Below are 87847 nucleotides of genomic sequence, written 5' to 3'. Positions count from 1 at the left end.
TGCATTATTCTTTTAATGCACTGAAATATATCAATAAAAATTCACGCAAACAGCTGCGGCGGCGTGCGATCCATGCCCCGTGTCACGAATCGAGGCCACGCTGATTCCCCACATCGCCCCCGAAACGCAAAACGGCGGCCCCATAGGGCCGCCGAAAAGCACAGGAATCACAGTGGTTTTGCCGTTTACCGCTTGGCGCGCCCGAAATCGGGGGCGGCTGTGTCCTGGCCGGCCTCGATGATTCCGCGACGAATCGCGCGGGTGCGGGTGAAATACGCATGCAGCTGCGCCCCGTCCCCTGTCCGGATCGCGCGCTGAAGGGCGAACAGTTCTTCGGTGAAGCGCCCCAGCACTTCAAGCGTTGCTTCCTTGTTGGTCAGGAACACATCGCGCCACATTGTGGGGTCGGACGCGGCGATGCGCGTGAAGTCCCGAAACCCCGCAGCGGAATATTTGATAACTTCGCTATCGGTGACGCGGCGCAGATCATCGGCGACGCCAACCATTGTATAGGCGATAAGATGCGGGGTGTGGCTGGTCACGGCCAGCACAAGGTCATGATGGGGCGCATCCATCATGTCGACATGCGCGCCGATCCCCTGCCAGAAGACCACCAGACGGTCCAGCGCAGCGCTGTCGCCGCCATCCAGCGGGGTCAGGATGCACCATCGATTGTCGAACAATTCGGCAAAACCGGCGCGCGGGCCGCTATGTTCGGTGCCAGCAAGCGGATGGCCTGGAATGAAATGCACATGGTCCGGCAGATGGGGGGCAACGGCTGCAATCACCGCCTGCTTGACGGACCCCACATCGGTGACTGTCGCGCCCGCCTCAAGGAAGGGGGCGATTTCCTGCGCGATTTCGGCCATGGCCCCCACCGGAACACATAGCACCACCAGATCAGCGCCCACCACCGCTTCCGCTGCCGTTTCATGAATGCTGTCGACCAGACCGATTTCACGCGCAACTTGACGGGTTTGCGCTGATCGGGCTGTGCCGGCGATATGCCCGGCCAGGCCGGCACGCCGGATCGCATGGGCCATGGACGATGCAATCAACCCCAATCCCACAAAGGCCACGCGCGTATAGATTGCGCTCATCCCTGCTGCTCCATGAATTGGGTGATGGCATGCAGCACGCGACGGCAGGCGGATTCGTCACCTATGGTAATGCGCAGACATTCCGGCAGGCCGTAGCTGTCCACCTTGCGCACGATCAGGCCATCGGCCAGCAATGCCGCGTTACAGGCTTCTGCCTGCGCGGAGTCACGAAAACGGGCCAGAACAAAATTCGCAAATGGCGGGTCTGTGGCCACCCCTATGGCGTTCAAACGCTCTGCCAGCCAGACGCGCAGGCGCGCATTCTCGGCCAGAGAGCGGGCAATATGCGCGTCATCGGCCAGCGCGGCCTCGGCCACATCCTGCTGGGTGGTCGACAGGTTGAACGGACCGCGCACCCGCCCCAACACGTCAATCACATGCTGCGGACCATAGCCCCAGCCCACGCGCAACCCGCCAAGGCCGAACAATTTGGAAAACGTGCGTGTCATGACCACGTTTTGCCGCGCGTCCACCATGGCCGCGCCGCCGTCATACCCTTCGGCATATTCGGCATAGGCCCCATCCAGCACCAAAAGCGCCTGCGCGGGCAGATGATCGGCCAGCCGTTCCAATTCCGAAAGCGGAACCATGGTGCCCGTCGGGTTGTTGGGGTTGGCGATGAACACAAGCCGTGTCCTGTCTGTGCAGGCAGCCAGAATTGCATCCACATCTGTGGTGCGGTCCTGCTCGGGGGCGGCAACAGGTGTCGCGCCTGCGGCCAGCGCCGAAATGCGATACATCAGGAACCCGTGCTGGCTGTAGACCACCTCATCCCCCGGGCCGGCATAAGCCTGACACAGAAAGGTAATCACCTCATCCGAGCCTGCCCCGCAAATGATGCGCGCCGCATCCAGTCCGAAACGCGCGGCAATTGCACCGCGCAAGGACGCATGATCTGTCGAAGGGTAGCGATGCAGGTCATGTCCTGCACGCAAATACGCCTGCCGCGCCAGATCACCCGCGCCAAAGGGGTTTTCATTCGATGACAGCTTTACGGCATCTTCACGACCGGCAATCTTGGCGGTTCCGCCCTGATACAGGGCGATATCCAGAATACCGGGTTGCGGTTGAATGGCAGTGCTCATGCGGGGACGTCCTTCGGCAATATTCAGCGCATGTCATAGCGCCCCGCCCCCCCCGAGACCAGTGCAGAAGCACACCAGATCAGCAAGGGATCGCGGGCGTTGCACTTGTGCCGCGACAGCATTACCGCGGGTTGTCCGCATCCGCGTCGTCATCAGCTTCATCAAACCGGCCCAACTGGCTGGCGCGCGGGAAGGTGCCGGTTTCCGTGCGGGTGCGGGTTTCCAGCACCGGACGGTTTTCCGACACTTGCGCGGAATCTTCACGCAGCACGATAAACACACCGCTTGCAATAATGACCGCTGCGCCCAGAACAGTGAACATATCCAGCGTTTCCCCAAAGAAAATCGCGCCAAACAACGCCGCCCAGATGATTTGTGAATATTGCATGGGCGCAATCTGGATGGCCGAGGACAGCTTGTAGGCCGCTATCACACACAGGCTGGCAACAAAGGCCATCGCCGCCATCGCCGCCCATGCCCCCAGATCGGCCAGCGGCATGGGTTGATACACAAACGGCAAGGCCAGCCCCATAACCCCCAGATTGGCCATCAAGGGATAAACCAGCAAAACCACGTTGCGTTCCTCTTGCCCGATCTTGCGCACGATAATGGCCGACACGGCCCCGCCAAGCGCGCCGAACAGGGCCGCAAAATGCCCAAGGGTTATTGTGTCCCCCTGCCCCGGACGCAGCACGATCAAGACCCCCAGCAGCCCCACAACAACTGCCCCGCCGCGCCGCCAGCCCACCTTCTCGCCCAGCATTGGAACGGCCAGCAGCGTAATCAGCAGCGGTGTTGCAAACAATATGGCGTAAACCAACGTCATGGGCAGGACGGTGAACGCATAAAACACGCTTACCCCCGTCCAGACAGCGGCAGCCGTGCGCAGGGCAACCCAGCCCGGACGGCGCGGCAACAGGTTTCCATCCGTCTTGTCGCGCATCAGCATCAAAAACGCCAATGGCAGGCTTAACAAAACGCTGAAAAAAACGATCTGCACAGGGCTGTAGCTGCCCCCAAGCGATTTCACGACGACATCATGCGCCGAAAACAGGGCATAGGCCACAAGGGCCAGTACCGGCCCCGCGAATGGTGTTCTGAAGAAACGATGCATCGCTGATATCTTCTGCAGCCCCGACATTGATACCGCTATCATGCCTTCGGACTTGCAATCAAGTCAGCTGCGATGTTCCGGCCAATCAATCACAGCGCCGTCGGCCTGCATAGCCGGTTGTGCACGGTCAAACCGCAAATAGGCAATCGCGCGCCCCCCGCTTTGGGTAAACAGCTGGCCCGCAACCTTCGCGCCTGCCATGATGGGGGTGCCTGTGGGGGCTGTGCCATCAATCGACACAGTGACAAAGCCTTTGCGCAACTCTGTCTTATGATGCATGCGCGCGGTCACTTCCTGCCCGACATAGCACCCTTTGCGAAAATCGACAGCGTTGAGGTGGTGCAAGCCCGCTTCCAGCAAGAAGGTTTCGTTCGGGACAAGTTCAATCAGGCTTTCAGGCACGCAATGGGCCACGCGCAAGGCGTCCCAGTCGGTGCCGTCATCGGGCAGGGCCGCACCATAAAACCGCCACCCCAGCGCAGGATGGCGCGGATCGGCAACCGCCCCGTCCGGTAGCGTGCCGGTGCCGCGACTGACGGCAATATCTACGCGTTCCAACGTGACCGGCGCGCGCAGCTTGTACATGCTCAACCGCTTGAACAGATCATCGGCCAGCGGCGCGGCCACGTCGATCAGGATGTCATCCCCATGCAAAACAAGGAAAAAATCCGCAAGATACTTCCCTTGGGGGGACAGCAGCGCAGCATAAAGCGGCGATTGCGGCGCAAGTCGCCGCAAGTCATTTGTGACAAGACCCTGCAGGAAGGCTGCAGGGTCAGCACCGGACACTTTGATGATTGCGCGTTTCAACACATCCTCCTGATTGGTGTCACCAGAATTATAATACCAAGGGCACGCGCGGAACAGGGCTGTTAATGCGCTGGCCTTATGAAGGTGCCATTTCGCAAATCACGCATGGCCTGTTGAATTTCCTCTTTTGTATTCATGACGATCGGGCCATGCCACGCAACAGGTTCCTGCAACGGCGCGCCTGAAATCAACAAAAAGCGCACCCCTTCCTCGCCCGCCTGCACAGTCACCTCATCGCCGGTGCCAAAGCGGATCAGCGTGCGATTGCCCGACATGTCCCGAATATTGACTTCTTCGCCCATCACTTCCTTTTCCAGCAAGACGCCAGTTGGTTGCGACGCATCCGCAAACGCCCCCGACCCCGCAAAGACATATGCGAACGCCCTGCGATATGTATCAACCTTGAAGGTTTTGCGCACGCCCGGCGGCACCGAGATGTCCAGATATTGCGGGTCCGCCGCGATTCCGTCCACCGGACCGCGCTTGCCCCAGAATTCACCGACCACGACACGCACGCGCGTTCCGTCATCATCTATGACTTCGGGAATCTCCTTGGTGTTCACATCCTGATAGCGCGGCGCGGTCATTTTCAGACTGCCGGGCAGGTTTGCCCATAGCTGGAAGCCGTGCATTTGCCCGCTGGAATTGCCCCGCGGCATTTCCTGATGCATAATGCCCGAACCTGCAGTCATCCATTGCACATCGCCCGCGCCAAGGGTGCCACGGTTGCCCAGGCTGTCGCCATGTTCCACCTCACCTGCCAGAACATAGGTTATCGTTTCAATTCCGCGATGGGGGTGCCATGGGAACCCGCGCAAGAAATGTTCAGGCACATCATTTCGAAAATCATCGAACAACAGGAACGGGTCCAGTTCGCTGGGATCGTGGAACCCGAAGGCGCGATGCAAGTGCACACCCGCGCCTTCCAGCGTTGGAACGGCCTTGCGGGTTTCAAGGGTGGGTCGAATGGACATTGCATACTCCGATCACTGCGTGGCTTCGCTTGGCCCTAAGATTGCCTTGCCCCCATAGGGTTGCAACTGCGGTTTTGTGAACTGTTCGTGTTCAATTTCGCACACCGGCCCTGACTGGACAGCACCCCAGCCCGCTATTGCAGCAGAATATACCCCATGACGGCCATGGTGGCGATGGTCCCAACAGCAAGAAGCGCCGGCCCCTTGCCCCGCAAGGGCCATACACGCGCGAACAGGCCCGCGCGGTCCTGCCCGTCACACACCCCCGCGCGCAGATCCCGCGCATAGCTGCCCAGCAAGACACCGTCCAGCACGGGATCGCCAAACCCTTGCGCGGGGTCTTTTGCGCGCGCACCGTGGTGGCGCCGCCGCGACCGCAGGTCTGGCCAGCGCGTCCAGACATCGCGCGGCAGGTGCACTGGCATGGCCACTTTGGCAGGATTGGCAATAATGCCCACACGCGCTTGCCGCATGGACAAAGGTTCTGTTCGTCGCATAAATCGCATCCCTTGCTTGCGCCCAGGGGACCGCGCGAAACGCCCCCCGTGACCTGCTTCACCTGACACCATGACAGATGTCATTTAACACTGTCTTACCGCCGCGCCCGACGTCGCGCGCCGGGCACTTTTGATATGAATTCCGGCGGGCGCGCGGCCACCCATGCGGCGAATTTCGCAAGCCGTGGATGGGCGCGCAACGCTTCGATGGTGTTGTAATGGCGCGCAAGGTCACTTTCGGACAGGGTTGCGTGAATTTCGCGGTGGCAAATATGGTGCAGCAACACGACCGGTCCCCCCTTGCCACCGCGCAATTTCGGGACAAGGTGGTGCAGGCTTTGGGGCACATGTGGCGGGATAGCGCGCCCGCATAACGGGCAAACCGGACCCTCAGCGCGCGTTGCGTCACCTGTCGCCATGCCAATACCCCCGCTTGCCCGATACACAAACCTTATTTAAGATTGCACCAGCACGCCTGCCACCAGAAGATTATTTCGCGCACAGGCCAGCCAAAAAGGGACGTTTCCGGCATGACACTCGCACAGCAGAAGCACGACCTCAGGGAAATTGCCGCATTGCTGGATAGCTGGAATGCCGCGCTGGACACGCGTGATGCGCGAACTGTCGCCGCGCTATATGCCCCGGATGCCATTTTGATGCCCACCGTATCAAATCAGGTGCGCAAGACGCCCGCAGCCATCCGCGACTATTTCACGGTGTTTTTGAAACGCCAACCGCATGCACAGGTGCTTGAACATAATATCCGGCTATTCGAAGGGATATCGATTGATTCCGGAATCTATGTTATACATGTGGACGACAATAATGTGCGGTCTAGTATCATGTGCCGATATACGTTCGTTTATCGATGGGGTGAAACAGGGTGGAAAATTATTGAACACCATTCATCAGCCATGCCGGAAGCGCACAATCCGGCATCAATCGGCCTTTGACTAACCTGCGTTTGGGCCGCTTGCCTTATTGTTGCTACATTCTTTCAGTATTCCATTTTCCTTATGTTTTTGACTCAACACCATCGAAAACGGGCGGGTTTGCGTTTGTTTTCATGGCAGCGGACACGGCAAAGGGGCAGGAATGGGGGAAATTGTTCACCTAAGGCAGCATGACACCATCGCCGTCGATTCACATCGTATAGCGGCATTGTTTCGCCATCTGGGCGCTGCTCAGGCGGAAATGGCCATCATAACGACACTGGAAAACCTGACAGGTTGCTTGCGCGTCACCGAAGCCGCGTTTCGCGCTGACACCCTAGCCCAAGTGCCCGAGCATGCGCGAACGGCGCGCGCCTTTGCGGACTCCATCGGGCTGGTGTCCCTTGCGACCATTCTGGGGCAGTTGGAAAACGCCAGCCAGCAACAGGATAAAACCGCCGCAACCGCGCTGTGGCACAGGGCGGCGCGCGTGGGGGACCGGTCCTTTGTGGACCTGTGGCAGCTGCCGCTTCTGCAAATGTAGCATTATTGCGCCACCGCGACGTCAGCGCCGCGCCTGCCACGGGCCGCGCGAATCCGCTTTCCCCTTGGACAAAATCTGATCTAAGGTCGCGCGCAGGGCATGTTGCAAAAAACTGCGGGGTGATGTCCTGCTTTTGCAACACGCGAAACAACATGTCAGGGTGGCACGGGTCAACGCGGTTGGCCACAGCGCCCTTTGATCTGCAGCTGACCGGAAAGCGACCATGACCGAATTCACCGCCCCCCCCACACTGCGTTTCGCCACATCCAGCGGCAGCACTGTTCCCTTGCATCTTGTCACCAAGGACGAGTTGGCAGGCTGGACAGAAATGCAGCCCCGCCGCATGCGCGCATGGCTGGACGCCACCGGGTTTACCGCAGCCTTCGGCACAATTGCCCTTGTGCCTGATCCTGATGGCGGGCTTGCGGCGGCAGCGGTGGGGCTGGGCACAGCGATGGACCGCCAGCGCGCGCGCTTCTGCCTGGGCGGGGCGCGTCCCAAACTGCCCGCAGCGACATTCCATCTGGAACATGGCCCCGAACAGGCGACACTTGACGAAGAACTGCTTGGCTGGTTGCTGGCAGGATACAGGTTTGACAAGTTCCGCACCCCGCCCACCCGCGCGCTGGCGCAACTGGTCGCGCCCAAATCCGTTGACGCCACGAAACTGGAAGCCATCGCAGCAGGCGAGGCGCTGACCCGCGACCTGATCAACACCCCCGCATCCCATATGGGCCCCGAGGACCTGGAAGCCGCCTTTGTCGGGCTGGGGCAGGCGTTCGGGGCCGAAATATCGGTCATTTATGGCGATGAACTGCTGTATCACAACTTCCCGCTGGTGCATGCCGTGGGCCGCGCGTCTGATCGTAGCCCGCGTTTGCTGGACATGCGCTGGGGCACGCAAGGCCCGCAACTGACGCTTGTGGGCAAGGGGGTCTGCTTTGACACAGGCGGGCTGAACCTGAAGCCCGGCGCGTCCATGGGCCTGATGAAGAAGGATATGGGCGGCGCTGCCACAGTCATGGGCCTTGCGCATATGATCATGTCCCAAGGCTGGCCCGTCCGCTTGCGCGTGATTGTGCCCGCCGTCGAGAACGCTGTTTCGGGAAATGCCATGCGCCCCGGCGATGTGTTGTTGTCGCGCAAGGGCGTGAGCATTGAGGTCAACAACACAGACGCCGAAGGGCGGCTGGTGCTGGCCGATGCCCTGACCCTTGCGGATGAGGAAACGCCCGACATGATCATCTGCATGGCCACGCTGACAGGTGCAGCGCGTGTGGCAGTCGGCCCCGATATTGCGCCGTTTTTCACACGCGACACCGCCCTGAGTGCGGCTTTGCTGCAATCAGGCGATGCGGTGCGCGACCCGGTCTGGCCGTTGCCGCTGCATCCGGGATATGAAGCCAATATCCAGCCCGGAATTGCAGATCTGGACAATGCACCATCGGGCGGCATGGCGGGGGCTATTACGGCGGCATTATTCCTGCATAGGTTTGTCGAGAACACACCCCGTTTTGTGCATTTCGACATCTACGGCCATCAACCTGTCGCCGCCCCCGCCCGCCCCAAAGGCGGGGTTGGACAAGCCGCCCGCGCCCTGTTCGACGCCCTGCCCGCCGCGCTGAAGCTGTGACTGACCCGCGCCTGACACCGTTTAGCGGGCGCGTTGCCCTTCAGGGGTGGCACCCGCCAGCAGATGGCGCGCAGGTCACCACCGGAACCCCCATGCGCGCCGCTGCGGCCATATCGGACCTGTTGCGCGCCCCCGGCGGCCCGCGCGACCGGCAGGTTTTGCGCGGCGCGGCCCTGACCATGATTGACCAGCGCGACGGATACAGTTTCGTGCAGCTTCAGGCCGATGGGTATTGCGGCTGGCTGCGTGACACAGCGCTGGCCCCTGATCACCCCGTCACCCACCGGGTGCGCAGCCGCGCCACGCATCTGTATTCCCGCCCCGACCTGAAAAGCCCCGACACTGGCGCGCTGTCCATGAATGCCCAGGTCTTGATCACGGATCAGGTCGGGGCGTTCCTGCGCGCATCCTGCGGGGGCTGGGTGCCAGTGCAACATTTGGCCCCGCTGGATCACGCTGAAGCTGACCCCGTGGCAGTGGCGCATATGCTGCTGGGCACACCATACCTGTGGGGGGGGAATTCGTCAGGCGGAATTGATTGTTCGGGACTGGTGCAGGTGGCATTTCATGCCTGTGGGCAGCCCTGTCCCGCCGACAGCGACCTGCAGGCCAAGGCTTTTGGCCCCGCCCTGCCCGACGGCACCCGCGCGCAACGCGGGGATTTACTGTTCTGGCGTGGTCATGTGGCGCTTGTGTGCGACGCAGACACCATTTTGCACGCCAATGCACACACAATGTCAGTTGCCTATGAAGGGCTGCGCGCCGCGCTGGACAGGATTGCACCAGATGCACCTTTTCTGGCGCATCTCCGCCCACCCAAAGGCGCGTGAACAGGCGCGCGTCAACGCCCGCCTATAGCCATTTCTTATGAAGCGGCACGCGCTTCAAAATTGCGCCGCGCTGGCGCGCATGGGATCAAGTCATCCTGTTCCATCAGGGAGGTTTCCATGACCGCGCCAAAAACCGCGCTTGTTATTTCTGCCCATGCCGCTGATTTTGTCTGGCGCTGCGGGGGCGCTATCGCGCTGCATGCAGAAATGGGCTATCAGGTCACTGTGGCGTGCCTGTCATTCGGGGAACGGGGCGAAAGCGCGCGCCTGTGGAAAGAAGGCAAAACCCTGGACGAGGTGAAGGCCAACCGCCGCGCCGAAGCAGAAGCCGCCGCTGACGTGCTGGGCGTGCATCATCTGGAATGCTTCGATCTGGGCGATTACCCGCTGCATCTGGAACAAGACGACAAGATGCGTCTGGTTGACCTGATCCGCAAGGTGCAGCCAGCCTTTATGCTAAGCCACAGCCAGTATGACCCTTATAATACCGACCATATGTACACGACCCAGATCGCGCTTGAATGCCGCATGATCGCGCAGGCCTGGGGCCATAACCCCGGCGAAAAGGTTCTGGGCGCGCCGCAGCTTTACCTGTTTGAACCCCACCAGACCGAACAGATGGGCTGGAAGCCGGACACCTTTCTGGACATCACGCCCGTCTGGGACAAGAAGCGCGCCGCCATGGAACATATGAACGGGCAGGTGCATTTGTGGGACTATTACACCCGCGTTGCCCAACAGCGTGCCAATCACTTCAAGCGCAATTCGGGCGGCATGTCGGGCGGGCGGGACTGCAAATATGCCGAAGGGTTCCAATCCATCTTTCCGCGCACTGTGGATGAACTGTAAGGAAGGGACGGCATGACCCCCCCCACCAATCCAGGCTTCGATATCGCCCATCTGGGCCATGTCGAAATGCTGACCGACAAGTTCGACGAAAGCCTTGATTTCTTCACCCGCATCTATGGGCTGAAACTGTCCGGGCAGGATGAAAACAGCGCCTATCTGCGCGCGTGGGATGATTATGAATTCTGCACCCTGAAACTGACGCGCGCCACCACCACCGGCGTGGGCCATATCGGGTATCGCGCGGCCAGCCCCGACGCATTGGCGCGGCGCGTGGCCGCCATCGAGGCGTCTGGCTACAAGGTGCATGGCTGGGGCGATGGCGACGACAGCCACGGGCGCGCCTTCCGGTTTGAAGACCCGTTCGGCCATGTTTTCGAGATTTATTACGACACCCGCCGCGCCGAACCCGATGACGCGGACACACCCGCGCTGAAAAACACCGCCAGCGCATTTACAGGGGCTGCCCCGCGCCGCATAGACCACCTGAACCTTCTGGCCGCCGATGTCACCGAATTCCGGCGGTTCATGGAAACCTGTCTGGGCAGCCGGGTGACCGAATACATCCAGCTGGACAATGGCCGCATCGGGGGGTGCTGGTTCACCATCAATAACAAAACCTATGATCTGGCCTGCACCGAAGAACACGGGGGGGGGCACGCGCGGTTGCATCATGTCACCTATGCCACCGACCAGCGCGAAGATATCTTGCGCGCGGCCGATATTTTCCTGCAAAACGGGGTGCATATCGAAACCGGCCCGCATAAGCACGCCATTCAGGGCACGTTTTTCCTGTATGTCTGGGAACCCGCCGGAAACCGCGTGGAACTGGCCAATGCAGGCGCGCGCCTGATCCTTGCGCCGGACTGGGAACCTGTCTGCTGGACCGAGGCCGACCGCAAGAAGGGGCAGGCCTGGGGACTGAAAACCATTGAGACATTCCATACCCACGGCACCCCGCCAGTGCCACAGAAAGGCTGATACATGTCTGTTGTCGTTCAGAATATTCCGCGCGCGGATCGCGCAATTATTGATGCGCTGGGTCGTGCGGGCGCGGCCACTGTGCATGAAGCGCAGGGGCGCAGCGGCTGTCTGGCGTCCTATATGCGCCCCATCTGGCGCGGCGCACGGATTGCGGGGTCAGCGGTGACCATCAGCGCCCCCCCGGGCGACAACTGGATGCTGCATGTCGCCATTGAGCAATTGCACGATGGTGACATTCTGGTTCTTGCCCCCACCAGCCCTTGTGATACCGGCTATTTCGGGGATCTTCTGGCCACCAGCGCGATGGCGCGCGGCTGTCGCGGGCTGATCATCGACGCTGGTGTGCGCGATGTGGCGGATTTGCAGGAGATGGGCTTTCCGGTCTGGTCCAAGGCCATTTCCGCCCAAGGAACAGTCAAGGAAACGCTGGGATCAGTGAATGTGCCGATCGTCTGCGCAGGGCAGGCCATCGCCGCCGGTGACGTGATCATTGCAGATGATGATGGCGTGGTCGTCGTGCCACAGGCGCAGGCGCAAGACGTGGCCGCCAAGGCACAGGCCCGGCTGGACGCGGAAGAGGCCAAGCGCACGCGGCTGGCGGCAGGCGAACTGGGGCTGGATATCTATAATATGCGTGCAAAACTGGCCGAGAAGGGCCTGAAATATATTTAGGGTGACCAGGGGGCGTTCCGCCCCCTCTTTGGCGCTGCCAAATTCACCCCCTGAGAGTATTTTTGGCAAGATGAAGGGCCAGTCATGCGTGATTTTTGGCAACAGGGAATTCCGTGTCTTTGGATGCGGGGGGGGACGTCCAAGGGGGCCTATCTGCTGGCCACGGATCTGCCGCAGGAAATTGGCGCGCGCGATGCCGTGTTGCTGGGGCTGATGGGAAGCCCTGATCCGCGCCAGATTGACGGCATGGGCGGTGGCGATCCGCTGACGTCAAAAGTTGCCATCCTGTCACCGTCGACGCGCGAGGATGCGGATGTGGACTACCTGTTTTTGCAGGTGTTTGTTGACCGCGCGCTGGTGTCCGATGCGCAGGGCTGCGGCAATATTCTGGCTGGTGTCGGACCGGCGGCGATTGAGCGCGGGTTGGTGCGCGCGCAAGACGGGGAAACGCCCGTGCGCATTCACATGCGCAACACTGGCGAAGTGGCGCTGGCGCGCGTGCGAACGCCTGATGGCAAGGTTTCCTATGCGGGGGAGACGGCTATTGACGGGGTTCCGGGGCACCATGCGGCGCTGCCCTTGATGTTTGAAAATATTGCCGGGTCCATGTGCGGGGCGCTTTTGCCCACGGGAAATGTGCTGGATGTGGTGAAAGGTGTTGAGGTGACCTGCATTGACAATGGTATGCCCATTGTGGTGCTGCGCGCCGCTGATTTTGGCATTACCGGGCAGGAAAGCCGCGAGGATCTGGACGCCCATGATGCGTTGAAAGCGCGGCTGGAGGAGATTCGTCTGGCGGTTGGCCCAATGATGAATTTGGGCGATGTGCGCGAAAAATCCGTGCCGAAAATGACGCTGGTTTCTGACCCCATGGCGGGCGGGGCCATTTCCACACGCAGCTTCATTCCGCATCGCTGCCACGCAACGATTGGCGTTTTTGCGGCGGTTTCGGTGGCCACGGCCTGCGCCTTGCCGGGCAGTGTAGCCTTTCCTTTGGCGCGCAGGCCCAAGGATGGCCGATACAGTATTGAACACCCGACAGGTGCCGCAGAGGTGCTGATTGAAACCGGAACTGACGGCACAGTGGCACGCGCCGGCGTCATGCGGACCACGCGCAAGATTTTTGACGGGCTGGTGTTCCCCGTCCCTGCACCGGCCTGACGCCAGCGCAGATTGGCAAATGGGACCAGAAGGCCCCATTTTTCAGTCCATGAGTTTCAGCAAGCGTGCGGCATTTTCCTTCAGGATCAGCGGGCGCACTTCTTCGCGGATGTTGAGTTCTGCAAAATCACTTAGCCAGCGGTCCGGTGTGATGGCGGGCCAGTCGGAGCCGAACAGCATTTTGCGTTTCAGCAGCGTGTTGGCATAATGGATGAAGATTGGCGGGAAGTATTTTGGCGACCAGCCCGACATGTCGATATAGACATTGGGCTTATGCTGCGCCACCGACAACCCTTCTTCTGTCCAGGGAAAGGACGGGTGCGCCAGAACAATGGATGTATCGGGGAAGTCCACCGCCACATCATCAATATGCATGGGGTTTGAATATTTCAGCCGCATGCCCATTCCGCCGCGCATGCCCGACCCGACCCCGGTTTGCCCGGTATGGAACAGCATGATCGCGCCTTCTTCGGCGATAGCTTCATACAAGGGATAGGCCATGCGGTCATTTGGGAAGAAACCCTGCATGGTGGGATGGAATTTGAACCCCTTGACGCCGAATTCGCGCACCAGACGGCGGGCTTCGCGGGCGCCCAGCTTGCCCTTGGCGGGATCAATCGATGCAAAGGGAATCAGAATGTCGGAATTCGCGGCGCAAAGCTCCGCGATTTCTTCATTTGTATGGCGGTAGAAGCCGGTTTCGCGTTCGGCATCGACGCCAAAAATCACGGCGGCAATCTTGCGCGCGCGGTAATACTCGGCGGTTTGCGGCACCGTGGGCAGCATGCCGTCCACGCCTGCCGGGTTCTTGAAATAGGCCGCCATGCCTTGTTGGAATTCGTTATAGCCATCGTCGCGGTGGCAGTTGCAGGGTTCTTCGGCATGGGTATGAAAGTCGATTGCGACAATCTCGTCCAGGTTCATGAGAGGATCCTTTGTCTGGCAGGTTTCTTGCAGGCGCGTTTATCCATCACGATGCGTCAGGGGCTTTCAGGCGCGCTGTGCGTTTTTCCAGAAAATCGCGCAGGCGCTGTTTTGCTTCGGGTGTTTCCGAGGTCAGCGCCGACACCACTGATTCGGTGAACAGCCCATCTTCCACTGACATTTCGGCAATGCGCGGCAAGGCGTTGAGCACTGCATAATTCGACAATGGCGCGTTCGATGCGGCCTTGCGCGCAAGGTCCATGGCCGTGTCCAGCGCGCGCCCTTTGGGCACGACATAGGACACACCGCCCCATTGTTCCATCTGGGCGGGCGACACAGTGCGCCCTGTCAGCATCATGTCGGTCATGCGCGCAGCCCCGATCAGGCGTCCTACGCGGACAGACCCGCCCCCACCCACGAAAATGCCGCGCTGCCCTTCGGGAAGGCCGAAAAACGTGCTGTCATCCGCCACGCGAATATGGGTCGCCGCGGCCAGTTCGAACCCGCCGCCCACCACTGCGCCATGCAATGCGCTGATGAACGGAATTTCCCCGCGTTCGAATTCCGTGAACACCGCATGCCAGCGCCGCGACCCTTGAATCGCCTCAAACAGCGGTTTTTCCCGATGCTCGGCCAGGTCCAGACCAGCGCAAAAATGATCGCCCGCGCCGTGAATAACGGCGGCACGCGCTTCGGCACGCGCGCGGGTGGCGGCCACATGCAGGGCCTCTACCAGCCGGTCGGAAATGGCGTTGCGCTTCTCAGGCCGGTTCAGGCCGATGACGGCAATTTCGTCCTTAAGCTCATAGGTTACAAGCGCTTGCGTGGTGCCGTCCATCTTTCCCTCCTGTGTGGTCGGGGTTCATATTGCAGAAATACGTTACCTAGTAAACAGTATTGTAAGGTAACGATCAACCTGCTAATCGTATTGCAGGCGTCACCGCCGCGCCGCCCCCCTGACAACGTGCCGGATGATGACATGCGAAATACATTTGAACAGGACAAATTCAGCGAAGCTGATGCAGATCGCAGCATTGAAACGCTTTTCGGATACAACCTGAAACGCGCCTACATGATTTTCCGTGATGATTTTCGCCATGGCGTCGAAGGGGCGGGTATTTCGCCGCGCACCATGACCGTTCTTGGCCTTATTGTTGACTGTCCCCAAATCACGCAAAGCGATGTGGCGCGCCAACTTGGGATCGAACGCTCTGGTCTGGTTGCGATCATCGATGATCTGGAACAGGGCGGGCTTGTCCGCCGCGAGGCCGTGCCCGGTGACAGGCGGTCGCAAGCGCTGCTGCCCACACCGCAAGGGCGTCAGAAACTGGAAAACACCATGGCGCAGGCGCGGGCGCGCGAAGAACAATTGCTTGCGGTGTTCAGCCCGCAGGAACAGGCGCAGTTTCTTGACCTGTTGCATCGGTTGCGGCGCAGTTGCGAGAATGACACCCAAGCCTGACCCCGCGCGACAAATCAGCCCCCGCACCCCCCGCCAGCGGCCCAAACACACCCGGAGAACGCACCAAAATGACTGTCCACCCCCCTGCAACGTCCCGCTTCTGGTCGCCTGTATTCGCGTATGAGCACCGCCCCGATGGCACCATCTTGATGAGTCAGGCCGAGCCGTTGCCCGACCATTTGCCAGTGGTCGCGGATTATCTGGACCACTGGGCCGATACGACCCCCGATGCCACATGGATGGCGCGGCGTGCAGATGGCGGGGACTGGCGGCGCATCAGCTACGCGCAAGCCCGCGACATGGCGCGCAGCATTGGCGCGGCCCTGCTGGGGTTGGGGCTGGGACCGGACCGGCCGCTTCTGGTGTTGTCTGAAAACAGTCTGGAACATGCGCTGCTGGGGCTGGCCTGCACCTATACGGGCATTCCCTATGCGCCCGTATCGCCTGCCTATTCGCTGGTATCCAAGGATCATGGCAAACTGCGCGACATCGCGACCTTGCTGCAACCGGGTGCGGTATTCGCTGATGACGGCGCGGCGTTCGCGCCCGCGCTTGCCGCTATTGCCACCACGGGGCGGAATGTCATTACCCTGCATGGGGGCGGGACAGATGCCATTACCTTTGACAGCTTGCTGACCGCCGACCCCGGCGATGCGACTGCCGCACGCGCCGCCCTGACACCCGACACAGTTGTGAAATACCTGTTCACATCCGGGTCCACCGGCAGCCCAAAGGCCGTGATCAACACCAACCGCATGATTTGCGCCATGGCTGCAATGATGCGCGATTGCTACCGCTTCCTGACATGGGAACCGCCCGTTGTGCTGGACTGGGCGCCATGGAACCACACTGCTGCGGGCAACAAGGTCAATTATCTGGTACTGACCAATGGCGGCAGTTACTATATTGATGATGGCCGCCCCGTTCCCGGAAAATTTTCCGAAACCCTGCGCAACCTGCAAGACATCTCCTGCACATGGTATTTCAACGTGCCCGTGGGCTATGACATGCTGATTGACGCGCTGGAACAAGATGACGCTTTGGCGCAGAAATTCTACGCCAAGCTGGGCATGTTGTTTTACGCGGGCGCGGGCATGGCACAGCACACATGGGACCGCCTGTCCGCGCTGGGGCGCAAGGTAACTGGGCGCGATGTGCTGCTGGCAACCGGCCTTGGGGCCACGGAAACAGCGCCCTTCGCGCTGGCCTGCACGCATCTTCAGGACAAGGCGGGCAATCTGGGGGTGCCATCGCGCGGGTTGACATTGAAACTGGTGCCATCGGGGGACAAGCTGGAAGCGCGCCTGAAAGGGCCGACCATCACGCCGGGGTATTATGGCGACCCCGCCCGCACCGCCGAGGCATTCGACGACGAAGGGTTTTACTGTCTGGGCGACGCCCTGCGCCCCGCCGACCCGCAGGATCTGGCCAAAGGGTTCTATTTTGACGGGCGCGTGGCCGAGAATTTCAAACTGTCGACCGGAACATGGGTGTCGGTGGGCAGTGTGCGCGCCGCCCTTGTCGATGCCATGGGCGGGTTGATTCGTGATGCCGTGATCGTGGGGGAAAACCAGCCCGAACTGGGGGCGCTTTTGTTGTTGTCGGAGAAGGCCAAAACCTTGCCCGAGGATGAACTGACAGCCCGTTTGCAAGCCTGCCTGAGCAATGCCGCAAAACGTGCCACAGGGTCCGCCAGCCGCGTGAGGCGCGCCATGGTTCTGGACACAACCCCAAGTTTCGACAAGGGAGAGGTCACAGAAAAAGGCAGCCTGAACCAGCGTGCCATGCGCGACAGCCATTCCGCCCGTATTTCGGAACTCTATACCCCCCCGGATGCGGGTCAGACCACGATCATAAGCGCGTGACCCTATGCACCTCCAACAAAACAGTCCAAAAGAAACTGTTTGATTTGGAACTGTTTATCGCATAACATTTATCCCGGAGGGGGAATTGTCATGCTGGGACAAACAGAAGAATCGGCATTGCCCGCAAATACCCGGCGCAGCATGGAAAACCTCGAAGATGGCCTGAATTTCGGGGGGTTGCGCCATAACACCGGGTTTTTGTTGCGCATTGCATGGCTTCAGGTGCGCGAAGCCCTGGACCAAAGCGAACATGCCGTTTGTCTTAGTGCGGCGGAATACACCATCCTTCAGGTCATTGCCCGAACACCCGGCGTTCAACAGGGCCTGCTTGCCCGCGCGCTATATATCAAACCTGCGGCCATGACGCGCCTGATACGCGGTTTTGAAGATCGCGGTCTGGTCATGCGCACCATCCCGCCCAAAAACCGGCGCATCGTGAAACTGTCAATCCTGCCTGCAGGGTTGGTGGCACTGGACAGCACACGCGCCCAATATGGCGCGAACGCCCCGCATGAACGTGGCGGGCTGACACCAAAAGAACAGCAGGACCTGAATCACCTGCTTCGGAAATACTGCGGAATTGCCCCGATACAGGACACTTGCACTGATACCCAGCGCCAGACCTGACGGACAATAAAAACGATCAACACCTGGGAGGAGAAAACCATGAAACTGACCAAAACATTGATGATGGGCGCGGCATTTGCCGTTGCCGCCGCCAGCGGCGCGCAAGCCCAAAACCTGCGCGGTGCCGCAGGCGCATCGCAGGCGCACCCGTCAACCTATATGTATGAGAAATTCGCCACTTATCTTGAGGAAGAAAGCGGCGGCAGCATGAGCATGACGCTGATTGGCCCGGAAGTCGTATCCCTGACACAGGTGCCTGATGCGCTGCAATCTGAACTTATCAATATCGGCAACCTGTTGCCGCTGTTCTTTCCTGCAGATTTCGCGCGCACCAATGTCGCGGGCGACATGGCCCTGATCGGGCGTATTTCCCATGCCATGGCAATGGCCATGACCGAATTCGTGGTAAACTGCGAACCCTGCCAGCAGGAATTCAGCAACAAGGGAATGGTGTTTCTGGGCGCCGGTGCGTCGGACCCCTATGTTCTGATCACCACAACCCCCGTGCGCACAATCGAGGATCTGCAGGGCCTGCGCCTGCGCTCCGGCGGGGCGCCCTTCTCGCGCTGGGCCGAGAATTTCGGCGCAACCCCGGTCAATATGCCCGTTGGCGAACAGTTTGAGGGCATGAACCAAGGCACCATTGACGGCTCCATGGCATCCATTGTCGACATGCTGTCCTTCCGTCTGGTCGATGTGGCCCGCTATACCACCAGCGTTCCGCTGGGCACCTATCATGTGACCTCGAACTTCACTGTGAACCAGTCCACCTGGTCCGCCATGAGTGCAGACGACCGCGCCACATTTGTGCGCGCCGCCAATCGCGCCAACCCCACCCTGACCGACCGCTGGGGCTTCCAACTGCCCGAAGCTGCCCGCAATGCTGTGGAAGCGGCAGGAATCGAAATCATCACGCCTGATGATGCCCTTCTGGAAGCCTCGAACGCATTTGCCGCCGCAGATGCCGAAGCGCGCATCAGCGCCGACCCGCTGGCAGGCGATTTTGCGGCACTGGTTGAAAAATGGACCACCATCGTGGAGGAACTGGGCGACGATCCCGAAGCGCTGGCCGCCCGCGCCATGGATGAAATCTGGGCCGATGTCGATCTGTCCAGCTACGGGCTGTAATGGTCCTGTATAAATCCTTTCCCTTCGGCCACCTATGGCCGAAGGGGTCTACGCGGGGGCTGATATGATTTTACTGGTCAAACTGGCCGTGGGCCTGTGTCGGGGCCTGTCCCTGATCGCGGCAGCTGCCGTGGTGCTGATGATGCTGCATGTCAGTCTGGATGTGGTTTTGTTGAATGTGTTCAGTATGTCCATGAACACCACGCCCGAAATCGTCGCGCGCTATTACATGGTCGCGGTAGCGTTTCTGCCGCTGGGCTTTCTGACGCTGCGCAACCAGATGATTGCCGTGGAATTGCTGGATTTCGCCATATCCCGCCCAGTGCGGATGGTATCGGATTTCGTGATCTATATCAGCGCCGCAGGCATCTATGCTGTGATGACCTATGCCAACTGGCTAAAAGCCATGAGAGAGGCCAGTTCAGGGTCCTTCGTCGAACTGGTGCGGTTTCAAATGCCGGTCTGGCATTCCTACTTCATTGTTCCTGCGGGGTTTGCCCTTGCCACACTGGCCTGTGTGCTGATGGCGCTGGCCATCGCGTCTGCCACCATCCGTCACACGCTGGACGCGACCACAAAAGGCGATGAAACATGAGCGTTGAAATCGGTCTTTGGGGTGTTGCCATCCTGATGGGTCTTCTGGTGCTGCGCCTGCCTGTGGCGCTTGCGCTGATCGTGGTGTCCTTTGGCGGGATCTGGGCCATGATCGGCTGGAACCCGGCCATGGGCATCTTGTCAAACACCCCCTATGCGTTCGCTGCAAAATGGACCATGAGCGCGGTGCCAATGTTCCTGCTGATGGGGTTCATCGCCTATCACACGGGGCTGACCGGCGGCCTGTTCGAAGCCGCAAAAGCGCTGCTGGCCAGACTTCCCGGCGGGCTGGCCATCTCGTCGGTTTTCGCCTGTTCGGGCTTTGCTGCCGTGTCGGGGTCATCGCTGGCCTGTGCAGCGGCCATGGGGCGTATCGCCATCCCCGAAATGGTCAAGGCAGGCTATCGCCCCTCCATCGCGTCCGGGTGCATTGCCGCAGGCGGCACCATCGGCGCACTCATCCCCCCCTCCATCCTGATGATCATCTATGGCGTCATCGCGGAAACCTCGATCATCGAAGTGTTCCTTGGCGGTATCGCAATCGGGCTGCTTACAGCGCTGTCCTATTGCATTGTTGTTCTGATCATCGCGTGGCTGCGCCCCGACATCATCCCGCGTCAGGCGGCCGTCGAATCCACAGATATGTGGCGCGCCCTTGCACAGGTGGCCCCCATTCTGGCCCTGATCGCCCTGATATTTGGCGGGCTGTTCTCCGGCCTGTTCACCGCCACACAGGCAGGCGCCGTGGGCGCGCTGGGAACCATCATTCTTGCAGCCTCCATGGGGCGCCTGACACGCAAGGCCTTCACCGATTCGGTCACCGAAACAGTCATCACCACTGGCTCGCTGCTGATCATCGGCATCGGCGCCACCATGTTCACGCGCTTTCTGGGCCTGTCGGGCGTCTCGAACCTGATATCGTCCTTCGTGTCCGGGTCCGGAATGTCGCTTATCACTGTGCTTTTGGTGATCATCATCATCTACCTGATCCTTGGCACGTTCATGGAACCGTTTGGCGCTATGCTGGTGACCCTGCCCATCTTCCTGCCCCTGATCGATGCGCAGGGCCTCAGCCTCGTGTGGTTCGGGGTTCTGGTCGTCAAACTGCTGGAGGTCGGCATGATAACCCCGCCAGTGGGGATGAACGTGTTCGTTATCAAGAACGTGGCCAGCAAATACGTCACCGTCACCGAAGTGTTCCGCGGTGTGCTGCCCTTCATTCTTGCGGATTTCGTGGTCGTCGCGCTGATCGTGGCCTTCCCGGCACTGGTCCTGTTCCTGCCTGACCTGCTGTCAACCAACGCCGCGCGCTGATCCATCGCAATACGTCTTGCCCCCCTGATACTGCAATGCCCTCAGATACAGGGCTTACCGGGTGCAGCTTTCATTCTGGCGTAAATATCCCCGAAACGGGGTTTCTCAAGGGGGCGGGATGCCCCCTTGAGGCAGGGGGTTTGGGGGGCGGCAGCCCCCCAAGCAACCTTCGCGCACCAGCGCACCCCTTACCGCCCGACAAACTCGAAGCTGAATTGCCGCTGTGCCCCTGCAGGGGGGGCGGGGAACGGGGCCGCGCGGCGGATATGGTCCAGCGCTACCTGATCAAGCCCGGCATGGCCCGAACTGCGCGCGACACTGACCGATGCCAACGCGCCGTTTTCCGCCACACCGAACGCCACCAAAACACGCCCGCGCGCGGGGCTGCGGGCCTGGCGCACCTGCTGGATGCGGCGCATGACTTCGCCGGGGTAACTGGACGCTGCCGCATTCCCTGCCTGTGCGGTCTGTGCGCGCGCTGCCGCCCTGTAGGCCGCCTGCCCGTCCGTGCCTTGTTGCGATCCGCGCTGTGCATTTTGCGCGGCGTTCCCGCGCGGGGCGGCAGGGGAAGTTGCGGTTTGCCGTGGCGCGGGCGGGGCCGGGGTGGTCTGGTCGCGCGGGCGCGCGGGTGGGCGGGGGCTAACCTTGGGGCTGGGCGGGATATGCGCCTGTTCCACAGGAACAGCCGGTTCGGCGGGATCGGGTTGCAGGGTCTCGGGGCGGTCGCTGCGCTTCAGGTCGGGGGGCAACATTTCTGGGGGTGTCAGCACAGCAAGCTCGGGCGCAGCGGCCACAGGGTCCACCACATCGGGCAGAACCGCGACTTCGGCCATGGGCGCGCGCATCACGGGCTGTGCGGTCTGTTGCTGCAGGGGCAGCGTTGCCTGCGCAACGGCCACAGCCGCCGGGACCGGTTGCGCTGTCTGCTCTGGCGGCAGCGGGGACGGGTCCAGCGCGGTGACAGTTTGTGGCGGGACATCGGGCGGCATCGGGGTCAGGGGCGCAGGCTGGCTGCTGCCCATGGCAAAATCCTCAAAACTGGTGCCAAGCGCCGCTGGTGCCGCTTCGCCGCCGCCCTCGATCAGCACAGGCTCCCCGCGCGGCCCAAGTCCCGCCATCGCCCCCAGATGCACCGCAACTGACGCGCACAGCGCCAGCGCGATGGTGCGCGCCTTCGGGCGCAGGTCCAGGTTGCGCAAATGGCGGGTGGTCACGAAGGGGCATCCGTTCACCCTTGGGCAGGCCCGAAATACTGCGGCAGCGGTCATTTCAACCCCTCCTGTGTGACAAGAACCAGTTTTGGCGCACCCCCCCTGCGCAATGCCTGCGCCGTTTCGATCAATATCGCTGCAGGGGCCGCACGGTCCGGCAACAGGCGCACCCGTGCCTGTCCCGCCAGTTGGCCCACCGCGTCGGGCAAGGTCACGGCCTGCCCGTTCAGGCGCAATGTGCCATCGGCCAGCAGCACCAGCGCATCGCTGGGGGGATGGGTGGCGATATCCGACAGGCTGACAAGCGTCACATCGGGGTCGGGGCGCGGGGCCAGACTGCCCGCAATCAGGAAAAACACCAGCATCAGAAACACGATGTTGATCAGCGCGATGTTGGGTTCGGGCCGCGCACGGGGGACAAGGGATACTGCACGCCGCGTCATGTGCCGCCCCCCCCGATAACGCCAATGCGCCAGCCGTTTCGGCGCTGGATCAGATACAGGATATCGGCCAGACGTTGCGCATCAACCCCGTCCGCCAGTGCCACCAGCACCAGCCCGCCTTCGGGGGTGTCAAGGGCGGCTTGCAGGTCGTCATCCGTGCCCTGAACGCTGTTCAGGCGCAATCCATCAGGGGCCAGTTGCAAAAACAACGGCGGGGTTTCAGGCATTTCCGTCGCCCCCCCCATGGCCAGATCAAGCGGCACTTCCCCCTGCCGTGCAAAAGTGGAACTGAGCATGAAGAACAGCAGCAACAGAAAGATCACATCAATCAGCGAGGTCATGGATAACCGCTTGCGCCGGATCGCTATGTCCAGCCGTTCAGGCATGCTGCGCCACCGTCGCGGGCGGGGCCGCCACCATCCCGCGCGCGCAGTCTTGCGCCAACCCTGAACACAGCGCCACGTCAATGATCTGCATGGCCAGCTGTGCTTCGCGCATGACGCGCGATTCAAACCATGTCAGCACCAGCGCTGTGGGCATGGCAACGCCAAGGCCCACAGCTGTGGTCAATAGCGCAACCCATATCCCCCCCGCCAGCGCGGACGGGTCCACCGCCGCGCCTGCATCCTGCAGGGACTGGAACGCGCTGATCATGCCCAGAACCGTGCCAAACAACCCCAGCAAGGGCGCAACCTGTGCAATGCTGTCTAGTGCCCGGAACCCGGATTGCAGGCGCGTTGTTGCTGCTTCGGCCAGGCCCGTCAACCGCGCGCGCACTGCATCGCCTTGTGTGTCGCGCGCATTGACCACGGTCAGCGCCAGCACGGTCAGCGGGGCAAGATGGTTGCGCCCCTGCGCGGCGCGCGTGATGGCGGCATGTGCGGCACCGCGGTCCATCAGGTCCAGCGCCGCGACAATATCAGCGTGGTCCCCGACACCCGCGCGCCGGAATTGCCACAGCTTGAGCAGAACCAGCGCCAGCGCCACCAGTGACATGGCCAACAAGACCGCCACAACCGGCCCCCCCAGTGCCAGAAAACCGGCCAGATCGTCCAGAATACTGGCAAAAGTGATGGTCATTTCATCACCTCGATGGCGGTTTGGCTGTCGACATGCAGCGCGGCGGTGCAGGCCGCAGCGCCCAAGGGCGCGCATTCGCCCACAGCGTTGAACAAAACCCGCCCGATCTGGTCACAACCAAGGGACGGGAACTGAAAACTGCGCACCCGCAGCCCGCTTTCGGGCAAGGACTGAAAATCCAGCAAACTTAGGCGCAAGACACGGTTTTCGGGGCCAAGCAGCACTGTTTCGGCCTGCAAGCTGTCAATGCCCGCGCCCAACTGGTTTTCCAGCACGAAGAAAAGCTGGCAATCATCTTGCAACTGCGTGGCCTGATCCAGCCTTATACGCAATGCGGGATCATCCGCATGGGCAGGCCATGCCAGGCCCAAAGAAACGGCAAGCGCCGGAATAATATGCACAACGCGCATGTCGCGGCCTTTCATCACAGGTGTTTTTACGGGGAAGGGCTGGCACCATGGCTGGTTGGGGCTGGCTGCGCAGAATTTGCGCTTGAACTGCGCCTAACATTATCCTAGTGAAACTGTCAAGAATGAAGCGGCCCTGCCGTTTCGCGCCATCCAGCACGCTGCCAGACACGCGCCTGACCCAAAATCACTCGCGACTGACAGGAGCATTCGATGACACTTGACCTTGCAACCCGCCCCACACCCGCCGACCTGCGGCAGGCCCGCCAGGACCACCCCAAAACCCGCGCCCGCGATCTGGCTGACAAGTTCGATGTGACGGAAGCCACCCTTGTGGCAGCCCATGTCGATGGCAGCCGTGTGGTGCGCATTGATCCCGCACTGGACAGGCTGATGCCTGCAATCCAGCGTCTGGGCGATGTCATGGCGCTGACGCGCAACGCCTCTTGCGTGCATGAACGCACCGGAACCTATGAGGATTATCACGCTGGCGCACATGCTTCCATGGTGCTGGGCGCGGAAATTGACCTGCGCATGTTCCCGCGCCATTGGGTCCATGGCTTTGCCCTGCTGGACGGACCGCGCCCATCTGTTCAGGTGTTTGACGCCGCAGGCGATGCGGTGCACAAGGTCTTTCTGAACGACCATTCGGACCGCGCCGCGTTTGACACGCTGGTGTCAGATTTGCGCCTGCCCAACCAGTCCGACCGCGTGGAACTGACCCCCCGCCCCCCGGTCGAGGCCCCGAAATCCCGCCCCGAGAAGCTGGAGGAATTGCGCCGCGACTGGGCCGCAATGACCGACACCCATCAGTTCCTGCGCCTTGCTGCACGGCTGAAGATGAACCGCCTTGGGGCATACCGCATCGTCGGTGAACAATGGGCCAAGCCCCTTGCCGCTGATGCCATCGTGGACTTGCTGCACGGGGCGGCGGCGCAATCGGTGCCACTGATGATCTTTGTGGGCAATCAGGGCTGTATCCAGATTCATGGTGGCCCCATTGCCCAAGTCACCCCGATGGGACCATGGATCAATGTCATGGACCCGCGCTTCAACCTGCATTTGCGCACCGACCATATTGCCGAAGTCTGGCTGGTGTCCAAACCCACCCGCCACGGCATGGCCCATTCCGTTGAAGCGTTTGACGCAGATGGCGGCCTGATCACACAGATCTTCGGCAAGCGCGACCCGGACACCACCGCGTTTCAGGCGCTGCTGGAAACCCTGCCCCGTGCGCAAGGGGGTGCAGCATGATCCGCGCGGCGCTGGCAACCCTGATGCTGGTCACCCCCGCTGCGGCGCAGGACCGCGTTGTGGTCATTGGCGGGGGGCTTGCGGAAATTGTGTATGCGCTGGGGCAGGACCACCGCCTTGTGGGGCGCGACACCACCGCCAGCTTTCCACCCCCCGTCAATGACCTGCCGGATGTGGGCTATATGCGGGCCTTGTCGCCCGAAGGGCTGTTGCAGCTTGACCCCGACCTGATCCTTGCGTCTGAAGGGGCGGGACCGCTGGAAACTATTCAGATCATGCAGGCCGCAGACGTGCCCTTTGTCCAGATCACGGAAGCCCCAAGCGCGGGCGCGGTGCTGGAACGTGTCGAAATGGTCGCGCAGCATTTGCACGCCCAGGATGCGGGCGCGGCCCTTGTGGCAGAACTGCGCGCCGATTTCGCGGCACTGGCAGACCAGACCGCACTGGTCAGAACGCCCCGGCGCGCCATGTTCGTGCTGTCCGCGCAAGGGGGGCGTATCAATGCCGCCGGGCGTGACACTGGCGCAGGCGCCATGATCGAACTGGCGGGGGCGGTCAACGCCTTCGACGATTTCGCGGGCTACCGCCTGCTGACAGACGAAGCCATTGCCGCCGCCGCGCCAGATGTCATCGTGATGATGGACCGCGACGGGGACCACGCCCTGAGTAATGCCGAAATTGCCGCCCATCCCGCACTTGGCCTGACGCCTGCGGCACAAAAAGGGCAGATCATCCGCATGAACGGGATTTACCTGTTGGGGTTTGGCCCGCGCACTGCACAGGCCGCCCATGACCTGCACAAGGCCATCTATCCATCGCTGACGCATCAGGGGGGCTAAGGGCATGGTTGCGCTTTCCGTCCCGTCGCGCGGCCCTGAGGCGGTGGTGGCGGGCGACCGCGCGCAGCGCGCCCGCGCCGCACTGGCCGCATTGACGGTGTTCGTGGCAGGGGTGTCCGTGCTGTCGCTGGGGGTTGGCGCTGCGGGTGTGTCGCTGGCAGATGTGGCGTGGAAACTGGCCAGCGGCGAGGCGCTGAGCCTGCGCGAACGGGTGGTCCTGTTCGACATCCGCCTGCCACGGTTGTTGACGGGCTTGTTGGTGGGCGCATCGCTGGCCGTGTCGGGGGCCGTCATGCAGGGGCTGTTTCGCAACCCGCTGGCCGATCCGGGCATTGTAGGTGTGGGCGCAGGGGCCGGGCTTGGCGCTGTGCTGGCCATTGTTCTGGGCGGAATGCTGCCTGCCGCGCTGCTGGGGGTGGCAGGCATGCATCTGGTGCCGCTGGCGGCCTTTCTGGGCGGCTGGGCATCAACGCTGATCCTTTATCGGGTGTCCACACGGCGCGGGCGCACATCGGTGGCAACCATGTTGCTGGCGGGTATCGCGCTTGGGGCGCTGGCCGGTGCGCTGACGGGCATTCTGGTCTATATCGCGGATGACCAGCAATTGCGCGACCTGACATTTTGGGGGCTGGGGTCGCTGGCAGGGGCAAGCTGGGCCAAACTGGCCGCGGCAGCGCCCATCATGGTACTGGCGCTGATTGCCACGCCTGTGCTGGCGCGCGCGCTGAACGGGCTGGCGCTGGGCGAAGGGGCTGCGGCGCATATCGGCATTCCCGTTCAGCGCATGAAGAATATGGCCATCCTGACCGTTGCAGGCGCAACCGGCGCAGCCGTGGCAGTGTCGGGCGGGATCGGGTTTATCGGAATCGTTGTGCCGCATCTGCTGCGGCTGGCCATAGGGCCGGACCATCGCTTCCTGCTGCCCGCAGCGGCCCTGCTGGGCGCGGGGTTGTTGCTGCTGGCCGATATGATTGCACGCCTTGTCATCGCACCGGCGGAACTGCCCATCGGCATTGTCACTGCCGTTCTGGGCGGGCCGGTTTTTCTGTGGATATTGCTGCGCCGTCGCGGCATTGTGGATATGTGAACCGCCATGCTGGAAGCCCTGAATATTGATGCAGCCCTTGGGGGCAAACCCGTTTTGCACAATGCCAGCCTGCGCGCGCAAGCAGGACAGCTCAGCGTTATTGTCGGGCCAAACGGGTCGGGCAAAACCACCCTATTGCGGGCCATCACCGGCGATCTGGCGCATACGGGCACTGTGCGGCTGAACGGACAGGACACAGGCAAAATGCCCGCTTGGGCGCTGGCTGAATTGCGCGCGGTGTTGCCACAGGCCAGCCAGCTTGCCTTTCCCTTCACAGTGCATGAAGTCGTGCGGCTGGGGTTGGTGGGGGCAACGGCCCTGCGCCCTGATGCAGCGCTGCTGCCAACCCGCGCGCTGGAACAGGTGGGGCTTTCGGGCTATGGCGGGCGGTATTTTCAGGAATTGTCGGGCGGGGAACAGGCGCGCGCGCAGCTGGCCCGCGTGTTGCTGCAGGTCTGGCAGCCGGTCGTTGACGCGGTGCCGCGCTGGCTGTTTCTGGACGAACCCGTGGCCGCGCTGGATATCGGGCACCAGTTGCAGGTCATGACACTGGCGCGCAACTTCGCGCGCGCGGGCGGCGGTGTGGTTGCGGTCATGCATGACCTGAACCTGACGGCCATGTTCGCAGACCGGATTACCCTGATGCTGGACGGGCAGGTTCTGGCACAGGGCGGCGTGCGCGATGTGCTGACAGATGCCACCCTGTCGCGCGCCTATGGGTGCAATCTGCACGTTTCTGCACTGCCCCGCGCGAATGAGGCATTTATTCTGCCGCAGGCGGCGGAAATCGCCTGAGTAAACTTGACTCTTTTACTAAGCATTAGTAACGAACCTGTCAGAACGCCAGCGGTATCGCCAGCCAGTCAACCACCAAGGGGATACCGATGACCAAGACAGCAGGGCGCACAGGGCGCCTTTTGACCGTTATTGCCGTTCCGGCACTCATGGGCGTTTCACTGCCCGCACAGGCACAGACCAGCCCGGAACCTGCAGCTGCGCCAGGGTCATTTCTGGGCCGCATCGTGCTGGGCTTCGGGCGCGCACGCACCGCCGTTGACACCCCGCAGGCCGTCAGCACACTGGAGCAGGAAGATATCGACCGCGAACAGGCCGCAACACCGGGCGATTTGCTGCGCATGGTGCCCGGTGCCACGGTGCAAGGCGGGGACCGCATGACCGGCCAGCGCTACAATATTCGTGGCGTGGGCGGGGACGCATCGGACCAGAACCGCATTATCATCAGCGTGGACGGTGTGGAAAAATACGGTGAGCTGTATCAGGTGGGCCAGTTTTTTGGCGAACCGGAACTGTATAAACGCGTTGAAATCCTGCGCGGGCCGGCATCTTCGGCGCTGTATGGGTCCGGCGCATTGGGCGGTGTTGTCGCATTTGAAACCAAGGACGCCACCGATTTCCTGCAAATGGGCGAAACGACAACCCTGCGCGTGAAAGCAGGGGCCAACAGCAACGGCGGTGGCGCGCTTGGGTCGGTCATCCTGGCCCAGCGCTTTGGCGAAAGCTTCGAGATGCTGGCCGCCCTGACCCATCGCCGCGAAGGGGATTACACATCAGGCGACGGCACGCCGGTAACCGGGTCGGGCATGGCAGGCACATCGGGCCTGTTGAAGGGCACCTACCGCTTCGGCGCCAATAACGAACAAACGCTAAGCCTGTCGCTGTCGCGCTGGCGCAGCAACGAGGATGGCGCGAATTATTCATCAGTGGCCGATATCCCGGCTTTCGGCACAGTGGACCGCAAGGCACAGGATGACACGGCAACACTGGTCTGGACCAACCCGGCCAATGGCACCCCGTGGCTGGACAGCCGTGTGCAGCTGTCCTATTCGCGCACGCTGATCGATCAGGAAAATGCCGTTCCCGGCAACCCGTTTCTGGCAGCCAATCCGCTGTTCGAGGATGCGTTTTATCAATACCGCACGCTGGCCTTGCGCGCTGAAAACCGCCTCACCTTCTCGGGCCAGGGGTGGGAGAATTACCTGACATTGGGCGTCACCGCATCCCACCAGAAGCGCGCCGCGCAACGCGAATCCGGCGCAATTTCCTTTCACCCGGAAGGCACGGATCGGCGCTATGGTGTATTCGTGCAAAACGAATTCATCTGGAATGACCGGCTAAGCGCGGTTCTGGGCCTGCGGGCGGATCGCATTGCGCTGACCCCCTCCGACGCGGTGGTAAACGGACAGCGGCGCAGCCATACCGCGCGCGTTGCATCCCTCGCGCTGCATTACAAACTGAACGAGGACTGGGCCGTGTTCGGGTCGCTGTCCCAGACCGAACGCGCGCCGTCACTTGACGAGATGTTCGACGTTGCCAGCGCGGCGGGCAAAACCACGTCACTGGACCTGCGGCCAGAGCGTGCGCGCACGCTTGAGGCGGGCTTTTCCTATGGCGGGCGCGATGTTTTTGCAAAGGGCGACAGTCTGGATGTCAAGCTGACCGCCTTCAGCAACCGGGTTACCGACAAGATTGAACGGCCGGGAAATTCCGTTCCGGGGCCAACCTATGCCAATATTGCCCGCGCCCATATTCGCGGGATCGAACTGGAAGGCGGCTATGACACCGAAACCCTGTTCACCAAATTCGCCTATTCCCGCCTTCTGGGCACCGACCAGACCACCGGCGCAAGACTTGAGTCCACACCGCAAGATGAACTTGTGCTGGACCTGGGCGCGCGCGCCTTTGGCCAGACGCTGGAATATGGCTGGCGCGGGACATTCGCGCGCGGGGCCAGCCGCGCGAACGGCGACGCATTCCCCGGCTACGGCGTAAGCGACCTGTATGCGACATGGCGCCCCGATCAAGGGGCCATGGCAGGGCTGGAAGTGCAGGTGGCCGTCAACAATGTGCTGAACAAGCAGTATCGCAACATCCTTGACGGGGGGCTGGCAAATAACGAACCCCGCCGCGGGCGCGATCTGCGCGTATCCGTGGGGCGCAATTTCAGCTGGTAAGCGCTGCACCCTGTTCCCATAGAACCCACGCCAGCGCAGAACCCTGCGCTGGCGTTTTCCAGTTTTGGCGACGTGGCGCTGGGGTTTGGCCCGTCAGCTGTTCTGCCGTGCGATACCATGCCATGGCGCAGCAACGATATTCTGCGCGGATGTCAAACCACAATCAAACAAGATATCCGACCCGATATTGAACACCCGCGTCTCGGGGCGCGTCGCGTCCGACAGCAGCGCCACCGGATTGGCGGTATGAAACCCCTGCGGCCCACCCCCGATCAGCAAGGGCGCGACAGCAATATGCAGCCGTGTCAGCAACCCCGCCTGAAAGAAACGCGACACGGTAATACCGCCCCCTTCAACCAGAACCGTGTTCAGCCCCGCAGCGTGCAAGGTGCGCAGAATATGGTGCGGCGACATGCTGCCGCCGGCAGCAGCGGGCAGGCGCACCACCTCTACCCCCTTGGGGCGGGCGGTGTCGCCATGTTGCAAGACAATGCGCCGCACGCCATTATCCATGAACACCGGCGCGTCATTGGGCAACCGCCCCCGCGGGTCAATGACCACGCGCGCGGGGTTATGCCCATCACACAGGCGCACTGTCAGGCGCGGGCTGTCATGCAGCGCGGTGCGCACGCCAATGACAACCGCATCGGCAAGTGCACGCAGCCGGTGCAGGTGCTTCAACCCGTCCGGCCCTGAAATATCGCGCGCGTCGCCCGCCACTGTTGCCACGCGCCCGTCAAGGGACTGCCCGATCTGGCCAATGGTCACTGGTCCCAGATCGCGGCGCGCAAGCGGGGCATATATTGCCAGCGCCGCGCGTTCCGCAGCAGTCCAGTCCCCACAACAGGCGCAGCCGCTGCCATTGCGAATACTCAAAATGCGCGCCCAGACCCGCGCACTGACATCGGCCTTGTCCATCACACCCCCCCGTCTGCGCCAAGTTCCGCCACAAGACCTTCTGGCACCGCCAGAATGTCCTGATGACCGATCAGGCACTGGCCGCGGGGGACCAGCGCCTGACGGGCGTCATGCCACGCCTGCGCACCCGTATAACCCGCACGGGCGGCGGCGGTTGCAATCCCGTCCAGCAATTGCGCCTGCAGGGGGGCATCATCGCGGCCCAGAACCCACGGGCTTGGGGCGCAAAACACGTCATAGCCTGCCTGCGTGAACACCTGTCGCGCGCAGGACCATGCAGCGGGGCCAAGCGCGGGCCCAAAGCCCTTGTCGGTGCATTGGTCCGTGTTGAAAGCCCCCGTCACCGCATCATCACCCGCAAGCTGGGGTTGCCACGTCATGACCCCGTCATAGGACAGCGCCGCATAAAACGGCAACTTATGACGTGCCAGCAGTTGCGCCAGATCCCGCACCCAGTTTTCGGAAACAAGGTCCAGCAAGGCTGATGCCGAAACAAGCGTGGCCCCCGACAGCGGCAGATCAGCCAGGTTGGTCAGATCGCAGGCAAAAGGGCGCGCTTGGGGATGGGCGGCGACAGCATGCGCCAGCAACGCGCGATCATTGTCCACCAGCCGCCATTGCGCCCCCGCTGGCACATGCGGCGCAAGGGCACGCAGGCTGGCCCCGGTTCCCGCGCCCAGATCGACAATAACAGGCGACGGTCCCGCCAGCCGCGCCGCATGTGCCAGCAAACCCCCATCCCGCGCCGCCCGGTCGGCAGGTTCACGCAAAGCCAGCCATTGCGGCGCAAAACCCATGGTCTACACGTCCCCTTCAAACCATGCGCGCGCCATATGGCTTTCGTGCAGGGTTATGCGCAACCGTCGCACGCGGCCCGCATCGTTCAAGGTGCCCGCACTGATATGGCCGCGCATCTGGTCGAAAATATGCTTGCACAGAAATTCGGTTGTCGTGAATTTCCCGGCGAATTCGGGAATTTCATCAAGGTTCTTGTAGCGCAGCGGCGCAAGCGTGGCGGCAAGCGCCTCAACCGCAAGGCCAATATCGACCACCAGCCCGTGATCATCCAGATCCTCGGTGAAGAAGGCGGCATCCACTGTGAATGTGGCGCCATGCATGCCTTGAGCAGGGCCAAATACCGGCGAGGGCAGCGAATGGGCAATCATGATATGGTCTTTGACTTCGACGGCGAACATGGGCGTCCTTTCTGGTTCAGTCATAGCGGATGCGGTGACACAACGTGCCTGGCGCATTCAGGATCAAGGGATAGTCGGCAGGCAGATCATCAAACGCGCTTTCGCCGGAAATCAGCATATCCAGCCGGTCATCACACAGCAGCGCCAGCGCCTTTTGCAGGCGGCGGCGAAATGTCCAGCGCGGCAGGCGCGCGGGCGGCACGGCCCCGACCTGTGAACTGACCAGTTGCAGCCGCTGGCTGTGAAACGCCCCCCCCAGCGGCAGGGAAACGGCCTGCGTGCCGTGCCAGCTGGCTTCCACCACAGTGGCGCCCGGCCCTGCGGCGTCCAGCGCGTGGGCCAATCCGGCAGCAGACGCACTGGTGTTGATGACAACATCCTGCCCTTTTGGCATGTCTGCCGGGGCGGTGAAACGGCACCCCAGCGCCTGCGCCAGATCTGCACGGGCGGGGTCAATATCACACAACGTCACATCGCAGCCCGGAAAGCGCGCGCATAAGTAGCCCACCAAGGCCCCCAGAACGCCCGCGCCCATAATGCACACCCTGTCCCCCGCCGAAAGCCCGCTGTCCCAGACAATATTCAGCGCGGTTTCCATATTTGCCGCCAGCACGGCACGCGCGGGCGGCAGGGCATCGGGCAGGCGCACGAACCCGTCATCTGGCAACCGGAACCATGTCTGATGCGGGAACAGCGCGAACACCGCGCGCCCTGCCTGCGGCCCTTCGGCGATTTCGGCCACCGTGCAATAGCCGTATTTCACCGGATAGGGGAACGCCCCTTCCTGATGGGGGGCGCGCATGCGGGTATGTTCTGCCACGGGAACCGCGCCGCGCAGAACCAGACGTTCCGTCCCACGACTGATGCCGGAATACAGGCTGCGCAGCCGCACCCCATCCCCTGCCGTGGCGGGGCGTATTTCCGCACGGTCAGGGGCGACCACCCATAAGGCGCGCGGGTCAGTCATGGCAGGATATGCCCGGATTTCAGCGCTTTTGTCGCCAGATAATGGGCGTTTTGCGGCGTTTGCCCGACCTGAAGCGGGACACGTTCGACAACCTCTATTCCATGGCCTGCAAGGCTGTGCATCTTCGCAGGGTTGTTTGTCAGCAGCCGCACCCGCCCAATGCCCATTGATGACAAAACCGCCGCACCAAGGCGAAAATCGCGTTCATCATCCTCGAACCCCAGTTGGTGGTTGGCCTGCACAGTGTCCAGCCCGCCATCTTGCAGCGCATAGGCACGCATCTTGTTGGCCAGCCCTATACCCCGCCCTTCCTGATTAAGGTAGACCAGCACACCGCCCCCCGCCTGCGCCATGGCGGCCAGCGCGGCCTGTAACTGCGGGCCGCAATCACATTTCAGGCTGCCCAGAACATCACCGGTGAAACACGCTGAATGCAAGCGCGTCAAAACCGGCTGCGCGGGCGCAACACTGCCCACTGTAATGGCGTAATGTTCGGCCCCGGCATTGTCGGGGCGAAACACCTGAACCGACCCCGCCGCCGAACAGGCCATGGGCAAGGCCGCCGAACTGACTGCCGCCAGCCGTTGCGCGCTGGCCAGTTCGTCCAGCACATCGCGCGCAGGCAAATAGGCCAGCCCCTGCGCCCGCAGCGCGTCGCGCGTGGTCACCGACACCGGCCACAGCAGCATTGCCGGCAAAAGCTGCGCGGCCTTGGCCAGTGCCAGCGCCGCGGCGCTCAGGGGGGCGGGACAATGCGCCTGCATAGCCCCCACGGGCAGCGCGGGGTTTGCGGCATGCGCCCCGCCTGCAATCTGGCGCAGCGCGTCCAGCCTTGTGCCAGCAGCAAATGCCAGCGTGCCCGCCTGCCCGGTGACCGCGGCGTTTGGAAACAGCGCCGAAAACCGCCGCGGTGACAGCACCATATGCGGCGCGCCCAACGCACCAAGGCGCGCAAACCTTTCGGGCCGCAGGGTTTCGACCGGCGCAAGCACCGCTATCTGGGTGTCAGACCCCATGATGACAGGTAGACCAAGCCGCGCATCGCAGACCAGCCGCGCGACAAGTTCACCCACATCAAGTTCAAGGCCAGACGCTGTCTTGGCTGAAGTTATGGCAACAGGATAAGTCACAGACCCCACCAGAAAAAAGCTGTGTAAAAGACGGTAAACACGCACATGATAGGGGGGACGTAGGGCGCTGCGCCGAAAGGCAAGTGCGCGCAGCGTGCGATTGCGGAAATTCCCAGCGCCCATGGCGCGGCGCAGCCACCATGGTGGCGCATTTTTTCGCAACACACATGGACACGCGCCAAAGGGCGCTATCTGAACGCCCAAGCAATGTGAAAGGTGGAAAACAATGTCATTGCGCAGCATGTTGGGCGTGTGCCGGTCTGTGTTGATTTACTTCAACCCGCTGTTGATGCGCCGGACCAGACTTTTGTATAACAATATCTTGAAGAACGGCGATCTGGTCTTTGATGTGGGGGCGCATGTCGGAACGCGGGCGCGCGTCATGCGCGGCTGTGGCGCAAGGGTGATCGCGTTTGAACCGCAACCCGCCTTCGCGCGGTTTCTGCGCCGCACGCTGCCGCGTGATATCGTGCTGATCGAGGCGGCGCTGGGTCCAGCAGAAGCGCGGGCCGAAATGTCGGTGTCGCAGCGTCACCCCACAGTGTCATCGCTGCGCGCAACCCTGCCCGATGAAGCCCGCGCCATGCCGGGGTTTGAACATGTCCGCTGGGATGCCCGCGCCGAGGTGGCGATGACATCCCTTGACCGGATGATCGCGCAGCATGGCCTGCCGCGCTATATCAAGATCGACGTGGAAGGGTTCGAAACCGAAGTCCTGTCCGGCCTGTCCCAGCCCGTCGCGCTGATTTCGGTGGAGTATCTGCCCGGCCTGCCCGATGTCAGCCAACAGGCGATCCGCATGATAGCGGGGCTGGGCACATATGAATTCAACGTCGTTCGCGGGGAAAACGCCGCCTTCGAATGGCAGGACTGGCGCGACAGGGACGCCGTGGCGGCATGGTTGGCCGCGCTGGCCCCTGATGCGGGGTCAGGCGACATCTATGCGCGGCTGAAGGTTTGACGCTGCGCCAACCTTCATCCGCTATGCGCCCCGCGAAGCACCGCCGCGAAGGGATCAAACAGCGGTGCGCAGGCGGCCAGAACCGTGCCGGTGGCTTCGGGCATTTCCGCCCTGTCCAGCGCTTCAACCCGCACCCCGGCTTCCTGCGCCAGCACCAGCCCCGCGGCAATGTCCCATGGCTGCAGCCGCCTTTCCCAGAAGCCATCCAGACGCCCGCAGGCCACATAGGCCAGATCCAGCGCCGCCGCCCCCATGCGGCGCACCCCTGCGCATAGCGGCATCAGTCGCGCAATCTCAATGGTGTGGTCGTCAATATGCGCCATCTGCCCAAACGGTATTCCCGTTCCAAACAGCGCGTCCTGCAGGCGCGGCGTCGCTGCGGCGCGTATTGGGACACCATTCAAGAACGCCCCTGCCCCGCGCACCGCATAGAAGGTTTCGCGCCGTAGCGGGTCATGGATAACCCCCAGCACCCGCACCCCGTCCACCTGCAGCGCGACTGAAATTGCCCAATGTCCGATCCCGCGCAAGAAGTTCGTGGTCCCGTCCAGCGGGTCAACGATCCAGACGCGCGCACCGTCTTGCGCAGGGGGGCGGGGGGAATGCGTCTCCTCGCCCAGCCAGTGGTCACCGGGGCGGCACAGGGCATCGCGCAACATGTCTTCGGTCTGGCGGTCTGCTGCGCTGACGAAATCGCCTGCGCGTTTTTCAGCCACCTCCAGACTGCCGCGATTGGACCAGAAGTCCAGCAACCCGTCCCCGGCGCGTGTCATCGCCGACAGGACAGGCGCAAGTTCGTGGCCATACGCGGCGTTTTGCACCTGCGGGGGAATAAGGCTGGGGGGGCGGGTCATTGTCTGTCACCTTCAATCATTGATGGGGCCATGGCCGGTTTTTGTCTGCGCGCCATGCCCAGTTGCACCGCCCATGGAATAACAGCCAAAAGCGCGGCGCCAAGGGCGGCCAGTCCAAAACTGATACTGGCCGCGACAGCCTGCGGCCCGGCGACGCCCACCAAAGGCCACAACACCAACGCAGCCCCTTCGCGCAGGCCCCACCCGTTGACCGAAACAGGCACCAGCATGGCCAGCAATGTCAGCGGAATGACAAACAGCGCTGCCCCAAGGCCCAAGCCCACGCCCACGGCCTGCGCCGCAGCCCATACCCCGCCCAGATTGCAGCACACGATCACGGCAGTAAAGCCCAGCTGGCGCGGCATGACAGCAGGCGCGCACCACGCGGCGCGGACAGCATCGCGCACCGCCAAGGGTAACAAACGCACCCCGCCCCAGACCAGCGCAACCACAAGCGCACCCAGCGGCACGATGACCAACGCGCCCGCACCGTGATAGACAGCAGCCCACCACCCCACACCAAGCGCCGCCGCCAGCGCAAGTGCCACCTGCCCCGCCAGCCGTTCAATCACCACCGACCCGACCGCCAGCCGCCAACCGCCATATGCGCGCATCCGCGCCACGCGCCCCACATCGCCCAGCACCCCGCCGGGCAACAGCGTATTGCCCAGCACTGACAGGGAATATTCGCAGATCGCCCATAAGCCCGGCAGGCGCACCCCAAGGGCCTGTGCGGTCAATTGCCAGCGCAGCGCCGAGACGACAATCTGTCCGGCCAGCAGCGCCACCGCCAGCGCCAGCCAGCGCAGATCGGCACTGCGCAAATGCTGCGCCAGTGGCGCGGGGTCCACCAGCCAGACCACCACCCCGAGGCCCGCCAGCGACGCCAGCAAGCGCAACACCCCCTTCATGGCGCAGACGCCGCGCCACTGCCAAGGCGCGACAGCAGCACATCGCGCAGGGCATCCATCCGTATGGAGGGGGTTTGCGGCGCGGGGATCATACCTTCGGTCCAGTCCAGACTGGCGAACTGGTCCACAAGATCAGCAGGGCCAATGACATGCACAGGCACGTCAAACCCTTCGACCCCGGAAACGAAGCGCGCAGGTTCGTGGTCGCCCAGCATGACAACCAGCGGCGAGGTATCAGCATGACGCGCGATCCAGTCGCCCATCGTTTGCAAGCTGTAATCCACGGCCAGACGGAACTGGTCGCGCACGCGGTCATGGTCGCGCCACACCACATCTGGCGGGTCACCCGAAAGCGCCCATTGGTCAAAAATGGTGCCTGTGCCGATAGCGTCCCAATCCACCAGTTCCGGGATGGGCACCCATGGCGCATGCGATGACACCAGCGCCACTTGCACCACCAGCGGTGTGCGGTCTGTCCGGTCGCGTTCCAACCTGTCCAGCGCGTGCAGGGTAAACTGGTCGGGCATGGTCACCCAGTTGAAGGGCTGCCCCTGATACCCCAGATCAGCAGCGTTATAGATGGCATCGAAACCGAAATAATCACCTTCGGGCCATGGGAAAATATGCGCGGGTTTTATGGCGACTGTGCGCCGGCCCGCCTGTTGGGCATAGTGAAACAGCGTCTGGCGGGGGCTGGCAATCAGCGCGCGGTAGCGCGCCTGTGTGTCCAGCCACAGGCCGGATGCGACACTGCCATGTGCAAGCCAGCTTTGGCCGCCCACCATTGGCGCGCGCGCCCAGCCCGACCGCATGGACAGGCCGCGTGCGGTCAGGTCCTGCTCTATACCGCGCAATGTGGCCGTGTGGGTCGGGCTATACAGCGGATTGTCGAAACTGGACCGCCCATAGCTTTCGACATAGGCCAGCACGAAATCACGCTGGCCCAGCCTGTCGAAATGGGGGGCGGTGTCGCGCATGCTGTCTTCTTGGGCCGCCAGCCGGAAACGGGCCAGATCAGCGCGTGTGGTGCGGATTTGCTCCACCCGTTCCAGACCCACGCGCGCCGTGAAGGCCGCCCCCGGAAGGACTGCGCGCAACGCAGGCGGCAGCGACCATGCCCGCCGCGCCTGCCCTATTTCCGCGACCGCCAGCGCAAGCGCGGGCACAAACAGCACCGCTGCCGCAACGCGCGGCAAGGGGCCAGCATACATCCGCGCGAAAACCCCTGTTGCCCACCACAGCGCGACGACCAGCGCGACCACCAGCACGCCCCCGCCCGCAACCGCAAGCACCGCAGGCAGCAAGCCGATGCTGCCGCGCGTCAGGTCCCATGCCGCAGGCAACAGGTTATAATCCGCAACCAGATTGAAGCCGCGGTTGAATGCGATGAATGTGCCGAAATCCGCCAGCTTCAACAACGCTATGGCCACCAGCGCCGCAACCAGCGCCGCGCGCAGCACCGCGCCCGCGCGCCCCGCGCCCAGCACAACCAGCGCCGCCAGAATGACCGGCAGTTCCAGCGGGAAAACGCCTAAAGCCCCCCAACTCAAGGCGGCGGGATGGTTGGGCTGGATCAAAACCAGATACAGCACACCTGTTGCCAGCCCGAGGCGCGCGAAACTCACAAGCCTTGCCCCCGTCTGGCCAACAGCGCCCGAATGTCCACTGCAAAGGACACCCCAACCACCAAAAGCACCGCCCCCCCCACCAGTCCCGAAACCGGCGCGGTTAATATCGGGGCCAGCAACGCCACCTGTGCGCCCATCTGCAGGCCCGCAACCATGCGCCGCCTTTGTGACGGGGGCAGGGGTGCGCGCAGCACGGGCCAGACATACGCGGCCCCCAAAAACGCGGGGCGCAACAGGCCCAGCGCCAGAAACCACACGCCCACCTTGCCCGCTGCAACCGCAAGCGCTGCGGTGACAAGCGCGAAGGCCACGTCGGTTTCCACATCCAGCCGCGCCCCGAAGCGCGACGACAGGCCCGCGCGCCGCGCGGCCCAGCCATCCACCCCGTCCAGCGCAAGAACAAGTGCCGCAAGCCCCGCCAGCAGCCAGCCACCGCCCTGCGCGAGCGCCTGCGGCACTGCCAGCACCCCCGCCATTGCAGCAATGCACGCACCGCGCCACAGGGTGACAACATTCGCCAAGCCCAGCCTGTCATGCGGGAAATAGGCGGGCTTCAGCCCTGCCAGAACCCCAACGGCCCCAACCAGCCAGACCGCCGCTGCAAGCGCGGCACAAACCAACGCTGCGCGCGGCCCCATGCCAGCGGCCTGCCCCAGCCCATAGCCGCCGAGCGACGCAATGACCCCAGCGCAGACAATCGCGCAGATCGCCTGAAGCTGGACACGCGCAAATGGGGTGACAGGTTTGGAAAATGACAGGTCTACCATAAGCGGCGAACTAGCGTGCCCTGCACCAAGTCAATGCCTGTCAACAAAAACCCGCCCCTTGAAACGCTTGCGCTTGCCTTTTTCTGGATTGAGCTATCGTTAGGGGACAAACCTGTGCGCAAATCGGAAAGATGTTACGATGCCCGCTGCCCCGACGCACCCGCGACGCTATGCCCCGATGACCCGCACTTTGCACTGGGTCGTGGCCGTCATGGTGATTGCCATGCTGCCGGTTGGCGCAATCATGGTGTCGGACGGGCTTGCACGCCCGACGCAGGATGTGCTGTTCATCCTGCACAAGAATGGTGGCGTGGTGATCTTGGCATTGGTCATCATGCGGCTGGCATGGCGGGCGCGCAATCCGGCGCCGCCCATGCCTGCGGGGATCTCCCCGCTGCAGGCAGGGGCCGCGCGCGCCGCGCACTGGGCGCTTTATGCGCTGTTGCTGGTGATGGCGATCAGCGGGTATATCCGCGTTCGCGCAGGCGGTTTCCCGATTGAAATGCTGGATGCGCTGGGCCTGCCGACAGTCATCCCCCGGTCGGACGCGCTGGCGCAAACCGCCAAAACCATTCACGCAAATGCCCGTTTCGCGCTGGCGGGACTGATCTTGGTGCATATCGGCGCGGCCATGATGCACCTTATGCGCCGGGACGGGGTGTTCGGGCGTATCTGGCCCCCTTTTGGCAAAGCCGGGCAATGACGCTGACACGCGCGCGCCGCCTGCATCTGTTGGCCAGCCTTGCTGTGGCGGGCGCGTTAAGTGCGCTTTTGTGGAACGGGCTGGACATGGCAGCCACACATCCCGCCTTGGCGGGGGCGGCGCTGGCGCTGTTTGGCGTCAATGCGCTGTGGCTGTCAGCGGCGGCGGTGACGGCCCTTACGGGGTTTTGGGTGCTGCGCACTTCCCCGGTTGCAGGCACCTTGGCAGGCGCACCATTCACCCCGCAACCCGCCACTTCGCAATGCGCCATTTTATGGCTGGTATGCGGCGAACCCCCCGAACCCTTGGCGCGGCGCATCGCTGCGCTGATTGCAGGGCTGGAACGCACCGGTCAAGCGCAATCCTGCACCGTTTTTGTGCTGTCCGATACAACCGACACGAAAGCGCTGGACCGCGAGAAGGCGGCGCTAGCCCCGTTCAGCACCCGCATCATCTGGCGCAATCGCAGCGCGCCCGAAGGACGTAAACCCGGCAATCTGCATGACTGGCTGAAGGCCCATGGGGACCGGTTTGACACCATGCTGGTGCTGGACGCAGATAGCGGCTTCAGTGCTGCGCGGCTGGCGCAAATGCGCGCCGCAATGGCAGCAGACCCGCAACTTGGCCTTGTTCAGGCGGCAATCGCCCTGCGTCCGGGGCACAGCCGGATTGCGGCCATGCAGCGGCTGTCGGCGCGCCTGTGCGGGCCAGTTTTTGCACATGGTCTGGCGCATTTAAGCGGTGATGCGGGCAATTACTGGGGCCACAACGCGCTGTTGCGGGTTGCCGCCTTCGCCATGGTCGCGCAACTGGCGCCGCTGTCAGGGCGCCCCCCTTTCGGGGGTCCGGTGCTCAGCCATGATTTTGTGGAAGCCGCCCTGATGCGTGCCGCCGGGTGGGGCGTGTGCATTTCGCCCGACGCGCGCGGCAGCTTCGAGGACGCGCCCGAAAGCGTGTCCGGCCATCTGCGCCGTGACAGGCGCTGGGCACAAGGCAATCTGCAACACATACGCCTGATCGGCCGGCATGGCCTGCACCCTGCCAGCCGCCTGCATTTTCTGGCAGGCATTCATTCCTACCTGTCGGCCCCGATCTGGCTGGCGCTGGTTTTGCTGATGGGGTCAGGGGCGGTTCATGCCAACGCGCAGGCTGTCTGGTCGCTGCTGGGCGCGCTTCTGGTGCTGCTGGTGCCCAAATTCATGGGTGTTGCGGCTGGGCGCGGGGCGTTGCGGCGGGCGGCGCGCAGGCGGGTTTTGGGGCGGGCGTTAGTGGCAGAATTATGGTTGACCACGCTCTTTGCCCCCATCGGCATGTTACGGCGCAGTGGCTTCTTGCTGGCGCTGCTGGCGGGCAAGGATGCGGGGTGGCAACCTTCTGGTCAGGCGGGTGGGGCAGCGCGGTTTACAGGGCGCGGGGAACAGCTGGCCGCAGGGGCCATTCTGGCCAGTGTCCTGACCCCGCAGGTCATGATCGGCACACCCGCAACCGCACTGCTGTCGGCGGCGATGGTGCTGCCAGTGGTCGGGCCGCTGCTGGCTGCACCGTGGCTGATTGGCTGGCTTGACGCCCCCGCCAGGGATGATCCGGTCGCGCGCTATTACGATGCCAGCACAGCACGCTTTCTGGCGGTTGGCGGCACTGGTGCGGCGCTGGCCATCCATCGCCCGCTTTGGGCACAGGGGATCACCTGCACGCAAGCGGCCGCCGCGCATGCCAATGACCTGATTGCCAATGCCGCGCTGGCGGCGCTGGGTCGCGCGCCGCACCATGTGTGTGATCTGGGGTGCGGGGTGGGTGGCAGCCTGTTTCATCTGGCGCGGCTGTGGCCCGACACGTCAATGGCGGGCATTACCCTAAGCGCGCAACAGGTCCGGCTGGGGCGGATGCATGCCCGCGCGCTGGGGCTGGAGCAGCAATGCCGCTTCGTGCAGTCAGATTTCACGCAGCCCATGGACCTGCCACGCGCGGACCTTGTTTTGGCCATCGAAAGCCATGTCCATATTGACAGCGCGGCGCGTTTTCTGGAAGCGGCGCGGTCCCATCTGGCACCGGGGGGCGTGCTGGTTGTGGTGGATGACATGCTGGCCCGCCCCGATGACCACCTGTCGCCCCGCGAACGCGCCCTTGTGCGCACCTTCCGCAAAGGGTGGCGTCTGGGCCATGTGACGGCACAAAGCACGTTTATCGCGCAGGCGCAGGCGCTGGGCTACACATCGCTGGCCACGCATGACCTGAACGCATTGCTGCGCCTGAACCGCATGCGCGACCACGCCTTGCGCTATGCGGGGCCGGTCGCGGACTGGCTGGGCCTGTCGCGGTTTGCGATATTTGCCAATATGGTGGGCGGCAATGCCCTGACGCAAGCCTACCGCGCGGGTATCATGACCTACAGCATGGTGGTTTTACGCGCGCCGGATACGGCCAAAACCAACCAGGGGCGCGTGACGCAAAGGATGAATGCCGCATGAACAGACGTGATTTTCTGAACGGGGTGTGCGCGGCTGCGCTGGGGCCTGTGCTGTCGTCATCTGCGGCGCTGGCAGAGGCACCGGCCCCCCTGCCAGACCCGCAGGCCATGATTGACGCTGCCCGCCATCTGGCGGCATCCCCCTATGCGCCGCGCCCGCAAGTGCTGAACCCGCCTTTCGCGGCATTGACATATGACAGCTATCGCGGCATCCGGCCCCGTCGCGGGTATGCTGCTGATCTGGCGCTGGGGCCGCATTTCATGGCCGATCTGCTGCCGCCGGGCTGGTTGTTCCGCGACCCTGTGAATATTGACCTGCCGGACCATGACACGGTATTTTCCGCGCAACTGTTTGACTATGACCCGCGCTATTTCACCCCGCCCCCGCAAGCAGGCGTCCTGCCGGATATGGGGTTTTCAGGGCTGCGGCTGCGCCATCAGCTAAACCGGCCGGGCATATGGGACGAAGTGCTTGTGCTGCAGGGGGCCAGTTACTTCCGCGCGCTGGCCAAGGGCACGGTCTATGGCCTGTCGGCGCGCGCGCTGGCGCTTGGCACTGGCGGCCCCGAACCCGAGGAATTTCCCGTCACGCGCCATATCGCGGTGTTTGACAGCGGGTCCAGCCTGCAGTTCGGCTGCCTTGTGGACAGCCCGCGCTGTGCAGCGGCCCTGATTGCGACACTGACACCGGGCGACACCACAACCATGGAGTGCAGCTTGCATCTGTTCGCGCGCACCCGCATTGACGATGCGGGCATTGCGCCCCTGACATCCATGTTCCAGCATAACGACCTTGGCCCCGCCGCAGTTGATGATTTCCGCCCCGCTGTGCATGACAGCGATGTTCTGGTGATGGATAATGGCGCAGGCGAACGGCTGTGGCGTCCGCTTGCCAACCCCGCGCAGGTGCAAATGTCCGCTTTCGCGGATACCGCCCCCCGCGGGTTCGGGTTGATGCAGATGCCCGTTCAGTTCAGCCATTTCCGCGATCAGGAAGGGGCCTATCACCGTCGTCCGTCTGCATGGGTCACCCCCTTGGGCGATTGGGGGGCGGGGGCGGTCACGCTGCTGGAAATTCCAACACCGAATGAATTTGCCGATAACATCGTGGCCTTCTGGCGCCCCCGTACCGCGCTGGAACCCGGCGAACACCGCTTCGCCTACAGGCTGGACTGGTGCGCCCCCGGCCCTGCTGCATTGCCCGCGCAGGATTATCCGCTGCTGCCGCTGCGCAGCGCGTCAGGGATTGAACCAAACGCAGCCGAAGGGCGGCTTTTTGTTCTGGACTTCACGCCCGCCTCCGGCACAGGGGACAGCGCAGATTACACGCAAGCCCAGCTTGATTTCGGATCGGACGCGGCAACGCAGCATATTACAGGTGCCGCCTTCTACCCGTTGCGCGAAGAAAACGGGGCGTGGCGGGCCAGTTTCGTCTTTACACCACCCCCTGACATGACAGTTGCAGAACTGCGGTTGCGCCTGCGCGTGCCATCGGGGGCGCTGCTGGCGCCAGTGTGGTTGCACCGCTGGACGCGCAGCCATGGGGGCGGCGTATGAGTGTGGCGGAAATTGCCTTCGCGCTGCCCGGCGACATTCAGGCGCGCAGTGGTGGCACGCAATATGACCGCCGCGTGATTGAAACCCTGCGCGCTCTGGGCCAGCCCGTGCGCCATCTGGCCCTGCCCGCAAGCTGGCCGGCGCCTGACGCCCATGATACTGCGGCCACATTGGCGCTGTTGCGCGGATTGCCACCGCATATGCCGGTCATCATTGACGGGCTGGCCTTCGGGGCGATGCAAACCCGTGATGTGGCCGCATTGGACCGGCGCGTGATTGTCATGTTGCACCATCCGCTTGGGCTGGAAACGGGGCTTCCCCAAGCGCGTGCTGCGGAATTGATGGCCCGCGAGGGCGCGAATTTGCGCCATGCTGCACATGTCATTGTGCCGTCAGGGCATATCAAGGAAATTCTGGCCCAGCAATTCGGCGTTGACGGCGCGCGCGTCACCATAGCCCCGCCCGGTTTTGACCGCGCAGCCCCCGCCCTGCCCGTCCCGCGCAAGGATGACCCGCCACTTATTCTGACAGTTGGCCTGATTTGCGAACGCAAAGGCCATGATGTGCTGATGCGCGCGCTTGGCCGGATTGCGGATCTTGACTGGCAGTCAGTCATCGTGGGGGCGGTGCAGGATGATGCATTGCTGGCCCGGCTGAAAGGGGTGCGCGATGATCTGGGCCTGCGCAACCGCGTCCGGTTCCAAGCCGGGATGCCCCCACAGGCGTTGTCAGACTACTATAACCGCGCGCATATGTTTGCGCTGGCCACACGGTATGAAGGTTATGGCATGGTCATCAGCGAGGCGCAGCTTCATGGCCTGCCGATTGTCACCTGTGCCGCAGGCGCGGTGCCTGAAACGATGCGGGGGGCGGGGCTTCTGGTCCCCCCGGATGATGCTGATGCCTTCGCGCAGGCCCTGCGCGACCTGCTGACGGATGCGGGCCTGCATGATGCGCTGTCGCGCAAAAGCCAGCGGGCCGGGGCAACATTGCCAGACTGGACCGACACGGCGCAGGTTTTTTTGCAGGTCATCGGCAATCTGGCTGCGCCCTGACGCGCGCAGCATTAGAGCATGTCGCGCAAAAGTGGGAACCGGTTTTGCGCAAAAAGACATGCTACAACATAAGGTTAGCGCGGGTCAGGCCATGCCGCAGGCCCGTCAGGTCCGTTCTGGACCACCCCGGCCAACCCTGCCATCGGGCTTTGTGCCGCGATCATGCTGATCGCATGCCCGCGCGCAGCAAGATCAGCGCAGATGGACGCGCCCACATCGCCTTCCAGCTTCAGGCTGTCGCGGCTGTCCGAAAAGGTGCGCCCCAGCAGGAAACGCGGACCGGCCAGCGCCTGTGCCGGGGCTTGGCCGAAATCAATCAGGCGCGTCAACAGCATGGCCAGCGTTTGGGGCTGCCCGTCTGCCCCTTGCGTGCCATAGACAAGTTTCGGCACCCCCGCCTGAAGGGCAATGCCCGGATTCAACGTGTAGAACGGCAGTTTTCCCGGCGCAAATGCGTTGACATGCGCAGGATCATGGCTGAATGCCGCGCCGCGATTTTGCCACAGGATGCCCGTTTCCCCCGCCACGACACCACTGCCCCAGTCGAAATATATGCTTTGCAACACGCTGGCCGCAGTGCCCGCCGCATCAATCGCGCCCAGAAACACAGTATCGCCATGTTGCCAGATATGGGGCCATGGCATAGCCTTTTGTAGCGAAATATCTTTGGCCAGCGCAGTCAGTGTATCGGGCGCAAGGCTGTGGGCCGCATCCACCGTATGAAAAGCCGGGTCTGCAATGCGGTGGCGCTGCAAGAAGGCACGTTTCACGGCCTCCACACAATAATGGATGTGATCTGCGCTGCCTGCCTGAAGGCTGCCCATGTCCACCGCGGCTAGCTGGCCCATGATCTGCAGGGTTGTCAGCCCCTGCGTGGGCGGCGGCGGCGCCAGAAGGTCCAGACCGCGATACGGCAGCGACAGGGGCCGTGCATCGCGGCAGGTTGTGCGCGCCAGATCCGCCCGCGATATGACGGCCCCTGAAGCGCGCAACCCGTCAACAATGCGCTGCGACAGGGCCCCATGATAAAACGCCTGCGCGCCATCTTGGGCAATTTCACGCAAGCTGCGGGCCAGTTCGGGCTGGCGCAGCGGGGCACCTGCGCAAGGGGGCTGGCCATCCTGCAGGAAGATGGGGGCGAAACCGTGCCATGTCGGCAGCTCTGCCGCCCTGAACCGCGCCCAGAATTCCTGTGACGGGGTGACGGGAAACCCTGCCTCGGCATGGGCGATGGCAGGGGCAAGCAAATCCTGCCATTTGGCACGCCCCCCCAGTTGTGCGCGCGCATAGCCGAACGCATGATCCCAGCCTGCCACAACAGCCGCACTTGTCAGGATCGAGTCTGGCCCCCGCAGCGGAACGGGGCGCGCGGGAAACGGACGATCCAGCCCCTGGCCAATGGCCAGAAAACTGCGCGCGCCGCCTTTGGGACTGGCAACCAGCCACACCGCATCGCCGCCCAGACCGCAAAAATGCGGCATGACCACCGCCAGCACCGCGCCCGCAGCAATCAGCGCTTCTGGTGCGGTGCCGCCAGCGCGCAACACCTGCATGCCCGCCTCGGTCGCTAACGGATGCGGGGTTGTAACCGCGCCTGTCACGACGCCCCCAGCGACGCCAGAACGATACGCACAACTTCTTCACGCCGGGGGACCAGAAAATCAGCGCATGCCAGATCCCGCCCCATGACAACCTGCATCGTATGGCGGTTGGCAATGTGGATGGTGCATAACCCAAGGATGGACAGATACAGCGCCCCCGCATCCGGCCGGTGCTGAAAACTGCCATCGCGCAGCCCGTTATCCAACACTGTGTTCATGCGCCCGAAAAGACTGGCCGCGCGGTCATTCACACTGCCCACTTCGCGCACATGCTGCCCATCGGCCATATTCTCAACGCGCATCAGGCCCTGAAATTCAGGATAGTTCAGCATATAGTCAAAGGTGAAGCGCACCAGTTCCGCAATCGCATCGCGCGGGGGGGCGTTCCAGAAACCGGCCTGCGCCTCGGCGTCGCGCAAATGCCCGTAGGCGCGCGCGATACAGGCCCGATACAGGCCCAGCTTGTTGCCAAAGTAGTGATACACCATGCGCACATTGCAATTGGCGGCCCCCACAATGGTTGAAATGCTGGCGCCTTGAAACCCGTGACGCACGAATTCTGCCGTGCCTGCCATCACCAACCGTTCCGGAACACCGGGGGCCGAATCAAGTTCCCTGTCTATTGTTGTGCTTTCCAACGCTTCTGTCCCAGTTTTGCGCAGAAGTAAGGCGCTTTGTCTAATTCATGGTCAATGTGGCGGCGACCTGCGGCATCGTCTTGATGATTTGGTTTTATCGCTTCCCATAAGGTAAGTAAACGTTCACTTATACAAGGACCGTGCAAAAATCGACCAACGGTTACCGAATATGCAAACGCCTTGTCTGAACGACTGGCCCCAAACGGGATGACCAAGATGAGAATATCAGCTTTATCCAGCTTGAGCGTGGCCGCCCTTGCCGCGGCAGCCGTATCCGCAGCGGCACAGGATTACACAGATGCGCGTGTCGCCATCGCCACGACCGAAACCATTTCCGGCTATAACCCTTATGCCGATCCGGTCGTCCTTATGGGAAGTGTCTGGTGTCAGGTCTATGGCTGCGTGACGCGCTATGATTTTGACGCAGGCGAATTTGTCCCCTATCTGGCCGAGTCGGTCCGCGCGATTGATGACCTGACATGGGAAGTGACCCTGCCCGCCGGATTGACACGCCATAACGGGGAACCCGTGCTGGCCGCAGACATCGTGCATTCAATTGACTACATGGCCAATAATCCGGGGTCCGGCAAGTCGTTCCTTGTCAGCGACTGGACCAATGTAGAAGCCATTGACGATCTGACAGTGCACATCACCACACGGACCCCCGACGCCACGGTGCCCGACAATCTGGCCGGTGTGCAGGTCACGTCCAAGGCGTTGTTTGACGAACTGGGCGACGACATGTTCCGTCAGGCCCCTTATGGCGCTGGCCCCTACAAGATGGTCGAGGTCAGCATCGGCCAGCACATGATCATCGAACGCGATGACGCCCACCCGATGACCGCCCCCAACAACCCCGCGCAGATCATGTATCGCCTTATGCCCGAACCCGAACAGCGCGTGACCGCCCTTGCCAATGGCGAAGTGCAGATTGCCCAAGGGGTGCCCCCGCAACTGATGCAGCGTGTGCGCGACCTGCCCAATGCCGATATTGCCACGACCAATTCGGTTGAAATGATGTTTCTGGCCATGTCGCCCAATACCCACCCCTGGGATGTGCTGGAAGCGCGCCAGGCAGTGGCCCATGCCATAAACCGCGAAGCGATTGTCCGGGCCATTTTGCAAGATCAGGCCACAATTCTGCACGGCCCTGTCAGCGAAGGGCAGATCGGCTTTGACCCCGACTTCACAACGCCGTTTGAATACGACCCCGCGAAGGCCCGCGCCTTGTTGCAATCTGTGAATCTCGAAGGGGTGGAAGTCACCTTGTCCACCCCTGTGGGCCGCTATACCGCTGACCGCCAGATTGCCGAAGCCATGGTCCCCATGCTGGAAGAAGCAGGTTTCACCGTGACGCTGGACACACCGGAATGGGCAACCCTTTGGGCCAATGTACAGCAAGGCAATGTGCCCTTCTACTATATGGGGCGCGGGTCCATGATCGACCCGTCGCGCGCGCTGCACCAGTATTTCGCCACTGGCGGGTCACCGCGCATTCGCTTTTCCAACGCGGAACTGGACGCATTGCTGGGCGCGGAACGGTCTGAATTCGACGCGAACGAACGCGCGCTGAAGATGCAGGCCGCAATCCGCACCTTGGTAGATCAGGCACCCGCCGCCTTTATGTGGCAACACCAGATGGGTTGGGGCGTGTCCAAGGACATTTCCTTCCAGCCGCGACCCGCAGACCGCGCCGATGGTTGGGAAATTTTTGTGAACTGAACCTGAAACCACAGGCCCGAACCTGTTTCGGGCCTGATGTCAAAAGGAAGGCGCCATGCTGTTGTATTTCGTCAAACGCCTTGCAGGTGCGGTGCCGGTGCTGATTGTCGTGTCCGGCATCATCTTCGCGCTGATGCAGCTTGCCCCCGGCGATGCGGTCACCATGCTGATCTCGGACGAGGCGTCAGAGGTTGACAAGGCCCGCATCCGCGAAGCCTGGGGGCTGGACCGCCCGCCCTTCGTCCAGTTCCTGAACTTCCTGGGAAATGCCCTGACGGGCGATTTCGGCATGTCCTTCCGCTACAAAATGCCGGTCATCGAAATTGTCATGGAACGCTTGCCTGCGACCATTGAACTGGCCGTCGCCGCGACCTTGATTGCCGTAATCGTTGGCGTGCCGTTGGGGGTTCTGGCGGCCGCGCGTCCGGGCACGGCATGGGACGCAATCGCATCGGCCTTCAGTTTTGCAGGAATATCCATGCCGAATTTCTGGCTGGGCATCCTGCTGATTCTGCTGTTCGCGGGGTATTTCAATATCCTGCCATCTGGCGGGCGCGAACCCTGGGGCCTGGGCGTTGAGAGTGTGACAGGGTTTCTGATCCTCGATTCCCTTCTGGCGGGGCGCTGGGATGCCCTGGTTGCGGCATTGAAACACCTTGCGCTGCCTGCCATCGTGCTGGGCACCAACATGACCGGCATCATCACCCAGATGACCCGCGCACAGGTGCTGGACGCGCTGCGCGAAGATTTCGTCATGACCGCACGTTCCAAGGGGTTAAGCGAGGCGCGCGTTCTGTGGCGTCATGCGTTTCGCAATGCCATGGTGGGCGTTGTCACTATCATCGGGCTGGAATTCGGCACGCTTCTGTCTGGCGCGATGATTGTTGAAACCGTCTTTGCGTGGCCGGGCATTGGCAGCTTGCTGATTACCGGCATTTCTTCGCGGGATTTTCCGCTGATTATCGGGTTGGTGCTGGTTTATACGGGCATGTTCATCGTGATGAACCTGTTGATCGACCTGTTCTATACCCTGATTGACCCGCGCATACGGATGAACTGACATGGACAATACTTCCCATCCCCCCCTGTCCCTGCGCGACCGCTGGCACAGCCTGCGCACGGATTATCGCCATCTGACCGGGTTCAAGGGGGTTTACGGGATTACCACAATCCTGTTGCTGGTTGTGTTTGGCCTGTTCGCAGACCTGATCGCGCCCCATGCCCCCAACCGTCAGGACCTGATGCTGGCGCTGACACCGCCCGACTGGCGCGGCCCGCATGTACTGGGCACCGACCATGTGGGCCGCGACATCCTGAGCCGCATTATCCATGGCGCGCGGGTGTCGCTGATCATTGCCACCGCCGTGGCGTTGTTTGCCAGTGTGGCAGGCGTATTTCTGGGGATTGTGTCAGGGTATTTTCGCGGGCGCGTTGACAGTGCCATCCAGAAAGTGGCGGAAATCTTCTGGTCGTTTCCGCCGCTGATGCTGGCAATCGCCATCGTGGCCTTTATCGGGCAGGGGCTGACCATCGTGATTGTCGCGCTGACCGCGCAGCGCTGGATTCCCTATTGCCGCGTGACCCGCGCCGAAAGCATGGCCCTGCGCGAACGCGAATTCATCCTTGCCGCGCAATCGCTGGGGGCGGGGCATTGGTTCATTCTGCGCCAGCATATCCTGCCCAATGTCATGCTGTCGGTCATTGTGATGACAAGTTTTGCCATGGCCAACGCCATCATCTCGGAATCATCGCTTAGTTTTCTGGGCCTTGGGGTGCCGCCCAGTATTCCAACCTGGGGCGGCATGTTGTCAGATGCGCGCTCCTACATCTCCAGCGCGTGGTGGATGGCGCTGTTTCCGGGGCTGGCCATCTTCCTGACTGTGCTGGGCCTGAACCTGCTGGGGGACGCGTTGCGCAACCAGTTCGACCCTAAACTGAAATCCCACTAACCAAAGGACATATCCATGATCACACGCAGCCACACCGAAACCATGGACGGCGCACATCGCGCGCTTTTGTGCAAAAGCGGCAATTGGGTCCATATGACAGGCATCCAGCCGCGCAACCTGGACGGGGACATCAAGGAGCAGGCGCAAGACGCCATCACCCAACTGGACGAGTTGCTGCGCGAAGCGGGGCTGACGCAGGCCGATTTGTTCACTGTCACCATCTGGCTGAAGGACATGCGCTATTTCTCGGGTCTGAATTCCGTCTGGAACCAGTGGGTCGACCCCGCCAACCCGCCCGCGCGCACCTGTGTGTCCGGCGAACTGTATCGCCCCGACCTGCTGCTGGAAATCGTGGCCGTCGCTTACAAGACCGGGGTGTAAGCATGAGCATTCACAAAACTGGCCGTATCGACAGCTGGGGGCCGAAAATTTTTCTTGGATCAGCGGCGGGGGACATTGCGTCCGTCTGCCTGACGGCCCCGGACAAAGCAGCGGATTTTGCAACCCAGACCCGCGACATTCTGGATGTGATCGACGATTTGCTGGGTCAGATGGGCAGCGGTCATGACCAGATCGTTCAGGTTCAGGTCTGGCTGGCTGATATGGGCGACTGGCCCGCCTTCGTGCCTGTGTGGAACGATTGGGTGGACCCCGCCGCCCCCCCCGGCCTGTCGGTTGTGCAAATGCAGGCATCCCGCCGCGATGCGCTGCTGGAAATCCGCGCATGGGCCATGCGCGCCCCCGATCCGGCCTGACCCCACCGCTGAAAGGACCTGCCATGCCCGCTGCACCCCCGCTGCTGACGCTTGAAAACCTGCATGTTCATTTCGGCAATGCGGGCGCGCCCGCTGTCAAGAATGTGTCGTTGACCCTGCATGAAGGCGAGGTTCTGGCACTGGTAGGCGAATCCGGTTCGGGCAAGTCGGTGACGGTCAAATCCATCATGCGGCTGATCGACCATCAGGGCGGGTATATCAGCGCGGGCCGTATCCTGTTGCACCAGCCGCAGGGGGCGGCCCCGCTTGACCTTGCGCAGCTGTCACAGCCGCGCATGCGGGCCTTGCGCGGGGCACGCATAGCGATGATATTTCAAGACCCCATGACATCGTTAAATCCGGTCATGACCATCGGCGCGCAATTGCTGGAAGCGATTTACCAACACCAACCCGACAAGGCCGACACCGCCCGCGCCACCGCAATTTCCATGCTGGAAAAAGTGCGCCTGACCGACCCCGCAGGGCGCATGCGCCAGTATCCGCATGAATTGTCCGGCGGCATGCGCCAGCGTGTCATGATCGCCATGGCGCTGGTCTGTCGCCCGCAAATCCTGATTGCGGATGAACCCACCACCGCGCTGGATGTGACGGTGCAGGCCGAGATTCTGGGCCTGATCCGCAACTTGCAGCAGGAAACCGGCATGTCGGTATTGTTTATCACCCATGATATGGGGGTGGTGGCCGAAATTGCCGACCGTGTGGCGGTCATGCTGAACGGGCGCATTGTCGAACAAGGCCCTGTGCTGGACGTGTTTGATGCGCCCGCGCATGAGTACACGCGCAAACTGTTGGACTCGGCGCCCAAATTCCGCGATGGGCAGGCGGGCGGCACAGTGCTGGCACCCCATCAGGCAGATACCGCGCCCATACTCTCCGTGCGCCACCTGAGCACGCAATTCCCTGTCCGGTCAGCATTCTTGCGCAGGCATATCGCCAATCTTCACGCGGTCGAAGATGTTACCTTCGATCTGCACCCGCGCGAAACCGTGGCGATTATTGGCGAAAGCGGGTGCGGCAAGTCCACACTTGCGAAATCCTTGTTGCGGCTGGTGCCCAGCAAGGAAGGACGCGCATTTCTGGACGGGCAGGATCTGTTCACCCTGACGGGCGCGGAATTGCGCCATGCGCGGCGCAACATCCAGATGATCTTTCAAGACCCCTATGCCGCGCTGGACCCGCGCATGTCAGTGCGTCAGATCCTGACCGAACCCTTGCGCATTCGCGGGCTTGGCCAGACGGCGCAGGGCAAGGATGCCGCGCTTCAGGACCTTGTCGCCAAGGTTGGCCTGCCCAACGGCACGCTGGACCGCTATCCGCACCAATTTTCCGGCGGCCAGCGCCAGCGCATATGCATTGCCCGCGCGATGGTTCTGCGCCCGAAAGTGCTGATCGCGGATGAACCGGTTTCCGCGCTGGATGTGGCCATTCAGGGCCAGATTCTGGACCTTCTGGAAGGGTTGAAACAGTCCGAGGATATGGCGCTTTTGTTCATCTCGCATGATATGGCAGTGGTGGAACGGGTCGCAGACCGCATTCTGGTCATGTATCGCGGAAATATTGTCGAACAGGGGCCAGCGCGCAGTGTGCTGGCAAATCCAGCCCACCCCTATACCCGCCGCTTGCTGGACGCGGTGCCGGTGTCCCATCCGGGCCAGCGGTTTACCCGCAACGCCGCCTCAGCGGTCACGGCCGCGCCGATTTATCCGCTGGGAATGGAACGGCCATTGGCGCAATGGCAAGACCTTGGATCAGGGCATAGGCTGCGGCTGGATGCAGGGCTGGTGTCGTAATCCCTGAGCACCGCTGCCTGACGCTGCAAGAACCACAGGGATGGCAACCGCGCAAAGGGCGCGGCTTGCATATTCTCTGGTTCATGCTGCGCTCATTTGCAGCCACGCGAGATGCCGCAACCCTTGTAGGCAGCATATCTATCATGCGAATATATTTGCTTATGATTTTGAACAACACTGAAGTGGGCAGTTACCAAGACACGAGTTCTGCACATCCAAAACCGTCGTACCCATAGTTATTTCCATTGTAGAACATATACGTCCCTGAATTGGTGGTCACGACTGCCGGATACGCCATCATTTCTGAATCCCAGCCCTCCTCAGACAGGTCTAACCCCTTCATATCCCCATGGCGCGTCCACGTGTAGCCGTCCTTGGAAACGGCATACGTCAAGCGGTAAGGCTCTTGTTCTTTCCCTTTTCCAAAGAACATCACGTAGCGGCCATCTTGTTTAACAACATATGGTCGGCCGACTCGGTGCTCACCTGCAAGATTGTCCACAGCCAAACTACCGGAGGCGGGAAAGCGCACCCCATCATCGGATTCCATATATCTAATATTATAAACAGGTAGTGTCTTGTGTTGGCCTTGGACGAATTCTTTTCCTGCGCCATACCATGCACGCCAGTTGCCGTTCTCCCTGAAAATTGTATGTATTACGCGAAACAAAGGCTCTTGAGGGGTGCGGTCAAGGATAGGTGTTTCGGAGTGACGAACAAATGTCTCTCCACCATCAGTACTGATTGCAAGTCCAGCAAAAACTTGAAAACGGACTTTTTCACCGCGAAGATAGCCAGCATAATAAAGGCGGATCACGCCATCTGTGCGGACTACAGCACACGGAACTACACCATGCTGGTCGAACATACCGAACCTACCAAGGTCAAGCACCGGCTTTTTCGATACCTCTATGACCTTAATTGTGTTCCCAAAGCATACGTCAACATAACCAATGCGGCTCATACCACTTTCATCTCTGAACCCGCAAAAAACCCGAACTTTATCATCAAAAACAAGAGGGGTCGGCTGCAATGCCGAGTGTTTAGCCCAAGTCGAACGGCCGTCAGGAGAGTAAACTAAGCCGCGTTTCTTCCATTCCATCCAAATTTCCCTTTTTAGCAAGCACTTCTCAAACTTCAGATCTCTTTGTGGTGGAAGTAAGAAAATCACGGTTTTAGAAAGAGATCAACGCGTGTACCGGCGCTAAGAAGAAAGCTTTCGGAAATCTTTCGAAAAGGGTTGCTATCACAACCTTTACCCAGCTGTGGCCAAAGGTTGTGAAACTTGCTTGACGCGCCACCGCATCACGGTTGCATGCTGGCCGCGCAGGGCGCGGCCAGTTCGTGGTTCAGGCGCGCAATGTGCCGCCCGTGGCTTTTTGCACCTTCTCGACAATCCTGCGGCTGACCTGTTCAATCTCATCCTCGGTCAGGGTCTTGTCGCTGGGCTGCATGCGCACTGTAATCGCAAGCGATTTCAGGCCCGCGCCCAGTTGCGCATCGGCTTTTGGCCCGGTGAATTCGTCAAATACCTGCACGCCCGCAATCAGCGCCTTGTCGGCCCCAAGTGCTGCATTGACGACATTCAGCGCCTCGACATCGGCGGCCACGACAAACGCGAAATCACGGTCCACTGGCTGCAAGGCACTGATGTTCAGCGCCTGACGCGATGTTTTGCGCGCTTTGGGCAAAGGCGGGTTTTCGACAAACACGCTAAAGCCCACCACCGGCCCCTTGATGTCAAACGCCTTCAGCACGCGGGGGTGCAATTCGCCAAACACCGCCAGCGGCAGTTTCGGCCCAAGCGAGATGACACCGGCACGGCCGGGGTGGAACCAGTCCGGCAATTTGCGGTGAATCTGGAACTTCACCGGTGCCCCGATGGCGGACAGCACGGCTTCGGCATCTGCTTTCGCATCATACAGGTCCACGGCGCGGCGGGTGCCGAAGGGGTCGCGCGGCGCAGTCGCGCCCACCAGAATACCTGCGGCCTGAATATGCTGCTCGCCCGGTTCGCCCCCTGAAAAGGCAGGCCCGACTTCAAACAAGGCCAGATCCTGCGCGCCGCGCGCCTGGTTGCGGCTGGCGGCCTGCAACAGACCGGGCAGCAGATCAGGGCGCATATGCGTCATTTCCGACGAAATCGGGTTTTCAAGGCGCACATCATCGCCCCCGCCGCCAAACAGCGCAGCGGCGGCCCCGTCAATGAAACTGTAGGTCACGCATTCATTATAGCCCAACCCCGCCAGCATGCGCCGCGCGGCGCGTTCGCGGGTTTGCAACGGCGTCAGAATGGGGCGTGGCACGCCCGATTGCATGCGCGGCAAGGGCTTTCCCTGCAGTTTGGTCAGGGACGCGATACGGGCAATTTCCTCGACCAGATCGGCCTCGCCCTGAATATCAGGGCGCCAGCTGGGCACAAACGCCTGATCCCCGTCCAGCCGGAAGCCCAGCGCGGTCAGGGTGGCGCGCTGGACATCTTCGGGAATGTCCATGCCAACCAGCGACCCCACGCGCGCCGCATCAAAGCGGTAGGCGCGGTCGGTGTCAGGCACAGCCCCGTCAAGGGCAATATCGGACGGGGTGCCACCGCACAGGTCCAGCACCATCTTTGTGGCCAGTTCCAGCCCGTCCAGCGTGAAGGCAGGGTCAACCCCGCGTTCAAACCGATACCGTGCATCCGAATTGATTTTCAGCGCGCGGCCCGTTGCCGCAATGGTGATGGGCGTCCAATAGGCCGATTCCAGAAACACATTCACGGTATCATCGGTGCAGCCGGAATGCTCGCCCCCCATGATCCCAGCAATGCTTTCAATGCCCTGATCATCCGATATCAGCATGTGGCCTGCGGCGGGCTTGTAGGTTTTCTCATCCAGCGCCAGAATTTCCTCATCCCCTTTGGCGGGGTGAATGCGCAAGCCGCCCTGCACCTTGTCGGCGTCGAACACATGCAAGGGGCGGTTCAGGTCAAAGGTGAAGAAATTGGTAATATCCACCAGCGCGGAAATGGGGCGCAGGCCAATCGCGCGCAGGCGTTTTTGCAACCACGCAGGCGACGGGCCATTACGCACCCCGCGAATGACACGCCCGGCAAACAGCGGGCAGCCCTGTTCCTTCAACTCGGGGGCGATGGTCACGCTGACGGGGCTGGGAAACTGGCCTGCCACAGGGGTGACCACAAGCGGTTTCAACCGGCCCAGTCCACGCGCGGCCAGATCGCGCGCAATGCCGCGCACACCCAGCGCATCGGGGCGGTTGGGAGTGATGGCAATGTCAATCACCGGGTCATTCAGACCCGCATAATCAATATACCGCTGACCAAGGGGCGCATCATCGGGCAGGTCGATAATTCCATCATGCGCGTCAGACAGCATCAGTTCGCGTTCGGAACACAACATGCCATTGCTGGCCTGCCCCCGGATGACACCGGGTTTCAGGTCCACGCCCGTGCCGGGAACATGGGTGCCAACGGGTGCAAACACACCACGCATGCCCGTGCGGGCATTGGGCGCACCACACACAACCTGCACTTCCTGCGATAGGCCATCAGGCCCGTCCGGCCATGTTTCCACACGGCACAGCCGCAGCCGGTCCGCATCGGGGTGCTGGACCGCTTCGATCACGCGCGCAATGCGAAACGCCCCAAGCGTGGCGGCGGGGTCGGACACATCTTCGACTTCCAGCCCCAGATCTGTCAGCGCATCGGTGATCTGGTCCAGCGTGGCGTCAGTTTCCAGATGGTCGGCCAGCCATGACAACGTGAATTTCATGAGTTTTCCCCAATTTTATGTCCCACGCGGGCAAAGTTGCGCCTTCAGCTTTTACAGCATGTCGTCCAAAAGTGGGAACCGGTTTTGACCTTCTCGAACATGCAAAACCACCACTTTAGAGCATGCCCCACGAATGCGCATGAACGCGGTATGTTCTAACGATCACGCGGGTCGGTGCTGTCTTCATCGTCATCATCATCCGCGTCTTCTGGCAGGTTGAAGAAACTGTCAGCATCGCTGTAATCTGCGGGGCGCACGGTTTCGTCATCGTCATCCGATTTAAGGTCACTCATGCTGAAGTTTTCCAGACCGGCAATGCCAGCAGGCATTTTGGGTTCAGGGTCCATATCAAGCGACTGTTCGGTTGACACCAGTTTGCGCCGCTCGTCATCGGACATGATCCCGCCTTCGGCAGCGCGCTTCGCGGCGGATTTCTGAACTTCCTTGTCCAGTTCGGTCTGACGACACAGCCCAAGTGCGACCGGGTCAATCGGTTGCAGGTTATTGATGTTCCAATGCGTGCGTTCGCGAATGGCCTGAATGGTGCTGTTGGTCGTCCCCACAAGGCGGCGAATCTGCGCGTCGGCCAGTTCGGGATGGAATTTCACCAACCACAGAATGGACGCCGGACGGTCCTGCCGTTTGGACAGCGGGGTGTATCGCGGCCCACGGCGCTTTTCCTCGCCTTCGGCGGCGGGGTTGTATTTCAGCTTCAACTTGTAGCGCGGATCTCTTTCGCCACGGTCAATCTCGATCTGGTCAAGCTGGTTGTTCGCGATGGGGTCAAACCCTTTCACGCCACCGGCCACATCACCATCGGCAATCCCTTGAACTTCCAGTTCATGCAGACCGCAGAAATCTGCTATCTGCCGGAAGCTCAGGGTCGTATTATCCACCAACCACACAGCGGTTGCCTTGGGCATCAGCGGTTTCGACATGACATGCACTCCTGTCATTTGGCGCAACTGTCATGCGCACATAAATTCTTCCCGCCGGAGAATCGGCTGCAGGGCGAACCTGCTTGTCCTCGATTTCGGGGAATAAGCGCGTTATAGCGTTACTTGGCTGTGAGGGAAAGTGAAAATGCGGGCAGTTTTTGGCGTTGTGATCGTGGGGCTGGTGCTGGCCGTCTTTGCTGCATTTCATCGTGCGCCCGCCGCCGAGGACACCGGCGGATATTACATTCTTGCCCTAAGCTGGACACCAAGCTGGTGCGCCCATGAGGGCGACGACCGCAAGGATGACCGATGCGCACGGGGCACGGGCGCAGGATGGCTGGTGCACGGGTTGTGGCCCCAGAACCGGGATGGCACATGGCCGGAATTCTGCGACACGCCCCATCCACCCGCCAGCCGCGCCCAGACTGCACGCATGGTGGACATCATGGGGTCCGCGGGGCTGGCATGGCATCAATGGCGCAAACACGGCACTTGCAGCGGCCTGCGCCCCGAGGCGTATTTCGACGCCACGCGCCGGGCCTTCAGGGCGCTGGACCTGCCCCCCGCGCCCCATATGCAGCAAAACCGGCAGGTGACCCCCGCCGCCCTGATTGCCGCTGTGCAACAGGCCAATCCGTCAGTGCAAGATGACATGGCGTTCATGACCTGCCATTCAGGCAATGTGCAGGAATTGCGCCTTTGCCTTGACCGTGACCTGCGGCCCGGCCAGTGCGACCCGCGCACGCTGCAACGTGCCTGCCGCGCGCGCACGGTAACCATGCCTGCCGTCAGATAGCGCGTTTCGCGCCCTGCGCACCGGTGTTTTCACGGGCAAGACCCGCGATTGCGGCACCCATGCCCCGAACATGCCCAACCAGACCCCGGCAGCGCCTCAGGCCGTGCCGACAAGGCGCGATAACGCGCGCACAAGGTCGTCGCGCTTCAGTGGTTTGGTCAGGCAATCATCAAATCCGGCTGCGCGATAGGCCGCCACCTGATGCGACATTGCATTTGCCGTGAAGGCAAGCGCGGGCGTCCGCGCCAGCCCCCTTAGGCGTTCTTCGGTGCGGATCGCATTCAGCAAGGTCACCCCGTCCATGCCGGGCATGGAGATGTCAAGAACCAGAACGTCAAACTTGCCTTGCCGGAACAATTCCAACGCAGAAAGCCCGTCATCCGCCATGGTGGCCTGTGCCCCCACCTGCCCCAGCATTATGCCAAGGATCATCTGGTTGGTGCGGTTGTCATCAGCGACCAGAATTGACAGTCGCGGCAACGGGGCCTGTTCCGCCCCCCCCGCCCCCAAGGCAGGCCCCGGTGGCGCAACCGGATCATCCATCGTGGAAACCCGCAGCGGCAGGTTCACTGTAATCTTCGTGCCCTGCCCTTCAACACTGGCAAGCTCGATCGTGCCTTCCATCATCTCGACAAGGCGTTTGACGATGGACATGCCCAGACCCGTGCCCCCGAACCGGCGCGAAATCGAACTGTCGGCCTGCGAGAACGGGGCAAAGACGCGCTCCAACTGGGGTTGGGTCATGCCAATGCCGCTATCTTCGACACAGATGCGTATCATCGCGTCATCAAGCGCGGTCAGCCAGACGTTAACGTAGCCTTGTTGGGTGAATTTAACGGAATTACTGATCAGATTGTGCAAAATCTGCGTCAGGCGCTGCGGGTCCCCAAGGCGGCGCGCATTGCCGGGGTCTTCGATCCTGACACTGAAAGACAGGCCTTTTTCTGCGGCGCGCAGGGTGTGCACCTCCTCGGTGCGGCGGGCCAGATCGGACAACAGGAACGGCACGGATTCCAGTTCCAGCGCATCCGCTTCAATTTTGCTCATGTCCAGAAGGTCATTGATGATGCCCATCAGCAATGTGCCGGAATTGCGCAGGACATTTATCATTTGCAGGCTGGTCTGGTCCTTGATCGTATCTGACAGGATGTCTGCAATCCCCAGAATTCCGTTCAGGGGCGTGCGGATTTCATGGCTCATTTTCGCAAGGAAATTCGACTTCGCCACATTCGCGCGGCGCGCTTCATCCAGCGCGGCCTCTCGCGCCTGTTCAGCGGTGACAAGGGCGGTCACATCGGTGACGGCGTATACCACACGCGCGGCCTGCCCTTCTGCAGTCGCAATGGGGGCCGCGTTGAAGGACGCGTAGCGCACCCCGTCCGCACAATTCAGCGCGACGCGATGGTTCTGGACCATGCGCCCGGTTTTCTGGACAATAACGAAGGGTTCGTCTTCTTCCCGGACGGTGGCGCCGTTCAGGTCGGTCATGTCCCATTTCGGGCTGTTATACATCTCGCCCAGCATGAAATCGCGCGACGCGCCAAGGACAGTTTCGGCAGCATCATTCGCATAAATAATGCGCCCTTCGCTGGACAGAACAACAAAACCTGTCGCACTGGTGCTGACAATGCCCTGCAGGAACGCGCGCTCGCGGGCAAGTTCGTCCTGGGCGGCGCGCACCGCAAGGGCCGAATCGCGGCGCAACAACACCGACGTCACCACATCCGCGAAAGATCGCAGCAAATAAATCTCGCTTGAGGAAAAGAAGCCCACATGCGACACACTGTCAAAACCCACCACACCGAACAATTCACCATCCGGGACCATGGGCACCAGCAACATGGACCTTATGCCCTGCGCTTCCAGAAACACGCGCGCATCAGATGTTTCGGGATAGTCGCGCACATCGGAAATATTTGCCGCCTCGCCACGGTCCAGCAAGTCCCGGACCGTCTGGAATTCGTCCATGGATATGCCTTGCAGCGCGTCTTTCATCGGCTCCACGCCCGTGGCGCACCATTCATGCGTGTTGTCGGCAGTGTCGCCATGGCGCACGAAAACATAGGCCCGGTCGCGGCCCGTAAAAGCCCCGATTTTGGCCAGCGCATCGTCAATCGCGTGGTCGATTTCGTCAATATTGGTGCTTAGAAGCCGATTGATCAGGTCGACCACCAGCCCCTGAATATCAGTCAACCGTGCTGCATTGCCATAGAGTTCGATCTCGTCAGCCATTTGATCCTGTTTCGCGCCGAGCCCAGGCCAAATTGCCTGTTCTTCGTTAACAAATTCTTTCATAAAAACACCAACACAATACGATAAGGCTTTTTACATTCACTGCCTAGCATACTTACTTTTTGATTTACATCAAACTGGACAAGCAAGCGACAAGAACATGGGCGAAGGTGCATAAACAGGGGTTGCGCCGCCGCTCGCCTTGGATATAACGCCCGCAATTTACACAGTGCAATGCTGCGCTGTGTTACTTGCTGCGCACGCCATTCAGGGGTCCCACATGCCAAAAAGAACCGATATCCAATCCATCATGATCATCGGTGCGGGGCCTATCGTGATCGGACAGGCCTGCGAATTCGACTATTCCGGCGCACAAGCCTGCAAGGCGCTACGCGAAGAGGGGTATCGGGTTATTCTGGTAAATTCCAACCCCGCCACCATCATGACCGATCCTGGCCTTGCGGATGCGACCTATATTGAACCCATCACCCCTGAAATTGTCGCAAAAATCATCGAAAAGGAACGCCCCGACGCGCTGTTGCCCACCATGGGCGGGCAAACCGGGCTGAACACCTCGCTGGCGCTGGCCGATATGGGCGTTCTGGACAAGTTCGGCGTTGAAATGATTGGCGCGAAACGCGAAGCCATCGAAATGGCCGAAGACCGCAAGCTGTTTCGTGAAGCCATGGACAGGCTGGGCATAGAAAACCCGCGCGCGACCATCATTGCCGCCCCCAAACTGCCCAATGGCAAATACGACATCAATGCAGGGGTGGCCGAAGCGATGGCCGCCATTGAATATGTGGGCCTGCCCGCGATCATCCGCCCTGCCTTCACGCTTGGGGGCACAGGCGGCGGCGTGGCGTATAACCGCGATGATTATGAACGCATCTGCCGCTCGGGGCTGGACGCATCGCCCATGGCGCAAATTCTGGTCGATGAATCGCTGCTGGGCTGGAAAGAATTTGAGATGGAAGTTGTCCGCGACAAGGCGGACAATGCCATCATTGTGTGTTCCATCGAAAACGTGGACCCGATGGGCGTGCATACCGGCGATTCCATCACCGTGGCCCCTGCGCTGACCCTGACCGACAAGGAATACCAGATCATGCGCAACGGCTCGATTGCTGTTTTGCGCGAAATCGGCGTGGAAACCGGCGGGTCCAACGTGCAATGGGCGATCAACCCCGCTGACGGGCGCATGGTGGTGATTGAAATGAACCCGCGCGTGTCGCGGTCGTCGGCGCTGGCGTCCAAGGCCACTGGTTTTCCGATTGCGAAAATCGCGGCCAAACTGGCGGTGGGCTACACGCTGGACGAATTGGACAATGACATCACCAAGGTGACACCGGCCAGTTTTGAGCCAACGATTGATTATGTCGTCACCAAAATACCGCGCTTCGCGTTTGAGAAATTCCCCGGCTCCAAGCCCGAACTGACCACCGCCATGAAGTCGGTGGGCGAGGCTATGGCGATTGGCCGCACTTTCCACGAATCCATGCAAAAGGCGCTGGCCAGCATGGAAACCGGTCTGACAGGATTTGACGAAATTGCCATTCCCGGCGCGCCCGACAAGGCCGCAATCATCAAGGCCATTTCCGCGCAGACGCCCGACCGCATTCGCCTGATTGCCCAAGCCATGCGCGAAGGGTTGTCAGATGATGAAATTCAGGTAGCGACATCGTTTGACCCGTGGTTCCTGGCCCGTATCCGCGAAATCATCGACGCCGAGGCGCAGATTCGTAGTAAGGGCCTGCCAGTCACCGCCGATGGCCTGCGCGAGTTGAAGATGCTGGGCTTCACCGATGCGCGCCTTGCCACACTGACCGGCCGCGACGAGGCACAAGTGCGCCGCGCGCGCCGCAATCTGGGTGTGACAGCTGCGTTCAAACGGATCGACACCTGCGCCGCAGAGTTTGAGGCCCAAACCCCCTATATGTATTCCACCTATGAAACCCCCGTGATGGGCGATGTGGAATGCGAAGCGCGCCCGTCTGACCGCAAGAAAGTGGTCATTCTGGGCGGTGGTCCCAACCGTATCGGGCAAGGGATCGAATTTGATTATTGCTGCTGCCACGCCTGTTTCGCACTGACCGATGTTGGCTATGAAACCATCATGATCAACTGCAACCCCGAAACGGTCTCGACCGATTATGACACATCGGACCGGCTGTATTTTGAACCGCTGACGCTGGAACATGTTCTGGAAATCCTGCGGGTGGAACAGGAAAACGGCACATTGCACGGCGTCATCGTGCAATTCGGCGGGCAAACGCCCCTGAAACTGGCCAATGCCCTGCAAGAAGAAGGCATCCCCATCCTTGGCACCAGCCCCGACGCGATTGATCTGGCCGAGGACCGCGAACGTTTTCAGGCGCTTCTGAACACGCTGGGGCTGAAACAGCCGGTCAACGGCATTGCGTCCAGTCGTGATCAGGCGTTCGAGATTGCGCAGAAGGTAGGCTACCCGCTGGTCATCCGCCCATCCTATGTGCTGGGCGGGCGCGCAATGGAAATCGTGCGCGATGATGCGCATCTGGAACGCTACATCCGGGATGCGGTGCAGGTGTCGGGCAAAAACCCCGTGTTGCTGGACAGCTATCTTATTGGCGCGGTTGAGGTTGACGTGGACGCGCTGTGCGACGGGCAGGCGGTGCATGTCGCGGGCATCATGCAGCATATCGAAGAAGCGGGCGTGCATTCGGGTGACAGTGCCTGTTCACTGCCGCCCTATTCCTTGTCGCAGGACATCATCACCCAATTGCACAAACAGACCGAAGCGCTGGCGCGCGGGCTGAATGTTGTTGGCCTGATGAATGTGCAATTCGCCATCAAGGATGATGTGATTTATGTGCTGGAAGTGAACCCGCGCGCCAGCCGCACAGTGCCCTTTGTTGCCAAATCCACCGACAGCGCGATTGCATCGATTGCCGCACGCCTGATGGCGGGGGAACCGCTGTCAAACTTCCCGCTGCGCGCCCCGCTGGATGGCGATGTGAAACCCACGGAACCGCTGCCCATGGGCGACCCGCTGACATTGGCGGACCCGCAAACCCCGTGGTTTTCCGTGAAGGAAGCCGTGCTGCCCTTCGCGCGTTTTCCGGGTGTCGACACGCTGCTTGGCCCCGAAATGCGTTCCACCGGCGAGGTCATGGGCTGGGCGCGCAATTTTGCCCGCGCGTTCTATAAGGCGCAGTTGGGTGCAGGCGTGACATTGCCTGAAAACGGCGCGGTTTTTGTGTCCATCAAGGATTATGACAAAGGCCCGATGATGCTGGAAACCGCCCGCACGCTTGTTGAACTGGGGTTCAGCATTGTTGCCACGCGCGGCACCGCCAACTGGCTGCAGCAACAGGGCGTGGCCTGTGACATCGTGAACAAGGTGTATGAAGGGCGGCCCAATATTGCAGACCTGCTGAAAAGTGGCGAGATCGTCATGCTGTTGAACACCACCGAAGGCGCACAAGCGGTCGAGGACAGCCGCGAAATCCGGTCTGTAGCGCTTTATAACAAAATCCCGTATTTTACCACAGCCGCCGGAAGCCACGCCGCCGTTCTGGCCATCAAGGCGCGCGAAGAAGACGAAATTGGCGTGCGCGCCTTGCAACACTGACATCTGCAGGCCCTGCGCGTGACACCAGCCTGCGCGCAGGGCTGAAATGCAACATCGCCGCACCCATCCGCAACAATTCAGGTGACTGTGGCAGTGCGCGACCACGCGACCACACCGCGCCACCCTGAATTTCCCACCTGCCTGCATGCATGCTGGTTGCGCCACCGCCTGCCCGCGCTAGCGGCTGCGCTTTCTGCTTCGCCCCCCTGCGACGGCCCGCACAGCACAATGCAGGCATGTTTTTCTGCGACATGTCGCCCAATTCCATGAAAATACCAAATAAAAGAGTTGGTTTAACCCAATTCTGGACACATTCTGAGTGTGAGTCTGTATGGTATTAAATGCGCGTATCAGCAGGCGGAAGTGTAATGGGTAAAGTCAGCGTCGGTATGGATACCTTCAAAATGAGTGACCTGAGTTCGGGCAAGTCTGGACAGCGCCCAATTCGCGCCGCAGACTGGAATGCATCGTTGCGTCATGGTCCGGCGCGTGACGGACAGGACATGACCTTTGATGTGGCAGGCCAAAAGGTCAGTGTCACCTCTGCCTCTCATGCAGACCTTTTCGCCTTGTTTCGGGACATGCTGGCCACGCGGTCCGGGTTTGCAGTTGCGACCTTGAACCTTGACCATCTGGTGAAGCTTTATGAAGATCCGGAATTCCGCACGGCCTATGGCGCGCATGACATAGTCTTGGCAGATGGCAACCCCATTGTGTGGCTGTCACGCCTTGCCGGGCGCCCTGTCGCGCATATGCCAGGGTCTGACCTGATTGAACCTGTCTGCGCGATTGCTGCGGAACTGGGGGTTCCCGTCGCGTTTATCGGATCGACCCAGAACGTGTTGGACAAGGCTGAAATCCGGTTGCAAGCACGTTTGCCGGCCCTGAAAGTTGTTGCAAAAATTGCCCCGCCCATGGGGTTTGACCCAACCAGCCCGCAAGCCAGACTTGTGTTGGAACAGGCCCATGCCGCAGGGGCGCAGCTGTGCCTTCTGGCCTTGGGTGCACCCAAACAGGAATGCTTCGCCATCTTTGGCCGCGACGCGGTGCCGGATATGGGCTTTATCTCCATCGGGGCGGGTCTGGATTTTCTGGCCAAGGCGCAAATGCGCGCGCCCCGCTTTATACGCATGATTGCAATGGAATGGCTGTGGCGCATGCTTGGAAACCCGCGGCGGTTGGCATGGCGCTATGTCAAATGCGCACTGGTCTTGCCACGGCATGCCGTGCAAGCAGCAAGATCGCGCAGGCCGCCGCGCTGACCCCTGCCCCCCGCCCCCACCTTGGCACCTGACTTGCCAAGCCCAGCCCAACCGGACATCATTCACCCTTGCCACAGGTTCACTTCGAAAGCACATATTCGCCATGATCCCGTTTCACAGGCATAGGGCATATCTGGTTCTTGCGTTTATTGCCGCGCTGGGAATTGCTGTATGGCGCACCTTGGGCGAACCGCGCCCGCTTTCGGCGCAAGACCGCGCTGCACTCTATAAATCAGCGCTGCCCCAACCACATGCCAGCCTGACAGTTTATCACCTTGGCCACAGCCTTGTGGGCCATGACATCCCGGCTTTCATCGGGCAACTGGCGGCGCATGCGGGGTTTCCGGACCATCGCCACCACAGCCAGCTTGGCTGGGGAAGCAGCCTGCGCGACCATTGGGATTCCGCGCATCCGGTCAATGGGTTTGACGACATGAACGCCACCCGCGCGTGGCGTGACCCGTTCGAGGCCCTGGACTCGGGCGATTATGACAGTTTCATCATGACCGAGATGGTGGAACTGAATGACGCCATCAAGTGGCACGCGTCCGCGCGGCATGCGGCGCTGTGGGCCGCAAGGGCGCGCCAGCAATCCCCCGAGATTCGGCTGTATATGTATGAATCATGGCCACACCTGACATCTTTGGACGATTGGCTGCACCGGCTGGACACCGACCCTGAAGCCCTATGGGAAGGCACCATTCTGGCGCAGGCCATGGCCTATCCTGAAACCGGGCGCATTCATGTTATTCCGGTGGGGCGGGTTATGGCCGCACTGACCCGCGCGGTCATGGCCGAAGGGGGGGTGGCGGGCATGGCCGACCACACCGACCTGTTCCGTCGCACCCCTGATGGCAGTCTGGACAATATCCATGTGAATGACCTTGGGAATTATCTGGCCGCGCTGACGCATTTTTCGGTCTTGTATCATGCTGATCCGCGCGGCTTACCCCATGCGTTGCAGCGCGCCGATGGCACGCCAGCGCAAGCGCCCCCGCCTGAACTGGCCGCGTTGATGCAAGACATCGTCTGGTCGGTTGTGCGGTCCCTGCCCGAAACGGGGTTGAGGATGGGCGACCCTGACAGGGGGGGCCGGCCTTGACGCCGGTTGTGTCGGTCATCATTCCTGCCAGCAACGAAGGCCAGTATATCGGGGCCTGCCTTCGGGCCGTTCTGGCGTCCAATCCGCTGCCACGCCACACGCTGGAGGTGCTGGTTATCGCCAATGGCTGCACCGATGACACAGTCGCGGTGGCAACGCGGTTTAGCGCAATGGCCGAACCGCGCGGCTGGGGGTTGCGCGTTCTGGACCTGCCCACAGGCAGCAAAATTGCCGCGCTGAACATGGGCGATCAGCACGCCACGGGCGCCATTCGCGTTTATCTGGATGCCGATGTGATTGTCAGCCCCGATCTGCTGGCGGAGCTGACTGTGGCCCTGGCGTCGGACAAGCCGCGCTATGCCACTGGCACACCCCGCATTCCCGCCCCCGCCAGTTGGGTGACAGCGCAATACGCCCGCTTCTGGCAGCGCCTGCCCTTTTTCAATTCCAATGCGGCAGGCTTCGGGCTGTTTGCGGTCAACGCCGCCGGACATGCGCGGTGGGGGCATTTCCCCGACATCATATCAGATGATACATTCGTCAGGTTGCATTTCACACCGCAGGAAAGAACGCAGGTAAGCGCGCCCTATGACTGGCCCATGGCCGAAGGGCTGGCGCGTCTGGTGCGCGTGCGCCGCAGGCAGGATCAGGGCAATGCACAGCTTGCAGCGCTGTTCCCCAAGTTGATGCAGAATGATGACAAGACCCAAGCGGATGGCTGGGCCTTGCTGAAAGCGGACCCTGTGGGGTTTGGCGTTTATGCGACAGTCTCGGGCCTTGTGCGGCTGACCCGCAGGCGTGACAGCGCAGGTTGGGCGCGCGGGCGCTGATGGTGGGTTGGGGCTGCATGGCAGGGCAAATAGTGGCCGGAAGCTGTCCTTCGCACATGAATAAAGCCCGCGCTATCGGCGGGCCGGGGTCTGCCGATCCCACGGTATAGGAATGCAGTTTATCCACGCGGCATATTCCTGACATCAAGCGCTTGGCACACCTTCAGGTCATCGGCAGGCCGCGGGACGGCCCGCCGATGGCGCGGCGGGCTGCGCCCTTGATTCCGCGCCTTGGAGTGTCCCCTTCAGGCCAAGACATCTGCAAACTATCTCTGACCCTGATCCGGTCGCGTTAGTCTTTTTATCACCCCCTCGAACACAAAAAACAGCGTCAGGCCAAGCGCGGCCAGTACCAGAAGGGCCGCAAACATCAGGTCTGTCTGGCCGCGACCATTGGCCATCAGCATCAGATAGCCCAGCCCCCGCGACGACCCGACCCATTCGCCAATGATCACGGCGAACGGCGCATACACCACCGCAAGGCGCAAACCCGACGCCAGCGACGGCAAGGCATGGGGCACCTGTACCCAGATCAGGCGGCGAACAGGTGTTGCGCGCATAAGCTGCGCCATATCCGCCAGCGGCGCGGGCAGGCGCATCAACCCATCAAAAAACGCAGACGTGACGGGAAAATAGATCACCAGCATAACGATCACAATCTTGGACGGGGCACCATAGCCCAGCCACAAGGTAATCACCGGCGCTAGCGCGAATACCGGAACGGCCTGCGCAAATATCAGCATCGGGCGCACCAACAGGCGCGCACCCGGCGACAGCGCAAGGTTCAGCGCCGTTGCAACCCCCAGCGTGATGCCTGCGGCAAGTCCCGTCAGCAGGTTGAAAAGTGTAAAGCGCGCATTCTGTGCCAGCATCGGCGCGTTGGCCCACAAGCTTTCTGCCACCCGCACCGGACCGGGCAAAATGAAGGGCGGCACCCCGCTGGCCCAGACCACGGCTTGCCACAGCGCCAGACCGAACGCCAGCGCCAGAACAGCGCGCAGCCCTGCCCCCAAGGCCGCGCTCATGCGGGTTGCATCCCGTGCAACCGCGCCAGCAGCCGCGCCTGCATCGCCAGTGTTGTCTCATCACGATAACTGCGCGGCGGGCTGGGTGCAGGCAGATCCAGTGTTTCTGCCCCGTCAGGCAACAGCAACCACGCCCGGTCTGCCAGACGCACCGCTTCCAGCGGGTCATGGGTAATCAGCACGACTGTGCGCCCCGTCAACATCCGCGCCGCCAGATCCTGCATGGCCAGCCGTGTTGCGGCGTCCAGCGCCGAAAACGGTTCATCCAGCACCACGACAGGGCAATCCTCGATCAAGGTGCGGGCAAGGGCCACGCGCTGGCGCTGCCCGCCCGACAAGGTGGCCGGGCGGCGGGTCGCCAGCGCGCCCAGCCCCAGCTCATCCAGCAGCGCCCGCGCGCGCGCCGTGTCAGGCACCTGCCCACGCAGCCGCGCGCCAATGGTGACATTGTGCAGCACACTGGCCCATGGCAGAAGCTGACCGTCCTGCGCCATCATCGCCACCCGACCGTTCAGGGGCCGCGCATCACTGGCGCGGCAGTGCCCTTGCAGCTGAAACGGCCCCGCCAGCCCCGCGATCAATCGCCCCAGCGTGGATTTGCCCACGCCTGACGGCCCCAGCAGGCACGACCACTGCCCTGCAGGGAAATCCAGCCCAAGGTTGCGGACCAACGCAACCTGCCCCAGCCACAGATCACCGCTGATATGCAGGGCAGGCGCCTTCATGGCCCTGCAAGCCCCATATCCCAAAAGCCCACTTCCAGCGCCGTGGCCGTTGCGAACCGTTGTGCCAGATGGGCGGCACGGGGCAGGCTGTGCCAGTGCGCGCCAAGGCGGTGGACAAGCGCATCATCAATCAGCGCGCCAATATCACCGCACAGGCCCTGATATTCTGCCCCGGCATAGGTTTCGATCCACTGCGCATATGGCCCGCCACTGCCTGCCAGCCGCACGCCAATCTCGCCATAGCCCAGCACACAGGGCGCAAGCGCGGCCATCAGGTCCAGAAAATCACCCGAATACCCCGCTTCCAGCACATAGCGGGTATAAGCCAGATTGGCGGGCGCTTCGATGGTGGCTTCCAATGCGGCAGCGTCAATTCCTTCGCGCGCGCAGATGTCCAGATGCAGGGGCATTTCATGATGCACAAGCGCATGCACCGTGGCTGATGCGGCACGCATTTCCGACAAGGTGCCCGCCTTGACCGCCGCCAAGGCCCAGGCGCGGGCAAAATGGGTCAGGAACACATAATCCTGTCGCAGGTAATGCAGGAAATTTTCCTGCGGCAATGTGCCCTGACGCACCCCCTCGACAAATGGATGATGCGTATAGGCGCACCATTGCGGCGCGTGATCGCGCCACAGGGCAAAGGCGCGGCCATACTGGGGCGCAGTCATTCCTCGCCCCCTGCGGTGACATCAACGGCCAATTCACTGACGGACAGGCCCCCCGCTGTTGCGCCGCGCTGCGCAAGGAACGCTTCAAACCGGGCGTAGCGGCCTGCATCCAGCGCGGCGGGGCGGGTGGCAAAGCGCGGCCATGTGTCGCCCCATGCGCGGGTGTTCAGTTCGGTCTGCAATTCAGGGGCTGTGGCCGAGAATATGTCCCATGCCTGATCAGGGTTGTTCAGGATGAACCCTGTCGCGCGTTCAGTCGCATCCAGAAAACGCGCAATAAGCTGTGCATCCATCCGGTCGGGATTGGCGACATAGATCAATTCGTCATAGGCGGGTATGCCTTCGGCTTCGGGGTAGAAACAGCGCCCTTCGGTCCCTTCGATCTGAAGCTGGTTCAATTCGAAATTGCGGAATGCACCAATGACGCCATCCACCTGCCCCGACATCAGCGCAGGCGAGATGGACCAGCCGATATTGATCTGTTCCACATCACCCGGTTCCATGCCGTTATGGGCCAGCATCGCGTCCAGCATCACTTCCTGCACGCCCGCCACGGCGAACCCCACCTTGCCGCCGCGCAGGTCTGACATGTCCTGCACCGGACCGTCGGCCAGCACCACAAGGCAGGTCAGCGGTGTGGAAATCAACGTGCCCACGCGGCGCAAGGGCAGGTCGTTATGCCGACTAAGGTGCAATTGCGGCTGGTAGGACACAGCCAGATCCACACGGCCCGCCGCCACCATGCGCGGCGGGTCGTTGGGGTCGGATGGGGTGACAGTCTCCACCTCCAGCCCGGCATCGGCGAAATAGCCCAGTTCCTGCGCAAGGATAATGGGCGCGTGGTCGGGGTTCACGAACCAGTCCAGCATCACGCTAAGACGGTCTTGGGCCGCAGCGGGCAGGGCGGTGGTGGCAACAAGGGCCAGCGCGGCAAACGGGTATTTCATGGAATATCCTTTCATGATGTCATTCTGTCAGCGCCAGAAGCGCGATTTGCCCCGGCCAGTGGGCCTGCAGCACCTGCCCCGCATTATGGGCACGCAACCCCGTGGCACAGGCCAGCACCACGCGGCGGCCCGCAGGCGGGGCAAGGGTGGTAATATTCTCGGGCAGGATATGGCGCGCAGCGGGGCTGAAGGGGGGCGCTTCCGCGCGCAGGTCAATCAGCACATCCTCCGCGCGCGTCTGGCTGCGGGCAATGAAGGGCAAAGGCGCGTCGGGTTCAGGCGCGCGGTCAAACCGGAAGCCCCCCATACGCCAGCGCGCCGCATCAAGGCTTATCAGCTGGCCCAAGGGGCTGGGCGTCAGGCCCAATAGCACAGACAGCGCCATTTGCGCCTGAATAGCGCCAATCGCGCCCACAACCGGCCCCATGACCCCCGCTGTGGCGCAGGTTGCCCCGCGCTGTGGCAGATCGGGGAAAATGGCGCGCAGACTGGGCGCGTCACCGCAACACCCCGCCACATAGCCCGACTGCGCAAGCGCGCTGGCCGTGATCAGCGGTGTGCCCGTGTCGCGGCAGATGTCGGACAATGTCAGGCTGGCGGCGAATGTATCGGCGCAATCCAGCACCAGATCGGCCGCCGCCACCCAGTCGGGCGCGTTCGCGGGGTCCAGCCATGCGACATGCGCACTTATCACCACATCGGGGTTCAGCGCCGATATGGCCCCGGCGGCGGCCTGCGCTTTGGGTTGGCCCAGCTGCTCCATGCGATACAGGGGCTGGCGGTGCAGATTGCCAATTTCCACATGGTCACCATCCACCAAGGTGATATGCTCAACGCCCGCCCCCGCAAGGTATTGCAGCACCGGAACGCCCAACCCCCCTGCCCCCACGATCAGCACATGCGCCCGCGCCAGCCGCGCCTGCCCATCCGCGCCAATTTCAGGCAAGATCATCTGGCGGGCATAGCGGGTCATGCGCAGACCGCCAGCCAGTCACGCATGCGCCCTTCGGGGTTGGGGTTCAGGGTAATGTCGGTGACAGCCGCGACAATATCAGCCCCTGCGGCAAACGCCCCTTGCGCGCGGTCAACGGACATGCCCCCAATCGCACATAGCGGTATGTCGCCCACAAGCCGCTTCCATTCGGTGACGCGCTCCAGCCCTTGCTGGTGCCATTTCATCTGCTTCAGGATCGTCGGATAGACCGGCCCAAGCGCAATATAATCGGGCGCAAGCGCCAAGGCGCGGTCAAGTTCGGCATGGTCATGGGTGGAAATGCCCACACGCAGCCCCGCGCGCCTTATGGCGGCCATATCGGCACTGTCCAGATCTTCCTGCCCCAGATGCAACCAATCCGCGCCTTCCTCAATCGCCAGTTGCCAGTAATCATTCACAACCAACGCGGCATCATGCTGGCGCGCCAGTGCCAGCCCGGCGCGAATGTCCAGACGCAGCGCATCGGGGTCGCGGTCCTTGATGCGCAGCTGCACCAGCTTCACCCCCAGCGGCAGGGCGCGGGCCAGCCAGTCCACAGACTCAAACACAGGATAAAAACGTGGTAGGGTCATAACCAAGCCTTTCCAATCAGCGGGGTTGACGGCGCGGCCATGTCGCGCGGTTCCATCGGGTCAGCGGTGCGGGCCAAGGCACCCGCGCTGGCCGCCATGCCAAAGGCGCGCGCCATCGCCACAGGGTCCCCCGCTTGCGCCACGGCAGTGTTCAGCAAGACCGCGTCAAACCCCAACTCCATGGCCGCCGCTGCATGGCTGGGCAGGCCAAGGCCCGCGTCAATAACCATGGGAATGTCGGGAAACGCCGCGCGCAGGGTTTTCAGCCCGTAACGGTTGTTCAACCCCAGACCGGACCCGATGGGCGCACCCCAAGGCATCAGCACCTTGCAGCCCGCATCAACCAGACGCTGCGCCAGAACCTGATCTTCGGTCATGTAGGGAAACACCTCGAACCCGTCAGCGGCCAGCGTTTCGGCCGCATTCAGCAATCCGAACGGGTCAGGTTGCAACGTGTCGGCATTGCCGATGACTTCCAGCTTGATCCAGTTGGTTTCAAACACTTCCCGCGCCATTTGGGCCGTGGTGACGGCTTCGCGCGCGCTGTGGCAGCCTGCGGTATTGGGCAGCACATGCACACCCAGCCCGCGGATAATGTCCCAAAACGCCTGACCCTGCCCGCTTTCGCGGCGCAGCGACACAGTGGCCACAGATGCGCCGGACGCGCGAAACGCGGCTTCCAAAATGGCAGGGGACGGGTATTGCGCCGTGCCCAGCATCAAGGGGCTGTCCAGCTTCACGCCGTAGAAATCATGCATCATCGCAATCCTTTATGCAGTTCGTCTGCGCCATGCCCTAGCCGCCTTGCATGGGGGCCAGCACTTCCAGCCGGTCCCCGTTGGTCAGGTTTGTTGTGGCGCGGGCGGCTTTGGGCAGGAATTCCCCATTCAGCGCCGTGGCCACGCGCGCGTCCGCCCAGCCCAGTTCTGCCAATGCATCATCGACAGTTGCGGCTGAAATCTGGTGCATCTCGCCATTCACTTCAATCTTCATGGAACAAATCCCCCTTGATGCCATGGGTCAGGAAATCCGCAGCCTGCTGTGCCAGTGCAGGCGCCATCAGATAGCCGTGCCGGAACAACCCGTTCAGGTGCAAAACCCGCCCCTGTCGGACCACGCGCGGCACATTATCAGCAAAGGCCGGGCGCAAATCCGCACCGGTTTCCAGCACCTCGGCCTCGGCAAAGCGCGGGTCCAGCGCATAGGCCGCCGACAGTAATTCCAGCGTGGACCGCGCCGAAATTCCGCGCCGGTCCGCGCTTTCGATCTGGGTTGCGCCCAGCATATAGACGCCATTCGCACGCGGCACGATGTATAGCGGGTGGCGCGGATGCAGCAGGCGCACAGGGCGTGTCAGCGCAATATCGGGCGCGCGCAACACCACCATTTCGCCGCGCACCCCGCGCAGCCCCGGCACAGGGCTGGCCATGCCGCGCGCATCAATCACCGGGCCGGGTATGTCATCGGGCGTGGCCGTGGCATGTTCAATATGCACCCCGCGCGCGCGCAATGCCGCCACCAGATCAGCAAGGGCCGCGCGCGGGTCCAGATGGGCCTCAGCGCCAAAGAACAGCGCCTGTGTGGGGCCGGTCAAATCAGGTTCCAGCGTGGCCAGCCCGTCCCTGACCCATTCATGCCCGCTGGTGCGGCGGGCAAAACGTGCCAGTTCGCCCTTGTCGCGGTCCAGCGCAACAACAAGCGACCCGCGATAGGTTACGTTTGTCACCTTCGCCCAGTGGGCGGCAGCAGTCGCGCCATGCGCGACAACAGGCGCTTCGGCCACCGCGCCTTCGCAAAACGGGGCCAGCATGCCCCCTGCCCACCACGAACACCCATGTGGGCCGGGCGCACCGTTGCGGTCGATCACACGCACGCCCACACCGGCCTTGCACAATGCCCAAGCGGCCCAAAGTCCGGCAACACCAGCCCCGATAATGGTGACATCAGTCATTTCGCCAAACCCCGTGAAAATGATGCACCGGCCCATGGCCCGACCCCACGCCCAGCGCATCCGCATGCGCAATCGCGCCTTGCAAATAGGCATGCGCGCGCGCCACGGCCGCGCCCAGCGCCATGCCCTGCGCCAGCCCCGCCGCAATTGCGGCCGACAGGGTGCAGCCGGTGCCATGGGTGTTTTTCGTGGCGCGGCGCGGCGCGGTCAGGCGGGTAACCCCACTGGCCTCAACCAGCAGATCCACGCAATCGGCACCCTGCCCATGCCCGCCCTTCATCAACACAGCCCGTGCGCCCATGTCGCGCAGGGCCTGCGCCTGTTCCAGCATCTGCGCTTCGGACTGCGCGGGGGCGATGCCCAGCAAATCCGCAGCTTCCGGCAGGTTCGGGGTCAGCACATGGGCAAGCGGCACGATGTCGCGGCGCAAGGCCACCAGTGCATCCGCTGGCAGCAACCTGTCACCGGATTTCGCAACCATCACAGGGTCCAGAACAACCGGCACGGTGCACCCGTGCAACCCTTCGGCCACTGTGGAGATGGCAGTTGCATCGCCCAGCATGCCCAGCTTGACGGCGCGCACGTCCAGATCATCGAACACCGCCTGCATTTGTGCCGCAATCATGCCGGGGCTGGCGGGGTCCACCATGGTGACCGCGCGCGTGTTCTGCGCCGTCAATGCCGTGATGACCGACGCGCCATAGACACCCAGCGCGGAAAATGTCTTCAAATCCGCCTGAATACCGGCACCGCCGCCGGAATCCGAACCTGCTATGGTCAAGGCTATGGGGATCAAGCGCGCCTCCTTTCGTTGTGGATACCAACGTCAGGGGACGGAATGCGGGCCTGTCATAGCCCTTTTTGCGCACCGTTCCCTACGCCGGTATAATCCGGATCAGGTTCGATGGGTTGGCGCTGCGCCTCTCAGCCCTGCAAGCAAGGCACCCCAACGGTTATGAGTGACAGAGCTAATTCAAAACTTCGCAGCCGACAAGCCCCCAACACGAAACATGGCACTTTGCGAAGGGCAGGTCACAGGCAGGCCGTCAGGGCCAGGGTCCATGGGGCAACGTCAGATTTCGCGCAATTCGCTGACGAAATCATAGCGGTCCCCGCGATAGGCAGAGCGCGTCAGTTCGATCATCGTGCCATCTGCCAGATAGCCGCGCCGTTCGATCCGTAACACTGCCGCACCAGTGGGCACGCCCAGGTTATGCGCTTCATCGTCAGATGCAAGCGACGCGGTGACACGTTGAAGCCCGGTGACAGGCTTGTTTCCCACCGCATCAAGGGCGGCATACAGGGAATTGTCCACGCTGTCATGATCGGGCAGGTAAATCTCGGGGACAATGGCATGTTCCAGCGCCAGCGGTTCGCCATTGGCGGTGCGAATGCGCCGGAACCGTTTGACGCGCGCATTCACGGCCAGCCCGAAGGCAATCACTTCATCGGGGGATGCGGTGTCGGTCGATTTTTCCAGCCAGACAGACCCGGCCACCAACCCGCGCCTGCGCAAATCTTCGGAAAACCCGGCCAGCAGCGATGACGGTTGTTCAATGCGCGGCGCAATATAGGTGCCCGACCCGTGTTTGCGTGACAGCACGCCTTCGCGCATCAACAGGTCGATGGCCTTGCGCACTGTGACGCGCGACACGGCCATGCGTTCGGCAATATCACGTTCAGATGGCAGCGCGTCGCCCACTGCAAATTCCCCTTGCTGGACCTTCTCGCGCAGAATTGCGGCCAGCCGGACATAGATTGGCGTATCTTTTGCACGCGATGCAAGCAGTTCGTGGCGCAGCGTCATAGCGCGGCCATGGCATCGCGCAATATGCCACCTGCGCGGTCAAGCGCGGCATCGGCGCTGGCGGGGGTTGCACCCATGGCGACCAGCACCGCCGGTTTTACCCGCCAGCCGCACTTCTCCAGCGCGGTTGTGGCTGTTTGCGCGGGCACATCTGCAATGCGCTGCACCATGGCTTGCGCACGCCCCCGCAGCTTGATGTTCTGGGGCCGCATGTCGACCATAAGCCCGTCATGCACATGCCCCAGCCGCACCATGATTTGCGTGGAAATCATGTTCAGAACCACCTTTTGGGCTGTGCCGGCCTTCATGCGGGTGGACCCTGCGACCACTTCGGCGCCGGTTTCGGTTGTGATGGCGTGTTCCGCCGCGTCCAGCAGGGGGGTTGCACCATTACACGCAATCCCCACTGTCAGCGCGCCTGCTGCACGCGCCGCCACAATCGCGGCCACTGTAAACGGGGTGCGCCCGCTGGCGGCAAGGCCAATGACCACATCATGCGCGCCAATGCCTGCGCGCGCCACCTGTGCGCGGGCATCCGCGGCGTCATCTTCCGCGCCTTCAATGCCCAGTTTCAGCGCCGCTTCACCGCCCGCAATCAGATAATGCGTGCGCGCGTCAGGCCAGTTGAAGGTCGGGCCAAGTTCGGTGCCATCCTGCACGGCAATGCGAATGGACGTGCCCGCGCCCGCATAAACCAGCCGCCCGCCAGCGCGCAGACGCGGCAAGGCCGCTTCGACCAGCGCCGCCAGCGCGGGCAGCGCCGGGCCAATGCTGGCAAGTGCTGCCATCTGGCTTTCCCAGATGGTGCGCAGGGCGGTCAGGCTGTCCCAGCGGTCCAGATCACGGTAGCGGGGGTCGGAAAATTCGGTCATGCGCAAGGGCCTTTATGTCAGTTTTGCGGGTGTATCATATGCTCAGGCGCTGTCCATCCGCGCCGAAATGGAACGCGCGGGCCATGTCGGGGGTGACAAACGCGCGCTCATTCACTTCGGCTGCGTGTTCACCAAACAGGCGCACAGTGATCAACCCGTGCGGGTCAGCGCGCAGGTAAATCAGTGTTTCACCGCCCAGTTGTTCCACATGGCTGATGCGCCCTTCGATCATGCCTGCATCGCGTGACAGGGTCAGGTGTTCGGGGCGAATACCAACGGTCTTGCCCGCCGCACCCAGCGCGGGCGCATCCAGAAAGTTCATTTTGGGCGACCCGATGAAGCCCGCGACAAATTCATTGGCAGGGTTGTTATACAATTCCATGGGGGCGCCCACCTGTTCGATGCGCCCGTCGCGCAAGACCACTATCCGGTCGGCCAGGGTCATGGCCTCGACCTGATCATGGGTGACATAAATCATGGTCGCGCCCAGTTCGCGGTGCAGATTGGCAATTTCAATGCGGGTCTGCACGCGCAGCGCCGCATCCAGATTGGACAACGGTTCGTCAAACAAGAACAGCTTGGGCTTGCGCACAATGGCGCGGCCAATGGCCACGCGCTGGCGCTGCCCGCCCGACAATTCCGCAGGGCGGCGGTTCAGATAGGCGTCCAGATCCAGCATTCGTGCGGCGCGGTCCACAGTTTGCGTGATCTGCGCGCGCGGGTGGCCCGCCTGTTTCAGGCCCAGCCCCATATTGTCGCGCACATTCAGATGCGGATAAAGCGCGTAAGATTGAAACACCATGGCGATTTCACGCTTGGACGGGGGCACTGTGTTGACCACCGCCCCGTCAATGCACACATTCCCCGATGTGATATCTTCCAATCCCGCAATCATGCGCAAAAGCGTGGATTTGCCACAGCCGGACGGGCCGACAAAGACGCAGAATTCCCCGTCATTCACGCTTAGGTCAACATCGCGGATCACATCGACCGTGCCGAAGGACTTGCAGACTTTTTCAAGTGTAAGATTGCCCATCAGGCCCTCCCTATACTGTTCATTGGATGCGCACGGACTGGCCGGTGCGCACGCTTTCATCAGCGGCCAGACAGACGGCGACAGCGCGCACGGCATCGTTGACGTGTCGCGTCAGGTCGTGATCGTCCGCAATGGCGCGCGCCATGGCTGCGGCTTGCAAATCGCACAACCCCTGATGGCCGGGGCTGTGTTCAAACCTTCGGACCGTTTCATCCTGCCCCTTGGGCGCAAGGATCAGGTGGTCGGCGGCGGTGTGCCCTTCCACATCGGCGGACCCCACGCCTTGGGGCGCGCGCAGGGACACCGCCCCTTGGGGGGAAATCACATCTTTGACGAAATGCGCGGTTTCCGACATCATCGGACCCCAGCCCGCTTCATACCACCCGCAAGACCCGTCTGCGAAGATCACCTGAAAATGCCCGTAATTATACATATCGGGCGCAATTTCATCCGACAGGCGCAGGCCCATCCCGCGCACTTCCACGGGGGCGGCATCGGTGATCTGGCACATGACATCCACATAATGCACGCCACAATCCACAATGGGCGGCGTGGATTGCATCAGCGCCTTGTGAATATCCCATGCTGGCCCGGTTGAGCGTTGGTTCAGGTTCAGCCGGAACACATAGGGCGGCCCCATGGCGCGCGCCGCATCAATCAGCGCAACCCATGTCGGATGATGGCGCAGGATATGGCCCACCATCAGCTTGCGCCCCGTTCGCGCGGCCGTATCGGCCACGGCCTGACACTCGGCCACAGTGGTGGCCAGCGGTTTTTCAACAAACACATGCGCGCCCGCCTTCATGGCCTTGATGGCAAGCGCGGCATGGCTGTCGGAATAGGTGGCGATGGCCACCATATCAGGTTGCAACTGTGCCAGCGCTGCGTCAAAATCGTGGTCAAGGTCCAGATGTGCCAGCGCGTCCGGCAGGGCCACGGCTGACCTGTTGACCAACCCCACCACCTGAAATTCGGGCAGTTTGGCATAGGCCAGCGCATGGCTAAGCCCCATCTGGCCCAACCCCACCACCAGAACACGGATCATTTCACGGCCCCCTTGGTAATGCCCCGGATCAATTGACGCGAGAAGATCAGATACAGCACCACCACCGGAAAGATTGCCAGCGTCAGCGCCGCCAGAACCGCGTTCCAGTTGGTGACATACTGGCCCAGAAATATCTGGCTGCCCAGTGTCAGCGTCTTGGTGGCTTCGCCGGGGGCCAGGATCAACGGGAACCACAGATCATTCCAGATGGGGATCATCGTGAACACGGCCACAGTGGCCATTGCCGGGCGCACCAGTGGCAGCGCGATGGTAAAGAAGATGCGGTATTCACTAAGCCCGTCAATGCGCGCGGCATTTTTCAGATCATCCGACACCTGCCGCATGAATTCCGACAGGATGAACACCGCCAGCGGCAACCCGTTTGCTGTATAGACAAGGATCAGCGCCCAATGCGTATTGACCAGATTGGCCGCCACCATCAGCTCCAGAATGGCCACGGTGCCCAGCCGGATGGGAATCATGATGCCCAGCGCCAGATACAGCCCCATCAGCAGATTGCCGCGAAAGCGGTATTCGGCCAACGCAAACGCAGCCATGGCCCCGAACAGCAGCGCGAAAAACAGCGATGCCACCGTCACAATCATGGAGTTCTGGAAATACAGCAGGAAATTTCCCTGCTCCAGCACCGTATGGAACCCCACCAGATCGAAGGTGTCGCGCGTGGGCAAGGCCAGCGGGTCATTGAAAATGGCACGGCGTGACTTCATCGAGTTGATGACAATCAGCACCACCGGATACAGCGCAAGAACCGTATAGGCGATAAGTATCGCATGGGCGGCGGAACTGCGCAGGATATTGGCGCGTGCAGACATCATACCCCCCTAGAACTGATAGCGGCGCAGCCGCGTCTGAATGCCGAACAGATACAGCGACACCCCCGCCAGAATGATAAAGAACATCACCGTGGCCACAGTCGCGCCCATATGCGGATCACCCAGTTGCAACTGGAACCCGAAGAAGGTGCGAAACAGGAAACTGCCCAGAATATCGGTTGCGTAATTCGGCCCCGCAAGCGCCCCTTGGGTGACATAGATCAGGTCAAACGCGTTGAAATTGCCCACGAATGTCAGGATTGAGATGATCCCGATCGTGGGCAGGATCAGCGGCAGCTTGATCTTCCAGAATTGCGACGCGCCCGTAATCCCGTCCATTTCGGCGGCTTCCAGCACTTCATCCGGGATCGACAGAAGTGCCGCATAGATCAGCATCAGGGGGATGCCCACGAACTGCCAGACCGATATCAGCGCCAGCGTGGTCAGGGCAGAGCGTTCCAACCCCAGCCATGGCGCGAACCACTCACCAATGCCCAACACATCCATGAAATTGGGTGCCACCCCCCATAGCGGCGACAGGATCAGTTTCCACACAAACCCCACGATCACGAAACTTAAGATAGCGGGAATGAAAATTGCCGTGCGGTAGAAGGCCGCAAACCGCAGGCGCGGTGTGGACAGGATTGCCGCCAGCGCAATGCCAATGGGGTTTTGCACCAGCATGTGAATAATGAAAAACCACAGGTTGTTCCATGTCGCGTTCCAGAACGCCCCGGACCAGCGCGGGTCACCAAACAGCGTGACAAAATTGGCCAGCCCCACGAATTCGCGCGTCCCCCCTTCGCCACGCGTGAACAGCGACAGGTTCAGCGTGCCAAATAGCGGGATGATCATGATCGCAGTATAGATCAGCACGGCAGGGGCCAGAAACACGGCAATATGCCAACGGATCGGGCGGCGCGGCGCGGCGCGGCTGGGTTGGGGCATGGAACCCTCCGATAGTGTCGGGAATGGCACGGCCCCCGATCAGATCAGGGGCCGCAAATGCACTTACTGATGCGGTTCATACCACGATGACAGGCCCGCTTGCAGCGCTTCGCCCGCTTCTTCCGGTGTCCATGTCCCGCGCATCACGTTTGCCGAGGCTGTCCAGCTTTCGTTCGACAGGTTCGGCGTGCCGCGTGACACAATCTGGTGGAAGGGGCGAATCGTGCTTTCGCATTGTTCGCGCCAGCCAAGGAAGTCTTGCGCCAGCGGGTCTTCCAGTGTCACCTGTGCCGAGGATAGCGGGAAGAAGCCGGGAACCGCATTTGCGAACAGGTTGGCAAAATCCGCACTGCTCAGCCATTCCAGAAACACGCGGCCCGCGTCCTGATTGGGCGATGCCGCATTCAGACCAATGCCCATGTCAGTATGGTCGGAAATATAGCACCCGTCCGCGCCTGCGGGCACTGGCGGCGGGAAGGCGCCCATTTCAAAATCGGCCTGTTCACGGAACCCCGCAATTTCCCACGACCCGGACGGATAGATCGCTGCACGCCCCAGTGTGAACAGGTTCTGGCTGTCAGGGTAGCTTTGGGATTCAAACCCGCGGCCCAGATAACCGGACCAACGCGCCAACTGGCGGAACGGGGCGACCCATTCTTCATCTGTCAGGCGGCTTTCGCCTGCAATCAACGCCGCGCGCCCGTCTTCGCCGCGCCAGTAATTCACCCCGATATTGGCAAAACCCATGGTCGCGGCTTCCCATTGGTCATTGATGCCCATAGCCATGGGAATATAGCTGCCATCGGCCTCAATCGCGTCCAGCACCGCGAAGAATTCTTCTTCGGTTGTGGGCACTTCAAGGCCCAGTTCGTTGAAAATATCGACGTTATAGATAAAGCCGTGAATAACCGATGCCACAGGCACGCAGAAGGTCTGGCTGCCGTCATCAGTGGACCATGCCGATCGCGCGACGTCAGAATAATTGGCCATACCGTCCAGATCGGTCAGATCGGCCAGCTGGCCACGCTCGAACAATTGCAGCGATGCGTCAAAGGCGCGACAGGTGATGATATCGCCTGCGGTGCCCGCATCAAGTTTGGAATTCAACGCAGAATTATACTGTGCGGGGGCCATTGGCTGAAAATCCAGCTTGATGCCGTCATGCGCGGCCTCAAATGCCGGGATGATCTGGTTGCGCCAGATGGTGATGTCGTCATTGCGCCAGCTTTCGATGGTCAGCGTCACATCCTGCGCGGCGGCGCCTGTCGCGCAAAGCGCAAGGGCAGTTGTCAGGATCAGGTTTCGACGTAGGGTCATGGCAGTCCTCCTTGTTGCAGCAGGGGCAGCATGCCGGACCGAAGATCCGTTTCTTTGGGCGTCCCCTTGTCTGAATAGAACCAAAACAATACCATTTGTCTAGAAAATTCTTGCTTAACAGGCGCAGTTACAGCCACGCGCAAACCTGAAGCCACCAGAAATTCAATGTTTTCATGTATTAAAAATAAGAAATTAATGTTCACATCCCCCATCATAGCCCAACAAAAGCGCCCCACCATATCAAGAAACCACTTTTCATATGGTATTCTTTTGGTATTATATCCCTGCAGGAGGATCAGAATGCGCATCTTCATTGGACTGGATGGCGGCGGCACAGGCTGCCGCGCGCAGGCGGAACTGGAAGATGGACGCCGCACGCCCGTGGCCACAGGCGGCGCAGCAAATGTTTTCAGCAACCCCGACGGGGCATTGCAGGAAGTGTCCACTGTGTTGGCGCGCGTCTATGCTGATGCGCAGGCCATGTGCGCGCAAGGGGAAAAGCTGCGGGCGCACATCGTGCTGGGGCTGGCGGGGGCCAGTGAATCAGGCGCAGCACACCGCCTGAAACACGCCCTGCCCTATCCCCACCTAAGCGTTTCGGGTGACATAGACATTTCGCTGAAAGGCGCATTTGCCCATGATGACGGCATTGTGCTGGCCGTGGGAACGGGGTCGGTGCTGGCATGTCAACGCGCAGGGCGCATGCATCGGCTGGGCGGATACGGGTTTATGCTGGGCGATGAAGGCAGCGGCGCATGGATCGGGCGTGAAGCGCTGCGCCATGCACTGCAGGCCCATGACGGGGTTGGCCCAGATGGCCCGCTGGTCGGGGACATCTGGCACCAGTTTGGCGCTCTGTCGAACCTGATCGGGTTTGCAGGCACTGCGCGCCCGTCCGATTACGCGGCCCTTGCGCCGCGGGTGCTGGACCATGACCGCGCCCATTGTCCGGTGGCGGGCGCAATCCTTGATCGGGGGTGCGGGTATTTGATGCGCGCAATCCGCCATTTGCAGGCGGGCGCGCCGCATATACCCGTGGCCCCCACCGGGGGGCTGGGGCCAATATTGCTGGACCGGATTGTCGCGCAAGGCGGGGCAAATCTGCACCGCGTAGCCCCCAAAGGAACCGCACTTGATGGCGCAATATGGCAAGCACGCCATGGCGCAGCACATAAGGAAACATCCTCATGACCAACACCCTGATGGCACAGGAGATTGCGCAAATCCCGTCAAGCGTCGCGGCCTGCCTTGACCAGAACGCGGCGGGCCTGGACGCAATTGCAACCAGACTGCGCCAGTTTGACCCGCAACTGGTCATCACTGTGGCGCGTGGATCATCGGACCATGCGGCAAGTTACTTCAAGTACGCTTGTGAAATACTGGCGGGTATTCCCGTGGCGTCGGTCGGGCCGTCGGTGGCGTCGGTCTATCATGCGAAATTGCGGCTGCCGCGCACAATGGCTTTGTCCATCTCACAATCCGGCCAAAGCCCTGACATTGTGGCCATGACACGCGCCGCACGCGAGTCTGGCGCGATTGCCGTGTCGCTGACCAATAACCCCGACAGCGCCCTTGCGCATGAAAGCAATTTCTGTCTGCCGCTGCATTGCGGACCGGAACGCAGCGTTGCGGCCACCAAAAGCTTCGTCACCTCGGTGGTGGGCGGGCTGGCACTGCTGGCGGCATGGCACGATGACAGCGCATTGTCGCGCGCGCTGGCGGCCCTGCCGGACGCCTGCGAACAGGCGCTGGCATGCGATTGGGGCGCGCTGTCAGACAGGCTGGTGCGCGCGCCTGCGCTGTTTGTGCTGGGGCGCGGCGCAGGCTATGCCATCGCCAGCGAAATGGCGCTGAAATTCAAGGAAACATCGGCCATCCATGCCGAAGCCTATTCCGCCGCCGAGGTGCTGCATGGCCCCGCCGCGCTGGTCGAACGCGGCTTTCCAGTGCTGGGGATGATCTGCGAAGATGCGGCGCGCGCAAGCTTCACCGCAACTGCGCAAAAGCTGCACCAGCAAGGCGCAGATGTATTCGTAACCGGCGATGTGTCCGAACTGGTTGCCCTGCCCGTGGCGCCGCCGCTGCACCCGCTGGTCGATCCACTGTTGCGGGTCGTGTCCTTCTATGCGTTCATAGAAGCGTTGGCGCGCAGGCGCGGGCTAACCCCCGACACCCCACGCCATTTGCGCAAAGTAACCGAGACAGTCTGATGATGCAGGTTCTGAAAGCCGCCCGTGTTTTTGACGGAACGCACATGCATGCGCATGCGGCCGTCAGCTTGTCGGCGGATGGCCGCATTGCGGGTTTGCATTTCATGGGCGACCCCCTGCCTGCGCCCCCCCATGATCTGGGCGCAGGCATTCTGGCGCCCGGTCTGGTGGATGTGCAGGTCAATGGCGGGGGCGGCGTCATGGTGGGGGCCGACACGGACGCTGCGCAACTGGCACATATTTGTGCGACCCATGCGCGGCTGGGGGCCTGCGCGATCCTGCCCACCTTGATTACCGACACCCCTGAAACCACGCAACGGGTCATCGCCGCGGGGATTGCCGCCGCGCGCGACAATGTGGCGGGGTTTGCCGGGCTGCATCTGGAAGGGCCACATCTGGACCCCGCGCGCAAGGGGGCGCACGACGCAGCCCTTATGCGCCCCATGCGCGATGATGATCTGGCGCTGATATGCGATGCGGCGCGCAAGCTGCCTGCGCTGATGGTCACCCTTGCGCCCGAAGCTGTCACCCTGCCGCAGATTACCGCGCTGGCCCGCGCCGGGGTTGTGGTCAGCCTTGGGCATTCGGGGTGCAGCAGCGCGGCCGCACGCGCCGCGCATGCGGCGGGCGCTGTTTGCGTGACGCATTTGTATAATGCCATGGGGCCTTTGCAAAACCGCGCACCGGGACTGGTGGGCGCGGCCCTGACCAGCCCGCTGGCCGCGGGCATTATTGCCGATGGGGTGCATGTCGCGCCGGAATGCCTGCAGGTGGCGCTACAGATGAAAGCGCAAGACGATCTGTTCATCGTCAGTGATTCCATGGCCGTGGCCGGCACGACCCTGTGTGAATTCACCCTTGGCGGCCGCCGCATTCTGCGCGCCGGCGGGCGTTTGACGCTGGATGACGGCACCTTGGCGGGGGCCGATATTTCGCTGCCGCAGTCCCTGGCCTGCCTTGCGCGGCTGGGCGTCGCACCGGAACGCGCGCTGTCTATGGCAAGCCGCGTTCCGGCAGACCTGATCGGTGCAACAGATCGCGGGCGCATCAGTGCAGGGGCGCGCGGGGACCTTGTGTTTTTGTCAGATGAACTGGACCTGCGCGCCGTATGGCGTGACGGTCAAAAACTGCCCGATTGCGCAGGTAGCGCCCCGCCTGCCAATCCCGCCCCATAGGCCCCTGTCGCCGTCACGCGACAGCCCCCCATATGGGCGCTTATATGTCATGCGCAAAAACCGGTTCCCAGTTTAGACCATGTTGCGCAAAAGTGGGAACCGGTTGATACAAAACGACATTCTAACACATAAGGTTAGAGAGGGCCGCGCGAATGCGAATGAACGCGACACGCCCTGGCGCGACATGCGCTAGCCCATGCGTTCAGACGCATACGACCCCGGCGAGGCTGGAAACACCACTGTCTTGTTGCCATTCAGGAATACGCGGCGATGAATATGCGCGTGAATGGCACGGGCCAGAACCTGACTTTCCACATCGCGCCCCAGGCTGACATAGTCACTGGGCGACTGGGCATGCGTCACGCGCACAATATCCTGTTCGATGATCGGCCCTTCATCCAGATCGGCGGTGACATAATGCGATGTCGCGCCGATCAGCTTTACCCCACGTTCATAGGCTTGTTTATAGGGGTTCGCGCCCTTGAAACTGGGCAGGAAGGAATGATGGATATTGATGATCCGCCCCGACATTTTCTGACACATCGCATCTGACAGAACCTGCATGTAGCGCGCCAGAACGATCAGTTCGGCGCCCGTATCCTCGACCACTTCCATGATGCGCGCTTCGGCTTGCGGCTTGTTTTCCTTGGTCACGGGAATGCAATGAAACGGAATGTCATGATTCACCACGACCTTCTGATAGTCCATGTGGTTTGAAATCACCGCCACAATATCAATGGGCAGTGCCCCGATCCGCCAGCGATACAGAAGGTCGTTCAGGCAATGCCCGAAACGCGACACCATCAAGATAACCTTCATGCGCACCGCATCGTCATGAAATGCGAATTCCATGCCCATCTTTTCACCAATCGGGGCAAACTGGGTGTTCAACTGCGACAGGTCCGCGCCAGTTTCACTGGCAAAACTGACGCGCATGAAAAAACGCCCGGTTTCCATGTCGTCAAATTGCGAACTGTCGGTAATATTGCAGCCCTGCTGTGCCAGAAATCCGGCAATGGCGGCCACGATGCCGCGCGCCGTCGCACAGGTCACCGTAAGGGTGTAATTGGTCATTCAGGGGGTCCTTTGAAGATACCTACATCAGTGTTTCAACTTCTGGCGCTGGCACGAAGCGCCATTTGCGCAATGGTCCGGCCATGACGTTAAGGTAATATAGCTCAAAGCCATGGGGGGCGC

87 protein-coding genes and 1 riboswitch (1 of these 88 only partly in view) are annotated in these 87847 nt (G+C 61.8%); of the genes, 38 read left to right on the top strand and 49 right to left on the bottom strand.

Annotated features, from left to right (window positions below; genetic code table 11):
* Positions 1-185: 185 nt before the first annotated feature.
* From ACTZWY_RS04640 to ACTZWY_RS04610, 7 genes are all read right to left on the bottom strand, one after another.
* Positions 186-1100, bottom strand: a complete 915-nt coding sequence (locus tag ACTZWY_RS04640; protein WP_444789523.1) for a prephenate/arogenate dehydrogenase family protein — start codon at positions 1098-1100, stop codon at positions 186-188.
* A complete protein-coding gene (hisC, locus tag ACTZWY_RS04635; RefSeq protein ID WP_444789522.1) occupies positions 1097-2185 on the bottom strand; it encodes a histidinol-phosphate transaminase in 1089 nt (362 codons plus the stop codon). Before hisC ends, ACTZWY_RS04640 begins: the two co-directional genes overlap by 4 nt.
* Positions 2186-2306: 121 nt before the next feature.
* Entirely contained in the window at positions 2307-3299 is a 993-nt protein-coding gene (locus ACTZWY_RS04630) for a DMT family transporter (protein WP_444789521.1), read from the bottom strand.
* A gap of 63 nt (positions 3300-3362) precedes the next feature.
* A complete protein-coding gene (ygfZ, locus tag ACTZWY_RS04625) occupies positions 3363-4112 on the bottom strand; it encodes a CAF17-like 4Fe-4S cluster assembly/insertion protein YgfZ (protein ID WP_444789520.1) in 750 nt (249 codons plus the stop codon).
* Positions 4113-4171: 59 nt separating this feature from the next.
* Complete coding sequence (locus ACTZWY_RS04620) at positions 4172-5083, bottom strand: pirin family protein (protein WP_444789519.1); 912 nt, start codon at positions 5081-5083, stop codon at positions 4172-4174.
* A gap of 134 nt (positions 5084-5217) precedes the next feature.
* On the bottom strand, positions 5218-5580 hold the full coding sequence (locus tag ACTZWY_RS04615) for a hypothetical protein (RefSeq protein WP_444789518.1): 363 nt from the start codon (positions 5578-5580) through the stop codon (positions 5218-5220).
* A 95-nt stretch (positions 5581-5675) separates the two neighbouring features.
* Positions 5676-5999 carry an HNH endonuclease gene (locus ACTZWY_RS04610; RefSeq protein WP_444789517.1) on the bottom strand — a complete coding sequence of 108 codons (324 nt, stop codon included), beginning with the start codon at positions 5997-5999 and terminating at the stop codon, positions 5676-5678.
* Positions 6000-6110: 111 nt separating this feature from the next.
* Between ACTZWY_RS04610 and ACTZWY_RS04605 the strand changes: the two genes are divergently transcribed.
* The 8 genes from ACTZWY_RS04605 to ACTZWY_RS04570 all read left to right on the top strand — a co-directional run bounded on the left by ACTZWY_RS04605 (position 6111) and on the right by ACTZWY_RS04570 (position 13182).
* A complete protein-coding gene (locus ACTZWY_RS04605; protein ID WP_444789516.1) occupies positions 6111-6533 on the top strand; it encodes an SgcJ/EcaC family oxidoreductase in 423 nt (140 codons plus the stop codon).
* 142 nt (positions 6534-6675) lie between these two features.
* Positions 6676-7056: a hypothetical protein gene (locus ACTZWY_RS04600; RefSeq protein WP_444789515.1), complete on the top strand. Its 381-nt coding sequence runs from the start codon at positions 6676-6678 to the stop codon at positions 7054-7056.
* A 223-nt stretch (positions 7057-7279) separates the two neighbouring features.
* Positions 7280-8689, top strand: coding sequence for a leucyl aminopeptidase family protein (locus ACTZWY_RS04595; RefSeq protein WP_444789514.1), 1410 nt, complete (start codon positions 7280-7282; stop codon positions 8687-8689).
* Positions 8686-9519 carry a C40 family peptidase gene (locus ACTZWY_RS04590; protein WP_444789513.1) on the top strand — a complete coding sequence of 278 codons (834 nt, stop codon included), beginning with the start codon at positions 8686-8688 and terminating at the stop codon, positions 9517-9519. The genes ACTZWY_RS04595 and ACTZWY_RS04590 overlap by 4 nt, the downstream gene beginning before the upstream one ends.
* 117 nt (positions 9520-9636) lie before the next feature.
* On the top strand, positions 9637-10368 hold the full coding sequence (locus tag ACTZWY_RS04585; RefSeq protein WP_444789512.1) for a PIG-L deacetylase family protein: 732 nt from the start codon (positions 9637-9639) through the stop codon (positions 10366-10368).
* Between the two features lie 12 nt (positions 10369-10380).
* A complete protein-coding gene (locus tag ACTZWY_RS04580) occupies positions 10381-11346 on the top strand; it encodes a VOC family protein (RefSeq protein WP_444789511.1) in 966 nt (321 codons plus the stop codon).
* Positions 11347-11349: 3 nt separating this feature from the next.
* Positions 11350-12021 carry a 4-carboxy-4-hydroxy-2-oxoadipate aldolase/oxaloacetate decarboxylase gene (locus tag ACTZWY_RS04575; RefSeq protein ID WP_444789510.1) on the top strand — a complete coding sequence of 224 codons (672 nt, stop codon included), beginning with the start codon at positions 11350-11352 and terminating at the stop codon, positions 12019-12021.
* 84 nt (positions 12022-12105) lie between these two features.
* Positions 12106-13182, top strand: a complete 1077-nt coding sequence (locus ACTZWY_RS04570; protein ID WP_444789509.1) for a 4-oxalomesaconate tautomerase — start codon at positions 12106-12108, stop codon at positions 13180-13182.
* Between the two features lie 42 nt (positions 13183-13224).
* On the opposite strand, the gene ACTZWY_RS04565 is transcribed toward ACTZWY_RS04570, so the two are convergent.
* Together ACTZWY_RS04565 and ACTZWY_RS04560 are read right to left on the bottom strand one after the other, a co-directional pair.
* Positions 13225-14106: an amidohydrolase family protein gene (locus ACTZWY_RS04565; protein WP_444789508.1), complete on the bottom strand. Its 882-nt coding sequence runs from the start codon at positions 14104-14106 to the stop codon at positions 13225-13227.
* Between the two features lie 46 nt (positions 14107-14152).
* Positions 14153-14944 (bottom strand): crotonase/enoyl-CoA hydratase family protein, encoded by a 792-nt coding sequence (locus ACTZWY_RS04560; RefSeq protein ID WP_444789507.1) that lies wholly within the window; start codon positions 14942-14944, stop codon positions 14153-14155.
* Positions 14945-15085: 141 nt separating this feature from the next.
* Here ACTZWY_RS04560 and ACTZWY_RS04555 point away from each other — a divergent pair, with 141 nt between their 5' ends.
* The 6 genes from ACTZWY_RS04555 to ACTZWY_RS04530 all read left to right on the top strand — a co-directional run bounded on the left by ACTZWY_RS04555 (position 15086) and on the right by ACTZWY_RS04530 (position 21096).
* On the top strand, positions 15086-15568 hold the full coding sequence (locus ACTZWY_RS04555; RefSeq protein ID WP_444789506.1) for a MarR family winged helix-turn-helix transcriptional regulator: 483 nt from the start codon (positions 15086-15088) through the stop codon (positions 15566-15568).
* A gap of 68 nt (positions 15569-15636) precedes the next feature.
* Positions 15637-17433 (top strand): feruloyl-CoA synthase, encoded by a 1797-nt coding sequence (locus tag ACTZWY_RS04550; RefSeq protein WP_444789505.1) that lies wholly within the window; start codon positions 15637-15639, stop codon positions 17431-17433.
* Between the two features lie 90 nt (positions 17434-17523).
* Complete coding sequence (locus ACTZWY_RS04545; protein WP_444789504.1) at positions 17524-18060, top strand: MarR family winged helix-turn-helix transcriptional regulator; 537 nt, start codon at positions 17524-17526, stop codon at positions 18058-18060.
* A gap of 39 nt (positions 18061-18099) precedes the next feature.
* Positions 18100-19188: a TRAP transporter substrate-binding protein DctP gene (gene dctP, locus ACTZWY_RS04540; protein WP_444789503.1), complete on the top strand. Its 1089-nt coding sequence runs from the start codon at positions 18100-18102 to the stop codon at positions 19186-19188.
* Between the two features lie 64 nt (positions 19189-19252).
* Positions 19253-19783, top strand: a complete 531-nt coding sequence (locus tag ACTZWY_RS04535; protein WP_444789502.1) for a TRAP transporter small permease — start codon at positions 19253-19255, stop codon at positions 19781-19783.
* Complete coding sequence (locus ACTZWY_RS04530; protein WP_444789501.1) at positions 19780-21096, top strand: TRAP transporter large permease; 1317 nt, start codon at positions 19780-19782, stop codon at positions 21094-21096. The genes ACTZWY_RS04535 and ACTZWY_RS04530 overlap by 4 nt, the downstream gene beginning before the upstream one ends.
* 188 nt (positions 21097-21284) lie before the next feature.
* Here ACTZWY_RS04530 and ACTZWY_RS04525 read toward each other — a convergent pair whose 3' ends face one another.
* The 5 genes from ACTZWY_RS04525 to ACTZWY_RS04505 are packed head-to-tail and all read right to left on the bottom strand — an operon-like array spanning position 21285 to position 24255.
* The gene (locus tag ACTZWY_RS04525) at positions 21285-22364 is read right to left on the bottom strand and encodes a TonB family protein (RefSeq protein WP_444789500.1); all 1080 of its coding nucleotides are present in this window, start codon (positions 22362-22364) and stop codon (positions 21285-21287) included.
* Positions 22361-22750, bottom strand: a complete 390-nt coding sequence (locus tag ACTZWY_RS04520; protein ID WP_444789499.1) for an ExbD/TolR family protein — start codon at positions 22748-22750, stop codon at positions 22361-22363. Before ACTZWY_RS04520 ends, ACTZWY_RS04525 begins: the two co-directional genes overlap by 4 nt.
* Positions 22747-23136, bottom strand: a complete 390-nt coding sequence (locus ACTZWY_RS04515) for an ExbD/TolR family protein (protein WP_444789498.1) — start codon at positions 23134-23136, stop codon at positions 22747-22749. Before ACTZWY_RS04515 ends, ACTZWY_RS04520 begins: the two co-directional genes overlap by 4 nt.
* Entirely contained in the window at positions 23129-23830 is a 702-nt protein-coding gene (locus tag ACTZWY_RS04510) for a MotA/TolQ/ExbB proton channel family protein (protein ID WP_444789497.1), read from the bottom strand. The genes ACTZWY_RS04515 and ACTZWY_RS04510 overlap by 8 nt, the downstream gene beginning before the upstream one ends.
* Positions 23827-24255, bottom strand: coding sequence for a hypothetical protein (locus ACTZWY_RS04505; protein ID WP_444789496.1), 429 nt, complete (start codon positions 24253-24255; stop codon positions 23827-23829). The genes ACTZWY_RS04510 and ACTZWY_RS04505 overlap by 4 nt, the downstream gene beginning before the upstream one ends.
* A gap of 195 nt (positions 24256-24450) precedes the next feature.
* Between ACTZWY_RS04505 and ACTZWY_RS04500 the strand changes: the two genes are divergently transcribed.
* From ACTZWY_RS04500 to ACTZWY_RS04480, 5 genes are all read left to right on the top strand, one after another.
* The gene (locus ACTZWY_RS04500) at positions 24451-25491 is read left to right on the top strand and encodes a hemin-degrading factor (RefSeq protein WP_444789495.1); all 1041 of its coding nucleotides are present in this window, start codon (positions 24451-24453) and stop codon (positions 25489-25491) included.
* On the top strand, positions 25488-26330 hold the full coding sequence (locus tag ACTZWY_RS04495; RefSeq protein ID WP_444789494.1) for a heme/hemin ABC transporter substrate-binding protein: 843 nt from the start codon (positions 25488-25490) through the stop codon (positions 26328-26330). Before ACTZWY_RS04500 ends, ACTZWY_RS04495 begins: the two co-directional genes overlap by 4 nt.
* A 4-nt stretch (positions 26331-26334) precedes the next feature.
* Positions 26335-27417 carry a FecCD family ABC transporter permease gene (locus ACTZWY_RS04490; protein WP_444789493.1) on the top strand — a complete coding sequence of 361 codons (1083 nt, stop codon included), beginning with the start codon at positions 26335-26337 and terminating at the stop codon, positions 27415-27417.
* Positions 27418-27423: 6 nt separating this feature from the next.
* A complete protein-coding gene (locus ACTZWY_RS04485) occupies positions 27424-28212 on the top strand; it encodes a heme ABC transporter ATP-binding protein (protein WP_444789492.1) in 789 nt (262 codons plus the stop codon).
* A gap of 89 nt (positions 28213-28301) precedes the next feature.
* On the top strand, positions 28302-30389 hold the full coding sequence (locus ACTZWY_RS04480) for a TonB-dependent receptor domain-containing protein (protein ID WP_444789491.1): 2088 nt from the start codon (positions 28302-28304) through the stop codon (positions 30387-30389).
* A gap of 93 nt (positions 30390-30482) precedes the next feature.
* Here ACTZWY_RS04480 and ACTZWY_RS04475 read toward each other — a convergent pair whose 3' ends face one another.
* The 5 genes from ACTZWY_RS04475 to ribA are packed head-to-tail and all read right to left on the bottom strand — an operon-like array spanning position 30483 to position 34600.
* Entirely contained in the window at positions 30483-31307 is an 825-nt protein-coding gene (locus tag ACTZWY_RS04475) for a RibD family protein (RefSeq protein WP_444789490.1), read from the bottom strand.
* Positions 31307-32104 (bottom strand): class I SAM-dependent methyltransferase, encoded by a 798-nt coding sequence (locus ACTZWY_RS04470; protein ID WP_444789489.1) that lies wholly within the window; start codon positions 32102-32104, stop codon positions 31307-31309. The genes ACTZWY_RS04475 and ACTZWY_RS04470 overlap by 1 nt, the downstream gene beginning before the upstream one ends.
* 3 nt (positions 32105-32107) lie before the next feature.
* Positions 32108-32503: a 6-pyruvoyl trahydropterin synthase family protein gene (locus tag ACTZWY_RS04465; RefSeq protein ID WP_444789488.1), complete on the bottom strand. Its 396-nt coding sequence runs from the start codon at positions 32501-32503 to the stop codon at positions 32108-32110.
* Between the two features lie 16 nt (positions 32504-32519).
* On the bottom strand, positions 32520-33470 hold the full coding sequence (locus ACTZWY_RS04460) for a zinc-dependent alcohol dehydrogenase (RefSeq protein WP_444789487.1): 951 nt from the start codon (positions 33468-33470) through the stop codon (positions 32520-32522).
* Positions 33467-34600, bottom strand: a complete 1134-nt coding sequence (gene ribA / locus ACTZWY_RS04455) for a GTP cyclohydrolase II (protein ID WP_444789486.1) — start codon at positions 34598-34600, stop codon at positions 33467-33469. Before ribA ends, ACTZWY_RS04460 begins: the two co-directional genes overlap by 4 nt.
* Positions 34601-34826: 226 nt before the next feature.
* Between ribA and ACTZWY_RS04450 the strand changes: the two genes are divergently transcribed.
* Positions 34827-35561, top strand: coding sequence for an FkbM family methyltransferase (locus ACTZWY_RS04450; RefSeq protein WP_444789485.1), 735 nt, complete (start codon positions 34827-34829; stop codon positions 35559-35561).
* 14 nt (positions 35562-35575) lie between these two features.
* Here the strand turns inward: ACTZWY_RS04450 and ACTZWY_RS04445 are convergent, their stop codons facing one another.
* From ACTZWY_RS04445 to ACTZWY_RS04430, 4 genes are read right to left on the bottom strand one after another with little or no spacing between them, the layout of a single operon-like run.
* Positions 35576-36415 (bottom strand): inositol monophosphatase family protein, encoded by an 840-nt coding sequence (locus ACTZWY_RS04445; RefSeq protein ID WP_444789484.1) that lies wholly within the window; start codon positions 36413-36415, stop codon positions 35576-35578.
* Positions 36412-37326, bottom strand: coding sequence for a lysylphosphatidylglycerol synthase transmembrane domain-containing protein (locus ACTZWY_RS04440; RefSeq protein ID WP_444789483.1), 915 nt, complete (start codon positions 37324-37326; stop codon positions 36412-36414). The genes ACTZWY_RS04445 and ACTZWY_RS04440 overlap by 4 nt, the downstream gene beginning before the upstream one ends.
* Positions 37323-38951: a sulfatase-like hydrolase/transferase gene (locus ACTZWY_RS04435; protein ID WP_444789482.1), complete on the bottom strand. Its 1629-nt coding sequence runs from the start codon at positions 38949-38951 to the stop codon at positions 37323-37325. Before ACTZWY_RS04435 ends, ACTZWY_RS04440 begins: the two co-directional genes overlap by 4 nt.
* On the bottom strand, positions 38948-39721 hold the full coding sequence (locus ACTZWY_RS04430) for a CDP-alcohol phosphatidyltransferase family protein (RefSeq protein ID WP_444789481.1): 774 nt from the start codon (positions 39719-39721) through the stop codon (positions 38948-38950). Before ACTZWY_RS04430 ends, ACTZWY_RS04435 begins: the two co-directional genes overlap by 4 nt.
* A gap of 139 nt (positions 39722-39860) precedes the next feature.
* Between ACTZWY_RS04430 and ACTZWY_RS04425 the strand changes: the two genes are divergently transcribed.
* The 4 genes from ACTZWY_RS04425 to ACTZWY_RS04410 are packed head-to-tail and all read left to right on the top strand — an operon-like array spanning position 39861 to position 45503.
* Positions 39861-40424 carry a cytochrome b gene (locus tag ACTZWY_RS04425; protein WP_444789480.1) on the top strand — a complete coding sequence of 188 codons (564 nt, stop codon included), beginning with the start codon at positions 39861-39863 and terminating at the stop codon, positions 40422-40424.
* Positions 40421-42892: a glucans biosynthesis glucosyltransferase MdoH gene (mdoH, locus tag ACTZWY_RS04420; protein WP_444789479.1), complete on the top strand. Its 2472-nt coding sequence runs from the start codon at positions 40421-40423 to the stop codon at positions 42890-42892. The genes ACTZWY_RS04425 and mdoH overlap by 4 nt, the downstream gene beginning before the upstream one ends.
* Positions 42889-44448 carry a glucan biosynthesis protein gene (locus ACTZWY_RS04415; RefSeq protein WP_444789478.1) on the top strand — a complete coding sequence of 520 codons (1560 nt, stop codon included), beginning with the start codon at positions 42889-42891 and terminating at the stop codon, positions 44446-44448. Before mdoH ends, ACTZWY_RS04415 begins: the two co-directional genes overlap by 4 nt.
* The gene (locus ACTZWY_RS04410; protein WP_444789477.1) at positions 44445-45503 is read left to right on the top strand and encodes a glycosyltransferase family 4 protein; all 1059 of its coding nucleotides are present in this window, start codon (positions 44445-44447) and stop codon (positions 45501-45503) included. Before ACTZWY_RS04415 ends, ACTZWY_RS04410 begins: the two co-directional genes overlap by 4 nt.
* 74 nt (positions 45504-45577) lie before the next feature.
* Here ACTZWY_RS04410 and ACTZWY_RS04405 read toward each other — a convergent pair whose 3' ends face one another.
* On the bottom strand, positions 45578-47104 hold the full coding sequence (locus tag ACTZWY_RS04405) for a gamma-glutamyltransferase family protein (RefSeq protein ID WP_444789476.1): 1527 nt from the start codon (positions 47102-47104) through the stop codon (positions 45578-45580).
* Positions 47101-47742 carry a TetR/AcrR family transcriptional regulator gene (locus ACTZWY_RS04400; RefSeq protein WP_444789475.1) on the bottom strand — a complete coding sequence of 214 codons (642 nt, stop codon included), beginning with the start codon at positions 47740-47742 and terminating at the stop codon, positions 47101-47103. Before ACTZWY_RS04400 ends, ACTZWY_RS04405 begins: the two co-directional genes overlap by 4 nt.
* Positions 47743-47958: 216 nt before the next feature.
* Between ACTZWY_RS04400 and ACTZWY_RS04395 the strand changes: the two genes are divergently transcribed.
* The 6 genes from ACTZWY_RS04395 to ACTZWY_RS04370 are packed head-to-tail and all read left to right on the top strand — an operon-like array spanning position 47959 to position 53979.
* Positions 47959-49464, top strand: coding sequence for an ABC transporter substrate-binding protein (locus tag ACTZWY_RS04395; RefSeq protein ID WP_444789474.1), 1506 nt, complete (start codon positions 47959-47961; stop codon positions 49462-49464).
* Positions 49465-49519: 55 nt separating this feature from the next.
* Positions 49520-50524 carry an ABC transporter permease gene (locus ACTZWY_RS04390; RefSeq protein WP_444789473.1) on the top strand — a complete coding sequence of 335 codons (1005 nt, stop codon included), beginning with the start codon at positions 49520-49522 and terminating at the stop codon, positions 50522-50524.
* Between the two features lies 1 nt (position 50525).
* The gene (locus ACTZWY_RS04385; protein WP_444789472.1) at positions 50526-51413 is read left to right on the top strand and encodes an ABC transporter permease; all 888 of its coding nucleotides are present in this window, start codon (positions 50526-50528) and stop codon (positions 51411-51413) included.
* A gap of 15 nt (positions 51414-51428) precedes the next feature.
* Positions 51429-51794, top strand: a complete 366-nt coding sequence (locus tag ACTZWY_RS04380; RefSeq protein ID WP_444789471.1) for a RidA family protein — start codon at positions 51429-51431, stop codon at positions 51792-51794.
* Positions 51795-51796: 2 nt separating this feature from the next.
* Positions 51797-52168 carry a Rid family hydrolase gene (locus tag ACTZWY_RS04375; RefSeq protein WP_444789470.1) on the top strand — a complete coding sequence of 124 codons (372 nt, stop codon included), beginning with the start codon at positions 51797-51799 and terminating at the stop codon, positions 52166-52168.
* Between the two features lie 23 nt (positions 52169-52191).
* Entirely contained in the window at positions 52192-53979 is a 1788-nt protein-coding gene (locus ACTZWY_RS04370) for an ABC transporter ATP-binding protein (RefSeq protein WP_444789469.1), read from the top strand.
* Between the two features lie 190 nt (positions 53980-54169).
* On the opposite strand, the gene ACTZWY_RS04365 is transcribed toward ACTZWY_RS04370, so the two are convergent.
* The 3 genes from ACTZWY_RS04365 to ACTZWY_RS04355 form a co-directional block, all read right to left on the bottom strand.
* On the bottom strand, positions 54170-55081 hold the full coding sequence (locus ACTZWY_RS04365; protein ID WP_444789468.1) for a hypothetical protein: 912 nt from the start codon (positions 55079-55081) through the stop codon (positions 54170-54172).
* A 247-nt stretch (positions 55082-55328) separates the two neighbouring features.
* On the bottom strand, positions 55329-57749 hold the full coding sequence (gene pheT, locus ACTZWY_RS04360; RefSeq protein WP_444789467.1) for a phenylalanine--tRNA ligase subunit beta: 2421 nt from the start codon (positions 57747-57749) through the stop codon (positions 55329-55331).
* A gap of 155 nt (positions 57750-57904) precedes the next feature.
* A complete protein-coding gene (locus tag ACTZWY_RS04355) occupies positions 57905-58687 on the bottom strand; it encodes a DUF1013 domain-containing protein (RefSeq protein ID WP_444789466.1) in 783 nt (260 codons plus the stop codon).
* A gap of 145 nt (positions 58688-58832) precedes the next feature.
* Between ACTZWY_RS04355 and ACTZWY_RS04350 the strand changes: the two genes are divergently transcribed.
* Positions 58833-59483 (top strand): ribonuclease T2 family protein, encoded by a 651-nt coding sequence (locus ACTZWY_RS04350; protein WP_444789465.1) that lies wholly within the window; start codon positions 58833-58835, stop codon positions 59481-59483.
* A 96-nt stretch (positions 59484-59579) separates the two neighbouring features.
* On the opposite strand, the gene ACTZWY_RS04345 is transcribed toward ACTZWY_RS04350, so the two are convergent.
* A complete protein-coding gene (locus ACTZWY_RS04345; RefSeq protein ID WP_444789464.1) occupies positions 59580-61715 on the bottom strand; it encodes an ATP-binding protein in 2136 nt (711 codons plus the stop codon).
* 280 nt (positions 61716-61995) lie between these two features.
* Between ACTZWY_RS04345 and carB the strand changes: the two genes are divergently transcribed.
* The 4 genes from carB to ACTZWY_RS04325 all read left to right on the top strand — a co-directional run bounded on the left by carB (position 61996) and on the right by ACTZWY_RS04325 (position 68522).
* Positions 61996-65328, top strand: coding sequence for a carbamoyl-phosphate synthase large subunit (gene carB, locus ACTZWY_RS04340; RefSeq protein ID WP_444789463.1), 3333 nt, complete (start codon positions 61996-61998; stop codon positions 65326-65328).
* A 404-nt stretch (positions 65329-65732) separates the two neighbouring features.
* Positions 65733-66590, top strand: a complete 858-nt coding sequence (locus ACTZWY_RS04335; protein WP_444789462.1) for a WecB/TagA/CpsF family glycosyltransferase — start codon at positions 65733-65735, stop codon at positions 66588-66590.
* Positions 66591-66693: 103 nt separating this feature from the next.
* On the top strand, positions 66694-67692 hold the full coding sequence (locus tag ACTZWY_RS04330) for a hypothetical protein (protein ID WP_444789461.1): 999 nt from the start codon (positions 66694-66696) through the stop codon (positions 67690-67692).
* The gene (locus ACTZWY_RS04325; RefSeq protein WP_444789460.1) at positions 67689-68522 is read left to right on the top strand and encodes a glycosyltransferase family 2 protein; all 834 of its coding nucleotides are present in this window, start codon (positions 67689-67691) and stop codon (positions 68520-68522) included. The genes ACTZWY_RS04330 and ACTZWY_RS04325 overlap by 4 nt, the downstream gene beginning before the upstream one ends.
* Positions 68523-68788: 266 nt before the next feature.
* On the opposite strand, the gene ACTZWY_RS04320 is transcribed toward ACTZWY_RS04325, so the two are convergent.
* From ACTZWY_RS04320 to ACTZWY_RS04235, 18 genes are all read right to left on the bottom strand, one after another.
* Positions 68789-69547: an ABC transporter permease gene (locus ACTZWY_RS04320; RefSeq protein ID WP_444789459.1), complete on the bottom strand. Its 759-nt coding sequence runs from the start codon at positions 69545-69547 to the stop codon at positions 68789-68791.
* Positions 69544-70272, bottom strand: a complete 729-nt coding sequence (locus ACTZWY_RS04315; RefSeq protein ID WP_444789458.1) for an ABC transporter ATP-binding protein — start codon at positions 70270-70272, stop codon at positions 69544-69546. The genes ACTZWY_RS04320 and ACTZWY_RS04315 overlap by 4 nt, the downstream gene beginning before the upstream one ends.
* Positions 70269-70943, bottom strand: coding sequence for a TenA family protein (locus ACTZWY_RS04310; protein ID WP_444789457.1), 675 nt, complete (start codon positions 70941-70943; stop codon positions 70269-70271). The genes ACTZWY_RS04315 and ACTZWY_RS04310 overlap by 4 nt, the downstream gene beginning before the upstream one ends.
* Positions 70940-71890 carry an ABC transporter substrate-binding protein gene (locus ACTZWY_RS04305; RefSeq protein WP_444789456.1) on the bottom strand — a complete coding sequence of 317 codons (951 nt, stop codon included), beginning with the start codon at positions 71888-71890 and terminating at the stop codon, positions 70940-70942. Before ACTZWY_RS04305 ends, ACTZWY_RS04310 begins: the two co-directional genes overlap by 4 nt.
* 19 nt (positions 71891-71909) lie before the next feature.
* Complete coding sequence (locus ACTZWY_RS04300) at positions 71910-72863, bottom strand: ThiF family adenylyltransferase (protein WP_444789455.1); 954 nt, start codon at positions 72861-72863, stop codon at positions 71910-71912.
* Entirely contained in the window at positions 72860-73456 is a 597-nt protein-coding gene (locus ACTZWY_RS04295; RefSeq protein ID WP_444789454.1) for a thiamine phosphate synthase, read from the bottom strand. Before ACTZWY_RS04295 ends, ACTZWY_RS04300 begins: the two co-directional genes overlap by 4 nt.
* A complete protein-coding gene (locus ACTZWY_RS04290) occupies positions 73453-74214 on the bottom strand; it encodes a thiazole synthase (protein ID WP_444789453.1) in 762 nt (253 codons plus the stop codon). Before ACTZWY_RS04290 ends, ACTZWY_RS04295 begins: the two co-directional genes overlap by 4 nt.
* 37 nt (positions 74215-74251) lie before the next feature.
* On the bottom strand, positions 74252-74449 hold the full coding sequence (gene thiS, locus ACTZWY_RS04285) for a sulfur carrier protein ThiS (protein ID WP_444789452.1): 198 nt from the start codon (positions 74447-74449) through the stop codon (positions 74252-74254).
* Positions 74439-75407, bottom strand: coding sequence for an FAD-dependent oxidoreductase (locus ACTZWY_RS04280; protein ID WP_444789451.1), 969 nt, complete (start codon positions 75405-75407; stop codon positions 74439-74441). The genes thiS and ACTZWY_RS04280 overlap by 11 nt, the downstream gene beginning before the upstream one ends.
* Entirely contained in the window at positions 75400-76203 is an 804-nt protein-coding gene (thiD, locus tag ACTZWY_RS04275) for a bifunctional hydroxymethylpyrimidine kinase/phosphomethylpyrimidine kinase (protein ID WP_444789450.1), read from the bottom strand. The genes ACTZWY_RS04280 and thiD overlap by 8 nt, the downstream gene beginning before the upstream one ends.
* 59 nt (positions 76204-76262) lie before the next feature.
* Positions 76263-76366, bottom strand: a riboswitch (TPP riboswitch).
* Positions 76367-76479: 113 nt separating this feature from the next.
* Positions 76480-77214: a GntR family transcriptional regulator gene (locus ACTZWY_RS04270; RefSeq protein ID WP_444789449.1), complete on the bottom strand. Its 735-nt coding sequence runs from the start codon at positions 77212-77214 to the stop codon at positions 76480-76482.
* Positions 77211-78086: an N-acetylmuramic acid 6-phosphate etherase gene (locus ACTZWY_RS04265; RefSeq protein ID WP_444789448.1), complete on the bottom strand. Its 876-nt coding sequence runs from the start codon at positions 78084-78086 to the stop codon at positions 77211-77213. Before ACTZWY_RS04265 ends, ACTZWY_RS04270 begins: the two co-directional genes overlap by 4 nt.
* Positions 78087-78120: 34 nt before the next feature.
* A complete protein-coding gene (locus tag ACTZWY_RS04260; RefSeq protein WP_444789447.1) occupies positions 78121-79122 on the bottom strand; it encodes an ABC transporter ATP-binding protein in 1002 nt (333 codons plus the stop codon).
* A 19-nt stretch (positions 79123-79141) separates the two neighbouring features.
* A complete protein-coding gene (locus ACTZWY_RS04255; protein WP_444789446.1) occupies positions 79142-80167 on the bottom strand; it encodes a Gfo/Idh/MocA family protein in 1026 nt (341 codons plus the stop codon).
* Entirely contained in the window at positions 80164-81003 is an 840-nt protein-coding gene (locus ACTZWY_RS04250) for a carbohydrate ABC transporter permease (RefSeq protein ID WP_444789445.1), read from the bottom strand. The genes ACTZWY_RS04255 and ACTZWY_RS04250 overlap by 4 nt, the downstream gene beginning before the upstream one ends.
* A 6-nt stretch (positions 81004-81009) precedes the next feature.
* On the bottom strand, positions 81010-81948 hold the full coding sequence (locus ACTZWY_RS04245) for a carbohydrate ABC transporter permease (protein ID WP_444789444.1): 939 nt from the start codon (positions 81946-81948) through the stop codon (positions 81010-81012).
* 63 nt (positions 81949-82011) lie between these two features.
* Positions 82012-83265, bottom strand: a complete 1254-nt coding sequence (locus ACTZWY_RS04240) for an ABC transporter substrate-binding protein (RefSeq protein ID WP_444789443.1) — start codon at positions 83263-83265, stop codon at positions 82012-82014.
* Positions 83262-83573 carry a hypothetical protein gene (locus ACTZWY_RS04235; protein ID WP_444789442.1) on the bottom strand — a complete coding sequence of 104 codons (312 nt, stop codon included), beginning with the start codon at positions 83571-83573 and terminating at the stop codon, positions 83262-83264. The genes ACTZWY_RS04240 and ACTZWY_RS04235 overlap by 4 nt, the downstream gene beginning before the upstream one ends.
* Here ACTZWY_RS04235 and ACTZWY_RS04230 point away from each other — a divergent pair.
* Genes ACTZWY_RS04230 through ACTZWY_RS04220 form a run of 3 tightly spaced genes read left to right on the top strand, consistent with a single transcriptional unit; the run spans position 83566 to position 86650 of the window.
* Positions 83566-84456 (top strand): BadF/BadG/BcrA/BcrD ATPase family protein, encoded by an 891-nt coding sequence (locus ACTZWY_RS04230; protein WP_444789441.1) that lies wholly within the window; start codon positions 83566-83568, stop codon positions 84454-84456. The two genes, ACTZWY_RS04235 and ACTZWY_RS04230, sit on opposite strands and share 8 nt — an antisense overlap.
* Entirely contained in the window at positions 84453-85475 is a 1023-nt protein-coding gene (locus ACTZWY_RS04225) for an SIS domain-containing protein (protein WP_444789440.1), read from the top strand. The genes ACTZWY_RS04230 and ACTZWY_RS04225 overlap by 4 nt, the downstream gene beginning before the upstream one ends.
* On the top strand, positions 85475-86650 hold the full coding sequence (locus tag ACTZWY_RS04220; RefSeq protein WP_444789439.1) for an N-acetylglucosamine-6-phosphate deacetylase: 1176 nt from the start codon (positions 85475-85477) through the stop codon (positions 86648-86650). The genes ACTZWY_RS04225 and ACTZWY_RS04220 overlap by 1 nt, the downstream gene beginning before the upstream one ends.
* A gap of 189 nt (positions 86651-86839) precedes the next feature.
* Here ACTZWY_RS04220 and purU read toward each other — a convergent pair whose 3' ends face one another.
* Positions 86840-87724: a formyltetrahydrofolate deformylase gene (purU, locus tag ACTZWY_RS04215; RefSeq protein WP_444789438.1), complete on the bottom strand. Its 885-nt coding sequence runs from the start codon at positions 87722-87724 to the stop codon at positions 86840-86842.
* A gap of 22 nt (positions 87725-87746) precedes the next feature.
* Positions 87747-87847 carry the 3' portion of a 5-deoxy-glucuronate isomerase gene (gene iolB, locus ACTZWY_RS04210; protein ID WP_444789437.1) on the bottom strand. Its footprint extends 694 nt past the window's final position, so only the last 101 of its 795 coding nucleotides appear in the window; its start codon lies beyond the right edge, outside the window; its stop codon occupies positions 87747-87749.

Source organism: Roseinatronobacter sp. NSM, from assembly GCF_052379845.1.
Taxonomy (GTDB): Bacteria; Pseudomonadota; Alphaproteobacteria; order Rhodobacterales; family Rhodobacteraceae; genus Roseinatronobacter.
This window is presented reverse-complemented; position numbering and strand designations above follow the sequence as displayed.

Excerpts from the sequence above, each read along its gene's own strand:
- ACTZWY_RS04515 (WP_444789498.1), bottom strand. The coding sequence starts at position 23,136 with ATGCCTGAACGGCTGGACATAGCGATCCGGCGCAAGCGGTTATCCATG.
- ACTZWY_RS04610 (WP_444789517.1), bottom strand. The coding sequence starts at position 5,999 with ATGGCGACAGGTGACGCAACGCGCGCTGAGGGTCCGGTTTGCCCGTTA.
- pheT (WP_444789467.1), bottom strand. The coding sequence starts at position 57,749 with ATGAAATTCACGTTGTCATGGCTGGCCGACCATCTGGAAACTGACGCC.
- ACTZWY_RS04390 (WP_444789473.1), top strand. The coding sequence starts at position 49,520 with ATGCTGTTGTATTTCGTCAAACGCCTTGCAGGTGCGGTGCCGGTGCTG.
- ACTZWY_RS04555 (WP_444789506.1), top strand. The coding sequence starts at position 15,086 with ATGCGAAATACATTTGAACAGGACAAATTCAGCGAAGCTGATGCAGAT.
- ACTZWY_RS04410 (WP_444789477.1), top strand. The coding sequence starts at position 44,445 with ATGAGTGTGGCGGAAATTGCCTTCGCGCTGCCCGGCGACATTCAGGCG.
- ACTZWY_RS04530 (WP_444789501.1), top strand. The coding sequence starts at position 19,780 with ATGAGCGTTGAAATCGGTCTTTGGGGTGTTGCCATCCTGATGGGTCTT.
- ACTZWY_RS04560 (WP_444789507.1), bottom strand. The coding sequence starts at position 14,944 with ATGGACGGCACCACGCAAGCGCTTGTAACCTATGAGCTTAAGGACGAA.
- ACTZWY_RS04225 (WP_444789440.1), top strand. The coding sequence starts at position 84,453 with ATGACCAACACCCTGATGGCACAGGAGATTGCGCAAATCCCGTCAAGC.
- ACTZWY_RS04365 (WP_444789468.1), bottom strand. The coding sequence starts at position 55,081 with ATGGAATGGAAGAAACGCGGCTTAGTTTACTCTCCTGACGGCCGTTCG.
- ACTZWY_RS04255 (WP_444789446.1), bottom strand. The coding sequence starts at position 80,167 with ATGATCCGTGTTCTGGTGGTGGGGTTGGGCCAGATGGGGCTTAGCCAT.
- ACTZWY_RS04245 (WP_444789444.1), bottom strand. The coding sequence starts at position 81,948 with ATGCCCCAACCCAGCCGCGCCGCGCCGCGCCGCCCGATCCGTTGGCAT.
- ACTZWY_RS04480 (WP_444789491.1), top strand. The coding sequence starts at position 28,302 with ATGACCAAGACAGCAGGGCGCACAGGGCGCCTTTTGACCGTTATTGCC.
- ACTZWY_RS04310 (WP_444789457.1), bottom strand. The coding sequence starts at position 70,943 with ATGACTGCGCCCCAGTATGGCCGCGCCTTTGCCCTGTGGCGCGATCAC.
- ACTZWY_RS04330 (WP_444789461.1), top strand. The coding sequence starts at position 66,694 with ATGATCCCGTTTCACAGGCATAGGGCATATCTGGTTCTTGCGTTTATT.
- ACTZWY_RS04230 (WP_444789441.1), top strand. The coding sequence starts at position 83,566 with ATGCGCATCTTCATTGGACTGGATGGCGGCGGCACAGGCTGCCGCGCG.
- ACTZWY_RS04265 (WP_444789448.1), bottom strand. The coding sequence starts at position 78,086 with ATGACCGAATTTTCCGACCCCCGCTACCGTGATCTGGACCGCTGGGAC.
- hisC (WP_444789522.1), bottom strand. The coding sequence starts at position 2,185 with ATGAGCACTGCCATTCAACCGCAACCCGGTATTCTGGATATCGCCCTG.
- ACTZWY_RS04345 (WP_444789464.1), bottom strand. The coding sequence starts at position 61,715 with ATGGCTGACGAGATCGAACTCTATGGCAATGCAGCACGGTTGACTGAT.
- ACTZWY_RS04475 (WP_444789490.1), bottom strand. The coding sequence starts at position 31,307 with ATGGACAAGGCCGATGTCAGTGCGCGGGTCTGGGCGCGCATTTTGAGT.
- ACTZWY_RS04510 (WP_444789497.1), bottom strand. The coding sequence starts at position 23,830 with ATGACCATCACTTTTGCCAGTATTCTGGACGATCTGGCCGGTTTTCTG.
- dctP (WP_444789503.1), top strand. The coding sequence starts at position 18,100 with ATGAAACTGACCAAAACATTGATGATGGGCGCGGCATTTGCCGTTGCC.
- ACTZWY_RS04500 (WP_444789495.1), top strand. The coding sequence starts at position 24,451 with ATGACACTTGACCTTGCAACCCGCCCCACACCCGCCGACCTGCGGCAG.
- ACTZWY_RS04470 (WP_444789489.1), bottom strand. The coding sequence starts at position 32,104 with ATGGGTTTTGCGCCGCAATGGCTGGCTTTGCGTGAACCTGCCGACCGG.
- ACTZWY_RS04615 (WP_444789518.1), bottom strand. The coding sequence starts at position 5,580 with ATGCGACGAACAGAACCTTTGTCCATGCGGCAAGCGCGTGTGGGCATT.
- ACTZWY_RS04300 (WP_444789455.1), bottom strand. The coding sequence starts at position 72,863 with ATGACCCGCTATGCCCGCCAGATGATCTTGCCTGAAATTGGCGCGGAT.
- purU (WP_444789438.1), bottom strand. The coding sequence starts at position 87,724 with ATGACCAATTACACCCTTACGGTGACCTGTGCGACGGCGCGCGGCATC.
- ACTZWY_RS04375 (WP_444789470.1), top strand. The coding sequence starts at position 51,797 with ATGAGCATTCACAAAACTGGCCGTATCGACAGCTGGGGGCCGAAAATT.
- ACTZWY_RS04580 (WP_444789511.1), top strand. The coding sequence starts at position 10,381 with ATGACCCCCCCCACCAATCCAGGCTTCGATATCGCCCATCTGGGCCAT.
- ACTZWY_RS04290 (WP_444789453.1), bottom strand. The coding sequence starts at position 74,214 with ATGCATGATTTCTACGGCGTGAAGCTGGACAGCCCCTTGATGCTGGGC.
- ACTZWY_RS04640 (WP_444789523.1), bottom strand. The coding sequence starts at position 1,100 with ATGAGCGCAATCTATACGCGCGTGGCCTTTGTGGGATTGGGGTTGATT.
- ACTZWY_RS04370 (WP_444789469.1), top strand. The coding sequence starts at position 52,192 with ATGCCCGCTGCACCCCCGCTGCTGACGCTTGAAAACCTGCATGTTCAT.
- ACTZWY_RS04445 (WP_444789484.1), bottom strand. The coding sequence starts at position 36,415 with ATGACCCGCCCCCCCAGCCTTATTCCCCCGCAGGTGCAAAACGCCGCG.
- ACTZWY_RS04295 (WP_444789454.1), bottom strand. The coding sequence starts at position 73,456 with ATGACCCTACCACGTTTTTATCCTGTGTTTGAGTCTGTGGACTGGCTG.
- ACTZWY_RS04630 (WP_444789521.1), bottom strand. The coding sequence starts at position 3,299 with ATGCATCGTTTCTTCAGAACACCATTCGCGGGGCCGGTACTGGCCCTT.
- ACTZWY_RS04585 (WP_444789512.1), top strand. The coding sequence starts at position 9,637 with ATGACCGCGCCAAAAACCGCGCTTGTTATTTCTGCCCATGCCGCTGAT.
- ACTZWY_RS04220 (WP_444789439.1), top strand. The coding sequence starts at position 85,475 with ATGATGCAGGTTCTGAAAGCCGCCCGTGTTTTTGACGGAACGCACATG.
- ACTZWY_RS04485 (WP_444789492.1), top strand. The coding sequence starts at position 27,424 with ATGCTGGAAGCCCTGAATATTGATGCAGCCCTTGGGGGCAAACCCGTT.
- ACTZWY_RS04260 (WP_444789447.1), bottom strand. The coding sequence starts at position 79,122 with ATGGGCAATCTTACACTTGAAAAAGTCTGCAAGTCCTTCGGCACGGTC.
- ACTZWY_RS04605 (WP_444789516.1), top strand. The coding sequence starts at position 6,111 with ATGACACTCGCACAGCAGAAGCACGACCTCAGGGAAATTGCCGCATTG.
- ACTZWY_RS04460 (WP_444789487.1), bottom strand. The coding sequence starts at position 33,470 with ATGACTGACCCGCGCGCCTTATGGGTGGTCGCCCCTGACCGTGCGGAA.
- ACTZWY_RS04335 (WP_444789462.1), top strand. The coding sequence starts at position 65,733 with ATGAGTGACCTGAGTTCGGGCAAGTCTGGACAGCGCCCAATTCGCGCC.
- ACTZWY_RS04465 (WP_444789488.1), bottom strand. The coding sequence starts at position 32,503 with ATGTTCGCCGTCGAAGTCAAAGACCATATCATGATTGCCCATTCGCTG.
- ACTZWY_RS04575 (WP_444789510.1), top strand. The coding sequence starts at position 11,350 with ATGTCTGTTGTCGTTCAGAATATTCCGCGCGCGGATCGCGCAATTATT.
- ACTZWY_RS04550 (WP_444789505.1), top strand. The coding sequence starts at position 15,637 with ATGACTGTCCACCCCCCTGCAACGTCCCGCTTCTGGTCGCCTGTATTC.
- carB (WP_444789463.1), top strand. The coding sequence starts at position 61,996 with ATGCCAAAAAGAACCGATATCCAATCCATCATGATCATCGGTGCGGGG.
- ACTZWY_RS04565 (WP_444789508.1), bottom strand. The coding sequence starts at position 14,106 with ATGAACCTGGACGAGATTGTCGCAATCGACTTTCATACCCATGCCGAA.
- ACTZWY_RS04620 (WP_444789519.1), bottom strand. The coding sequence starts at position 5,083 with ATGTCCATTCGACCCACCCTTGAAACCCGCAAGGCCGTTCCAACGCTG.
- ACTZWY_RS04270 (WP_444789449.1), bottom strand. The coding sequence starts at position 77,214 with ATGACGCTGCGCCACGAACTGCTTGCATCGCGTGCAAAAGATACGCCA.
- ACTZWY_RS04545 (WP_444789504.1), top strand. The coding sequence starts at position 17,524 with ATGCTGGGACAAACAGAAGAATCGGCATTGCCCGCAAATACCCGGCGC.
- ACTZWY_RS04415 (WP_444789478.1), top strand. The coding sequence starts at position 42,889 with ATGAACAGACGTGATTTTCTGAACGGGGTGTGCGCGGCTGCGCTGGGG.
- ACTZWY_RS04525 (WP_444789500.1), bottom strand. The coding sequence starts at position 22,364 with ATGACCGCTGCCGCAGTATTTCGGGCCTGCCCAAGGGTGAACGGATGC.
- ACTZWY_RS04505 (WP_444789496.1), bottom strand. The coding sequence starts at position 24,255 with ATGAAAGGCCGCGACATGCGCGTTGTGCATATTATTCCGGCGCTTGCC.
- ACTZWY_RS04380 (WP_444789471.1), top strand. The coding sequence starts at position 51,429 with ATGATCACACGCAGCCACACCGAAACCATGGACGGCGCACATCGCGCG.
- ACTZWY_RS04240 (WP_444789443.1), bottom strand. The coding sequence starts at position 83,265 with ATGACCCTACGTCGAAACCTGATCCTGACAACTGCCCTTGCGCTTTGC.
- ACTZWY_RS04385 (WP_444789472.1), top strand. The coding sequence starts at position 50,526 with ATGGACAATACTTCCCATCCCCCCCTGTCCCTGCGCGACCGCTGGCAC.
- mdoH (WP_444789479.1), top strand. The coding sequence starts at position 40,421 with ATGACGCTGACACGCGCGCGCCGCCTGCATCTGTTGGCCAGCCTTGCT.
- ACTZWY_RS04440 (WP_444789483.1), bottom strand. The coding sequence starts at position 37,326 with ATGAAGGGGGTGTTGCGCTTGCTGGCGTCGCTGGCGGGCCTCGGGGTG.
- ACTZWY_RS04600 (WP_444789515.1), top strand. The coding sequence starts at position 6,676 with ATGGGGGAAATTGTTCACCTAAGGCAGCATGACACCATCGCCGTCGAT.
- ACTZWY_RS04315 (WP_444789458.1), bottom strand. The coding sequence starts at position 70,272 with ATGAAGGCGCCTGCCCTGCATATCAGCGGTGATCTGTGGCTGGGGCAG.
- ACTZWY_RS04250 (WP_444789445.1), bottom strand. The coding sequence starts at position 81,003 with ATGATGTCTGCACGCGCCAATATCCTGCGCAGTTCCGCCGCCCATGCG.
- ACTZWY_RS04320 (WP_444789459.1), bottom strand. The coding sequence starts at position 69,547 with ATGAGCGCGGCCTTGGGGGCAGGGCTGCGCGCTGTTCTGGCGCTGGCG.
- thiS (WP_444789452.1), bottom strand. The coding sequence starts at position 74,449 with ATGAAGATTGAAGTGAATGGCGAGATGCACCAGATTTCAGCCGCAACT.
- ACTZWY_RS04235 (WP_444789442.1), bottom strand. The coding sequence starts at position 83,573 with ATGCGCATTCTGATCCTCCTGCAGGGATATAATACCAAAAGAATACCA.
- ACTZWY_RS04520 (WP_444789499.1), bottom strand. The coding sequence starts at position 22,750 with ATGACGCGGCGTGCAGTATCCCTTGTCCCCCGTGCGCGGCCCGAACCC.
- ACTZWY_RS04535 (WP_444789502.1), top strand. The coding sequence starts at position 19,253 with ATGATTTTACTGGTCAAACTGGCCGTGGGCCTGTGTCGGGGCCTGTCC.
- ACTZWY_RS04350 (WP_444789465.1), top strand. The coding sequence starts at position 58,833 with ATGCGGGCAGTTTTTGGCGTTGTGATCGTGGGGCTGGTGCTGGCCGTC.
- ACTZWY_RS04490 (WP_444789493.1), top strand. The coding sequence starts at position 26,335 with ATGGTTGCGCTTTCCGTCCCGTCGCGCGGCCCTGAGGCGGTGGTGGCG.
- ACTZWY_RS04430 (WP_444789481.1), bottom strand. The coding sequence starts at position 39,721 with ATGGTAGACCTGTCATTTTCCAAACCTGTCACCCCATTTGCGCGTGTC.
- ACTZWY_RS04425 (WP_444789480.1), top strand. The coding sequence starts at position 39,861 with ATGCCCGCTGCCCCGACGCACCCGCGACGCTATGCCCCGATGACCCGC.
- ACTZWY_RS04280 (WP_444789451.1), bottom strand. The coding sequence starts at position 75,407 with ATGACTGATGTCACCATTATCGGGGCTGGTGTTGCCGGACTTTGGGCC.
- ACTZWY_RS04595 (WP_444789514.1), top strand. The coding sequence starts at position 7,280 with ATGACCGAATTCACCGCCCCCCCCACACTGCGTTTCGCCACATCCAGC.
- ACTZWY_RS04450 (WP_444789485.1), top strand. The coding sequence starts at position 34,827 with ATGTCATTGCGCAGCATGTTGGGCGTGTGCCGGTCTGTGTTGATTTAC.
- ACTZWY_RS04570 (WP_444789509.1), top strand. The coding sequence starts at position 12,106 with ATGCGTGATTTTTGGCAACAGGGAATTCCGTGTCTTTGGATGCGGGGG.
- ACTZWY_RS04495 (WP_444789494.1), top strand. The coding sequence starts at position 25,488 with ATGATCCGCGCGGCGCTGGCAACCCTGATGCTGGTCACCCCCGCTGCG.
- ACTZWY_RS04395 (WP_444789474.1), top strand. The coding sequence starts at position 47,959 with ATGAGAATATCAGCTTTATCCAGCTTGAGCGTGGCCGCCCTTGCCGCG.
- ACTZWY_RS04305 (WP_444789456.1), bottom strand. The coding sequence starts at position 71,890 with ATGAAATACCCGTTTGCCGCGCTGGCCCTTGTTGCCACCACCGCCCTG.
- ACTZWY_RS04355 (WP_444789466.1), bottom strand. The coding sequence starts at position 58,687 with ATGTCGAAACCGCTGATGCCCAAGGCAACCGCTGTGTGGTTGGTGGAT.